Source organism: Fusibacter sp. A1, assembly GCF_004125825.1.
Classification (GTDB): Bacteria; Bacillota; Clostridia; order Peptostreptococcales; family Acidaminobacteraceae; genus QQWI01.
The window spans coordinates 1-115,343 of sequence record NZ_QQWI01000002.1 but is presented as its reverse complement, the minus strand read 5'-3'; the positions used below and the strand labels follow the sequence as shown (position 1 = coordinate 115,343).

Annotated in this window: 112 protein-coding genes, 1 riboswitch and 1 other annotated feature (1 of these 114 running past the window's edge); of the genes, 12 read left to right on the top strand and 100 right to left on the bottom strand. The window is 45.3% G+C overall.

The features are described 5' to 3' along the window. The 9 genes from DWB64_RS02555 to prmA form a co-directional block, all read right to left on the bottom strand. Positions 1–702: the 5' portion of a DUF3048 domain-containing protein gene (locus DWB64_RS02555; RefSeq protein WP_129486621.1), read on the bottom strand. It extends 459 nt beyond the left edge of the window; only the first 702 of its 1,161 coding nucleotides appear in the window; the start codon lies at positions 700–702; its stop codon lies off the left edge, out of view. Position 703: 1 nt separating this feature from the next. After that, on the bottom strand, positions 704–1,177 hold the full coding sequence (gene ybeY, locus DWB64_RS02550) for an rRNA maturation RNase YbeY (protein WP_129486620.1): 474 nt from the start codon (positions 1,175–1,177) through the stop codon (positions 704–706). 28 nt (positions 1,178–1,205) lie between these two features. Then, positions 1,206–2,162 (bottom strand): PhoH family protein, encoded by a 957-nt coding sequence (locus DWB64_RS02545; RefSeq protein WP_129486619.1) that lies wholly within the window; start codon positions 2,160–2,162, stop codon positions 1,206–1,208. A 142-nt stretch (positions 2,163–2,304) separates the two neighbouring features. Next, entirely contained in the window at positions 2,305–2,748 is a 444-nt protein-coding gene (locus tag DWB64_RS02540; RefSeq protein ID WP_129486618.1) for a GatB/YqeY domain-containing protein, read from the bottom strand. 71 nt (positions 2,749–2,819) lie between these two features. Continuing rightward, positions 2,820–2,999 carry a 30S ribosomal protein S21 gene (rpsU, locus tag DWB64_RS02535; RefSeq protein ID WP_129486617.1) on the bottom strand — a complete coding sequence of 60 codons (180 nt, stop codon included), beginning with the start codon at positions 2,997–2,999 and terminating at the stop codon, positions 2,820–2,822. A gap of 210 nt (positions 3,000–3,209) precedes the next feature. Continuing rightward, positions 3,210–3,560: a histidine triad nucleotide-binding protein gene (locus tag DWB64_RS02530; RefSeq protein WP_129486616.1), complete on the bottom strand. Its 351-nt coding sequence runs from the start codon at positions 3,558–3,560 to the stop codon at positions 3,210–3,212. Continuing rightward, on the bottom strand, positions 3,557–4,858 hold the full coding sequence (gene mtaB, locus DWB64_RS02525; protein ID WP_129486615.1) for a tRNA (N(6)-L-threonylcarbamoyladenosine(37)-C(2))-methylthiotransferase MtaB: 1,302 nt from the start codon (positions 4,856–4,858) through the stop codon (positions 3,557–3,559). The genes DWB64_RS02530 and mtaB overlap by 4 nt, the downstream gene beginning before the upstream one ends. 128 nt (positions 4,859–4,986) lie before the next feature. Further along, entirely contained in the window at positions 4,987–5,721 is a 735-nt protein-coding gene (locus tag DWB64_RS02520) for a 16S rRNA (uracil(1498)-N(3))-methyltransferase (RefSeq protein ID WP_129486614.1), read from the bottom strand. After that, on the bottom strand, positions 5,722–6,660 hold the full coding sequence (gene prmA, locus DWB64_RS02515; protein WP_129486613.1) for a 50S ribosomal protein L11 methyltransferase: 939 nt from the start codon (positions 6,658–6,660) through the stop codon (positions 5,722–5,724). It lies immediately after the preceding gene. Between the two features lie 154 nt (positions 6,661–6,814). On the opposite strand from prmA, the gene plsY reads away from it, so the two are divergent. Both plsY and DWB64_RS02505 read left to right on the top strand, forming a co-directional pair. Beyond that, positions 6,815–7,402: a glycerol-3-phosphate 1-O-acyltransferase PlsY gene (plsY, locus tag DWB64_RS02510; RefSeq protein ID WP_129486612.1), complete on the top strand. Its 588-nt coding sequence runs from the start codon at positions 6,815–6,817 to the stop codon at positions 7,400–7,402. Between the two features lie 103 nt (positions 7,403–7,505). Beyond that, complete coding sequence (locus DWB64_RS02505) at positions 7,506–7,853, top strand: hypothetical protein (RefSeq protein ID WP_129486611.1); 348 nt, start codon at positions 7,506–7,508, stop codon at positions 7,851–7,853. Between the two features lie 50 nt (positions 7,854–7,903). Here the strand turns inward: DWB64_RS02505 and DWB64_RS02500 are convergent, their stop codons facing one another. The 13 genes from DWB64_RS02500 to rnc form a co-directional block, all read right to left on the bottom strand. Continuing rightward, entirely contained in the window at positions 7,904–8,587 is a 684-nt protein-coding gene (locus tag DWB64_RS02500) for a LytTR family DNA-binding domain-containing protein (RefSeq protein WP_129486610.1), read from the bottom strand. Positions 8,588–8,719: 132 nt separating this feature from the next. After that, on the bottom strand, positions 8,720–9,607 hold the full coding sequence (ylqF, locus tag DWB64_RS02495; RefSeq protein ID WP_129486609.1) for a ribosome biogenesis GTPase YlqF: 888 nt from the start codon (positions 9,605–9,607) through the stop codon (positions 8,720–8,722). A 57-nt stretch (positions 9,608–9,664) separates the two neighbouring features. Beyond that, positions 9,665–10,009, bottom strand: coding sequence for a 50S ribosomal protein L19 (rplS, locus tag DWB64_RS02490; protein ID WP_129486608.1), 345 nt, complete (start codon positions 10,007–10,009; stop codon positions 9,665–9,667). Between the two features lie 114 nt (positions 10,010–10,123). Further along, positions 10,124–10,921 carry a tRNA (guanosine(37)-N1)-methyltransferase TrmD gene (gene trmD / locus DWB64_RS02485; RefSeq protein WP_129486607.1) on the bottom strand — a complete coding sequence of 266 codons (798 nt, stop codon included), beginning with the start codon at positions 10,919–10,921 and terminating at the stop codon, positions 10,124–10,126. Beyond that, the gene (gene rimM / locus DWB64_RS02480) at positions 10,911–11,423 is read right to left on the bottom strand and encodes a ribosome maturation factor RimM (RefSeq protein WP_129486606.1); all 513 of its coding nucleotides are present in this window, start codon (positions 11,421–11,423) and stop codon (positions 10,911–10,913) included. The genes trmD and rimM overlap by 11 nt, the downstream gene beginning before the upstream one ends. A gap of 56 nt (positions 11,424–11,479) precedes the next feature. Next, on the bottom strand, positions 11,480–11,710 hold the full coding sequence (locus DWB64_RS02475) for a KH domain-containing protein (RefSeq protein WP_129486605.1): 231 nt from the start codon (positions 11,708–11,710) through the stop codon (positions 11,480–11,482). Positions 11,711–11,734: 24 nt separating this feature from the next. Further along, on the bottom strand, positions 11,735–11,998 hold the full coding sequence (gene rpsP, locus DWB64_RS02470) for a 30S ribosomal protein S16 (RefSeq protein ID WP_129486604.1): 264 nt from the start codon (positions 11,996–11,998) through the stop codon (positions 11,735–11,737). A gap of 59 nt (positions 11,999–12,057) precedes the next feature. Further along, on the bottom strand, positions 12,058–13,395 hold the full coding sequence (ffh, locus tag DWB64_RS02465; protein ID WP_129486603.1) for a signal recognition particle protein: 1,338 nt from the start codon (positions 13,393–13,395) through the stop codon (positions 12,058–12,060). A 10-nt stretch (positions 13,396–13,405) separates the two neighbouring features. After that, positions 13,406–13,750 carry a YlxM family DNA-binding protein gene (gene ylxM / locus DWB64_RS02460; RefSeq protein ID WP_129486602.1) on the bottom strand — a complete coding sequence of 115 codons (345 nt, stop codon included), beginning with the start codon at positions 13,748–13,750 and terminating at the stop codon, positions 13,406–13,408. Positions 13,751–13,845: 95 nt separating this feature from the next. Further along, positions 13,846–14,793 (bottom strand): signal recognition particle-docking protein FtsY, encoded by a 948-nt coding sequence (gene ftsY / locus DWB64_RS02455; RefSeq protein WP_348983813.1) that lies wholly within the window; start codon positions 14,791–14,793, stop codon positions 13,846–13,848. A 227-nt stretch (positions 14,794–15,020) separates the two neighbouring features. Further along, entirely contained in the window at positions 15,021–18,575 is a 3,555-nt protein-coding gene (gene smc / locus DWB64_RS02450; RefSeq protein ID WP_129486600.1) for a chromosome segregation protein SMC, read from the bottom strand. A gap of 38 nt (positions 18,576–18,613) precedes the next feature. Then, the gene (locus DWB64_RS02445; RefSeq protein ID WP_129486599.1) at positions 18,614–19,666 is read right to left on the bottom strand and encodes an elongator complex protein 3; all 1,053 of its coding nucleotides are present in this window, start codon (positions 19,664–19,666) and stop codon (positions 18,614–18,616) included. Further along, positions 19,663–20,367, bottom strand: a complete 705-nt coding sequence (gene rnc / locus DWB64_RS02440) for a ribonuclease III (protein WP_129486598.1) — start codon at positions 20,365–20,367, stop codon at positions 19,663–19,665. Before rnc ends, DWB64_RS02445 begins: the two co-directional genes overlap by 4 nt. Positions 20,368–20,528: 161 nt before the next feature. Between rnc and DWB64_RS02435 the strand changes: the two genes are divergently transcribed. Genes DWB64_RS02435 through DWB64_RS02420 form a run of 4 tightly spaced genes read left to right on the top strand, consistent with a single transcriptional unit; the run spans position 20,529 to position 23,988 of the window. Further along, entirely contained in the window at positions 20,529–21,065 is a 537-nt protein-coding gene (locus DWB64_RS02435; protein WP_129486597.1) for a hypothetical protein, read from the top strand. A 1-nt stretch (position 21,066) separates the two neighbouring features. Further along, positions 21,067–21,615 carry a biotin transporter BioY gene (locus DWB64_RS02430; protein WP_129486596.1) on the top strand — a complete coding sequence of 183 codons (549 nt, stop codon included), beginning with the start codon at positions 21,067–21,069 and terminating at the stop codon, positions 21,613–21,615. Between the two features lie 55 nt (positions 21,616–21,670). Continuing rightward, positions 21,671–22,822, top strand: a complete 1,152-nt coding sequence (locus DWB64_RS02425; protein WP_129486595.1) for a thiolase family protein — start codon at positions 21,671–21,673, stop codon at positions 22,820–22,822. Further along, positions 22,819–23,988 (top strand): AMP-binding protein, encoded by a 1,170-nt coding sequence (locus tag DWB64_RS02420; protein WP_129486594.1) that lies wholly within the window; start codon positions 22,819–22,821, stop codon positions 23,986–23,988. Before DWB64_RS02425 ends, DWB64_RS02420 begins: the two co-directional genes overlap by 4 nt. Positions 23,989–24,158: 170 nt before the next feature. On the opposite strand, the gene DWB64_RS02415 is transcribed toward DWB64_RS02420, so the two are convergent. From DWB64_RS02415 to DWB64_RS02325, 19 genes are all read right to left on the bottom strand, one after another. Next, positions 24,159–25,850: a GGDEF domain-containing phosphodiesterase gene (locus DWB64_RS02415; protein WP_129486593.1), complete on the bottom strand. Its 1,692-nt coding sequence runs from the start codon at positions 25,848–25,850 to the stop codon at positions 24,159–24,161. A gap of 91 nt (positions 25,851–25,941) precedes the next feature. After that, a complete protein-coding gene (gene fabF, locus DWB64_RS02410) occupies positions 25,942–27,177 on the bottom strand; it encodes a beta-ketoacyl-ACP synthase II (protein ID WP_129486592.1) in 1,236 nt (411 codons plus the stop codon). A gap of 10 nt (positions 27,178–27,187) precedes the next feature. Then, entirely contained in the window at positions 27,188–27,418 is a 231-nt protein-coding gene (gene acpP, locus DWB64_RS02405) for an acyl carrier protein (RefSeq protein WP_207713426.1), read from the bottom strand. A gap of 58 nt (positions 27,419–27,476) precedes the next feature. Continuing rightward, entirely contained in the window at positions 27,477–28,220 is a 744-nt protein-coding gene (fabG, locus tag DWB64_RS02400; protein ID WP_129486591.1) for a 3-oxoacyl-[acyl-carrier-protein] reductase, read from the bottom strand. 4 nt (positions 28,221–28,224) lie between these two features. Further along, positions 28,225–29,166 (bottom strand): ACP S-malonyltransferase, encoded by a 942-nt coding sequence (gene fabD, locus DWB64_RS02395; RefSeq protein ID WP_129486590.1) that lies wholly within the window; start codon positions 29,164–29,166, stop codon positions 28,225–28,227. 8 nt (positions 29,167–29,174) lie between these two features. After that, a complete protein-coding gene (locus tag DWB64_RS02390; RefSeq protein ID WP_129486589.1) occupies positions 29,175–30,155 on the bottom strand; it encodes a beta-ketoacyl-ACP synthase III in 981 nt (326 codons plus the stop codon). Between the two features lie 9 nt (positions 30,156–30,164). Beyond that, on the bottom strand, positions 30,165–31,151 hold the full coding sequence (gene plsX / locus DWB64_RS02385) for a phosphate acyltransferase PlsX (RefSeq protein WP_129486588.1): 987 nt from the start codon (positions 31,149–31,151) through the stop codon (positions 30,165–30,167). A gap of 4 nt (positions 31,152–31,155) precedes the next feature. Then, entirely contained in the window at positions 31,156–31,719 is a 564-nt protein-coding gene (gene fapR / locus DWB64_RS02380; protein WP_129486587.1) for a transcription factor FapR, read from the bottom strand. Between the two features lie 469 nt (positions 31,720–32,188). Beyond that, positions 32,189–32,368 carry a 50S ribosomal protein L32 gene (rpmF, locus tag DWB64_RS02375; RefSeq protein ID WP_129486586.1) on the bottom strand — a complete coding sequence of 60 codons (180 nt, stop codon included), beginning with the start codon at positions 32,366–32,368 and terminating at the stop codon, positions 32,189–32,191. Positions 32,369–32,386: 18 nt separating this feature from the next. Further along, entirely contained in the window at positions 32,387–32,878 is a 492-nt protein-coding gene (locus DWB64_RS02370; protein WP_129486585.1) for a DUF177 domain-containing protein, read from the bottom strand. A 116-nt stretch (positions 32,879–32,994) separates the two neighbouring features. Next, positions 32,995–34,191: an acetate/propionate family kinase gene (locus DWB64_RS02365; RefSeq protein WP_129486584.1), complete on the bottom strand. Its 1,197-nt coding sequence runs from the start codon at positions 34,189–34,191 to the stop codon at positions 32,995–32,997. Positions 34,192–34,343: 152 nt separating this feature from the next. Beyond that, the gene (locus DWB64_RS02360) at positions 34,344–35,540 is read right to left on the bottom strand and encodes a nucleotidyltransferase (protein ID WP_129486583.1); all 1,197 of its coding nucleotides are present in this window, start codon (positions 35,538–35,540) and stop codon (positions 34,344–34,346) included. 101 nt (positions 35,541–35,641) lie between these two features. Next, positions 35,642–36,136 (bottom strand): ATPase, encoded by a 495-nt coding sequence (locus tag DWB64_RS02355; RefSeq protein WP_129486582.1) that lies wholly within the window; start codon positions 36,134–36,136, stop codon positions 35,642–35,644. A gap of 5 nt (positions 36,137–36,141) precedes the next feature. Beyond that, positions 36,142–36,618 carry a pantetheine-phosphate adenylyltransferase gene (gene coaD, locus DWB64_RS02350; protein WP_129486581.1) on the bottom strand — a complete coding sequence of 159 codons (477 nt, stop codon included), beginning with the start codon at positions 36,616–36,618 and terminating at the stop codon, positions 36,142–36,144. Beyond that, on the bottom strand, positions 36,618–37,172 hold the full coding sequence (rsmD, locus tag DWB64_RS02345; RefSeq protein ID WP_129486580.1) for a 16S rRNA (guanine(966)-N(2))-methyltransferase RsmD: 555 nt from the start codon (positions 37,170–37,172) through the stop codon (positions 36,618–36,620). The genes coaD and rsmD overlap by 1 nt, the downstream gene beginning before the upstream one ends. Beyond that, positions 37,147–39,105, bottom strand: coding sequence for a sensor histidine kinase (locus DWB64_RS02340; RefSeq protein ID WP_129486579.1), 1,959 nt, complete (start codon positions 39,103–39,105; stop codon positions 37,147–37,149). Before DWB64_RS02340 ends, rsmD begins: the two co-directional genes overlap by 26 nt. 124 nt (positions 39,106–39,229) lie before the next feature. Further along, a complete protein-coding gene (gene recG / locus DWB64_RS02335; RefSeq protein ID WP_256369608.1) occupies positions 39,230–41,314 on the bottom strand; it encodes an ATP-dependent DNA helicase RecG in 2,085 nt (694 codons plus the stop codon). Positions 41,315–41,378: 64 nt separating this feature from the next. After that, positions 41,379–43,001 (bottom strand): DAK2 domain-containing protein, encoded by a 1,623-nt coding sequence (locus DWB64_RS02330; RefSeq protein WP_206736640.1) that lies wholly within the window; start codon positions 42,999–43,001, stop codon positions 41,379–41,381. A 30-nt stretch (positions 43,002–43,031) separates the two neighbouring features. Beyond that, positions 43,032–43,385, bottom strand: coding sequence for an Asp23/Gls24 family envelope stress response protein (locus DWB64_RS02325; protein WP_129486577.1), 354 nt, complete (start codon positions 43,383–43,385; stop codon positions 43,032–43,034). A gap of 383 nt (positions 43,386–43,768) precedes the next feature. Between DWB64_RS02325 and rpmB the strand changes: the two genes are divergently transcribed. After that, entirely contained in the window at positions 43,769–43,960 is a 192-nt protein-coding gene (gene rpmB, locus DWB64_RS02320; protein WP_129486576.1) for a 50S ribosomal protein L28, read from the top strand. A gap of 302 nt (positions 43,961–44,262) precedes the next feature. Here rpmB and DWB64_RS02315 read toward each other — a convergent pair whose 3' ends face one another. The 16 genes from DWB64_RS02315 to dapF all read right to left on the bottom strand — a co-directional run bounded on the left by DWB64_RS02315 (position 44,263) and on the right by dapF (position 59,686). Next, a complete protein-coding gene (locus tag DWB64_RS02315) occupies positions 44,263–44,898 on the bottom strand; it encodes a thiamine diphosphokinase (protein ID WP_129486575.1) in 636 nt (211 codons plus the stop codon). Continuing rightward, on the bottom strand, positions 44,899–45,555 hold the full coding sequence (rpe, locus tag DWB64_RS02310) for a ribulose-phosphate 3-epimerase (RefSeq protein ID WP_129486574.1): 657 nt from the start codon (positions 45,553–45,555) through the stop codon (positions 44,899–44,901). It abuts the gene before it with no gap. Continuing rightward, positions 45,549–46,439, bottom strand: a complete 891-nt coding sequence (rsgA, locus tag DWB64_RS02305) for a ribosome small subunit-dependent GTPase A (protein WP_129486573.1) — start codon at positions 46,437–46,439, stop codon at positions 45,549–45,551. The genes rpe and rsgA overlap by 7 nt, the downstream gene beginning before the upstream one ends. Positions 46,440–46,447: 8 nt before the next feature. After that, a complete protein-coding gene (gene pknB, locus DWB64_RS02300; RefSeq protein ID WP_129486572.1) occupies positions 46,448–48,418 on the bottom strand; it encodes a Stk1 family PASTA domain-containing Ser/Thr kinase in 1,971 nt (656 codons plus the stop codon). After that, positions 48,419–49,177 (bottom strand): Stp1/IreP family PP2C-type Ser/Thr phosphatase, encoded by a 759-nt coding sequence (locus tag DWB64_RS02295; RefSeq protein WP_129486571.1) that lies wholly within the window; start codon positions 49,175–49,177, stop codon positions 48,419–48,421. A gap of 31 nt (positions 49,178–49,208) precedes the next feature. Further along, a complete protein-coding gene (rsmB, locus tag DWB64_RS02290; protein ID WP_164980192.1) occupies positions 49,209–50,528 on the bottom strand; it encodes a 16S rRNA (cytosine(967)-C(5))-methyltransferase RsmB in 1,320 nt (439 codons plus the stop codon). Between the two features lie 76 nt (positions 50,529–50,604). Next, complete coding sequence (locus DWB64_RS02285) at positions 50,605–51,321, bottom strand: zinc metallopeptidase (protein WP_243118939.1); 717 nt, start codon at positions 51,319–51,321, stop codon at positions 50,605–50,607. Between the two features lie 8 nt (positions 51,322–51,329). Continuing rightward, a complete protein-coding gene (locus DWB64_RS02280; RefSeq protein ID WP_129486569.1) occupies positions 51,330–52,061 on the bottom strand; it encodes a DUF116 domain-containing protein in 732 nt (243 codons plus the stop codon). After that, the gene (fmt, locus tag DWB64_RS02275; protein ID WP_129486568.1) at positions 52,061–52,993 is read right to left on the bottom strand and encodes a methionyl-tRNA formyltransferase; all 933 of its coding nucleotides are present in this window, start codon (positions 52,991–52,993) and stop codon (positions 52,061–52,063) included. The genes DWB64_RS02280 and fmt overlap by 1 nt, the downstream gene beginning before the upstream one ends. Positions 52,994–53,003: 10 nt before the next feature. Continuing rightward, the gene (gene def / locus DWB64_RS02270; protein ID WP_129486567.1) at positions 53,004–53,498 is read right to left on the bottom strand and encodes a peptide deformylase; all 495 of its coding nucleotides are present in this window, start codon (positions 53,496–53,498) and stop codon (positions 53,004–53,006) included. Between the two features lie 29 nt (positions 53,499–53,527). Next, positions 53,528–55,909 carry a primosomal protein N' gene (gene priA, locus DWB64_RS02265; RefSeq protein ID WP_164980191.1) on the bottom strand — a complete coding sequence of 794 codons (2,382 nt, stop codon included), beginning with the start codon at positions 55,907–55,909 and terminating at the stop codon, positions 53,528–53,530. A 63-nt stretch (positions 55,910–55,972) separates the two neighbouring features. Then, positions 55,973–57,163: a bifunctional phosphopantothenoylcysteine decarboxylase/phosphopantothenate--cysteine ligase CoaBC gene (gene coaBC / locus DWB64_RS02260; protein WP_348983812.1), complete on the bottom strand. Its 1,191-nt coding sequence runs from the start codon at positions 57,161–57,163 to the stop codon at positions 55,973–55,975. 15 nt (positions 57,164–57,178) lie between these two features. Next, positions 57,179–57,376 carry a DNA-directed RNA polymerase subunit omega gene (gene rpoZ / locus DWB64_RS02255; RefSeq protein WP_129486564.1) on the bottom strand — a complete coding sequence of 66 codons (198 nt, stop codon included), beginning with the start codon at positions 57,374–57,376 and terminating at the stop codon, positions 57,179–57,181. Between the two features lie 2 nt (positions 57,377–57,378). Next, positions 57,379–58,002 (bottom strand): guanylate kinase, encoded by a 624-nt coding sequence (gene gmk / locus DWB64_RS02250; protein ID WP_129486563.1) that lies wholly within the window; start codon positions 58,000–58,002, stop codon positions 57,379–57,381. After that, a complete protein-coding gene (locus DWB64_RS02245) occupies positions 58,002–58,880 on the bottom strand; it encodes a YicC/YloC family endoribonuclease (RefSeq protein ID WP_129486562.1) in 879 nt (292 codons plus the stop codon). Before DWB64_RS02245 ends, gmk begins: the two co-directional genes overlap by 1 nt. 2 nt (positions 58,881–58,882) lie before the next feature. Then, positions 58,883–59,686, bottom strand: a complete 804-nt coding sequence (dapF, locus tag DWB64_RS02240; RefSeq protein ID WP_129486561.1) for a diaminopimelate epimerase — start codon at positions 59,684–59,686, stop codon at positions 58,883–58,885. A gap of 152 nt (positions 59,687–59,838) precedes the next feature. Here dapF and DWB64_RS02235 point away from each other — a divergent pair, with 152 nt between their 5' ends. Then, positions 59,839–61,581, top strand: a complete 1,743-nt coding sequence (locus tag DWB64_RS02235; protein ID WP_129486560.1) for an NFACT family protein — start codon at positions 59,839–59,841, stop codon at positions 61,579–61,581. Between the two features lie 15 nt (positions 61,582–61,596). Here the strand turns inward: DWB64_RS02235 and DWB64_RS02230 are convergent, their stop codons facing one another. From DWB64_RS02230 to thpR, 7 genes are all read right to left on the bottom strand, one after another. Continuing rightward, entirely contained in the window at positions 61,597–62,292 is a 696-nt protein-coding gene (locus DWB64_RS02230; protein WP_129486559.1) for a pseudouridine synthase, read from the bottom strand. A gap of 12 nt (positions 62,293–62,304) precedes the next feature. Next, on the bottom strand, positions 62,305–62,790 hold the full coding sequence (locus tag DWB64_RS02225) for an HD domain-containing protein (RefSeq protein ID WP_129486558.1): 486 nt from the start codon (positions 62,788–62,790) through the stop codon (positions 62,305–62,307). A 106-nt stretch (positions 62,791–62,896) separates the two neighbouring features. Further along, positions 62,897–64,342, bottom strand: a complete 1,446-nt coding sequence (locus DWB64_RS02220; RefSeq protein ID WP_164980190.1) for a DEAD/DEAH box helicase — start codon at positions 64,340–64,342, stop codon at positions 62,897–62,899. Positions 64,343–64,700: 358 nt separating this feature from the next. Continuing rightward, positions 64,701–65,336, bottom strand: a complete 636-nt coding sequence (locus DWB64_RS02215) for an FMN-dependent NADH-azoreductase (RefSeq protein ID WP_129486556.1) — start codon at positions 65,334–65,336, stop codon at positions 64,701–64,703. A gap of 85 nt (positions 65,337–65,421) precedes the next feature. Beyond that, entirely contained in the window at positions 65,422–65,871 is a 450-nt protein-coding gene (locus tag DWB64_RS02210; protein ID WP_129486555.1) for a MarR family winged helix-turn-helix transcriptional regulator, read from the bottom strand. Positions 65,872–65,943: 72 nt separating this feature from the next. Then, on the bottom strand, positions 65,944–66,468 hold the full coding sequence (locus DWB64_RS02205) for a hypothetical protein (RefSeq protein WP_207713425.1): 525 nt from the start codon (positions 66,466–66,468) through the stop codon (positions 65,944–65,946). A 69-nt stretch (positions 66,469–66,537) separates the two neighbouring features. After that, a complete protein-coding gene (gene thpR / locus DWB64_RS02200) occupies positions 66,538–67,068 on the bottom strand; it encodes an RNA 2',3'-cyclic phosphodiesterase (RefSeq protein WP_164980189.1) in 531 nt (176 codons plus the stop codon). A gap of 161 nt (positions 67,069–67,229) precedes the next feature. After that, a riboswitch (cyclic di-GMP riboswitch) is annotated at positions 67,230–67,312 on the top strand. A gap of 50 nt (positions 67,313–67,362) precedes the next feature. Between thpR and DWB64_RS02195 the strand changes: the two genes are divergently transcribed. Together DWB64_RS02195 and DWB64_RS02190 are read left to right on the top strand one after the other, a co-directional pair. Beyond that, entirely contained in the window at positions 67,363–67,731 is a 369-nt protein-coding gene (locus DWB64_RS02195) for a response regulator (RefSeq protein ID WP_129486552.1), read from the top strand. 325 nt (positions 67,732–68,056) lie between these two features. Next, positions 68,057–68,995, top strand: coding sequence for an HD-GYP domain-containing protein (locus tag DWB64_RS02190; protein ID WP_129486551.1), 939 nt, complete (start codon positions 68,057–68,059; stop codon positions 68,993–68,995). A gap of 58 nt (positions 68,996–69,053) precedes the next feature. Here DWB64_RS02190 and pyrR read toward each other — a convergent pair whose 3' ends face one another. From pyrR to lepA, 23 genes are all read right to left on the bottom strand, one after another. After that, positions 69,054–69,587 carry a bifunctional pyr operon transcriptional regulator/uracil phosphoribosyltransferase PyrR gene (gene pyrR, locus DWB64_RS02185; RefSeq protein WP_129486550.1) on the bottom strand — a complete coding sequence of 178 codons (534 nt, stop codon included), beginning with the start codon at positions 69,585–69,587 and terminating at the stop codon, positions 69,054–69,056. A 4-nt stretch (positions 69,588–69,591) separates the two neighbouring features. Next, positions 69,592–70,503 (bottom strand): RluA family pseudouridine synthase, encoded by a 912-nt coding sequence (locus DWB64_RS02180; RefSeq protein WP_129486549.1) that lies wholly within the window; start codon positions 70,501–70,503, stop codon positions 69,592–69,594. Continuing rightward, entirely contained in the window at positions 70,504–71,199 is a 696-nt protein-coding gene (locus tag DWB64_RS02175; RefSeq protein WP_129486548.1) for a 5'-methylthioadenosine/adenosylhomocysteine nucleosidase, read from the bottom strand. 121 nt (positions 71,200–71,320) lie between these two features. After that, positions 71,321–74,422 (bottom strand): isoleucine--tRNA ligase, encoded by a 3,102-nt coding sequence (gene ileS, locus DWB64_RS02170; protein WP_129486547.1) that lies wholly within the window; start codon positions 74,420–74,422, stop codon positions 71,321–71,323. 136 nt (positions 74,423–74,558) lie between these two features. Further along, positions 74,559–74,769, bottom strand: a binding site (T-box leader). 41 nt (positions 74,770–74,810) lie between these two features. After that, complete coding sequence (locus DWB64_RS02165) at positions 74,811–75,263, bottom strand: DivIVA domain-containing protein (RefSeq protein ID WP_129486546.1); 453 nt, start codon at positions 75,261–75,263, stop codon at positions 74,811–74,813. 8 nt (positions 75,264–75,271) lie between these two features. After that, positions 75,272–76,072, bottom strand: a complete 801-nt coding sequence (locus tag DWB64_RS02160; protein ID WP_129486545.1) for an RNA-binding protein — start codon at positions 76,070–76,072, stop codon at positions 75,272–75,274. Between the two features lie 2 nt (positions 76,073–76,074). Continuing rightward, complete coding sequence (locus DWB64_RS02155; RefSeq protein ID WP_164980188.1) at positions 76,075–76,347, bottom strand: YggT family protein; 273 nt, start codon at positions 76,345–76,347, stop codon at positions 76,075–76,077. 10 nt (positions 76,348–76,357) lie between these two features. Then, the gene (locus DWB64_RS02150) at positions 76,358–76,855 is read right to left on the bottom strand and encodes a cell division protein SepF (protein ID WP_129486543.1); all 498 of its coding nucleotides are present in this window, start codon (positions 76,853–76,855) and stop codon (positions 76,358–76,360) included. 11 nt (positions 76,856–76,866) lie between these two features. Next, entirely contained in the window at positions 76,867–77,577 is a 711-nt protein-coding gene (locus DWB64_RS02145; protein WP_243118938.1) for a YggS family pyridoxal phosphate-dependent enzyme, read from the bottom strand. Next, the gene (locus DWB64_RS02140) at positions 77,570–78,802 is read right to left on the bottom strand and encodes an HlyD family efflux transporter periplasmic adaptor subunit (protein WP_129486541.1); all 1,233 of its coding nucleotides are present in this window, start codon (positions 78,800–78,802) and stop codon (positions 77,570–77,572) included. Before DWB64_RS02140 ends, DWB64_RS02145 begins: the two co-directional genes overlap by 8 nt. 60 nt (positions 78,803–78,862) lie before the next feature. Then, positions 78,863–79,231: a hypothetical protein gene (locus DWB64_RS02135; protein WP_129486540.1), complete on the bottom strand. Its 369-nt coding sequence runs from the start codon at positions 79,229–79,231 to the stop codon at positions 78,863–78,865. Between the two features lie 99 nt (positions 79,232–79,330). After that, entirely contained in the window at positions 79,331–80,350 is a 1,020-nt protein-coding gene (locus DWB64_RS02130; RefSeq protein ID WP_129486539.1) for an NAD(P)H-dependent glycerol-3-phosphate dehydrogenase, read from the bottom strand. 8 nt (positions 80,351–80,358) lie between these two features. After that, on the bottom strand, positions 80,359–81,675 hold the full coding sequence (gene der, locus DWB64_RS02125; RefSeq protein ID WP_129486538.1) for a ribosome biogenesis GTPase Der: 1,317 nt from the start codon (positions 81,673–81,675) through the stop codon (positions 80,359–80,361). Further along, positions 81,672–82,979, bottom strand: coding sequence for a DUF512 domain-containing protein (locus tag DWB64_RS02120; protein WP_206736639.1), 1,308 nt, complete (start codon positions 82,977–82,979; stop codon positions 81,672–81,674). Before DWB64_RS02120 ends, der begins: the two co-directional genes overlap by 4 nt. An 81-nt stretch (positions 82,980–83,060) precedes the next feature. Next, positions 83,061–83,810, bottom strand: coding sequence for a peptidoglycan editing factor PgeF (gene pgeF / locus DWB64_RS02115; protein WP_164980187.1), 750 nt, complete (start codon positions 83,808–83,810; stop codon positions 83,061–83,063). Between the two features lie 29 nt (positions 83,811–83,839). Then, the gene (nrdR, locus tag DWB64_RS02110) at positions 83,840–84,304 is read right to left on the bottom strand and encodes a transcriptional regulator NrdR (protein ID WP_129486535.1); all 465 of its coding nucleotides are present in this window, start codon (positions 84,302–84,304) and stop codon (positions 83,840–83,842) included. A 19-nt stretch (positions 84,305–84,323) separates the two neighbouring features. Beyond that, positions 84,324–85,409 carry a GNAT family N-acetyltransferase gene (locus DWB64_RS02105; RefSeq protein ID WP_129486534.1) on the bottom strand — a complete coding sequence of 362 codons (1,086 nt, stop codon included), beginning with the start codon at positions 85,407–85,409 and terminating at the stop codon, positions 84,324–84,326. Positions 85,410–85,512: 103 nt separating this feature from the next. Continuing rightward, positions 85,513–86,652 carry a molecular chaperone DnaJ gene (dnaJ, locus tag DWB64_RS02100; protein ID WP_129486533.1) on the bottom strand — a complete coding sequence of 380 codons (1,140 nt, stop codon included), beginning with the start codon at positions 86,650–86,652 and terminating at the stop codon, positions 85,513–85,515. A gap of 108 nt (positions 86,653–86,760) precedes the next feature. Then, positions 86,761–88,593 carry a molecular chaperone DnaK gene (dnaK, locus tag DWB64_RS02095; protein ID WP_129486532.1) on the bottom strand — a complete coding sequence of 611 codons (1,833 nt, stop codon included), beginning with the start codon at positions 88,591–88,593 and terminating at the stop codon, positions 86,761–86,763. Positions 88,594–88,620: 27 nt separating this feature from the next. After that, a complete protein-coding gene (gene grpE / locus DWB64_RS02090; protein WP_129486531.1) occupies positions 88,621–89,187 on the bottom strand; it encodes a nucleotide exchange factor GrpE in 567 nt (188 codons plus the stop codon). An 11-nt stretch (positions 89,188–89,198) separates the two neighbouring features. After that, positions 89,199–90,224 carry a heat-inducible transcriptional repressor HrcA gene (gene hrcA / locus DWB64_RS02085; protein ID WP_129486530.1) on the bottom strand — a complete coding sequence of 342 codons (1,026 nt, stop codon included), beginning with the start codon at positions 90,222–90,224 and terminating at the stop codon, positions 89,199–89,201. 123 nt (positions 90,225–90,347) lie between these two features. Beyond that, positions 90,348–91,463 (bottom strand): radical SAM family heme chaperone HemW, encoded by a 1,116-nt coding sequence (hemW, locus tag DWB64_RS02080; RefSeq protein WP_129486529.1) that lies wholly within the window; start codon positions 91,461–91,463, stop codon positions 90,348–90,350. A gap of 62 nt (positions 91,464–91,525) precedes the next feature. Further along, the gene (lepA, locus tag DWB64_RS02075) at positions 91,526–93,337 is read right to left on the bottom strand and encodes a translation elongation factor 4 (RefSeq protein WP_164980186.1); all 1,812 of its coding nucleotides are present in this window, start codon (positions 93,335–93,337) and stop codon (positions 91,526–91,528) included. 217 nt (positions 93,338–93,554) lie between these two features. On the opposite strand from lepA, the gene rpsT reads away from it, so the two are divergent. Further along, positions 93,555–93,818, top strand: coding sequence for a 30S ribosomal protein S20 (rpsT, locus tag DWB64_RS02070; protein ID WP_129486527.1), 264 nt, complete (start codon positions 93,555–93,557; stop codon positions 93,816–93,818). A gap of 342 nt (positions 93,819–94,160) precedes the next feature. On the opposite strand, the gene holA is transcribed toward rpsT, so the two are convergent. From holA to DWB64_RS02005, 13 genes are all read right to left on the bottom strand, one after another. Further along, positions 94,161–95,180: a DNA polymerase III subunit delta gene (gene holA, locus DWB64_RS02065; protein ID WP_129486526.1), complete on the bottom strand. Its 1,020-nt coding sequence runs from the start codon at positions 95,178–95,180 to the stop codon at positions 94,161–94,163. A gap of 3 nt (positions 95,181–95,183) precedes the next feature. After that, positions 95,184–97,259 (bottom strand): ComEC/Rec2 family competence protein, encoded by a 2,076-nt coding sequence (locus tag DWB64_RS02060; protein WP_129486525.1) that lies wholly within the window; start codon positions 97,257–97,259, stop codon positions 95,184–95,186. 139 nt (positions 97,260–97,398) lie between these two features. Beyond that, positions 97,399–99,021, bottom strand: coding sequence for an L-glutamate gamma-semialdehyde dehydrogenase (pruA, locus tag DWB64_RS02055; RefSeq protein ID WP_129486524.1), 1,623 nt, complete (start codon positions 99,019–99,021; stop codon positions 97,399–97,401). A gap of 160 nt (positions 99,022–99,181) precedes the next feature. Beyond that, entirely contained in the window at positions 99,182–99,694 is a 513-nt protein-coding gene (locus DWB64_RS02050) for a dUTP diphosphatase (RefSeq protein WP_129486523.1), read from the bottom strand. A gap of 245 nt (positions 99,695–99,939) precedes the next feature. Continuing rightward, positions 99,940–101,943, bottom strand: a complete 2,004-nt coding sequence (locus tag DWB64_RS02045; RefSeq protein ID WP_164980185.1) for a methyl-accepting chemotaxis protein — start codon at positions 101,941–101,943, stop codon at positions 99,940–99,942. Positions 101,944–102,218: 275 nt separating this feature from the next. Beyond that, positions 102,219–103,541: a deoxyribodipyrimidine photo-lyase gene (locus tag DWB64_RS02040; protein WP_129486521.1), complete on the bottom strand. Its 1,323-nt coding sequence runs from the start codon at positions 103,539–103,541 to the stop codon at positions 102,219–102,221. Positions 103,542–103,699: 158 nt separating this feature from the next. Next, positions 103,700–103,984 (bottom strand): hypothetical protein, encoded by a 285-nt coding sequence (locus DWB64_RS02035; protein ID WP_129486520.1) that lies wholly within the window; start codon positions 103,982–103,984, stop codon positions 103,700–103,702. 47 nt (positions 103,985–104,031) lie between these two features. Continuing rightward, on the bottom strand, positions 104,032–104,538 hold the full coding sequence (locus DWB64_RS02030) for a GNAT family N-acetyltransferase (RefSeq protein ID WP_129486519.1): 507 nt from the start codon (positions 104,536–104,538) through the stop codon (positions 104,032–104,034). A gap of 9 nt (positions 104,539–104,547) precedes the next feature. Further along, a complete protein-coding gene (locus tag DWB64_RS02025; RefSeq protein ID WP_129486518.1) occupies positions 104,548–107,679 on the bottom strand; it encodes an AAA family ATPase in 3,132 nt (1,043 codons plus the stop codon). Continuing rightward, the gene (locus DWB64_RS02020; protein ID WP_164980184.1) at positions 107,679–108,818 is read right to left on the bottom strand and encodes an exonuclease SbcCD subunit D; all 1,140 of its coding nucleotides are present in this window, start codon (positions 108,816–108,818) and stop codon (positions 107,679–107,681) included. The genes DWB64_RS02025 and DWB64_RS02020 overlap by 1 nt, the downstream gene beginning before the upstream one ends. Before the next feature lie 117 nt (positions 108,819–108,935). Next, complete coding sequence (locus tag DWB64_RS02015; protein WP_129486516.1) at positions 108,936–110,933, bottom strand: adenylate/guanylate cyclase domain-containing protein; 1,998 nt, start codon at positions 110,931–110,933, stop codon at positions 108,936–108,938. After that, the gene (locus tag DWB64_RS02010; protein WP_129486515.1) at positions 110,917–111,726 is read right to left on the bottom strand and encodes an MBL fold metallo-hydrolase; all 810 of its coding nucleotides are present in this window, start codon (positions 111,724–111,726) and stop codon (positions 110,917–110,919) included. Before DWB64_RS02010 ends, DWB64_RS02015 begins: the two co-directional genes overlap by 17 nt. Next, positions 111,719–113,215 (bottom strand): HD-GYP domain-containing protein, encoded by a 1,497-nt coding sequence (locus DWB64_RS02005; protein WP_129486514.1) that lies wholly within the window; start codon positions 113,213–113,215, stop codon positions 111,719–111,721. Before DWB64_RS02005 ends, DWB64_RS02010 begins: the two co-directional genes overlap by 8 nt. A gap of 174 nt (positions 113,216–113,389) precedes the next feature. On the opposite strand from DWB64_RS02005, the gene DWB64_RS02000 reads away from it, so the two are divergent. Continuing rightward, positions 113,390–115,165, top strand: coding sequence for an S-layer homology domain-containing protein (locus DWB64_RS02000; protein ID WP_129486513.1), 1,776 nt, complete (start codon positions 113,390–113,392; stop codon positions 115,163–115,165). Positions 115,166–115,343: the final 178 nt, after the last annotated feature.

Here is a 115,343-nt window from a genome sequence, read left to right as displayed (position 1 = left end):
CGACCTGTAGTCTTTGCGTTTAGCCCAGTCCAAAAGCGATTCGGAGGATGCGTACATGTTGTTGGGCATCTTCTTATGGTTTTTTCTCCAAAAGGTATCCCCGCCGCTTGAAAGTCCATCGATGTCAGCCATCTGAAAGCTCTTGATTTCCGATTTCGCCTGTTCGGATCCGCCAACGTGGGTATAAAGCGCGTCATATTCCATCGCAAGTCTTAAAAAGTAAGGTCTGGCGCTTCTTATCGGACCGATATCGGTTGGAAGTTCCGACTGAAAAATGGCAAGATACCTCGTGATTTTCCCTTCGACAAGCACTTCATATACGATATCAGCGGCAGCTAGCCCCGCCTGGGGTCTTGCCAAGTAGTGGTTATCCATCATCACTGCCAGGGGCCTTCTATCGGCGGCTGCATCGGAGATGACCCTTCCATTGAGTTTACTGTAGGTCTGACCCTCGACAGGCTTTGTCGGTTCAGTGGCCGTTGGTTCCTCCACTTCACTTTCAGTTTCTTTTTGAACCACTTCTACTGCGTTTTTATCTGAAGCGTCTGTCTCCGAGTCCTCATCACCGACGGCTTCTGTGACTGCCTGTGAATCCTCACCTCTTGTGTCGTCCCCGCTTGTCTGTCCGTCATCCTTGCCACAAGCGGTAAGCGAAAGCGCAAGCATAAGCACCAAAATCAAAATCCCCCAAAACCTTCTCATGCTATTCCCCCACAATTCTTTCGAGTCCCATTGTTTTCATGATCACTTTTTCTCTTAATCTCATTTCAGTCTTGTCTTCAGCTTTCATGTGGTCGTATCCCAAGAGGTGAAGCATTGAATGACATACAAGGTAGGCCACTTCCCTCTCGATACTGTGCCCGAACTCACCGGCCTGCTCATCCGCTCTTTTGAGGCAGATCACCACATCACCAAGCATCACCGGCTCGTCATCATAAACTTCAAATCCGTCCTCGGTGTAGGTAATAAAGCTCAAGACATCTGTTACGCTGTCTTTTGCACGGTACTCGCGATTGAGTTCTCTAATTCTCTCAGCGCTGACAAGCGTGATGCTCACTTCATAATCCTCATCAAAATTTTCAGCCCTTACCGTTTCTTTCACACTCTGCTCGATCAGCGATAAAAGCGCTTCAGTTACCTCATATTCCGTTTGTTCGTTTTCAATCAATATATCCATCGTTCCTCCTGATAGGCGACCCTCAAATTTACGAATTCTCCACAACATCATAGGCGCTGATGATTTTTTTCACAAGATCATGGCGCACAACATCTTTCCCTGAAAACTCATGCAAAGAGATTTCCTTCACATTTTTCAGTACTTTAAGCGCATGGACAAGACCGCTCTCTTTATTGCTGGCAAGGTCGACCTGTGTCATGTCTCCGTTTACAACCACTCTCGACCCGAATCCGAACCTTGTCAGGAACATCTTCATCTGCGCCTTTGTGGTGTTTTGAGCCTCATCAAGAATGATGAAGGCGTTGTCGAGCGTTCTACCGCGCATATACGCCAGAGGTACGACCTCGATAAGGCCTCTTTCCTTAAACTTGAGATAGGATTCCATGCCCAGAATCTCATAAAGGGCGTCATAAAGCGGTCTTAAGTAGGGATCGATCTTCTGCTGCAGATCACCCGGCAAGAAACCCAAGGACTCTCCCGCTTCAATCGCAGGCCGTGTGATCACGATGCGTTCCACCTCTTTATTCTTAAAGGCGCGAATCGCCATGGCAACCGCTAAGAACGTCTTGCCTGTACCGGCAGGACCTACACCGAATACCACCTCATGGGTCTCCATCGCCTTGACATACTCGCTTTGACCGAGCGTCTTGGCCTTGATGAGTCGCCCCTTGCTTGTCATGCAGACCGCCCCATCTGCCAAATCGAGCACCGCTTCGCTTTTGTAGTCTTTAACAAGGCTCATCGCGTACTGCAGGGCCTGTTTGTCGATCACATCGCCCGATGCGATTCTTCTTATAAGAACACTCAAGAGGTCTTCTGTCATAGCGACTCCGCTATCGAGTCCCGAGATGACTATTTGAGAATCCCTTGATGTCATTTTTACGTGAAAGCGCTCTTCTATCAATTTAGCATGTTCATCCAGATTTCCAAACAGCATATAGAGGGTATCCAGATTTTCTACCGTTATATATCGTGTTTTTTCCATAAAAGCTCCTTTTATCGAATCAGAATCGTGCTGCTTGCTGTCACTCAATTTTACCACAGCTTGGACTGAATATGGATTCCCTTGTAGGAAAAAACGGTTTAACGAAAAAAAAGCAGAACGATTGTTCTGCTTCTTCTGACTTCTAAGATAAGAGCTTTTTAACTTGATCAGCAACGAATTTATTGTCAGATCTGCCGTTGAGTTGATCTTTGACAGCGCCCATCACTTTACCCATTTCCTTCATAGATGTCGCACCAGTAGACGCGATACCTGCTTTGATAATGGCAATGACTTCTTCTTCAGATAACTGTTCAGGCATATAAGCCATAAGAACTTCGATTTCAGATTCGGCTTCATCGGCCAAGTCTTGTCGTTGTCCTTTTATAAATTCTTCTCGGGCTGCACGTTTCTGCTTGATTTGCTTGATGATGATTTCTATACAGTCATCTTCACTAAGCTCCTCGCGCGTATCGATTTCTACTTGCTTGATTGCTGCCCTAAGCATAGTAATCGTCGATTTTCTTACGGCGTCCTTTGCTTTCATGGCCTCTTTTAGATCGGCCATGAGCTGTTCTTTGAGCGCCATGATTTCACCTCACAATTATGCTATTAAGTGTCGAGGCACAAACTTAATGTAAGTGCCTCATAAACACTACATTATCTTTTTTTCTTTTTTCTTCTAGCGGCTTCCGATTTCTTTTTACGCTTAACGCTTGGCTTTTCATAGTGTTCTCTTTTTCTAATCTCAGCCATAAGACCAGCTCTCGCTGTTTCTCTTTTAAAGCGTTTAAGTGCGCTATCAATTGATTCGTTTTCGCCAATAATGATACCAGACATGACAAAACCTCCCTCCGTGCTTTGATGCACTCTGCTTATAGCTCTAGGCCATATTCACAGAGGAACAAGATTAGATAGTGTATTTTTATCTAATCTGCACTACAAATATTTCTTGGCTTTTGCAGTACCTAGTAATTATACATTATTAAAAATCAATTTGCAATTAACAATTTGATTTTTTTCGCAAATCGAAGAAATTTCTTTCAAATATCACTTTTCAAAGGGTGGCCATCCCATTTTTTGGCCGCCCAGCAGGTGATAATGCACATGGAAGACCGTCTGACCACCATCGTGTCCGCAATTGTTCACGAGCCTGTAGCCAGTTTTGTCGATATTCTCGAGTTTTGCGATATGCGCGGCAACCAGTTGAATTCTTCCAAGTACGTCAATGTGATCGTCATCTGCAGTACTTAAGGATTCGATATGTGCCTTGGGTACGATCAGGATATGCACAGGCGCTTCAGGGTTCACATCCCTAAAGGCATAAAGATGTTCGTCTTCATAGACCTTGACCGACGGAATTTCTCCAGCGATTATTTTACAGAACACACAATTCATCATAACAACCTCCCGATAAGTCTCAAATCCTCCCTGTCATCCACCTTACAGACGACAAGCGTATTTTCCTTCATGCCTTCTCCGATCACTTCAACCGTCACATGGGCTTTAGAATTGCCTTTTGCGAACTTGCCGTGCCCGGACACCTTCTCGAGAAGTACTTCGACCTCGGTGCCGATGAACTTTTCCAAATAGGCGTGTTGCATTTTCTCAGCCAGATGGATCAGCTTCTGGCTTCTGGCTTCCTTGACTTGCTCATCGATCTGATCAGGCATCAGGTAAGCCTTGGTTCCTTCACGTTTTGAATATTTAAAAACATGCATCTCAGAAAATCCGACGCTGGCTACAAAGGCTTGAGTCTCGTTGAAGTGCTCATCAGTTTCCCCAGGGAAACCTACGATCACATCCGTGGTGATCGCAGCGTCAGGATAAGCGTTTCTTATCAGTCGCACCGATTCCATGTACTGGGCGGTCGTGTATTTTCTGTTCATCCTCTTCAGTGTCGTATCGCAGCCGCTCTGCATGGACAAGTGGAACTGGTCGCAAAACTTGTCTACTTTTTTCAGCCTATCCACAAAATCCGAATCGATCAGCTGAGGCTCTAGCGAGCCAAGTCTGATTCGTTCTAGACTCTCCACCTCATTTAGCTTTTCAAGCAGTGTGATCAGGTCGATGTCGATCTGGTCTTTACCGTAAGAGGCAAGATGGATTCCTGTCAGCACGATTTCCTTATAGCCGTGTGCGACAACCCTTCTCACTTCAGAAATAACATTAAAGGGTTCCCTGCTTCTTATGTTGCCTCTGGCGTAGGGGATGATGCAGTACGAACAGTACTGGTTGCAGCCTTCCTGTATTTTTAGGAAGGCCCTTGTCTTGCCGGACACACCCTCGATCTGAAGCTCCTCAAAATCGTAGGTATCCATAATGTCACCGACGACCTTACGCTTTTCGTTACCTGACACAGAACCAAGATAATCCACGATCTTAGCTCTCTCGTCTGTCCCGAGCACTAGGTTCACTCCGTCAAGGGCCATCACTTCGTCCGGAGCTATCTGTGCGTAGCAACCGACCACAGCGACCAGCGCCTCAGGATTCATCCGTTTGGCTTTTCTAATGAACTGCCTTGATTTCTTGTCACCTACACTCGTTACAGTACAGGTATTGATCACATACACATCCGCAGACTCAGAAGCCTCTACGACCTCATCTCCGTTTTTTATGAATAACGCCTTCATGGCTTCGGTTTCATATTGATTCACTTTGCAGCCAAGCGTATAAAACGCTACAGTTCTTTTACTCAAAACAGCACCTCCATTTTTATATGATTATACCACCTTCGGATTCCATTTACCATCGCAATGCATGGCAGCTGATTTCTAGCGTCTCTCCCTCAACAACAAAGACGCCGCTCAATATGAGCGGCATCCATCTATTCTACGATATAACTAATCTGAGACAGCAGGACCATCGCAGCGCTTTCTGTTCTTAAAATACGCTTACCCAGACTGATTACCTGGGCGAACTCCTTTAGCCTGTCGATTTCTTCGTCCGCGATTCCACCCTCAGGTCCGATCCAGATCGCAATCTTTGAGGCATCACCCACCAAGTCGCTTATTTTGTTAAGCGAGTTGAGCCGTTCGTTCTCATAAGCGACAAGCACCAGATCATAGTCTCCCATCATGGTCAGCGCCTCACTGAAGCTAACCGATTCTTTTACAAGTGGTTTGATGCTTCGTTTGGACTGCTTTGCCGCCTCATCGGCGATTTTTTGCCATCTTCCCTGCTTTTTAGATGATTTCTCATCGCTGATCTTAGCAACCGACCTTTTCATCTGCACAGGAACGATGCTGTGAACACCGCATTCTACAGATTTTTGTAGCAGGTAATCCCATTTTTGACCCTTGGGAACACCTTGGTAGAGATCCACCTTCACAGGCATTTCTCTTGACGGCAGTCCCTCAAGCAGTGTTAGTCCGACCTCATCCTGTCCTACAGATGCGATTTCACCAAGATAATCGGTTCCCTCTCCGTCGCACACTTCTATATGGTCACCCACCTCAAGCCTAAGGACTTTGGTAAGATGCTTCAGTTCGTCCCTGTCTGTAATCACCGCGACATTTTGCTGCTTGTCTACATTTTTCTTTTCTATATAGAATCTGTTCATTTAAGCCCTCTTAGATACGATCACAGACCATTCGCCCTTATCCTCGGCCTCAACGATCACAAACCCGTTTGAGATCAAAGCGGCTTCTACCTCTTGTCTTTTTTCCACAAGGATTCCCGATGAGATAAACATGGTGTTCTCATGCATGAGCCTGTGTATGTCTGAAGACAGCATGATGATCACATCTGCGATGATGTTCGCGACAATCATGTCTGCAGGTTCTTCAAAAAGGTCGATCAGGTTTCCGAGTTCAAACTTGACTTTGCCCTCAAGGTGGTTGAGCGCCGCGTTTTCACGGCTCGCCTCCACCGCTTTCTCATCGATGTCCACGCCGTAGACACTCGGTATTCCCATCACAGAACCTATGATCGCGAGTATTCCACTGCCACATCCGACGTCATATAACGTTTTAGTATCCCCAAGATATTTTTTAATCTTCTGGGCGCAAAGCGTCGTCGTCTCATGGGTTCCTGTACCGAAAGCCTTACCTGGATCCATCAAAATCATCTGTTGACCCCCACTAGGCTCATATTCTTCCCACACGGGGCAGATGACGATATCTTCTGCGATTTCAAAAGGCTTATAGTATTTCTTCCATTCATCGACCCAGTCCTCTTCATGCACTTCGCTGAAAACGACTTCTGCAAGACCCGGATCCAGTCCGAACTCCGTTAATCCCGCAATCTTATGCTGAATCTCTTGCACTTTCATTTCGGCGGACTCAGGTTCTAATTCGACATACCCTTTTATCAGTGTTCCATCATATTCAAATACTAGCGCTTCCTGACCGAAATAGTCCCAATCGCCTTTGTAGCCTTCGCTGTAGACCTCGTCGTTCGGGTCTTCTGTCACGATACCGCTTACCTCGTTTTCGATCAGTATATTATAGATGGCCTCACACGCTTGAGTTGTTGTTTTTATTTTTAGTTCATACCACATATCAACACTTCCTTTCTTAGTGTATTGTAACTTATAATAGAGACGTAAGCAATCCACAAGTGAAGTGCAAACTTAACTTTTGCTACTAGTATTAGGTGCTAAAACATGGTATTATATTTATGTCAATATTTATTATAGTTGCGAGGAGAGTCATATGATCTATGCAATCGTTCTTGGGTATCTGATCGGCAGCATCCCTTTTTCATTTGTTGTTCCTAAATTATTAAAAAAAGTAGATATTCGAACAGTAGGTAGCGGCAATGTCGGCGCGACCAATGTCTATCGCATATGCGGCGCCAAGGGCGCTCTTGTCGCATTTCTTGGAGATATTCTCAAAGGCATCGCAGCCGTGATCGTCGCGAGTAATCTTTGGGGTTATGAGGCCGGACTGATCGCAGGTGTCTTTTCAATGATCGGTCACTGCTATTCTTACATGCTCGGCTTCAAAGGCGGCAAGGGCGTCACCACAGCTGCGGGCATCGTGCTAGTCGTAAACCCCGTCATCTTCGTCTCTTTGCTTTTATTCATGGTCATGATGATCGGAACGACACGTATCGTATCGCTATCCTCCATCTTAGGGGCGATGCTTCTTCCGGTGCTGGCGATACTGTTAAAAACAACCGACGCATTCATCCTATTCAGTTTCATCATGTCCCTGTTTGTGATCTACAGACATAAGAGCAATATCGGACGCTTGCTCAGAGGCGAGGAAAGCCGCTTCGGTCAAAAGAAGACTTCATGATCGCTACACCATGTACTTCCACGATAGACAATCTGTTTCAATTATAAATTTTGAGGTATGAGTAAAATACATACCTCTTTTTTAATGAAACGGAGTGATAATTATGAGCAAACACCATTATGATTTTATGGGTAAGGGATTCAACTACGTGAAGGCTGTCAAAAGACTTCTTGGAGACCAGTTCACAAGCGTGCAGCTTACGGACGGCGTTGAATTCAAGTGGCACACAGGCAACAGGATACTGAAGCTTGTCGATGACCTGAACACGCTGGTGGTCATTTTTGACGTTCCAGTGCCCGACCTTTACAAGGATAATCCGATCGAGGTGAGACATCACCACGAAGTGGGGCACAACAAGCACGAATGGATCTTCAAAGGCGATAAGATCGAGGATGTCTATGCCCTTATCGAGATAGCGCTTCGAAACTTCGATCCCGAAACCACACATTGATGAAAGCCCGCTCAATAAATTGAGCGGGCTTTTATAGTTAGATCTTAAGGTCAGTCATGCATAAGGCTCTGCCTAAACCTTCTTGAGAGCGGTATGCCTTCATTGTTCTGGAACAAGGTCACATCGTCGTGTCCGATGCATTTTATATGCGTTCTGTTCACCAGGAAGCCCTGGTGGGTCTGTACAAAATTGGATGCGATTTTCTTTTCGTCCTTTAGGGCCTTAATTGTGCCGTAAAAGTCATAATTACCGTCACGGGTGATTACCTTGATCTTTCTCTGCTGTTTCTCAAAATAGAGAATGTGATGAAGAGGAAGGCTGACCCTCCCCTGCTTGGTCGAAAGTTCATAGATAGGCTCCGTCTTGCTTAGGATATTCCTTAACTCCGAGACCTCCTTAAAGGTTTTGAGCATATGCTCCCGTTGTAGGGGAATTCGCCACATATCAAAAGGATGTGTGCTGAATATATCGTTCAATTCAAAATGTTGAAGTGCGATCAGCACCAAGTGCACTGCCGGCCATTGCTTCCTGATCGTGATCAATTGCTGCAGTTGTTCCTTTGTACCGGTTTCTGCTATGATCATATCGATATCTTTAGTTTTTAAGGATTCTAGCAACCCTTCCCACTGCGATCTTTCGAAGCTATATCCTGAGCAGCTCTCAGGTATGATATCTCGTTTAAGAGTCTCTATAATATAATCTTGTGATCCCACATACATTACATGACAATTCATATAACACCTCCTTCACGCCTTATATATCCGAAAGCCACCCGAATAATCAAAACAGCAAACAAGCAAATCAAAAAAAAAACGCCACGAAGGTTCGTGGCGTTGCAATTACTGTATTTCATGTTTATGAAAATTTTATGAAGGTTCTTCATACTTTCTATCAAGATGCTCTTTGACACTTTCTGGCGTCTCAAGCGAGATTTGACCTATGATGCCTCTTCTGAATTCATCCAGTATGAGACGTGATACTCGTTGGTAGTCGACGCTGTGCTTGGATTGGATGCACCCTCTTCTGATCGCGATGTCTTCTATCGCCTTAAGCGGCTCATCAGGGTCGATTTCTACATTATAGCGCGTTTCGAAATTTTCCTTATACCGATGAAGCGTATCGCGGACAAAGTATAGCGCGATCTCCTCAAGTGGCAGAATTTCATCCTTGATCGATCCTGTGAAGGCCAAATTGAGACCGACATACTGGTCCTCGATTTTAGGCCACAAGATTCCTGGAGTATCGAACAATTCGATGTCGTTTTTCACCCTCACCCACTGCTTACCTTTTGTCACACCAGGCCTGTTACCCGTTTTAGCGGATTTTGAACCTGCAAGGTTGTTGATAAGGGACGATTTTCCCACATTGGGAATTCCTATGATCATCATGCGTATCGCACGTTGCTTTCTATTTTGTCTTTCAAGTTTATCCGTCAAGTCCTGACTGGCGCGTTTAACGGCGGCAAGCAGGTTTGAGATGCCTTTACCATGGATCGCGTCGATTGGAACCGCTTCGATTCCGCAGCGTCTATAATCTTCTACCCAGGCTTGTAGTGAGACAGGGTCCGCGAGATCCGCCTTGTTGAGTGCGACCACTTTCGTCTTGTTACCGATCAGTTCTTCGAATATTGGGTTCTTACTCGAATAGGGCATGCGAGCGTCAAGTAGCTCAACTACACAGTCGACCAATTTTAAATTTTGTTTGATCAAGTCATGTGTTTTCTTCATATGACCTGGATACCAGTTTATGATCATGCCGTACTCCTTTCTTAAAAAAACATAAGGGCTGGATAACCAGCCCTTTTTGCTTAATTAGCGCATGCGCTCTTTAACTTTTGCAGCTTTACCAACACGATCCCTTAAGTAGTTAAGCTTAGCTCTTCTAACTTTACCTCTTCTCACAACTTCGATTTGCTCGATTTTTGGAGAATGTACAGGAAGTGTCTTTTCAACACCAACGCCGTAAGAAATTTTTCTTACAGTAACTGTTTCGCTAACACCGCCGCCTTGTCTTTTCATAACAACGCCTTCGAAAATCTGAATTCTCTCACGCTTACCTTCAGTAATTCTAAGGTGTAGCTTAACTGTGTCACCAACGTTAAATGGTGTAACTTCTGCTTTCAATTGTTCTGATTCTAATTGATTGATAATATTCATGGGTTTCCCTCCCCTCGTCTAGACGTTCAATACCCTCAAGGAGCAGAGGAACATCCGTAATCACAAAACTCATTATATCACATAGACGTAGTCCATACAATAGTCTTTTGGGCATTACTTGCGCCTATGTCTCTCTTTTATCGGAAGTTCCACCACATGGTCCATTCCTACGATCGAAAGACACTTCTTCAAGCGTTTGAATTCCTTCTGATCGGCTCTCATAAGCACTTTTTCAATATGTAGGTCGAAGAGATCTCTTCGTCTTTCATAAGTGATTTCAAGTGATTTCGCATAGCGCCAATCTTCGATATTCTGATGATGTCCACTCAAGAGAACCTCTGGAACAGGCATGTTCTCGTATTCCGCGGGCTTCGTGTAGTGCGGATACTCTAACAGGTCATTCTCAAAACTTTCGTCCTGATGGGATTCGGCTCTGCCGAGCACGCCTTCAAGAAGCCTGACCGTCGCGTCAATTGTGACAGCTGCGGCGAGTTCACCGCCAGTAAGGATGAAATCACCGATGGAGATCTCCTCGTCGACATAAGCGTCGATGATCCTCTGATCAAAACCTTCATAGTGTCCACAGAGCATGACCAGTCGACTTTTCTTGGAAAGCTCCTGGACCCGCTTTTGATTGAGCGTCTTGCCACGTGGAGTAAAATAGATCACATGCGCCTCACCTGTAGGATTCACATGCTCAAGCGCCCTTTTCACAGGATCTACCTGCATTACAAGACCGGCACCGCCGCCATATGGGGTATCATCGACCTTGTTATGCTTATAGACTGTAAAATCTCTGAGATTATGCGTGTCGATGGACACATGTCCTGAGTCCATCGCTCTCTTGATCATCGACTCAGAAAGTCCACCCTTCACAAGTTCTGGAAAAAGGGTGATCACATCAATTTTCATCGATAAGCCCTTCAATCAGTTCCACAACCATCTTCTTGTTGTCAAAATCAAGCTCGACAACAAATGCTTCTACAAAAGGAAGAAACCATCTTTTCGAACCGTTCTGAATTTCAAGCAAGTCCTGTGACTTGTTTTGAATGACGTCTGTCACAACGCCGTGGCTGACTTGATCCTCTGTCACTACATCAAGACCGATCAGGTCTTCCACATAGAACTCTTCTTCTTCAAGGTTGGCACCTTGAGTTTCCCGGTCAATGTACAGCTCTCTATTTTTCAATCTTTCAACATCGTTTATATGATTGTAACCTTCGAATTTGATAATCAACATGTTTTTTTGATACTTGACCCCAACGATTTTTAGGGCCTGCTCGCCTTTTTTATCCAAGTACACATAACCGACTTCTTCGAATCGTTTCAAATCACTCGTAAAAGGATAGACTTTCACCTCACCTTTTAACGCATGTGTATTCACAATTTTCCCGATAGTTAAATATCCAGACATCCGGGACCTCCAACTCTTGACATAAATTTACCCACTGCTTATGCAGTGGGTTTACTTTATTGTAAAATTTCGACAACGACGCGCTTTTCTTCACGCGCTGACGCAGCTTTCACAACTGTTCGAATCGCTTTAGCAATTCTCCCTTGTTTACCGATCACTTTACCCATATCTTCAGGTGCGACTCTCAGTTCAACCACAATGGCATGTTCTGTGACATTTTCAGTAACAGCAACTTGCTCAGGATAATCAACTAGTGCTTCAGCAATTCTTTTAACTAGTTCACCCATTGTGCACCTCCATTTGTCGTCGGACTATTTTTGGTCTTTAAACTTTTGGATAATGCCTTCTTTAGTAAGAAGCATTTTAACAGTCTCAGTCGGTTGTGCACCGTCTTTCAACCATTTGATCGCTCTTTCTTCATTGATTTTGATTTCAGCAGGTTCAGTAAGAGGGTTGTAAAAACCTAACTCTTCGATAAATCTACCATCTCTAGGAGATCTTGAATCAGCAACAATTACTCTATAAAAAGGTTTTTTGTTAGATCCCATTCTTTTCATTCTAATTTTAACAGCCATGTATTTCACCTCCTTGATGAATTGTTTATGCTTAAAATGCGTTGGCATTTAAGTCCGATCTAAAACGGCATTTTGAACCCACCGGCTCTTTTACCGCCCTTGTTCATCTTACCAAACTGTTTCATCATCTTTTTCATGTCTTCAAACTGTTTGATAAGCCGATTGACATCGGCAACGGTCGTACCACTTCCTGCAGCGATTCTTTTTCTTCGGCTTGCATTCAGTATTCCAGGCTTCTGTCTTTCTTTTCGGGTCATACTCTGAATGATCGCTTCTGTCCTGACAAGTTGTTTCTCGTCGACGTTCACATCTTTCATCATGTTCTTATTCATACCCGGTATCATCTTTAGGATGTCGCCGAGAGGACCCATTTTTTTCATCTGCTGAAGTTGATCTAAGAAGTCTTCAAGATCGAACTCCGCTTTTTTAAGCTTTTCAGCCATTGCAATCGCCTTGTCTTCATCGATCGCTTCTTGCGCCTTTTCGATAAGGCTTAGCACATCACCCATGCCAAGTATTCTACTTGCCATACGGTCAGGATGGAACTCCTCTATTTCAGAAAGTTTTTCACCCACACATGCATATTTGATCGGCTTACCGGTAACAGCACGCACAGATAGCGCGGCACCACCACGGGTATCACCGTCAAGTTTCGTTAAGATCACACCGTCGATTTCAAGACTGGCGTTGAAATGGTCTGCTACATTTACCGCATCCTGACCTGTCATCGAGTCGACAACAAGTAAGATCTCTTGCGGTTTCACCTCTGACTGTATGCTTTTCAGCTCACCCATCAGCTCTTCGTCTATATGAAGACGACCGGCCGTATCCAGGATCACCACGTCATTGAAATATTTTTTCGCATGTGCGATACCTTGTTTTGCAATTTCAATCGGACTGACCTGGTCTCCCAAAGCGAATACTGGAATGTCGAGTTGTTTTCCGACGACCTGAAGCTGTTTGATCGCAGCAGGTCTGTAGATGTCACACGCCACAAGTAAAGGCTTCTTGCCCTGTTTTCTCAAGACGGCGGCCAGTTTACCGGCAGTGGTCGTTTTACCCGCACCTTGAAGTCCGACAAGCATATATGTTGTTGGAGACTGTGACGAGTAGGTCAATTTTACATTTTCCTTACCCATCAACTCCGTTAATTCTTCATTTACTATCTTAATGACCTGTTGTCCAGGTGTTAAACTACCGAGTACTTCTATTCCGATCGCTCTATCGGTAACTTTTTTTACAAAGTCCTTTACGATCTTAAAGTTGACGTCCGCTTCAAGAAGCGCGAGTTTGACTTCTCTCATCGCATCCTTCACGTCTTTTTCAGTCAGCTTACCGCGACCGGTTAAATTCTTAAATGCTCCTTGCAGCTTATCTGCTAAGTTTTCAAAAACCATGTGTTTCCCCTTATAATGACAAGATTGCCTGAACTTCTTCGATGATGTCGTTTAATCCGTCGGTCTCCTGATACGCCCTGAGGCTTTCCAGTTTAGACACGACGTTCATAAGCTTAAGCTGCCTTTCGTTATATCGTTTTACAAGTCCAAGTCTGTCCTCGTAATCGTATAACATCTTTGTCGACTTCTTAATCTTGTCGTAAACCGCTTGTCTTGAGATGGATAAGTTCTCACCAATCTCGACAAATCCGTAATCATCTATCAAATAAAGCGACATAACTTCTTCTTGTTTTTCAGTTAGCAGCTCTCCGTAAAAATCAAAGAGCAGTGTCAATTCAAGTTTTTTCTCAATCATGTATAATCACTCCAACACTGTAAAGCATTTTAACTTTACTTAAAGAGTATACCCTTGAGTCAAAAGCTTGTCAAGCTCTTTTGCTTTACTTTATTTTATTGTTCCATCAGCGCGTCGGCAAATTCCTCTGGATTGAAGTGTTGCAAGTCATTGATGCCCTCGCCGACACCGATCAGTTTCACCGGGATACCTAGTTCTGATTTGATGGCGAATACGAATCCACCCTTAGCTGTACCATCTAGTTTCGTCAGGACGATTCCAGTGATCGGAGCTGTCTCCTGAAACAGTTTGGCCTGCTGAATGGCATTCTGCCCGGTCGTCGCGTCAAGTACAAGCAGCACCTCACGGTTGGCATCTGGGTATTCCCTGTCGATGATCCTGAAGATCTTGTTCAGCTCGTTCATCAGATTGACCTTGTTGTGCAGTCTTCCTGCCGTATCGCAGATCAGCACATCTGTTTTTCGCGCCTTTGCAGCTTGCACAGCGTCAAATACGACAGCCGCCGGATCTGATCCCTCGGACTGGGCGATGACTTCGATACCCGAACGTTTTCCCCAAACAATCAGCTGTTCGATGGCTCCCGCCCTAAAGGTATCCGCTGCCGCAAGAAGCACCGATTTCCCTTCGCTCTTGATCAGGTTTGCAATCTTACCGATCGATGTCGTCTTACCGGCACCGTTGACGCCGATTACCAGGATGACCGATGGCGTTTTTGTATTTAAAGCGGTTTCTTCAACCGTGTTCAAATTCATCGCCATCACATCGCGAAGGACATGTTTGACCATTGCCACATCTGTGACTTTTCGTTTGACAAGCTCTTCCCTTAACTCTTCGATCAACCTCATCGTCGTCGTCATCCCGATATCCGCTGTGATAAGGATTTCTTCAAGCTCTTCAAACAGCTCCTCATCGATCTCTCCGTAGTTGTTGACAAGGTTGTCGATCTTATCGGTGATGTTCTTACGTGTCTTATCCAGCCCTTTGATCAGCTTTGTAAAGAATCCGCCCTGCTTTTCAGCGGCTGGTTCCACTGCTTCAAGCATCTCTTCTTCCTCAACAGGCAGCTCTTCCAGAGGCTGCTCTTCAAGAGGCTGCTCTTCCAAAAGCTGTTCCTCCAAAGGCTCGTCTTCCAAAGGCTGCTCCTCCAAAGGCTGTTCTTCCAAAGGCTGTTCTTCGACAACCTGTTCTTCCACAACCTGATTTTCTTCTTCTAAACCGTCTTTCTTCTTAAACCACTTCTTAAACATGAAATCCTCCTACCGGTTGTCTGTTAGCTAATAAATTTGGAATTCGCGTCATCTAACTTTACAGATAGTATGGTAGAAATCCCTTGCTCCTGCATGGTGACGCCATAAAGCGACTCTGCTATTTCCATTGTACCTTTACGATGTGTAATAATTATGAACTGAGAGTTTTTCACGAATTCTTTTAAGAATTCAGCAAATCTGAAGATGTTCACATCATCAAGAGCCGCTTCGATCTCGTCGAGAATACAAAACGGTGAAGGTTTCGTCTTCAAAATGGCAAATAAGAGCGCAATCGCAGTCAGCGCCTTTTCTCCGCCGCTCATCAACTCAAGTCCCTGCAGTTTCTTTCCGGGCGGTTGGGCGTTGATCACTATTTCAGCAGCGAGAATATCCTCTTCCTGGTCGGTAGTGATTTCACCGAAGCCTCCTCCAAAAAGATTAGAGAACGTCTCTTTGAAATATCCGTTGATTTCATCGAGCTTATCTTTGAACGAAGCCCGCATTTGCTTGTCCATCTCCCTGATCAGCTTATTGAGCTGATCACTGGAATCTTTCAAGTCTTTTTTCTGTTCACTTAAAAACTCATATCTTTCGCTGACCAGGTCGTACTCGTTGATTGCCGTCAAATTGACTTCACCCAGTTCCTTGATCTCACTTTTCAGTCTTCTGGCTGATTGGGCATATGCCTTTTGATCGAAATCATGTTTGTGGTCAAGTGCGTGGATATAGCTTAACTCATATTTGTCCCAGAGATTCTGAATGATGTTGTCTTTTCTCGTCTCAAGTTTTGTTTTTTCAATCTCAAGCTTGAACAGGTCGTCATTCTGGCTGGAGACCACATTTCTTAGATTCTCGATTTGAAGCGAGACGCCTTGCAGGCTGATTCTAAGTCCCTCAATATTCGATTGACAGATCTGTAGCGCTTCTTCGCTTGAAAGCGTCGTGTTTCTTTCGTTTTCGACAGCTTGGGTTCCGTCCTCGATGCCTCTGATCATGATGGCTAACTGCTCTTTTAAGGAGTTTTCTTCAGATTGCTGTCTCTGATAGCTTTTCTCAAGCATCTCAAGTTGAGAGAGCTTCTCTTCATAGGCCCCTCTCGCACTGATGACCTCTTCTTCAAGCCTTGCAGTGGCAATGCGGATTTCTGTAAGCTTTTGCTGCGAAGTCTCAATAGTCTGTGAAAGTTCATCAGAGCTTACTTCTATCGCTTTCAGTTCATCCTCGCACTGCAGAGCACTTGCCTTCTTAGTCTCTGCTTCTGCTTTGAGCCTTTTGATCTCAAGTGCTAACTCTGTTGATTTTTCAGTAAGCTGTTCATGCTCGCCGCTCATCTTATCTTTCGATTGACCGGCTTTGGCGATCGCTTCCCTGTAGCCGTCAAGCTGATTGTTTGCCAGCAGGACACTTTCGCGTTGACCCTCGATACTCCTGTTGAGGTTCTCCAAGGCATCTCTAACTTCCGCGATGGTTAAAAGGGCCTTATCGCGATTTTTTTCTGTAGTGGACAGCTCCGCTTCGATTGCCTCGATCGCTTGTCCGAGTTCCACGATTTCACGCTTTCGCTTTAAAAATCCCGTCTCTTTTTTGGATAGCGAACCACCGGTCACGGCGCCGCCGACATTGACGACCTCGCCATCGAGTGTGACAACACGGCTTCCTTTTGGAAGGCTCCTGGCCACTTTTTTCGCGTCGTTCAGACCGTCAGCGAAATAGACGTTGGATAAGATGTACTGAAGCGCCGGTCTTACCGTATTCTCGCATTTAAGATGATGCATGGCACATCCATAAAACCCACCATACTGCTCAAGGTCGGGTACCGGTCTAGGTTCGAGCTGCGCCAAAGGCATAAAGGTTGCTCTTCCGGCGCGTTCGCTTTTCAGCCTGTCGATATACTCATCCACCGCATCCTCATGCATGACGACGATATTTTGCAGATTTCTACCGAGGGCCGTCTCAACAGCAGTTTCAAACTTCTTCTCCACAGTGAAGATATCCTTGATACAACCCAGCACGTCGCTATCCTCTTTGGACCAGTCGAGCACTTGCTTGACTGCAAAGGCGAAGCCCTCCTGTTTTTCTTCCTGAGACAGGAGTGAATCACGTTTCGCCTTCTTCTCTGCAAGCGAGGTCTTTTGCTTATATAAATCCTCTTCAGCCTGCAAGATGGCTTGCTGACGGCTTTTTATTTCACTCTGATACCCGCTTTGTTCCTGTATCAGTTCCTTGTACTTGTCTTCTTCTGCGTTCACCTTTTGCTGGGCGGCGCTCAAACCGCTGATCGCCCTGCTCTGGGCTTCTGAATAATGACTGACTTCCTGATCTAGATCCTTAAGCCTGTCAAGCACAGCGTTTTCATTGGCGTAAAGTCTGTTGATGTCTATGGTCAACGACTGTATGGACGCCCTTAAGGCTTCCTTTTTTCCGATCAGGTCATCCTTTTGCAGTTTCAGAATAAGACGTTTTTCAATCAAAAGATCGACCGTTTCCTGTTCTAAGTCCCTTTCACGTTGCTGCTTGACGCACTCCTCATTTTTTTGCGAAGCCGTGTGCTGATAATTTTCACAGATCCGCTTGAGTTCATCGCTTTTTTCACCGAATTCCTCCTGGGAGTTCAACAACTTCTCGAGATTGGACTCGATAAGGACGCGTCGCTCTTTTAAAATAGCAAGATCGCTTTCAAGTTTCATCGCTCGTCTCTGCTGTGACTGCTGATTGTCGAGCAGACCTCTATATTCATCCTGCTTTTGAACCATCTGGTTATCGAACTCCACCTGGGCGTCCAATAGGCTCTCTAGCTGGGTCTTTTTATCATTGTTCACAAGCTCCCTGTCATGAAGTTCCTGAATCAAGGCGTTTAGCTTCTCATCCACGCCGTCGATCTCATTGATAAAGAGGTTGATCTCAAGCGACTTAAGTTCTTCAGCAAGCAACTGATACTTTTTTGCCTTTTCAGACTGCTGCTTGAGGGGGCCCACCCTTTGTTCAAGTTCAGACACGATGTCTTCGATTCTAGCGAGGTTCTGCAGTGTTCTCGCAAGTTTTCTTCCCGCCTCGTCTTTTCGCGTTCTGTACTTGACGATTCCGGCGGCTTCTTCGAAGATCAGTCGTCGCTCATCCTTATTCGTTGAAAGGATGCTGTCGATACGTCCTTGTCCGATGATAGAGTATCCTTCGACACCCACGCCGGTATCCATGAAGATGTGCTTCACATCTTTGAGCCTGCACTTATTGTTGTTTATGGCGTAATCGCTTTCTCCCGATCTGTACAATCTACGCACGACCGTCACTTCATTGTAGTCCACAGGTAAAAAGCCGGTTTCATTGTCAAATGTGATCGCGACTTCTGCAAAACCAAGCGCTTTTCTTCTTCCTGTCCCATTAAAAATGACATCCTGCATCTGTGATCCTCTAAGCGTTTTAAAGCGTTGCTCGCCTAAAACCCATCTGAAAGCATCGGTAACATTACTCTTACCGCTACCGTTTGGACCGACTATGCAAGTTATTCCTTCGCTAAAATCGATAACTGTCCTATCAGCAAAAGACTTAAACCCCTTCAGTTCTATCTTTTTTAAAAACAATACTTCACCTCATTATGAAGAGCAGCCGCTCCGTTTACTTACTGTTTATCTACGATTAACATAGACGCCACATGGGCAATCCTTTCAGAGGAGATGATGATATCCTCACTCGACATGGTGGTATCTTGAATGATCCTCATCGGCCTTCTGTAGTTTTCTTCCAACCAAAGTTTGTTCAACTGGCTTAGTCCGGACACTCTTGAAACCCATTTTGGGTGGACCCTAATTTCAAGCGCTGTTTCTGACGGTTTTATCCCCGTAAGCACCTTAGCTAGTATTTCCTGAACCATCAGGCTCTCCACCCATTCCCTAAACGCTGGATGGTAAGGGCCCGCAAGCCTAACATCAGGATCCATCAAATCATCATTCGCATGTAAACCGACTTTTATCACTTTCACACCTGCTTTGTAATAATGCTGCAACGCCCATTTGGCCTGTTCGATCGTTTTTTCTATTGTTAGCGGGACATAGTCCCCATTTTCATATAGCTTCGCAAGTTCTGTTCCTTTGAGTACTTGTGTCGGATAGATCCTTGTGACATCCGGTTTCAGTTCGATCGATTTCCTTACTGTTTCCTTAAATGTCTCAAAGGTGTCACCAGGCAGACCGATCATGATCTGATGTCCTAGCACGAATCCTTTTTCCTTAATCAGTTCTGAGGCTCGTACGATGTCCGCTTCACTAAGTCCTCGTTCAGACAGGGAAAGGACCGTATCGCTCATGGACTGGACACCGAGCTCGATCGTATTCATCCCGTACGCCTTTAAAAGCTCAAGAATCTCCTCGTCGATGCAGTCGGGTCTAGTGGAACATTTCATGGAATGGATACGTCCTGCCTTAAGAAGCTCCTCCCCTTTTTTCAGGTAGCTTTTCATCAGTTCTCTTTCAAGTCCTGTGAAGCTTCCACCAAAAAAGGCTAGGTCTATTTCGCAATCTTCAGTCGTTCCTTCTCCTGCAAACTTTGCAATAAACGCATCAAACTCTTCGATTTCCTTCGCGGATTCATTATTGATGACACGTTGATTACAAAATACGCACTGATGAGGACACCCTTGATGTGTCACAAAAAAAGGAAGTGTCCGCCTTCTCATTTGCTTAACGCCTTCAGTGCCATCTTAGCGGCAAGCTGCTCCGCTTCCTTTTTGCTTTTACCTTTACCGATTCCCGTGTTGACAGATCCGATAAGTACACAAGCCGAGAATACCTTTTGATGGTCAGGTCCTTCTTCATTGATGATCTCATAAGTGATCGGAAGCTGTGAAGATGCTTGTACACGCTCTTGTAGGGCCGTCTTGTAGTCAAGGAATATGCGTCCATGGATCGAGTCCTCAATTTTGTCATGCATGGTTTCAAGGATGAACCGTCGAGCTTCGCTTAGTCCGCCGTCAAGATAGATCGATGCGATAAGCGCTTCAAAAGCATCCGCAAGAATCGAAGGTCTTTCTCTGCCACCCGTCTGCGCCTCACCTTTGCCAAAATACATGTATTGTCCCAGGCTGATTTCATTCGCGCTCTCGGCGAGTGTGGGTTCACATACGATTTTAGCTCTCAGTTTGGTCAAGTCGCCCTCAGGAAAGTCAGGATACTTCATAAAAAGAAAATCACTGATCACGATACTGAGTACGGAGTCGCCTAAAAATTCCAGTCTTTCATTGTGGTTCAGATTGGTGTTGCCACCGGTATTGCTTTTCTCATTCGCATGCGAGCTATGAGTCAACGCCTCTTCCAGAAGCGAGTAGTCTCTAAACTGATATTTTATCTTTTTTTCCAGTTCGTTATAATTCCTATTCATGATTCCTCCAGTGCTCTTAGGTAAAAAAGTCCACATTAATTATACTTGTTGTGGGAGTGAAGTGCAAGTTCAGATGCCCATCACCACTTTCGTCAACCTATGTTTAATTACAGGTTGACAAAACACAACTTTCATTTTATGATTATTCCGAGGTGATTAAATTGAAAAATCTTATTGATTCCATCTATAGCTGGTTGCACACTTTCGAATCGATACCCAAAGCGGCTATCATCACAGAAATAGAGTGTGACTTTGATCATCGTAAGTACTCAGAAAGCAAACTGGGCATCCAGGCCAGAGATTCATTGATGCTGTTCACCGTAACCGGGTCCTTATCTGAAACATCTTCGCTCCACATCAAAGCCAAATTCATCGTCACAAAAGACCTTCCAAAGGGAAGGATGCACTTTGGCCATGGCGGAACTTTTTCGATCGAAATCGACCAGATCAATGATTTTTTGACAAGAGTCAATGACAGCAACCCTATCCATCGGAATGATTTTCCTGTGGTTCCAGGTCTGATGATCTTGGAACACTACCTAAACCATGTTCCAACCGATAAAGGGCGGCTGTCGATCAGGTTCAGACAACCTTTACTTGCAGGAACAGGCTTCAACTATGTCTACGACGAAGAGACGTTGACCATTGAAGCGGACGAAACCATCATCGCTACCATTTCGTACAATCAAGGAGAATGACATGAGAAACTTAAAATTACAAGAACTTACTATGATCGCACTTTTCGCATCACTCACCGCAGCCCTTGGCTACTTCAGCATACCTCTTCCTTTTAGTCCTGTGCCGGTAAGCGGACAAACCCTCGCCATCATTTTGGCCGGCCTGCTCCTTACACCTCGCGCGGCTGGCTCGAGCATCGGTTTGTGGGTTATGATGGGCGTTATCGGATTGCCTGTGTTTTCTGGCGGTCGAGCCGGTTTCGGTGTGCTCATGGGACCTTCTGGCGGTTATATCATCGGATTCATCGTCTGCGCTTGGTTTATCGCAATGTTCAGAGGCAAAACTCCAAACATCGCGCGCTTTACTATGATAAGCGCCTTCGGTAGCTTTGTCGTCATCTACGCATTCGGTCTGATGGGCCTGATGGTAACGACCGGAATGACTTTGCCTGCTGCATTCACCGCAGGAGTAGTTCCTTTCCTTATCGGAGATACAATCAAGATCGTCGCTGCCGTGGCAATCGCGATCCCTCTACACAAACACGCGAAGCAATACTTGCCTTCCTTTTAATTCAACTTTTTAAAGTCACCTAGGGTGGCTTTTTTACTTAGCGAAGGAGAAATCAATGAAACCAGTGTTCATCTATAAAGCCAAGCGCACACCGATCGGCAAGAAGAACGGATCACTCAAGACCTTTCTTCCGGAGACCTTAATGTCGAAGGTGCTTTTAGAATTATTGAACGGCGTCGAACCGACCGCCGTTGACGATGTGATTATCGCAAATGCGGTTGGTCCCATGGGTAATATCGCAAGACTCAGCTGGCTCGAAGCTGGGCTTCCCATAACCACGAGTGCGACCAGCATCGACTTTCAGTGCGGGGGCGGACTTAAGGCGGTCGAATACGCCTACTACCAAATCGCTTGCTCCGCTCACACGATGGTCATAGCAGGCGGTACTGAATCGACCTCGCTTGAACCCTCAAGAGAATACCACGACAATGACCCACGAAAAGTGAAGCACCCCCACCGTCTGACTAGAGCCCAGTTCGCCCCAGAATGCCTGGGTGATGTGGACATGCTCACAGGCGCTCAAAATACGGCGCTTAAATATGATTTGAGCAGGAAAATGATGGATGACTACGCGCTTTCAAGCCATTTAAAGGCGATCGAGGCTCAAAGCAAGGGAATCTTCACCCCTCTGATCGTTCCAATCCAGGTAGGCGACAAGACGCTCACATCGGATGACAGCATACGCCCTTCCATTACAAGCAGGCTGCTATCGAGGGCCAAGCCCCTGCTCGAGCCCGATAGTAGGATAACCGCAGGCAATGCTTGCCTGATGCACGACGGAGCCGCCGGCCTCTTGATCGGCGACGAAACAGTACAGCTTCGATACGGACTCAAACCGATTGCAAGGATCATGGGCTTTTCTAGCATAGGATGCGATCCGAACCTTTCGCCGCTCGGTCCGATCCACGCAGTACAGAAGCTGCTCGAGGCGTTTACTATGGGCTATGACAGCATTGACATGATCGAAATAAACGAGGCTTTTTCAGCCAAGATTCTCGCCTTCCACCATGCGACAGGCTATCCTCTTAGCAAGATCAACACAGGCGGTGGAGCACTTGCCTACGGACATCCCTATGCGGCGTCTGGAGCCATCATACTGGGTCATCTGATTGAAAACCTATCACAAGCAGGGGGCCGTTTTGGTATCGCCGCACTCGGCGTGGCCGGCGGACAAGGAATATCGTGCATGATAGAGGTTCTCTCATGATTTTTAAAGACTACAGGCAACTCATCCGCTCAGTGGATACCCCAAGCAGGGATTATACAGGCATCATACGATACGAAAACTGGACGGCCATACCGCACGGCCATCCTGAAACAGTCCTACTCAGCATCATCGAATGCATCCATGACAATCAAGTCTTCGTGGTGCTTTATCCAAATGAAAACCCTGAGGAACTAAAACCTCAGATCGACAAGTTGCTCACTGAGCTCGCTCCTGAGAGGATTGATTTTTTTATGCGCTCCTCAGGATCGTCAGGTAGACCTAAGTTTGTCGCAAGGACCCTTGAAAGCTGGATCCGCAGCTTTTCTGCGCACCGCGACGCTTTTGGACTTTCAAGCACTAAATCGGTCTTCATACCTGGTCCCATGGTGTATTCCGCAAACCTATACCATAGTTTGCTTTCGATTTGGCTTCACCAAAAGGTCTACTTATGTCAAAGCACCCATACGGCTACGCAGACAAGGGCGATTCAGACCTATGATATCGACACCCTCTTTACCGTACCCACAAGACTCGACTTGCTATTCAGAACAGAACACAATTTAGTTTCCATAAAAAAAATCATCACCGTAGGCGAAAGACTCCAAAGTCAGACGATACGGTTTGTGATAAGGCATCCGAATCTTGTAGCCTACCACTACTATGGGGCTTCCGAACTCGGTCAGGTCTCCTTTGCGGCCTATGATGAAATCCTTCATCACTCTACACTACTCGGACAACCCTTTGACGGCGTCAAGATCGGCATTTCCAATAAAAAGGACATCATCGTCACTTCGGAGTATGCCGCAGTAGGCTATAAGGACCAGGGAACCGTATTCGATAAAGGAGACTTAATCGATGGACTGCTCTACTTCAAGGGGAGATCGGACGAACAGCTCAACCACTACGGAAGAAAGATCGACCTGACACCGGTTCGTGAACTCCTACAGGAGCAGCCATCCGTGAAAGGATACTGCCTTAGACTTCACACCTCAGATAAGAAGGAACACTACTCGATCCATATCCACTCCGACGAAAAGCTTAACGAATCGGTTTTACAATCGATCCACCGCATCCACAAACCTAGCCACATCACCTACTATAAAAGTGTAGTCCTCACAAGCGCAGGAAAATGCGACTGGAACACCACCATTAAAAAAAGAGCATAAAAAGGCTCTTTTGAGGTTGTTGACAAAGTCAACAAAATCGCAGACTGTTGACAAAGTTCAAGTTCAAGGAATGAGAAAAAGCAGCGGGCGCAGTGTATATAGACATACATAAGCGTGCTGCTTTTTTGAAATGACGCAGAAATTGGGCTTTGTCAACAGTCTGAAAGAGCCTAAAAAGGCTCTTTTTTAATTTGTTCTTCAAGGTAATCAAGCAGTTGGGGTTTTGTGAGCGGTCTTGAAAAATAATACCCCTGCAGGTAATCTACAGACATCCCCTGGGCAAGCTTCACCATTTCGATTGTTTCAATTCCTTCTGCGACAACAGATATCTGGTGGTGATGGCATAGCTTGGTGATCGAACCGATCATGTCGCTATATACGAGATTCGTAGCCAGACGCTCCATAAAGAGACGGTCGAGCTTGAGCGTCGTGTAGGGATGTTTCATCAGACTGTCAAAGGATGAGTAACCCGTTCCAAAGTCGTCAAGGGCCACTTTTATACCCAATTTTCTAAGTTCTCTGATTTCCCTATCGGCCTTGGAGCCTTCGTTAAGCCCCATCGATTCTGTAACTTCGATCGCTATACGATCCAAGCCTAATCCATATCGGTTCACTACATTTTGCACGTTGTTGGCAAAACCTTCTTGCATCAGTTCCACGACGGACGCATTGACTGATACGTTGATGCAGCGGTTCAATTTTTTTTCGACTTCGACAAGCATCTTGCACGACTGTTCAACCACATATCGTCCAAGCGCCAGTATTTCACCGGACAACTCGGCAGCACCGATAAAATCGTCCGGTCCGATAAGTCCTATCTCAGGATTGTCCCATCTTACAAGCGCTTCGACAGCGCGTACGACAATACCATCCGACCTTAGGATCGGCTGGAAATAGACATGTATCTCATCATCTTCGATCGCTTGTAGCAGACCCTTTTCGATGATTTCCCTTTTTCTTAAGTGCGCGGCCATCGATTCGTCATAAACGACAAAATCGACGATTTCCTTATCGATGATGCTTCTGATGGTAAGTCTTGCCATATTCAGGGTCAGATCGACCTTGGCATCATGGTAGATCGCTGGAATAAGCGCTCCGATAAGCTTTAGTGATTGCAGCTGTCGACCACCAAACAGAAGCCTTTGGTAATCATTGGCGATATCCCTGAAGTAGTCCTCGACATCAAAATCGATGGTCGAGTCGATCAGCACTACAAACTCGTCCCTGTCCACATGATACAGTTTGGTTCCTTTGATCTCATACTCCGAAAGCAGCACAGAAAACTCAAACTGCAGCCTCTCGGCAGCCCGTCTTCCATACGCGTCATAAAACTGTCCGAACCCATCGATTCCGAACATCAGAAGATGGGGTCTTTCTAGATATTTAAAAGGATCGTTTATCTGAAACTCCAGCATCCTTAGATTGGAGAGTCCTGTCAAAACGTCCGTATATGCCAAATTGTGAATATGGTCCTCATAGGTCTGTTTATCGGTAATATCGTTATGAGCGCTTAAAAAACCTACCACTTGACCGTCTTCGCCGTACTTGGCGACAGAAGTGGTCAAAATCCAGATGTAGTCGCCGTTTTTTGTTTTCACCCGATATTTTGACTCTACAAGGGGTTGACCGGTTATAAACTGTTCTTGTAATTTCTGTCTTATGCTTTCCTGCTCACTTGGGTCAATCAAGTTGATCCAATCGGACAGACAGGCTCTTTCCGTATTTATATCAAATTTCTCATAGAATTCGCTATTGAAAAAGGTGATGACATCACCCTGTAAAATGACACAAAGTCCGATACTCGACAAGCCCAACAGGTGCTTCAGCTCATCAGAGAACAATTCATTGATTGCATTCTCCATTACATTTACCCCCACAATTTCTGATATCAGTATACCACATAATAAAATAAAAGCCGAGTATCGACTCTCTGGTCAATACTCGACTCTTTCTTTATTTGAACTTACCGATACAAATTGTAGCGTTATGTCCACCAAAACCTAAAGAATTGGATAGGAAGTAGTTGACTTCCTTATGAATTCCTACATTAGGCACATAGTTTAAATCGAGTTCAGGATCAGGAGTCGTATAGTTGATCGTCGGGTGAACAAACCCTTCTTCGATCGCCAAAATTGCAGCTATCGCCTCAACAGCACCTGATGCTCCAAGTAAATGGCCTGTCATCGATTTAGTCGAATTCACGACTAGATCGTAAGCATGGTCGCCAAATACCGATTTGATAGCCATCGTTTCAAATTTATCGTTATAGGGTGTCGATGTACCATGTGCGTTCACATAATCGATTTGTTCAGGTGTCAAACCCGCGTCCTTGATTGCGTTTTTCATCGAACGCGCAGCACCTTCTCCGCCTGGAGCCGGTGTTGTGATATGGTAGGCATCCGAACTCATACCGTACCCGAGTATCTCTGCATAAATTTTAGCGCCACGTGCCTGAGCATGCTCAAGTGTCTCTATTACAAGCACTCCTGAGCCTTCTCCCATTACGAACCCGTCACGGTCCAGATCAAAAGGTCTAGAGCCTGTGGACGGATCCTCGTTTCTTCTTGACATAGCTTTCATAACACAGAAACCACCGAATCCAAGTGGGGTGATCGACGCTTCCGTGCCGCCTGTGAGCATGATATCAGCATCACCACGTTGAATTACCTTAAAAGCGTCTCCGATCGCGTTTGTGCCGGAAGCACAAGCGGTAATTACCGTGTAATTTGGACCTTTTGCCCCAAATTGCATCGATAATTGGCCAGACGCCATGTTGGTAATCATCATAGGGATTAAGAACGGACTGACACGCATTCCACCCTTATCCAGCTGTTTGGCATGTTCTTGTTCCAATGTGTTGATACCGCCGATACCACTTCCCATGACAACGCCGAAACGTTCATGGTCGATCGTATCGAGGTTTAACAATGAGTCCTTCACAGCCAACTGGGCAGCTGCGACAGCGAACTGAGTGAATCTATCCATTCGCTTCGCTTCTTTCTTGTCCAGATAGTCGGTAGGATCAAAGTCTTTGACTTCTGCGGCGAACTGAGTAGCAAAATCAGTAGCATCAAATGCAGTGATTGGACCTACGCCATTCTTGCCTTCTTTTAGTGCCTGCCAGTAAGCATCTTTACCAGTACCGATTGGACTTACAACACCTATGCCTGTGATTACTACTCTTTTCATGAAAAGCCTCCTATTGATTTGCTTCGATGTACTTTGCTATATCACCGATGTTTTTGAATTTCTCGGCGTCTTCGTCTGGAATTTCGATATCGAACTCATCTTCCAAAGCCATGATGATTTCAACTGCGTCAAGTGAATCAGCCTCAAGATCACCCATAAGTGATGTAGCTGGTTCAATTACTACGTCTGCGTCCAAACCTAATTGATCGATGATGATTGCTTTTACTTTATCAAATACCATGTTAATTCTCCTTTTTTTCTTATAAATTGTTGTTTGCCTAATCGACAAATCTATTAAACTACATTACCAGGCCACCGTCAACATTTAATGTCTGACCCGTAATGTATTTTGCCAAATCCGAACATAAGAATGCAACTGCATTTGCTACGTCCTCAGTTTCACCTAAAGCACCCATTGGAATGTTTCTAAAGTAATTCTCTTTGACTTCATCAGAAAGTGTATCTGTCATATCCGAACGGATAAAACCTGGAGCGATCGCATTGATATTGATCCCTCTCGATGCAAATTCCTTAGCCACCGATTTTGTGAATCCGATCACACCCGCCTTTGACGCGGCGTAGTTCGCTTGACCTGCATTCCCCATGATGCCGACCACCGATGTGATGTTCACAATTTTACCGGTTTTTTGCTTCAACATGATCTTGCCCACATGTTTAGTGGCGTTGAAGACTCCTTTTAAGTTGATATCAAGCACTTTGTCCCAATCGTCCTCTTTCATTCTGATCAAGAGGCCATCACGTGTGATACCGGCATTGTTGATTAGGATATCGATGGATCCAAATTCCTTTTTTACTTGACTTACAAGCGCTTCGACATCGCTGCCGATAGATACGTCCGCTTTGATGGCAAGTGCCTTTACACCTAACTCTTCAGCTTCTTTGACTACTTCTAGGGCAGCAACGTCAGATGAAGTGTAGTTGACAACGACATTCGCACCGAGCGATGCGAGTTTAAGAGCGATTGCACGACCGATACCACGTGAGCCACCAGTGATGATGGCATTCTTACCTGTTAAGTTCATACATTTACTCCTTACCGTCTAGAGCTGCGATGGTCTTTTCGAGACTTGCAACGTCTTGAACATTTAAGATCCTAACTTCTTTGTTGATTTTCTTGATGAACTTGGATAAGGCGTTTCCTGGACCAACTTCAATAAACGTTGTTACTCCGTCAGCCACCATCTGTTCCACGCTTTTCGCCCACATGACAGGATTGCTCACCTGGTCTACAAGCTTATGTTTCACTTCTTCCGTTCCCTTGTAATACTGCGCATCTACGTTCGCAACGACAGGAACTTCGAAGTTACCGCATTCGTACTTATCGAGCTCTGTGCCAAGTTTTACACCCGCACCTTTAAGCATTGAGGTATGGAAAGGGGCTGATACAGGCAGCATCACTGCTTTTTTGGCACCCAATGCCTTAGCTTCCTCGACCGCTTTTTCGACTGCTGTGATCTCTCCTGCTATGACAAGCTGCTTTGGGCAGTTGTAGTTAGCTGGTTCGACAATGCCAACAGATGAGGAACGCTTACACGCCTCTTCCACAGCTTCGTCGTCAAGACCAAGTATCGCAGCCATTCCGCCTATTCCTAGGGGCACTTCTTCTTGCATGTACTTTCCGCGCATCTTCACAATGCGAACGGCGTCTTCAAACTTAAGCGCTCCGGCAGCTACAAGCGCCGAATATTCACCTAAACTGAGACCTGCGAAAACATCCGCCTTTACTCCTGCTTTTTTTAACACTTCATAGGTTGCCACAGAAGCTGTTAAGATCGTAGGCTGTGTGTTTTCAGTTATTTTAAGCGCTTCTTCAGGACCGCTGAAGCACATCTCAGACATGTCATAGCCGATCACTGAAGTCGCTAGGTCAAATATCTTTTTCGCTTCGGGATAACGTTCAGACAGTTCCTGTCCCATCCCGACGTACTGTGCACCTTGTCCTGGAAAAACCAATGCTATTTTAGACATAATGCCTCCTAGAATCTTATCACGGTGGAACCCCATGTCAATCCGCCACCAAAGCCTGTCAACACGACGTTGTCACCTTTCTTTACCATGCCCTCTTCAATCGCTTCATCAAGCGCTATCGGAATCGATGCCGCAGAAATATTACCATATTTGTTTAGGTTGACCTTCACCTTATCCATCGGAAGTTTCAACCTTTTGGCAGCCGCAGAAATAATTCTTATGTTGGCTTGATGAGGAACGAGAACATCTACATCCTCAATCGAAAGACCTGCTTTTTCAACAGCTTCCACAGAAGCGTTACCCATGATCCGAACGGCGAATTTGAAAACATCGCTTCCCGCCATGTGAACATAATGTTCCTTGTTGTCCACTGTCTCATGAGAGGCAGGCTTTCTTGAGCCACCAGCCGGCAGGGTCAGGTACTTTCCACCTTCACCGTCTGCGCCAAGCACTGTCGAAAGGATTCCCTCATCGCCAGTCGCTTGACCGACAACCGCAGCCCCCGCACCGTCACCGAATAGGATGACCGTGTTTCTGTCGTTAGGGTCGATGATGCTTGACATTGTCTCAGCTCCCACGACTAGGATGTTTTTATACATTTCAGAACTGATAAAGGCCGTTGCCATACTGAGTCCGTATAAGAAACCTGAGCAAGCGGCTTCGACATCAAATGCCGCAGCGTTCTTTGCTCCTATCAAATCCTGTACAAGACAAGCAGTGGATGGGAATGCCATATCCGGCGTCACTGTCGCAACGATGATCATATCGATATCAAGTGGAGTAAGTCCAGCTTTCTCAATCGCTTTCATCGCTGCTTTAGCAGACATGTCCGAAGTAGCTTCGTCCTCTGCGGCAACTCTTCTTTCTTCTATACCTGTACGAGTCACAATCCACTCGTTGTTGGTATCCACTCTTTTTTCTAAGTCAAAGTTCGTAACAACTTTTTCTGGTAGATATCTACCCGTTCCTAAAATTGCTGCTCGTTTCACATTAGCCTCCTAATCGAGAAAGGCCTCCATTTTAGTAATGATGTCATGTTTAGCATAACGTTCCGCATACTTGATCGCGTTCATAAACGCTTTAGCGTTCGAACTGCCGTGCGCCTTCACAATCGGTCTTTTCAGTCCGAGAAGCGGCGCTCCACCATATTCGGCATAATCCATCTTGGCTTTAAAACGGTCCATCCCCTTTTTGATCAGAAGACCTCCGATTTTTGAAAGCGTCGACATCATGACCGCTTCTTTTATGGCTTTAGAGAACGATTTGGCAACGCCTTCAGTTAGCTTTAACACAACATTTCCAGTGAATCCGTCACAAACGATGACATCTGCAAGGCCTGTCGGAATATCTCTGGCTTCTAAATTACCCATGAAGTTGATACCCTCAGTAGCCTTTAACAGCTTAAATGATTCCTTATAGAGAGTATTACCCTTTTCATCTTCTGTACCGATATTGACAAGTCCAGTGATTGGATCGTCGATACCGATAACCTCTTTAGCATATAGGTGCCCCATGAAAGCGAACTGCTGTAGGTTGATGGGGTCGCATTCTGTATTCGCTCCAGCGTCCACTAAGACCGATATCCCCTTTTCTGTAGGAAAAGCGGTGGTTAGAGCCGGACGTTTTATGCCCTTGACTCTGCCGATCTTTAGTGTGCCTCCAGCAAGTAACGCGCCCGTGTTCCCAGCAGATATGAACGCATCCACGGTTCCTTCCTTAACATCTTGAAAACCTCTTACCATCGATGAGTCTTTCTTACCTTTGATGGCTTTTACCGGTTTATCTTCATTTTCAATCACTTCGGTACAATGCACCACTTCAATCCGCGACTTGTCATAATTTAATCCAATCAGACATTTTTCAATCATTGAACCGTCGCCATAAAGTACGATTGTAGCATCCGTTTCTTTTAGAGCAAGTACAGCTCCATCGATGACCGCTTTAGGAGCGTGGTCACCACCCATTGCATCAATTGCTATTCTCATCTGATCATCCTTCCATCGCAGTCATTTTAAACTTGGATCTGAACACTTCCTGGTCTTTTACCATAATGCGTAAATGAACGTAGTATTCATTTCCCTGCATGCTCTTTACTACAGCTTTTGCAACAAGTTTATCGCCGGCATATACAGGTTCTTGATATTTGACATTAGCAACACCAGTCAGCGCCACTTTAGCATCAATAACCGCAAGTGCCAAGGATTCCGCCATCGCAAAGATATAATGCCCTTTTACGATCTTAGTCTTCTTAAACACCATGCCCGCGTCTGCTTCTAAAAAGGAGATCCCGCTGACATTCGGTTGAAGGTCTATCAGATCCCCAACGATCTCAGCTTTAGAAATCGACTGCAATTTATCATACTGTTTAGTAGCTACCGATTTAACTCTAGTTCTTAGTTCCGGAATATTCAATTCAAGCCTGTCAAGACGTATCGTCTGAATGCTCACATTGAACTTTTCACATAATTCTTCATCTGTTAAAAACGGATCGGCATCTAATAAATCGTTAAGTGCTTGATGCCTCTCTTGTTTTTTAAATTTCCGTTTTGACAAGAGACCACCTCTATCCTTATTTATTAGTACCTGCTACTAGTAATTAGTATAGCATCATTTTTAAAAATGTCAATGACTCTTATACTATTCTCCTAACCGTAGGAGTTATGAGCAGGTACTACTGTTAGTATACAAGTTTTTTCAACGCTTTGAAAGAGCAATCGCGGATTAAGGAAGGATTAGGGGGAGTTTTTTGAGGGGAGTACCTCGCGTGGCTCGGGTTATACTTCGCACTGCGTGCTCAGGCTGTATTCGTTTGCTCTGCAAACTCGGCTGTCTGTGGCTGCGCCACGCTATAACGGTTAAAGCGTGGCGCAGCCACAGACAGCCTGAGCGCAAGCGAAGTAAAACCCGAGTGCGCAGCACGAGGTACACTCCTCTTCCCTCCTAACGAAACTAAAATCTTCTCTTTGCAAAAAATAAAAAAAACCGCTTCTTATCTAAAATAAGAAACGGTTTTGATTACTAATTAGTCAACAGCAATTACTTCTTTGCCTTTGTAATGACCGCAAGCTGCACATACTCTGTGCGGCATGTTAGGTTCGTGGCATTGAGGACATTTGATTACTTGAGGAGCTGTCATTCTGATGTTAGACGCTCTTCTTTTGTCTCTTCTTGCCTTGGATGTCTTACGCTTTGGTACTGCCATGTTTCCACCTCCTCAGAGTTAGTTAAAGAAGTTCTTGAGACCTTCTAATCTTGGATCAATCGTTTCATTATCGCACTCACATGATTCAACGTTTAGATTCGCTCCGCATGTAGGACATAAGCCCTCACAATTTTCGGAGCACAACAACTGAATCGGTAAATTGATAAGAATATCATCCGTTAGCGCCTCAGTTAAATCTATTTTCCCATCTCGAATAACAAGCCAGTCCACATCAAATTCATCTAACTCCGACAGTTCTCTGCTTACCTCATTTTTGAGCGCATAGGCAAAGACCGACAAGCATCTGTCACATACGAAGTGTACCATACCTTCATAGTGAAAATGAATATAAAGCTTGTTATCTAGAAAACACACTTTACCGGCAACAGCAAACGGCTCTACGCTATCTACATTATGACCGATAAGCATATCTTTTGCGAATGTAAGTGTTTCTTCGAAAGAAATCTCTTTCTTCCGATTTTGCTTCAAATCAAATAAATCTAGTTGCATAATCCACCTCAAAATACAACATTCTTATTATACATAGACGTTGTATATTTGTCAATAATGTGTGGTGAAAGTTTTTAAGAAAATCAGCTCGCTTTTAAGCGAGCTGACACTTGTCGTTATTTACTAACAAGTTCCAAAGTATCTCTTGCGATCATAAGCTCTTCATTAGTAGGTACTACCATAACTTTCACAGTAGCGTTATCCTTACTGATGATCGCCTCTTTGCCGCGAACATTGTTCTTTTCAGCATCGACTTCGATACCCATGAACTGAAGTTTATCACAAATGCTTGCGCGGTTCATCGCAGAGTTCTCACCTAAGCCTGCTGTGAAGATCACTGCGTCAACACCACCCATAACTGTCGCATAGGCAGCGATATATTTTCTTACTCTGCCGTCGAAAGAATCAAGGGCAAGTTGTGCACGTTTGTCGCCGTCGAATGCAGCATTCTCGATATCTCTAAAGTCAGAGCTGATTCCAGAAATGCCGAATACGCCAGATTGCTTATTCAATACATCGTTGATTCCTTGAACATCAAGATTCTCTTTTTCCATCAGGTAAGTAACGATCGCTGGGTCGATATCTCCGCAACGAGTTCCCATCACAAGACCTTCAAGAGGTGTGAAGCCCATCGATGTGACAACTGATTTACCACCGTCGATCGCACATAGTGAAGCACCATTTCCAAGATGACAAACGATCAAACGAAGATCTTTGATGTCTTTGCCTAAGATGTCAGCAGCTCTTTGAGAAACATATCTGTGAGATGTTCCGTGGAAGCCGTAACGACGTACGCCGTATTTCTGATACATTTCGTATGGTAGCGGGTAGATGTACTCTACTTCTGGCATTGTCTGATGGAAGGCTGTGTCGAACACACCGACCATAGGTACGCCTGGAAGAAGTTCTTGCATCGCTTCGATACCCATCAGGTTTGGTGGGTTGTGAAGTGGCGCAAGTTCGATACACTCTTCAAGGGCAGCGATAACATCTTTATCGATGATTACAGAAGCCGAGTATTTTTCACCTGCGTGAACAACTCTGTGACCTACAGCGTTAATTTCATTCAACTCTTTGATTGATCCATATTCAGGGTTAACAATAGCAGCAAGTACGTTGTTAAGCGCTTCCTTATGGTCATTCATTGGAACTTCGATTGTAACTTTTTCATTATCAAAAGCTTGGTGCTTAAGTCTTGAACCCTCTAAACCAATACGCTCTACTAAACCATTGGCCAATACTGATTCATCATTCATGTTGATAAGTTGGTACTTCAAAGATGAAGAACCGCAGTTAATCACTAAAATGTTCATGGATGTCCCCCCAGATAAAAGTTGTACCGCACAAATTTCTCACATATTCATTATAATTCAATCACAAAAAAATACAAGGTTTTGTGTGGATTTGCAAGGGTTTTTCAGAATCTTAACATTTGAAAATTTTGTATGGTGTATACAATATTCATTCATTCCACTTTAATCGGCCTCATTACATAATCACTTCTCATATTTATAGAATGATTTACTTGTGAATACATACCCGTCGCCCTGATATCTAACTCAATTAATGGGTTGTTCTTGCGATATTTTTTTAAATCACGCGCCAGATTCGTGAGAATCGTGATCTCTTTTGTCTTCTTGATGTGTCTGATCAGCTCGCTCCCTTGCTCGTTGAAGGCAAGCACTCTGGCATAATCGAGCCATTCAAGCGTATAAGGGTCTTCAAACGCTTCAATCCCCAGTAAGATCGATGTGATCATACGTTGGATACGGGTACGCGTGTACCTTTTGGACTTGATCGCTTCAATCGTCGCTTCCAGTCCGCCGACCTCTCCGATCGAAGAAACAATCTTATTTTCAAGTCCTTCTTTCACATCACGGTATTTTCTGAGTCCTGACGGACCCTCCCTTAAGACCACCGCATTGAAAATCGTGTGAAAGTCATCAAGTGTCGTGTATTTTGAGTAGTCGTAAATGGCATCAAAGGTGGTTTGCGGCACGGTCGTCCTTAAGGTCTCCCAGTCAACGGGTCTAAACTTGAACAGTTCTCTTATAGCCGTCGCAGATGCGATAGGCGACTTGATATCCTTATCGTTATAGTCATTGCCGATACGCCTAATCGTTGTTATCTCCATGGCACTTTCAAGTCGTTTAACCGCCCTGATGTATTCGATACCCAAGATGTTGTTCGCACTGAAAGCGTAATGCACGCCCAGCACCTCATCCACCGCTTTCGCTCTTGCCACGTGATAACCGAGTCCCTCATCAAGGTGTTTTCTGACCACTTGGTCAAAGACATCGCTCGGTCGATCGATCACCGCCGCGACCTCCATCAAAGAACTTATGTCACCACTTTCACTTCCGAAGCAGATCACATCCGCTCCAAGTCTGTCAAGCAGCGCCACAGCACCGTAGGCGAACATCTCGGCGCTAGCGGTACTGTAATAGACCGGCAATTCTATCACCAGATCGATACCAGCTTCCACCGCCGCTTTCGCACGCTGCCACTTGTCCATCATCGCCGGTTCTCCCCGTTGAAGAAAATGTCCGCTCATGACGGCTACGACTACATCCGCCCCTGTCTGCCTCTTCGCTTCACTGGCATGATACAAGTGTCCATTGTGAAAAGGATTGTATTCTGTGATAAGACCACATATTCTCATTCCCTACCTCCGCTAAAAAACCAGTCAACATTTGTCGACTGGCTAGATGACTGAGAAAACCGCTTAGCTGATTAAAGCCGCTTATGCGGTTTCCTTACTGACTATTCCTGAGCCTTAAGCTGATATTTTTCAAGCTCGATACGGTTTCTTTTTACCGAGTCGTAGTGTTTTTCAAGATTAATCTCCAGTTGCCCCATCACATCATCCGCGTATCGATAGGCACCTGTTTTTATCTCAACGCTTTGCATTTTGGCAGTATCGATGATTTCTTGCCCTTTGACGCGCGCGATCTTGACGATTTCGTCTTTTTGAACGAGTTTTTCCACTCTGTCCTGAGCTTCTGCCACAATCACATTCGCTTCGCTTTGAGCGCTGCGTAAAATACGCTCCGACTCTTGTTGAGCGTCATTCAGTATCTTGCCGCGTTCGTCCTTGATCCATTTCGCCTGTTTCACTTCATCCGGCATCACAAGCCTGACGTCTTTTAAGATCGCCAGCACTTCCTCACGGTCTATCAGCGCCTTACCGAACAAGGGAACGCCTGACGAGTTTTCAATCAAATCTTCTAACTGCTCCAATAATTCAAGAACTTTCATATCTATTAACCTCTCCTTTTAACCATAGCCTCAGCGATGAGTGGCGGTACGAGCTCAGAGATGTCTCCGCCAAATCGATTGATTTCCTTAACAATTGAAGAACTGACCGCAGCATAATCCATACTAGTCATCAAAAATAATGTTTCTACTTCCGGTTTTAATTTGCGGTTCATAAGCGCCATTTGGAACTCCATTTCAAAATCAGACAGCGCGCGCAGCCCCTTTATCAGGACGGCATTCTCTCTTTCTGAGATGTAGTCTACGATAAGTCCCCCTACCGTATCCACAGTGACATTGTCAAATTCTGAAACCACTTCTTCGATCATCTTTTTTCTCTCGTCGAGTTCAAACATAGGTTTTTTACTGCTATTGATTGAAATCGCGACAATCACATGGTCAAACAGAAGTGCTGCCCTTTTTATCAAATCTAAATGTCCGTTTGTAAGCGGATCGAAACTTCCTGGATAAACCGCCAATTTCATCAATCAGCCTCCCTGTATGTCGATAGGTACGTACTACCATACCTTTTTGATTTTACACGAATAAAAGGACCGATGGTCGCTTCAAGTATTTCGTTATTATCGTGCTCTATGACTATTATAGCGTTTTTTATGAGCATGTCATCTTGAATTAGCCTTAAAATGATTTTTTCACAAAGTCCTTGACCGTATGGCGGATCTAAAAACACAAGACCAAACGGGCTTACCGTGCCTTTGAGTCTTGAAACGACATCGAATACGTCTCCTTTGATCACCTTGGCCTTATCAATAAGACTCGTCTTCACAAGGTTCTGATTGATCACCTTGACGCACTCTGGCGACTGGTCGATGAAGACCGCAAGTTCAGCGCCTCTACTGAGCGCTTCTATACCAAGGGCACCGGATCCTGCGAAAGCGTCCAGGCAATTGGCATCTAAAACTTCAAACTGTATACTGCTGAACAAGGCTTCTTTCACCCGGTCCGTTGTCGGCCGTGTACTCATTCCTTCTATGGTTCTAAGGTGTGTTCCCCTAGCTTTCCCCGATATGACGCGCATTTTGACTCCTCACAAGTACTTTGTCTGAAAGCGGCAAGTCGATAATAAAGGTTGTCCCCACATTGACTTCGCTTTCACATCTGATTGTTCCTCTAAATTTCTGTGTAATGATATTATACACGATATTCAGTCCTAAACCACTACCGCCCTGTCCTCTTTTTGTAGTGAAGAAGGGTTCGAAGACAAACTCCTTCACATGGCTTGGCATTCCGACTCCATCGTCTTTGAATACCAGTTGGATGCCATGGGTGGTGAGTTTCCCGCTGATCTTGAGCACGCCTTTTCTTTCACCGAAAGCATGGGTGAGCGCATTCACGATAAAATTAGTCGTCAACTGGGAGATGTCTCCTGGATTTGTGATCATGTTTATATCATTGTCTATATCCAGCTCAATGTCCACATCTTTCTTTTTAAGTTTAGGCTTAAGGGATTTGATCGTATCTTCGATATACTCTTTGAGATTGAAGATCCTTTCGTCGCCGCTTGACTGATCTACCGCCACCATCTTAAAGGATTTCACAAGATTGGACGCTCTTTCGACATTGGCCATGATGATACGCACACTCTCTTCACAAGTTCCCAGGTATTCCTCGAAGAGCCCCTTTGTCAGTTCACCCCTGGCAAAAGCGATATTGACTTCTTCCGTCTCCTTTTGAAGATAGGAGGCAGCTGTCAGACCTACGCCGATCGGAGTGTTGATCTCATGGGCGATTCCCGCCACAAGATTTCCAAGGGACGCCATCTTTTCGGATTCGATCAGATGCGACTGGGTCTCTTTTAGGTCCTCAAGCGTCTTTTCAAGGTATAGGTTCGCCTTAATGAGCTTGTTGGTGCGGTCTTCCACTCTGACTTCAAGTTCTTCGTTCATCGTCGTTATCTGGTTTTGCTTATCTAAAATATCCTTTTCGCGTTTTTTGACTTCTAAAACCATGTTTTCAAAACTGGCGATCATCGTCTGAAACTCTTCAAAAGGAGAAGTCAGCGTCTCTGACTGATAATCTCCGCTACCCACTCTCTTTACATAGTTCTTGAGCACATTGACATTGACCATGATATGGTTGATGCTTTTCGATGCGATGACACTTACAAAAACAATCGAAAGCACCGCAATGACGCCCATCCAAAAGACAAGTTGAATCAGTTCTGTATGAATCGCATTCTTGTTCTGATAGGCGACCACCTGCCACCCTTCCCTTCCGATCGACTTTTTAAGCGGTACAAACTTCTCGCCGTTTAGCATCACGGTTTGCACGTCCTCTTCTTCAGCGGACAGAATCAGCGGATCGGTCATTTCGTTCATGACCATGCTGTAGTCGGTGTGGGCGATATATTTACCGGTGTCGTCTGTGACTCCCACGATAACCTCACCCTTATAGGTGATATCCTCTACAAGTACCTGAATGACCCTCAGGTCGACGACACCTGTCAGCACGTAGCCTTCATTAAGTGGAATGGACAGTTCAATGACATTCGCACCCGTCTGGGCATCTGTAGATGGCGACGACCATGCGATATATTCTCCATCCATGATTCTTTTTACATTGCTCTTTCCACTATAGTCAATGCCGGTCATCCTATCGTTCTCAGGATAAACAGCGACCACCAAACCGTCTGCGTCCGTGACAGCATACAAAGAAAAGTACTCGTCCGTCTTGGCGTTGACAGCCATCAGGTCGATAGCCTCTTCCCTTTGGTCATAACCGACTCTTAGCATGTGGTTTCGTAGATTGCTCAGCTCGTTTATGGGTGTATAGAATGTATTGTCTATGCGAGAGACCAACATATCAAGAATCTGCGCATTTCTTGCAAGTGTCAAATCGGTCAGATAATCGAGCGCATAGGAAATCGCCACGAAACTTAGAATAGTCACTGGCAGGATCACCGATAATATGAATTTAATGTAAAGTCCTGTAGAGAGCTTTTTATTTTTCATACATTTTTCCTTATTATTCTTTCAACAGCAATAGACACGATTAACATAAACCGTGTACATGACTGTAAATACCCAAGACAACCCTCTGTAATCAAAACTCCAAATCCACACACCCATACTCCTATTATAAGACTAGGTGTTTGGAAAGCCACGCGATATATTCCTCTGTCACATACTCGTCCACAAGTAGGTCTTGACAGTCCAATTGCACCTTATCCAGTATATCTCCATGTTTAGTCAAATCAGCGAGTTTCAGCTCCGGAAGTCCATGTTGTCTGGTCCCTATGATCTCACCCGGACCCCTGATGGTCAGATCCTTATTGGCTATCTCGAAGCCGTCATCGGTTGATACCATCACTTTGATTCTTTCCTTTGCGATTTTTCCTGGCGAATCGGAAAGCAGGAAACAATAGGACTGACCGCCACCTCTTCCCACGCGACCTCTAAGCTGATGCAGCTGAGACAGGCCGAAGCGTTCGGAATGAGTGATGACCATCATGGTCGCCTTCGGCACGTCCACTCCGACTTCGATGACCGTGGTCGCTATCAAGACCTTTATCTTACCCGTCTTGAACTTTTCCATAATTTCATTTTTCTCGCTTGGTTTCATTTTTCCATGAAGCCATGCGATGCCCTCTTGCCTGAATACCGGTTCGAGTTCTTCATAGAGTTCTTTTGCGGATTTCAAATCCACATGTTCCGATTCTTCAATCAAAGGGGCTACAAAATAAGCCTGCTCCCCAACAGCGAGCTTCTCCTTGATAAAGACGAGCATGTCCTTGACCTTGGAGGTCTTGACATAATGCGTATGGATCGGCAATCTGCCCACAGGTCTCTCTTTGATCATCGTAACATCCATGTCCCCATAGATGATTAAGGAAAGGGTTCGCGGAATCGGAGTCGCCGACATCACAAGCGTATCGATCGGCACGCCGGCCTTATCCGCTATGATCTGCCTTTGACCGACACCGAACCTATGCTGCTCATCGGTGATCACAAGACTTAAGGCCTTGAACCTCACCTCGCTCTGAATCAAGGCATGGGTTCCGATTATCACATCGAACTCACCCGCCTCGACCTGCTCTATCAGACCAGCCTTATTCTTAACCTGAGAGGTCAGCAATACGATCTTTACGTCCTCTCCCAGGAATTTTCTAAAACTTTCATCGTGTTGTCTTGCAAGTATTTCAGTCGGCGCCATGATTGCAGCCTGATATCCGCTTTTTACAGCCTTATAGACAGCTGCTACAGAGACAGCGGTCTTCCCGGAACCTACATCCCCTTGCAAGAGCCTATTCATGCAGTGGACGCTGTCCATATCCTTAAAGATCTCCTCGACAGCATCCTTTTGTCCTTTGGTAAGCTCAAAGGGAAACAGGTGGTGGACATCGCCTGTAATACTTCCATACCGCCGTGGCTTTTCGATCTCCCTCACGTGCATTTTAATGACCAGCAGTGCCATTTGCAAATGGAAGAGCTCCTCATAGATCATGCGCTCTCTAGCGATCTGCAGGTCTTCCACGTCCTCGGGAAAATGCATGCCCGCTACCGCATCAGCTAAGGACGGATAACCATGCCTGTCGAGGATCGTGTTAGGAAGAACATCCCTCAGTCTACCCATTTCGGCAGTCACCTGCCCGACAGCCTTATAGACGTCCTTTTGTGTAAGTCCGTCTGTCAGCGCATAGACCGGTACGATGCCAAAGCCGTTTTCCGCCTTTTCCACATGGATGAATTCCGGATGAAATAGGCTAACCTGCCGTCCGCTTACCTTAACTGCTCCGTAAACCCAGTAAGTCTCTCCAACGATAAACTGCTTATCGATATAGTTGATGTTCATAAAGACGAGCTCGGCCCTTCCCGAACCGTCATCCACGCTGATTTTAGTCATGGTCTGTCTGGCTTTGATCCTAGAAGTCCTATGGCTTAGCACGGTGACCTTAAGCACGGCTTTTTCCTCGTTCAAGGCTTCCGCTATCTGAATCACCACACGCCTGTCCTCATAACGCCTTGGCAAGTGCATGATCAGATCTTCTAATGTGAAAACCCCCAATTGGTTGAACCGCTTCTCTTTTTGTGGTCCAATACCCTTGAGAGATGAAATTGGTGAGTATAACATAATTTGGCTCCTTCTCTGTTTATTAATTATAACAGATGAATCGCTATTATGAGCAAGTGAGTTACATGGACCCTTGAGGTTTGAGCACAAAATAAAACCGTCATCAGAGCGGTGCCCGATGACGGTTTTGTTCAGCAGTTGACTGCAATGTTTCCTATTCTACAGAAATCAGATAGTAGTAGATCGGCTGTTTGCCTGGATACACTTCAAATTCAATATCTTCATATCGCTCTTCAAGCTCTTCAGCCAAAGCTTTCGCATCGGATTCTGACACGTCTTCACCATAGTAGACCGTTACGATTTCAGACATATCGTCCACCGCAAGTTCCATCGCACTGAAGATGGTTTCTTTCATATCTTTTGCAGAAGCGACGATCTGATTGTCAAGGATGCCTAAATAGTCATCGGTTGAAATCTCGATATCGTTCACCACCGTATCCCTTACAGCATAGGTCACCTGAATGGATTTCACGTCACTGATCGCAGACAGCATTTCATCGAAATTGCCTTGTGCGTCATGATGCGGGTCGAATGCCAGCATCGCGCTGATTCCCTGAAGCACTGTCTTCGTTGGAAGTACAAAGACCGATTGCTCCGAAAGTTCTTTAGCCTGATTGGCCGCAAGGATGATATTGGAGTTGTTCGGTAAGATGAATACGTGCTCTGCATGGACCTGGTCGATGGCTTTTTTTATGTCTTCTGTAGACGGATTCATTGTCTGACCGCCTTCGATGATATAATCCACCTTTAAGTCCCTATAGACATCGGCAAGACCTTCACCCATGGCTACGGCGACAAAGCCGAAGGCTTTCTTTTCACCTTTTATCACTTCTTCATGCACATGATGCTCATCAAGTATCGTGCCATGTTGTTCTTTCATGTTTTCAATTTTAATTTTAATCAGTTCACCGAACTTAAGCGCCTCTTGCATGACTAGGCCAGGATCATTGGTATGTATATGTACCTTGATCAGGTCTTCATCAGGAACATAGACCATGCTGTCTCCCATGTCCACGATCAGATTTTTCAAATCGGCGTTTTCCAAGTTGTCGCCTCTGACGATAAACTCCGTGCAATACGTGAAGTGGATGTCGTCAGGATTGATAGATGCCTGTACCGGGGTCGTCGAAGGTAGTTCGAACGAGATATCTTGTCCTTCTTTTCCGAGTAGAGCTTCATAAAAACCTGTAAAGATCGTCATTAATCCTTTACCGCCGGCATCTACCACTCCAGCTTGCTTTAGCTGTGGAAGCAGGTTCGGAGTATTCTTAAGCGTAAGCTCACCTTGAACCAGCATCGCTTCAAAAAAAGCGTGAAGCGTCTGGCTTTCCTCTATACGTTCTTCCGCCTTCTCACCAATTTCTCTGATGACGGTCAAGATAGTTCCTTCAACCGGTTTTAGGACCGCCTTGTAGGCCGTCCTCGCGCTTTCGATCAGCGCATTCGACAATTCCAGAACACCTAATGTCTCATGGTGTTCACAGCCTTTTGCGAATCCTCTAAAAATCTGTGAAAGAATGACACCCGAGTTTCCTCTGGCCCCCATGAGGGATCCCTTTGAAATCGCCTTGGCGACTTCAGAAACCGATGTATACTCTCCCTTTAACATTTCTCCTACTGCATAATTCATCGTCAAAGACATGTTGGTGCCCGTATCACCATCAGGAACAGGAAATACGTTCAATGAATCCACGATATCTTTATGTTTCGTTAGATTCACAGTTCCCTGTTTAAACATTTTGACCAATAAATCAGCGTCAATACGGTTGATTTCCACTTGATACCCTCCTACTAGGTTTGTGCGGCACTACTGAACTCGCACACCCTCGATGTTTAAATTTACTTTTTTTACTTTAAGTCCTGTCTGATTTTCAACATTATATTTAACTTTAGCGATAATATTCTCCGCTACCACAGAAATTTTGGTGCCGAACTGAACGATGACATATAAGTCGATCGTCAACTCATCGCCTTCCGTGTGCACTTTGATGCCTTTAGTCAAATGTTCTTTTTTCAAAAGGTTAGCAATCCCACCTGTAGCTGATTTTGCAGCCATACCAACGAGTCCATAACATTCAATCGCAGACGCGCCTGCAATCGTGGCAATAACATCCGTGTTGATTTCAATCGTGCCGTATTCATTATCTACATGTAAATTCACAAGTTCCCCTCCTAAGTACAGGATATGTGTCTAAAGTTTAGCTTGACCAATTATACTACCTACTTTATTATTGTATAGATAGTTTACTACACTCTCAAACATATTTCATCAACTTTTATTCTATATGATGTGATTTAATATTGCAATTGTTTGAGATTTTTTTTATAATGGTTATTGGTGTTGCAAATTAGTAACTGTAATTATGACTACAAAAACCTAGCGTATCCTTCTCTAGATGTAGTTGAGCACAGACTAGGGACGATACGCAATGATACAATTTTAACTGACAGATTCCAATACCTTGAAAGAGCTTGATTTATTCAATCTTCTTTGATACAATGTATGTGCTAAATCTGATAAGTTACTCGAAGGAGGTGTAAGATATGCCTAGAGTTTGTCACGTATGTGGTAAAGGCCAGATTTCTGGTAACAACGTTTCACACGCTAACAATCACAACAGAAGAACTTGGAAACCTAACCTTAGAAGAGTTAAGGCTAAAGTAAACGGCTCAGCAATGAGAGTGAATGTTTGCGCTAGATGTCTAAGAGCTGGTAAAGTGGAACGCGCTGTATAGTCCGTTCTATATGAATAAACCTACATGGTCACATGTGGGTTTTTTTATTTCCTACGAACGTATTTTGTTCGTAGCGCCTGAAAGTGAACGCCTCCTACGAACGTATTCTGTTCGTAGCGCCTGAAAGTGAACGCCTTTTGTTCACGGAGGCAGACCAAAAAAAAAAAAAAAAAAAAGACGCCAAAAGCGCCTCAACTAATCTTTAATCTTTAATCTTTAATCTTTAATCTTTAATCTTTAATCTTTAATCTTTAATCTTTAATCTTTAATCTTTAATCACCAATCTCAAAATCACCAATCCCCTACTTCCCATCAGAAACAACCACAAAAGCCTCACCCGATTCCACAACATAGGTCACCACATCCTCCACAGCCTTGTTTGACAACCCTAGAGACGACGTCTTAGCGACGTTATGCTGATATAGCGGGTAATGACATCCGGTGATGGTTACGCCCTTTAAATCGGTGATAGGACTTATTGAGATCGTCTTTCCCATCATGTTTTCAAGCTTGATGGAACCCGTCATATAGTAGACGGTTTGATCCGCGTCGACGATGCTCGTCTTGATCCCGCGCATATGGATCAGCTTCATCAGAGACAAATTGGCAAGAGTATGGTCCACTCTCGCACCAAGCATTCCCATCATCACAATTTGAGATGGAGAGAATTTGAGTGCGATATCGATGGCAAGTTCGGTATCCGACGCATCCTTTTCAGGCGGATACCTCAGGATCTCAACGCTCGACAGCCAAGGAGCAGCCTCGAGGTTAAAGTCGAAGGAGTCCATATCGCCTACCCAGAGTTCCGGTTGGTGTCCTACCCTGATGAGGTGACTCATACCGCCGTCTATCGCAATGACCCTATCCGCTTTTTCGATCTGTTCTACCAATACCGAATCATCCGTCACAGGGCCGTTTGCAACTAAGAGCATTTTCATCTATACGCCCATCAGCTCATGAAACACTTCTACACGCGCTTTCACGTCTTTTGCTCCAAACACCGCCGAGCCTGCGACAAGCACGTTGACTCCCGCGTCTACAAGCATCCTGGCGTTATCCAGATTCACACCGCCATCGATCTCGATGATGGTATCCAAGTTTCTTTCCGTGATCATTTCCTTCAGCTTTTTAACCTTGTCCAGACTGCTTGGAATGAAGGACTGACCTCCAAAGCCAGGATTCACCGACATGATAAGCACCATATCAAGATCATCGAGTATGCTGTCGAGCACATTCACAGGAGTCGCCGGATTGAGAGAGACTCCCGCTTTAAGCCCGGCCTGTTTGATTTGCTGTATCACACGGTGCAGATGCGGACACGCTTCATAGTGCACGGTTATCCAGTCCGCTCCCGCTTTTTTAAATTCTTCGATATAAAGTTCAGGTTGCTTTATCATCAGGTGAACATCGAATATCAGATCGCTATGGGGTCTGAGGGCACCGATCACAACCGGTCCAAAAGAGATGTTCGGCACGAAATGGCCGTCCATCACATCGATATGCAACCACTCTATTCCGCCTGCTTCCGCTTGTTTCACATGTTCGTTCAGCCTTGAAAAATCCGCTGATAAGATTGATGGGGCTAATGCTACCATGATTTCCTCCTTTTGTCTTCGCCTGCCTGATTGAACAAGAGCTTATATGAATTGTACCTGCTGAAGTGGATCTCCTCACGGTTGAGAGCGTCTATCACGGCACAGCTCGGCTCATTCATATGGTTGCAGTTTTGAAACCTGCAATCCTCTTGGTATTTTACAAATTCAGGCATGTACGCTTTAATGTCTTCCGGTTCGATCTCCGCTAAATCCAGCGAAGTGAAGCCTGGAGTGTCCAGTACGAATCCGCCACCTGGCACCAGAATCAGTTCGGTGTGCCTAGTGGTATGCTTTCCACGTTGTATTTTCTTACTGACTTCACCCGTATTCAGCTTCAGTCCTGGAATGATCACATTGAGCAGGGTGGATTTACCCACACCTGACGGTCCTGCGAAAACAGTGATCCTGTCCTCTAGGGCTTTTCTCAACTGATCGATACCTATATTTTGCTTTGTCGACGTTTCAATCACCCGATATCCGGTCGATTTGTAGATATCCGTCAACTCGTCAAAGAGCGTTCCGTCTTCATCGAGATCGCATTTGTTAAAGACGATCAAGGGATCGATGCCGCTCACTTCGCAAAGAAAGAGCATCTTGTCCAGAAGATGGATATTCGGTTTAGGATTTTTGATCGAAAACACGATCACCGACTGGTTCACGTTGGCAACCGCCGGTCTGTCAAGGCGTGTGTCCCTCTCCCTGACTTCGATGATATATCCCTTGGTCTCGTCTAAGGAATCGATCTGGACTCCTACACGGTCTCCGACCAGAGGTTTGATATCCTGTTTCCTAAAAAGTCCTCTTGCTCTGCATTCAAGTACTCCCTTGTCGGTCATCACATAGTAAAAACCACCCAGTAGCTTGTTGATTATTCCTTCTATCATTTAGACTCCTATTCAAATGTTTCTCGTCTTTCATCGTAGAGCACATCATCAATATAGAACTTCAGATATAGCTCCCCGATACCTGTGATATTGATTTGAACACGTTCCTCTTCTTTTCTATGGATCTGATTGTAAACGACCTCTTCGACACCGTCGGTCACTTTGGCGACCTTGATGATATAGAGGTCCTTATCCTGCTTAAGCGGAATGATAAACTGTCTTGTCACTCCCTCGCCCGGTGTCACTTCAGTGGAGGGCTCCGTTATCTCAGGAGTTTCAGGTCCCAGCGAGATGGTCAAATTGACATAAGTCCCTTCCTTTACCTCTTGGCCCTGGGCGATCGACTGTTCCACGACAAGGTCCACTTCGAACTCGTCGCTATATACCGTTTCAATCGCCCCATAGTTCAAACCGATTTCCTTAAGAAGTCTTATCGCATCTTCCTGAGTACGCCCTTTGATATCGGGCATGTAAACGGTTTTTGATTCAGACCCGAGACTGACGACCAGCACGACACCGTCGCCCTTTGCGATTTCACTACCCGACTCAGGTGTTTGTCTGAGAATCAGTCCCGCAGGCAGTTCGTTGTATTCCTCCTGGACTTCGACAAGATCCACCTGCAGGTTTGAAAGTGTCACTTTCGCCTCTTCTAAAGTCTTGTTTTTCAGATTAGGCATTTTTTCGATTTTACGACCCAGACTCAAGATCACTTGAATCTTCTGTCCCTCTTTGACCATCGTACCCGCTTGCGGACTTTGGCTCACGATGCTGTTGGCATCCACCGTGTCCGAGTAGACGGTATCCACCTGTTCAAGATACAGACCGTTCTCAGCAAACAAGGTGCTGACTTCGGTATAATTCTGCCCGACGATGTTCTCCAGTTCGAACTCCTGAAGTTTTGATGCGACTTTAAAGGGCTTTGCGAAAATAATCGTCAGTGCGATCAGCGCGATCAGCACTCCTAGGAATGCGACGACAACCACACCTACAGGATTCGCCTTGTTCTTTCTTGTTGTCTGTACTCTTTTTTGTGTCGACATCTTTTCTACTCCAGCTAACTTGTCCTCTTTATCCAGATAATCCGACAGATCCGGCATCACCATCGTGCGGGACATATCGTCATAAGCTTCATCTTCTTCAAATTCAAGCGGCCGATCAGGACTGATGGCCATTTGCTCAAATCGTTCTATCATTTCGAATATGCTTTGATACCTTCTTGCCGGTTCCTTTTGAATGCTTTTCATGATCATTTTTTCAAGAGCGGGATTCAAATGGATGTTTACTAGCGACGGCGGCACGACTTCCTCTTTCAAATGCTTTAGCGCGATAGTGATCGGCGTGTCGCCTTCAAAAGGCACCCTGCCTGTTGCAAGCTCATAAAGCAAAATTCCAAAGGAATAGATATCCGACCGTTTATCTACAAATCCGCCTCGGGACTGTTCCGGTGACGCATAGTGGACAGAGCCGATCGCCTCATTGGTATTCACCATCGTAGAGGATGTCGCGGCTCTTGCGATTCCAAAATCCGCCACCTTGATGACACCCTCGTCTGTGATCAGTATGTTCTGAGGTTTGATATCCCGGTGAATGATCCCTTTGTCGTGTGCCATTTGAAGGGCTTCGGCAACTTGAAGCGCAATGTGGATGATCTGGTCGTTTCTTAAAAAGACATCATGGCTTTGTATGAATTCCTTGAGTGTTCTTGAATTGACGAGTTCCATGACGATATAGTGCACATCACCATCGTGTCCGACATCGAAAATATTGACGATATTCGGATGCTGCAGACTCGCAGCAGACTTGGCTTCCTTGTCGAACCTACCCAAGAGTTCCTCATCCTTGTTGAATTCCCTCTTTAGGACCTTGACAGCGACCAAACGGTTAAGCACATGGCACTTCGCTTTGTAAACCGTGCTCATGCCGCCTTCGCCAATTTGTTCGATAATTTCATATCGGTTGCTTAGCATTTTTCCTATCATTTACTTCACCTGTTCTTCATGTTCATTTGATTTTGCTTTAGCGCCAATAAGGATAATGCTGGTATTGTCTTTTCCGCCATGCTCATTAGCAAGCTCCACCAGCTTTTTAGCGGCCGATCCATTGGATTTGGCAGTCAATACCACCGAAAGAATATCCTCTCTACTTACCATATTCGTTAAACCGTCCGTGCACAGCAACAAGATATCGTCGCCATACAGCTCATAGCTTATCAGCTGAGGCTTGACTGGCAGTTCCGATCCAAGGGCCTGTGTGATCACATTCCGTTTTGGATGGGTAAGCGCCTGCGCCTGCGAGATGGTTCCGGCATCGAGCAGCTCCTGCACGAGGCTATGGTCCTTTGTCAGTTTTTTAAGCTGCCTGCCGGTGATGACATAGGCGCCCGAATCCCCTACATGGCAAATCCAGACCCTCTTGTAATCCATCAGGGCGACTACCGCCGTTGTTCCCATTCCGGTCAGTTCATGGTCTGTCAAAGACATCTCATACACGTGTTTATTGGCAGCGTCAAACGTATCCAAAATGATCGTTTCGACTTCTCTTTCACTCAAACTTTTAAAATCATGCCGCTTAAGCGTGTTGAGCAGAAACAGCGCAGCCTCTTTCGAAGCCACTTCTCCACCCAGGTAGCCGCCCATGCCGTCACATACGATGTACAAACCCGACGCTTCATCAACAAGAACAAAATCCTCATTGACCTCCCTCACCAGACCCACATCCGAATAAATTCCTATATCCATTGGAAACCCCACACTTCATTGTCTTTCATCATCAGTTCTTCTTTAGCTTGGCAATAAAGAAACCGTCCGACCATCCCGAAGATTGCCTCAAGGAGACGAACGAATCAGTCGGTTCACATGCGAAGGAAAAATCCACACCTAGATTCTCAATTTCAAATCCGTGGTTATCCTGTAGAAAACGTTCTATCTGATCTTCGTTTTCTTCTCTCTCTATTGTACATGTAGAGTATAACAAAATACCACCACTTTTAACATATTGACTTGCAACCTTAAGCATTTGAGCCTGAACCTCGACGAGTCCCTCGATATCCTCGATCGATTTTCTCAATTTGATCTCCGGTTTTCTACCGATGATTCCCATTCCCGAACATGGTGCGTCAAGCAAGACGACATCATAGCTTCCCACATCCTCTTGTCTAAGCTTTAGGGCGTCCTGTACTCTCAGGGTCATGTTATCAAGCTTAAGCCTGTCTTTGTTTTCTTTTACCAGCTCCAGTTTATGGGGGTGTATGTCGCACGCGACGACCTCACCGGTCCCTTGAAGCCTGGACGCGATATCGGTACTTTTACCACCAGGTGCGCTACATAGGTCAAGCACCCTCATTCCTTTTTCAACCGACGCCGCCATACCGACAAGCATGGAGCTGACATCCTGCACGAAAACGGTTCCATCCACAAAGCATTGAAGCTGCTCCAAGCGGTTGTTGCCTAAGGATTTAACGATAATCGCATGTTCGACGTATTCATGCCGCATACAGTCTACGCCGTGCTTTCTCAGTTTTTCAATGACAGAGGATGTACTTTCTTTTAAGGTGTCCACCCTCAGCGTCAAGGGTTTTTGGCTGAGGTCGGCCTCTAAAAGCTTGCGTGTCTCTTCCTCACCGAAATTTTCGATCCATCTTCGTACAAGCCACTCGGGATGCGAGTACCTGATCGAAAGCGCGTGTGCGACAGGTGCTTCAGGTAGTTCCACAGGCTCTCTCAAGGCATTTCTCAAAACAGCGTTGATGAACCCGCTCGCGAAGGAATACTGTTTTTTCGCAGCACCCACGTAACGGTTGACAACCGCGTGGTCTTTTCTTCCATCCAGATAAAGAAGCTCGTACAGTGCTGCCATCAGCAGGTACTTCACTTCTGGTTTCATCCGTTTTTTTGCGTAATGGCTCAGCGTATATTCAAGAAGCATCCAGTTTTCGATCACGCCGTAGACGACTTTTCTCAACATTCTCGCATCCTGCGCGTCCAGCCCGGCCTCGGTGATCATCTGATTCACAACGATATTGGAATAGGCTTCGTCACCCATTATTTTCTTTATCGCCTTTACAATCCATTTTATATCACGATTTTGCATATTCGCACCTCCTGTCATGTATTCTATAAAACACAAACAACGACTAAGGTCATTTGACACTAGTCGTTGTTGAAATTCAGTCTCTATTTCTTACCATGAGCATTCTGATCAGTTGCGCTATGGCCACTGCCAGTGCAGCGACATAAGTCATCGCCGCAGCGCTTAACATTCTTTTCACACCCGCGGTCTCTTCATCGTTGACAATTCCGAACTCTGTCAGTTGTAGTTTCGCGCGCTTACTGGCATCGAACTCTACAGGAAGTGTGATCGCCTGGAACAACACCGCTCCAAAGAACAGAAGAATCGCCGCGTCCATCACAAGCCCTCCGACAAGTCCTCCTGCAAACCTGCTGATCAGGTATCCAGCCAAGAAGAGAAAACCGACGTATTTGGAGCTTGCGACAGCCGCAGGAAGCAGCGCGTTCCTTACACCTATGAGCCCGTAGTTTTCGGCATGCTGTATGGCATGACCGACTTCATGGGCGGCAATGGAAACCGATGCGATACTGTTGCCGTCATGCACGCCGGGCGACAATCTTACCACGTTCTTTTTAGGATCGTAGTGATCGCTCAACATCCCTTGGGCGCTTTCTATCTTCACGTGCCTAAGCCCGTTGTTGTCAAGTATGAATCGAGCGACGTCATGCCCCCTAAGCCCTCTTTGAGTACCTATTCGCCCGTATTTTCGGTAAGCCGACTTTACCTTTTGCTGAGCGATCATCGCCCATATGAAAGTGCCGAAAACTAAAACCAGCACGATTGGATTTGACATCCCGTATCCTAAATACATCATTCACCTCTCTAGTTTGTAATAAACTTTTCAATCACCTGAGACAAAGCCACGATATCGACCTGTGTGTCTCTACAGGGGCCTAAAGGTCTTTCGTTCGAAAGCGCCCATACAGGAAGCTTTTTCATATCGAGAAGACCGCTTGTCAGGTCGCGCTCGCAGGCGACCGCTATGATGAAGCGCGGCCTAGTCTCGAGTATCGCTTTTCTTGCCAGCGTTCCACCAGAGGCGATCACGCTTTTCACACCGTACTTCTTTTCAATTTCAAGCAGATCACCGATAGAGCATCTACCGCAAACGACGCAGTGATTCAGCTCGCCTGTGACCTTCCTGCCGCAATCCGACGCCTGCAGACAGTGCGGAGTGAGAATCATCATTTCTCTAGATGAAATCTTCAACCTGCACTTTTCCATCAGCTGATTGTTTACTTCAATCAGCTGATTCCTCAACCAAAGTCTTATCTCCTCGCCCTTGAAAAACACCTCGACCAGAGGATAGACCATTAAAAGCTGATACCTCAAGACCAATATCGCTTTGGTGGAAATTCCACCACTAAGTGCGACCAGCATCATCAATCCTAAGAATACGACATAAAATCCTGTGAGCACTACCATGCCAAAGACGACGACGAGCAGGGCGAATTCGCTAAAGCTCGAAAGCAATCCGAAGACCACAAACATGACAATCATTGTTGCCATGCCTAAGAAAATAAGAAGTACCGGTAACTTTGTCTTCACCTTCATCAGGATATTCCCAAAAGGGTTCCCTTCTCAAGCGTATGACCTAAAACATATGCAGAAACCGGCATTCTTTTCGAACCAATCCCTTGCACTTCATAAACTTTCACGATACCGTCTTTCACCTGTACCGAAAAGTGATCCTTTTCAATTCCCATCAGACTTCCCATAGGACCGGTCACCTCGCAGGCTTCAAATGTTGCGCGGTAAATCTTGATACGGTTTCCCTCATAGGTGGTAAACGCCGCCGGCCATGGATTGAATCCTCTGATCAGGTTGACGATATCAACACCACTTTTGTTCCAGTCGATGATCGCCATATCCCTAGAAAGCATCGACGCATAGGTCGAATCCGCATCATTTTGCTTCACAGGGTCAAGCGCTCCCTGTTCCATTTTTTCAAGCGTTTCGATCAAGGCATAGGCACCTTCGACCTTTAAGGTATCGTGAAGCTCCTCATAGGTGGTTTCATCACCGATTGGCACTTTCACCACATGGAGCATGTCTCCCGTGTCGAGTCCGACGTCCATCTGCATGATGGTGATTCCGCTCTCTTTGTCGCCTTCCACAATCGCCCAGTGGATCGGTGCAGCTCCGCGCCAGCGTGGTAAAACAGAGGCGTGGACATTCAGACAACCGAATTTCGGCAGGTCAAGCAGCCAAGGTTTGAGTATCTGCCCGTAAGCCACCACCACGATCACATCGGGGTTTAAGGCTTTGAGCATCTCTTTTGCCTCATCGGTGTTGATCTTTTCAAATTGAAACACAGGAATATGATAATCAAGCGCCGCCTGCTTCACAGGTGGCGGTGTCATTTTCTTTCCTCTACCGCTAGGTCTATCCGGTTGCGTCACAACGGCGATGACATCATGGGTGGTTGTCAGGGCGTCGAGTGTCGGAACTGCGAATTCCGGCGTGCCCAAAAATATTACTCTCATTTCACACTTCCTATTCTTCGTCAGAGTACTGCGAAAGAAGCTCCAGTTCCTCATCGCTTAACATCACAGCGGTATCCGTGAACAGAATTCCGTCCAGATGGTCAAGCTCGTGGCAAAAGGCTCTGCAAAGCAGGTCATCGCCTTCTGATTCATGCCATTTTCCTTTCAAATCCTGATATCTGACCTTGACCCACTCCGGTCTTTTCACACGACCGCTAAGTCCAGGCAGACTTAAGCAGCCTTCCACTTCGAACTGCTCGCCTCGTCTGTCGATAATTTCAGGATTGATCAGTATGCGTTCACCTTCTCCATCGTAGACATCGATGACGACGACTCTTTTCAAAATTCCAATCTGCGGCGCTGCAAGACCTACGCCGTCAGCTTCATACATCGTATCGAGCATGTCATCCACCAATGTTTTCAGGCGGTCGTCGAATTTTTCTATCACTCTCGATTTTTTTCTTAAAACCGGATCTTCATCTGTTCTTATCACTCTTAAAGCCATAATAGCCTCCTTGTGCCATGTCACTCCAATTACGCCATCATCGTAGGATCAAAATCGAGATCGACGAAACAGGCTGGATCAATCAACTGATATTTGTTTTTGATAATGCCATTATACAACATTCTGACCATTTGAGCATACCCTTGTGGTGTAGATTTTATGACCAGCTGGTACCTGTACTTATTTTTAATCTTAGCATAATGAGGTCTGTTGGGCGGATACACCGTCGCATCGATCCCGTGTTTTTTAAAAACCTGCTGATAGAACTCATATATTTTTTGGCTCTGCCTTTGACAGACGTTCTGATTTTCGGCGCTGACCCTGATCACATTCAGCATCCCGTAAGGGGGATACCCCAAGAGATCGCGCATCCGCTTCTCTTCCGAGGCAAAACCTGCCGTATCGTGTTTTAACAGATACTTGAATAGGTCATGGTCCGGCTGAAAGGTCTGAATGATCACACGACCTGTTTTTCCATGTCTTCCCGCTCTGCCGGCCACCTGTGTCAGCAGCTGAAAGCTTCGTTCAGTCGCCTGGTAATCAGGCATGTTGATACTTTGGTCAGCAGAGATCACACCCACCAGCGTGACATTTGGAAAATCAAGTCCCTTGGCGAGTATCTGAGTGCCTATCAGACAATCGATGCTTCCGCTGTTGAACTCTCCCAAGATGTCGATGAGCTGAGTGCCGCTTCTACTGATGTCCGAATCCAGCCTCTCAAACCGCTTGTTCGGAAACAAGTCATTCATCAGGTCGGTCAGCTGCTCGACACCGGTACCCTTATGGATCAGTTTCTCTCCACAAGAGGAACACTCCATGTTGACCTTCTTCTCGTAACCGCAGTAATGGCAGACCATCTTGTCGCCCCTGCTGTAGATTGTCATGGGTATGTCGCAGTTCATGCATTTTTCAACTTCACCGCATCGCTCACATTGGCTGTAGTTTGCATAACCTTTTCTATTATGAAACAGGATCACTTGTTGGTTTTTAGAAAAGCTTTCTCTGATCGCATCGTATAAGGGTGTCGATATCAAACGATTCTTCATCGTGACATGTCTCATGTCCACAAGATCGATGGCGGCCATACCAGCAGAACCGATCCTATTTTTAAGCACAAGCGACTGCATCTTCCCAAGATCGACCATGTGTCTGCTGATCAGAGACGGAGTGGCGCTACCAAGCAGTAGGTCGCACGGCAGCTTGCCGGCGAGTACCTTTACAAGCTCTAAGGCATTGTAGCGGGGCAGCGTATCCGATTTGAAGGAACTCTCATGTTCCTCGTCCACGATCACCAGACCCAAGTTCTTATAGGGAGCGAACAGAGCCGACCTTGCCCCTATCACCACATCCACCTCGCCTGTGATGATCTGTTCATACAAGCGGGCCTTATCAGAAGCGGACACCCTTGTGTGGAGCACGGCGATTTTTTGGGTCACATGTCGCTTAAACCTTGTGATGAGCTGAGGTGTGAGTGAAATTTCAGGGACAAGCACAAGTACTTGATCTCCCTTTTCAAGAGCCTTTATCGCCAGCTCGATGTAAACGCGTGTTTTTCCGCTTCCGGTGACGCCTTCAAGAAGCGCATGTCTTTTACCGGATTCGTACTTCTCAAAGAGGGCTACAGCAGTTTTCTGGTCCTCTGTGAGAGGCGGAAGCGCCTGTTTATCCTCTTCAAGCCCGTGTTTGAACACATCGACTTCATCGCTTCTGACTTCGTATGTGAGTAGCTTTTTGTCAATCAGAAACTGTATGTCTTTTCTAGTGGACTGGGTCGCTTTTGTAACCGATAGAAGCGGTTGCTCTTCGACCTCATCCATATGCGTAAGTATCCTATGGCGCTTGATCGCGTTTTTACCGCACAATGCGATTGCCTCCTCAAGCGAATCGAAAGAAGTGCTGATCCATTCGATCACTCTGGGGCTTGTCTTAAACTCAAAGTTCACAATGGGGTGCAAAGCCCCTTCATCCACAAGCTTTTTGATCTTGCCTGCAGAAAAAAACTCAAGCATCTCCTCTTTTGAATAGACCTTATCCATCTCCAAGCTCTGAACGCTTTGTAAGGTTTTATAATGTTCTATCCTCACCAGCTTCTGTCCGGCGGGCAAAACCGTCTGATAAGCCTCCTGGTATGTCGCAGCATAACGGTTCCTTAACGTGTGCATCAGAAGCAGCTGCGATCTTGTGAGCCTGTAAGCGCTAGGCAGCACTTCAAGAATCAGCTTTGTCGGCACTTGTGGATTTTCATCAAAGGTCCTCCAGACTACTCCGTCGCTCACCCGATTGCCGTTTCCAAACGGCACGACAACCCGATCTCCGCTCTTAAGAGCATGACTGAACTTATCAGGCACTTCATAGGTAAACAATTGATCGAGCTCTCTTGTTCGATAATTTATAATTATTTCGGCAAACACTCGAATCCCTCCAGACATCTTTATAAAACAAAAGGGAGCATGCTACACTCCCGAAATAAGATCTCAATTAATTTTAGTAGCTATTTTATCTAGAATCAGTTCTGCGACATCCCTCTTGCTCATCAGATCATACGCCTTAGAATCTCCGGACCTGTCGATCAGAGTGACGATATTGGTATCCGTACCGAATCCCGCACCTTCTTTGGTGACATCGTTCACTACGATCATATCAAAGTTTTTCTTTTTCAGTTTCTTCATCGAGTTTTCAAAGACGTTTTCGGTCTCCACTGAAAATCCTACTGAAATCATATGACCCTTTTCCAAGCCTAGTGTTTGTGCGATATCAGGGTTTCTCTCTAGTGGAATGGCCATGTCGTCGTCACTCTTTTTAATTTTGTTCACAGCGTACTTGGCAGGCCTGTAATCAGCCGGCGCGGCAGCACCGATAAACACGTCGTGCGAATCCTTTTCAGACATCACCGCATCGAACATGTCCTGGGTGGACACGATTTCGATAATGCGGACATCCTTGGGCTTCTCAATCCTTGTAGGACCTGTGACAAGCGTCACCTCGGCTCCTCTAAGGGCTGCAATCTCAGCAAGCTGATAACCCATTCTTCCGGTTGATTTGTTGGTCAGAAACCTAACCGGATCAAGGGCTTCCACAGTAGGTCCCGCAGTGATCAGAATTCGCTTTCCGATAAGATCCTTCTTTTTGTAAAGAAGCTTACTTATCTGCCTGACGATTTCCTCAGGATGTGCTAGTTTTCCTTTTCCAATGTCATTGCACGCAAGTCTTCCACTTTCAGGTTCTACAAAATGGTAGCCCAGACGCTTTAGTTTTTCTATGTTTTCCTGAACGACCGGGTTCTCATACATGCCCGTATTCATCGCAGGTGCTATTAGTACCGGTGCCTTTGTCGCCATGACCGTTGTAGATAACATGTCATCTGCGATGCCATTTGCAATCTTGCCTATGATGTTGGCTGTCGCAGGTGCGATCACGAAAACATCAGCCTTTTTGGCAAGTGAGATATGCTCGATATCCCATGTTTTCGGTTCGGCAAACATATCGGTTACAACGCGATTAAGCGCCATGGACTGAAAGGTCAATGGCGCTACAAATTCGAGGGCCGAAGCGGTCATGATGACATCGATCGAAGCATTCATTTTCTTTAAGCGGCTCACTAAATCACATGCCTTATAGACGGCGATGCCACCAGTTACACCCAAGACAATGTTCACATCTTTCATCATCTTATCACCCCATTACTTTTTTGTGTTGTTTAACGTGAATTTTCCGTTGTAGAACTCTCTCACTGCGATAGAAATCGGTTTTGACAACTCGCTATCTATCATGACCTTGTCACCTTCAATAATGTTTCTCGCGCGTTTTGAAGTTGCGATTACAAGTGCGTAACGGCTACCAGCCATTTGTACCAATTCGTCAATCGATGGTTTCAACATGATTATATCTCCTTTATTCCAGCAATTATATTTGCCATATCTTCAACAACCCTATGTTTCTCTGCATGAATTATATTTTCAAGCGTCGTTACCGCACGCTCAAGATCATCATTAATAATATAATAATCGTACTTCTTGATGAAGTCAATTTCCTTAAAGGCGCTACTGAATCTTTTTTCCAAGCTTTCCTGAGTTTCAGAACCTCTTTTTATGATCCGGTTCTTAAGTTCCGACATGCTCGGTGGAAGCACAAAGAGGTAGATTCCTTCAGGGTATTTATCTCTGACCTGCATGGCTCCTTGGATGTCTATCTCAAGAAGCACATCCTCACCCGCTGCAAGCTTGTCGATGACAAACTTCTTAGGTGTTCCATAATAGTTGTCATACACTTGTGCATGCTCGAAAAAACCGTCTTCGCTGAGTTTTTCTACAAAATCGTCCTTCGTCAGAAAGTGATAGTTGATTCCATCCACTTCGCCGTTTCTTGGCTGTCTCGTGGTCGCGGATACCGAAATGTTGATTTCGGGGTGGCGTTCCAGAAGCGCCTTGCAAATTGTTCCCTTACCTGCACCAGACGGACCTGACACAACCAGTAGTAATCCTCTTCTAATCATCTTATCCCTCATTACTCAATATTTTGGATTTGTTCACGAATTTTTTCCAGTGTGCTTTTCAGCTCAACCACATCGTTTGAAATATCCACATCAGGCGACTTAGAGCCGATCGTGTTCACTTCCCTATTCATCTCCTGAATCAAGAAGTCCAGCTTTCTTCCTTTCGGTGTGTCCAGTGAAAGAATTTCACGGGCATGGTCGATATGCGCTTTAAGACGGACTATTTCTTCTTCAATATTCGTCTTGTCGGCAAATATCGCAACCTCCATCAAAATTCTAGCTTCATCGATCTCATGGCCTTCCAAGAGGTCCTTGATTCTATCCATCATCTTGGCTTGATGCACTTTGACGATTTCAGGCGCCCTGTCTTCAATGTTCGATAGGACATCCACCATCAACTTGAGATTCTTCTCGACATCCTCACCCATTCTGACGCCTTCTGTAGCCCTCATGCCGGCAAGACTGTCAAGAGCGTTGTCAAGAGCTCTCATCAGAAGTTCGGATACCGCTTCCTCGTCGATTTCCTGAGTTTTGATCTCAAGCGTGTCGTTAAACCTTGTAAGGAGGTTCAGACTGATCTTATCGCTGATCTCGTAACGACCTGCAACTTGACTGAGCGCGCCGTGGTATTCATCGATCACTGCGAAGTTAGGCTTCACCACATAGTCGTTCGCCTGGTAGTTCTCCACTTGAATGTAGACTTCCACTCTACCTCTATCCACTTTAGATTTGATCACTTTTTTCATGTCTTCTTCAAAGACATTGAACTTCTTAGGCATCTTGATATGGAAATCCGTGTAACGATGGTTCACCGTCTTGATCTCAAGCGTGATTTTCATCATTTCATTTTCCGCGTAGCCTCTTCCAAAACCAGTCATACTAAACAACATGTCTACACCTCTTTTATATAGTCACCAATCGCAATCAATACCGCATCGCCAGTCAATGTTACATTTTTCTTATCCAGTTTCACATGCAGATCTCCACCGGGAGCCCTTAATTTCACGTCGCTGCCGATGAGGTCCGCTTCCTTTAGCACCGAAGCGCTGGCACAGGCTCCCGTACCGCACGCAAGCGTAAGACCTGCGCCTCTTTCCCATGTCTTGATGACCACCTCAGAATCGCTTATGACCTTTACAAAGTTGACGTTAACACCTTCTGAAAATCTATCATCCTTCTCAAGTTTCGGTCCTAGACTGATCGTCTCCTCATCATCCGGCCAGTAATACACCACCAGATGCGGCACACCCATATTGACAACCGTGCCCGGGTAGACCTTGCTTCCTATCTTAAGACTGACTTGTTTTTCGCTAAGGTAGGCATACGGCTCCACCTCACCCATGTCAATCGAAATTCTAGATGTCTTATAGCTGTGATCTATCACAGTCACCCTGTAAAACCCTGCAGGTGTCTTGACATCGAATGTCTTTTCTTTGATCTTTCTTGTTTCGACAATGTATTTCACAAAGCATCTAAGTCCGTTTCCACACATTTTCGCCAGTGATCCGTCGCTATTGTAAAATAGCATTTCACAAAATTCCTCATGATCCACAAGCACCATCAAACCGTCCGCACCGATGCCGAACTGCCTATGGCAAACTTCTTTTGCGAGCGTATCGAGTTCGACACCGACCGTTTCAGAAGCTTCCATTATGATGAAATCATTACCTGCAGCCTGTAATTTTGCAAACTTCATGAATACTCCTTTATTAAAAACAAACTTTCCAACCGAATAGGAAAACAATGGTTTGCTTTATCCTCTACATCATTATACTATAATTGTGAGAAGAATGATCTTCATAGAATTTAAATATACCACAAAAGTGGTCGAATAGACAGGAGAAAACCATGGCACTTGACGGATTTTTCATACACGCACATGTCCATGCGCTGAACCAAACGCTTGAAGGACTTAAGATAGACAAGATATATCAAATTAACGCAACAGATTTATTACTAAATCTTAGAGGCCGCGGATCTGTCAAACTTTTTATCAGCGCGCACGCGAGCCATCCAAGAATCATCTTGATAGACAGCAAGCCCGAAACACCCCAGGAGCCCCCCATGTTTTGCATGCTCATGCGAAAACACATCTCAGGCGGGATCATACAGTCCGTCGAACAGGACGGTCTTGAAAGGATTGTGACGATCAACATCAGCGCTAGAAACGAACTGGGCGATATCGTCATCAAGCATTTAAAGATTGAAATCATGGGAAAGCACTCCAACATCATGCTTTTAGATGAAAACCAGACCGTCGTTGACAGCATCAAACGAATCAGACTATCCATGAGCACAAGACCCATGGGTCCTGGAGTAAGATATACCCTGCCACCCTCGACTAAAGCACCTACTTTTAAAACAGATAGGGAAAGTTTCTCAGAGAAGCTTTCCGATGTGAAGCTGCCTGTTTTCAAATGGCTTTACCTGACCTTTGAAGGAATAAGCCCCTCGCTTGCCAGCAGCATCACTCATCAGGCCGGAATAGACAGCAAGACCGACACGGCTTCACTTGAAAAAGAAGATATCGACCCACTCTATGCGTCGTTCATCGACCATATCGAACAGGTCAAGCGCTCAAATGGCGTCTACATGTACTTCGTCGCCGGCACATATAAGGAGTTTTCAAGCATTCCCCTTACCCATTACAGATCGCTTGGTTATGAGGAACGCTTTACGACGGATTTTGACGAGGCGCTGATTACTTACTATCACACAAAAAAAGATACAAACCGCGTAAGTCAAAAGTCCAATCACCTGATCAAGCTCGTCGACCTGCATCTTGACAAGCTCCGTAAGAAGGTCGAAAACCTCGAAGGCGATCTGATTGAAGCAGGAAAACTTGAAGCGCTGCGTCTTAGGGGTGAGCTTTTGACCGCCAACCTTCATGCCATCAGGAAGGGCATGAAATCCATCACCGTCTTCAATTACTACACCAACGAGGACTTGGAGATCGAGCTTGATGTCACCAGAGGTCCGAACGAGAACGCCCAGCGCTACTACAAGCGATATAACAAGGCTAAAACCACCCTCGAAGAGGCACAAAAGTTTATCGAAATCGCGGATGAGGAAATACGCTATCTCGACCATGTACGTCTTCTGCTCGATCAGGCCGAATCACCTGATGATATCGAAGAGATCAAAGAAGAGCTCATGGAAACAGGTTTTGTTAAAAAAATCTATAGTAAGAAGCAAAAAAGAGCGAAGAAGCTGCCTCCCCACCGCTATGAGTCTTCTGAGGGCGTAACCATCCTCGTCGGTAGAAACAACTTTCAAAACGACGAGCTGACCCTCAAAAAATCCTTTAGGGAGCATATCTGGCTGCACACAAAAGACACTCCGGGATCCCATGTGATCATACAGGCCGAGTTTGAGGATATCGACGACCAGACGATCATCGAGGCTGCGGAAATTGCTGCTTACCACTCCAAAGCCAGGTACTCATCGCAGGTTCCTGTAGATTTTACCGAAGTCAAATTCGTAAAAAAACCAAGCGGTGCAAAACCAGGTATGGTAATCTATGAGGATTACAAGACCATTTATGTGACACCGGATGAAGATAAGATACTGAACATGAAAAAAGTTGACTGAGCAGTCAACTTTTTTTTATGATTGTATTCCTATGATCGTTTTTAGCTTCTCTAGCTCCTCAGCTGTCACAAAACGCCATTCACCTGTGGGCAGGTCGCCTAGCTTCATATTGACGATCCTGATCCTTTTTAGTCTGGTCACTTCATAGCCGAACTTCTTGCACATTTTTCTGATCTGACGGTTGATGCCTTGTGATAGGATGATCCTAAAGGTGTCATGACTGACCCTGATGACGGTGCATGGTCGTGTCATCGTCCCGAATATTTCAACTCCGCCGGACAGTATCGTTAGAAAGTCGTCGTCAAACTCCTTGTCGACACTCACAAGGTATTCCTTTTCATGCTCATATTCGTCCCTTAGCACACTGTTTGCGAGTTCTCCATCGTTTGTCATCAAGATAAGGCCATCCGATTCCTTATCAAGACGCCCCACAGGAAAGACAAAAGCGTCGTAATTCAAATAGTCGATGATATTGTTTTCAAGGCTCCTGTTGGAGCTGCAAAGGATGCCCTTAGGTTTGTTCAGCAGTATGTAGATCCTTTCAAGCATTTTGACGGGCTCGCCGTCAAGTAGGATCTCATCGGTCCATTCCACCCATTTTCCTGGAATACACCTCTCCCCGTTGACATAGACCCTACCCTCGTCAATCAGCCTGTTGGCATCTCTTCTCGAACAGATTCCCGCATTGCTCAGTAGTTTTCCGATTCTCAAGCTTCATTCCCCTTATCGCGATTTAAAACCATCTACACTAAATCCCAGTTCAATACAGAGCGCAGTGAACCGGTCCGTTTCCTTACTAGCCAGCCAGTTGTCAGGACTGTTGAAGTAATGCGACAAGGTATCGGCATCCTTCAAAACCTCTTCATAGGCTCCATCCACCTTGCGTTTCGCACCATGTCTTCTTATCATCGAAGAGATAAGCAGCTTTTCATCCTCAGAAAATCCGCCTATCTCGTCCAGATAGCCATAGACGGCTTTTGATCCGCGCTTGGCATGCGCTTCGCTATCGCCGGTCTCATAGGTGATATAGTCATGAAGGAGTCCGGCGATTTTGCAAATCTCTTTGTCAAGACCGCGTTTCATCGCAAGCAACTCTGCAAATCCCGCCACTCCTATCAGATGGGCGCAGCCGAACATGATCTCGTATTTATCCTTTTTACCGAAAAACATCTTATTGATAAAAGCCGTGGTCTCTTCTACACGATTCATACGCCCTCCACCGAATCAACTCATAGGTTCACTACTTTGCCTTACTCAATTATAAACAAAAAAACGCTTTGGCATACTACCAAAGCGATTTATTTAAGCCATCATCCTATTGAATTTTTTTCGCACGGTAAATCTGACCTTTGATTTTCTTTGTTTGAAGCGCTTTGATGATGATGCTTTCCTTGCCATCGAATATCGTCACATTGGTGAACTTGGCATTCATTTCGATCTTGCCGATATCCTGTCCGCTGACTTCCTTGATATTTCTGAGCACACCTAGGATATCTCCGGTTCTCAATCTAGAATTGGCGCTTCCGACATTCAGTTGTATTGTTGCCCCTTTGCGATTTGTAGCCTTATAACGCTCCGGTCCGTTTCTTCTTTTCGTGTTTTGCGGCGCTTTTCTTTCCACATGACCGCCCTTGCAAGGGATTTCATAACCTAAAAACTTTTGCAGCGCGATGAATCTAGCGGTTTCACTTGGAATGACCATGGTGATGGCGATACCGTTCTCATCGACACGACCGGTTCTACCGATCCTATGCACGTAGTTCTCATTCTCAAAGGGAACACCGTAGTTGATGACATGAGTCAGCCCCTGTACATGAAGACCTCTTGCTGCAACATCTGTGGCGATCAGCATGGTGTATTCTCCACGCTTGAACTCCTTGAGTTTTTGCATACGCAGGCCCTGATCCATGCCTCCATGAACCGCACAGACCTTTCTGTGGTATTTTCTCATGATGTCGAAGAGACTATCCACTTGATCTTTCGTGTTACAGAAGATGATGCACTTCTTCGGGTCCTCATGCTTTATCATCTTTCTCATGAAGTCCACTTTTTTTAGGCCGTCCACCGCGTAGTAGATCTGCTCTATTTTGGTATGGGTCGAGACTTCTGATTCGATCTCGATGCTCTCCGGCTTGTTCATGTAAAGCTGGCTGATGTGTTTTACCTCTTCAGGCATCGTCGCAGAAAAGAGGAGCGTCACTCTTTCAGAAGGCATCTTCTTGATGATCGCTTCGATCTGATCCTTAAAGCCCATCAGAAGCATCTCATCCGCTTCATCGATGACGAAATATTTGATGTCTTTCAGTTTTACATTCTTATTCAGCAGGTGATCCATCATACGACCTGGTGTCGCGACGATCACATGAGGGTTCTTCTTCAGTTCTTTACGCTGGACATCCATGGGCTGCTTACCGTAGATGGCGCTGAACTTGATTCCCTTATATCTTCCGATATCGCTAAAGTCGCCCTTAACCTGTTCGGCAAGCTCACGGGTTGGAGTCAGCACAAGCACCTGAGGGCTTTCAAGCTCCACATCGATCTTCTCACAGATAGGAATCGCAAAACCTGCCGTCTTACCACTACCCGTCTGAGACTGTACGATCAGGTCCACACCTTCAAGTATCTTAGGAATCGTCTGTTGCTGCACTTCCAGCGGATAAACGAAACCCAGTTCGCTAAGGGCCCTTTTGATCTGATTGTCCAGTTCGAAGTCCTTGAACTTCATCACTTCTATTGTCTTTTGTGTGTTTTTATCACTCATCTTCATTCCTCTTCCTCAACTTCAAGCGTCGTGCCAATTAACTGTACTCTATTATCATCTATATGAATCAATTATCGTAATCAACAAAACTACCGTTACCAATCTAACACTATATCACGTTTGAAGTTATCTGAAAAGTTTTTTATCTTTAACAACTGCATATAACAAAAAAGACGCTCCGCTCCAACTGCAAGGCAAACCTTTTATCACCTAAAAAGGTTTCCTTGCAGTTGGAGCGGAGCGCCTTAAAATACATGTTCAAATGAAACCCAGCAGCTAGACGACCACTAAAGATGATTAGCCGAGTGATGCATTGTTATGGGAACTTCTTAGTGTGGTTTTAATGATCGCACTTCCCTTAAAAACTTTTCACCAGCTGTTCCAGTTTTTCAGCAGCGTCCGTTTTGATGGATGCGCCGCCGTCTGTGGCCATGTTTGTACCTTCAAGAAGCACCGACTCGATGTCCATGACGCCCATGAATCCTAGGACGGTCTTCAAGTAGCTGTCCCCGTGCTCCATGGCCTTTGCGGGACCCTCTGAATAAATTCCGCCCGATGCGTGCACATGAAGCGCCTTCTTATTGTTTAACAGTCCCACAGGACCCTCAGCAGTATACTTGAATGTCTTTCCTGCGACCATCAGCGTGTCGATGTAGACCTTCATCTTAGGTGGCAGTGAGAAGTTCCAAAGCGGAGTGGCAAAGACGTATTTGTCTGCACCCATAAACTGTTCTGTAAACTGATTGATTGTTCCCACTTTGTACTGTTCCTGATCTGTCAGATCGCTAAAGTCGACTCCTTCGCCCAGTTTTCCCCATCCGTTAAAGACATCTTCATCGATAAATGGAATATCGAGCTTATAAAGGTCAAGTTCCACCACCTCGTCCGTGGGATTGATTTCCTGATAGGTTTTTATGAAGTTCTCACTTGCGTCCAGACTAAAGGAATGTGCGGATGCTTTTGGATTTGCTTTTATAAATAATACTTTTTTCATGGTGAATCCTCCTATTGATGTTGGTTGACGAATCAAATACGGGTTTTTAGTACTAATTAGTGATATATCTTTAAAAAAAGTGGTGCTATACAACACCATTCATTTTTTTAAGCAGGGAGAGCAACTCATTCTTCTCTTCGATATTCAGATTCGAAAACTCGTCTTCTAGGTCATCAAGATGCTTGGGAAAGACTTCGGCGATAATGGTCCGCCCCTTTTCCTTAAGTCTGATCACAAATGCCCTGCGGTCCTCATCGTCACGATCCCGGCTGATGTAGCCTCTCTTTTCGAGATTCTTGATTACAACGGTCATGTTGCCGCTTGTAGACAGCGTCTTTTCAATGATCTCGCATATCTTCATCGGGCCTTTGTGATATAAAGCTTCCATCACACCGAATTGAGATAGGGTAAGGTCATATTCTGAAAGTCGTGCCGACAAGGACCTCTCATCGTTTTGAATCGTCCTGTGCAGTGCTACCACCAGTTTTAAATTCAATTCACTTACTGCTCCGTATTTGCTCGGTTTGTTTTCCATGGATTAAATATATCACTAACTAGTAATAATGTCAAGGGTATTTCCAGTTCTTTTTTTTGACATGCCCCTATTCTAGAACTGGTCTTTGTAACCCTCTCTCAATAGCGTGTACTGCCCTGTCTCTGTGTTCAGGTCATAGATGTTGAAGTTCGTTTTGATATCGAATCCTTCGTAGTGGACTGCGAAGTTGATGGATGCAGACCCCAGCGTACCGCTTTTTATCCTGTGGAATACGTGCCGCGGCCATACAAGTACGGCTCCGCCTTCAAATATCAGCTTGTCGTTTTTATAGATCTTGTCGGGTAAGACGGTAAAGTGTTCAACCCGTCCATGCTCTTTCGTGTAAATTTCCACTTCTCGCTTGCCGTAAAGGACGATGAGGTTGTCCGCCTGATCCGGGTGCATGTACCAGGGATTCGCAACACCCATCGTAGGACCCGGCGATACCGCATCCTTTTGATGGAGCACACGGTCGATTGAATCGATCTTAGGTAGTGCGTCGAGTGGAAACAAGTCGAACATGACACCTTCGGTTTTTCTAAACGGTGTCAGCTCAATAATCTGATACAGGTCTTTTACTTCTTCAATGATCTTCAAGTTTATCCTCCCTTGATATGTTAATGGTGTTTACCTGCTTTTCAAGTCTCACACCCTAAATCGGTTCTTTCACTTGTCTGTAAAACCTTTTTCTTTCACCACCCTATAGACCAGCCTTTCATCCACACGCACGCTTTCCATGAGCGCGACGGAGCTGATCGTTACTTCAATGGGGCTGAAGTGTCTCATGGATACATCCTCGTCTAGGACCACACCTCTTGCGAATGTGATGTGGGGAACATAAGGCATCGCCTCTACTCTGAAACCCGCCTGTTTGAGTCTGAAATTCAACTCACCTTGCAAGCGAAGGAGCGTCTGATTCTCTTCAACTCCTATCCACAGAATTTTTTTGTTTTTTTTATGAAACTGGCCAAAGGAAGCTGCCACGAGATCCGGCTTACAAACATCGAATTCATCAAGCAGGACGCTGAGCCTCTCAACTTCATCGTCTGTCACATCACCGATGAAGGCAAGTGTCAGATGCAGGTTGTCACAGCTTGTGAACTTACCCCTTTTACAGTCCTTTGTCGTTTTTCTACAGGCGTCATGCAGCTTATATTTACATGCTTGTGTTATCGTAAGCGCAAAGAAGACTCTCACGCGGTCACCTCCTAAGGCGGTATATCCAATCCATACCCAATAACTTCATCATCGAATAAACTATCAAAGCCATATCAATAAATTTTTATTTAGAGCACCATGACAATTCATTGACAAGCCTTCCAAAGGATAGTACCCTATACCTATAAGTTTAACTGAATACATGAAAAAGGCAAACTCATCGAAAGGTGAAGACGCAAAGCTGTGAGTCTAAGGAGAAATCTATGATCGTCAAGCTACCGAAATACTGACGTCTTTTCGGGATGTTTTTTTTATGTCAAGATGGAGGTAAGAATGAAAAACATATTGATTGTGGACGATGCAGCGTTCATGCGGATGATGCTTAAGAACATTCTTGTAAGCCACGGATACAACGTGGTGGGGGAAGCGTCAAATGGAGCACAAGCTATCGAAAAGTACCACGAACTCAAGCCGGATATCATCACCATGGATATCACCATGCCTGAGGTCACAGGTATCGAGGCCCTTGAGGAGCTGATCAGAGTCGATCCATCCGTCAAAGTATGTATGGTCTCCGCATGCGGTCAGCCCCAGTTTCTGCTCGAAGCCATTAAAAAAGGCGCGAAGGACTTTATCACAAAGCCGTTCACACCGGATGAGGTGCTTTCAAAGATCAATCAAATCGCCAGCATGGCAAATTGATTTGGGTTAAAGATTCACGATCGAGCAATTTACTATGGACAAAGTTCACCTGAACTTTGTCTTTTTTATTTCAAAGCCACCATGCCGCGTACTTGATCGCAAGTCAGGGTCCGCTATGTTTAGCATCTGCTTCTTCTTGATTCCTACAAAATAAGGTGTTTTCCCTTGACAATTATTCCTAGTATGGTATTTTTATTAAGTTACCGATTGCTTACTTACAACTTATGGCAGAATAGCATGGTAGATTAACGTGTCGGCAAAGCAAAGCCTTCCATGCGCTTCACTTGTGAACCTATTGTTCACTTGCACAACCAAGAGGTCAATTATGAATGGATTCTTAACCTATAAGGAATGCGAGAGTATTCAAACCTTTGATAATCTTGCCGGTACATTTAAACTACTGGTTCAAGATGACAACATAGAAATTTTCGAATCGAACATACACGCCGGTAAATCGATTCTTTGTCAGCCCTATGAATCGAAAGATGCGCTTAATGTCATCATTGTGCAAGAAGGCACTCTTTTTCATACAAACGAGAGAAAAGTGATTACAAGCGGTCAACGCATCACATTCAAGAATCTGACAGAAACCCATCATTTAAGCGTCATCACTCCGACAAAATTGCTTATGATCAGAGAATCGAAGTTTTTCACCCAACAGGCGAGCACCACAAATGAGATTTACCATTTTATCCATCAGATTCAAGCCAAAGATCATTATTCGGAATACCACTGCAACGCTGTCGGCAATCTGGCTGTTCAGATTGCGACAATGATGCGATTGTCCGATAAGGAAATTCACAATGTAGGTCATGCGGCAAAAGTTCACGACATAGGAAAAGTGAATATCCCTGATGTGATTTTGAATAAACCGTCGAGACTCACTGATCAGGAGTTCGAGATCATGAGAAAGCACCCGCAGGACGGGCATGACCTAATACTGAAAACCATAGACAGCAAAGAGATCGCAAGCATCGTTTTGCAGCATCATGAACGTCTTGACGGCAGTGGATATCCCAACCGTCTTAAAGATGATCAAATAAGAATTGAAGCCAAGATCATAGCGGTAGTCGACAGTTTCGACGCGATGGTGTCCAAGCGACCATACAAGTCGCCGATGAGCCCCTCGGATGCCCTTGATGATCTCAGTCGTCACATCGGCATCTGGTACGAGGAGGAAATAGTCCATACGCTGAAAGAGATTCTTGAAATCAATCGTTCCATCATTAAGTCACAGTCGCAATCACGCTTTGAAGTCAAATAAAGCACTAAAGTCTTGTCAGAAGACTTTAGTGCTTTTCTATTGGGTTCAGATCCTATTTCTACTCGTAAATCTCGACTGCGTTTTCGCCGTCGATACTCTTGACTTTCACGTGAATATTTTCCTTTTTACTTGTCGGAACATTCTTCCCGACGTAATCGGCACGAATCGGGAGTTCACGGTGGCCCCTATCGATCAAGACGGCAAGTTGGATCGACTTGGGTCTTCCCCTGTCGATGACGGCATCCAGCGCCGCCCTGACCGTTCTTCCTGTGTAAATAACATCATCCACCAGCACGACGGTCTTATCCTTCAAATCTACATCGATCGCCGTTTCTGAAACGATGGCGTCTTCTGAGACTTCCGATAGGTCATCCCTATAGAGGGTGATGTCAATCGAGCCGACCGAGACTTTGACCGCTTCAATTTTCTCAATTTGATCGGCAATCTCATAGGCGATCGGCACACCCCTGGAAAGAATACCGACGAGAACGACGTCGTCGACGCCCTTGTTCTTTTCGATAATCTCATGAGCAAGCCTTGTCAAAGCACGCTTTATTCCTTTTTCATCGAGTATTTGAGCTTTAAAGTCCATTTGTCTACCTCAATTTTTCTAGTATATTTACAAATCGCTCAGGCAGCGGCGCCTGAAACACCATTCGGGCTCCTGTTGTCGGATGATCGAAACCCAAGGTCTCAGCATGCAGGAGCTGCCCTGAAAGCTTCATCTTTTCTTTACGAACCCCATACAAAGGGTCACCCAGAAGCGGATGGCCGATACTCGCCATATGCACTCTGATCTGATGGGTCCTTCCTGTTTCCAGCCTGCAGCTGATCAGCGTATAGGACTGCAAACGTTCAATCACCTCATAGTGGGTGATGGCATGCTTGCTGTTGATTTCTGTGACAGCTTGTTTGAGCCTGTTTTTAGGATGCCTGCCGATGGGTTTGTCGATCGTACCCGCATCGTTTGAAAATCCTCCGTGCACGATCGCGTAATACCTTCGCTCGACACTATGGTCTTTCAGTTGAGCCGATAAGGACTCATGCGCCTTATTGTTCTTTGCGACCATGAGAAGCCCTGTGGTATCCTTGTCGATCCTGTGGACGATCCCAGGTCTTATGACGCCGCCGATGTCCGACAGGTCCTTTATATGGTACATCAGGCCGTTCACAAGGGTGCCTGTATAATTTCCGGGCGCCGGATGAACGACTAGACCTTTGGGCTTGTTCACAACGATCACATCGCTATCCTCATAGATGATTTCAAGCTCCATCTGCTCGGGCTCGATTTTCCAAACTTCAGGTTCAGGAACCTCCACTGTGATGGTATCGCCTAAGGTCAGGATATAATTCTTCTTGATGGATTTTCCCGTCTGTGTGGTGATCGCTCCCTGCTTGATCCATTTCTGAACCCGGCTTCTCGATACCCCATCCATCGCATCTGTCAGGTACTGATCGATACGGATGCCCTGATCTTCCTCTTCCACATTAAATTCTATACGTTCCATCTATAAACCTTTCATCATATCAAGTACGATTTTTGAAGAATTGATCGCTGATTGACGACCGAACTCTTCAAAATTCACATGTGCAGATCCATCCGCCTTGTCGCTCATCGCGCGTATGATGACAAAGGGCACCTTGTTGACGTGACAAACGTGCGCGATTGCAGCGCCTTCCATTTCAGTCGTGTCCGCATTGAACTGGTTTAGCAGAAAATCTTTTCTTTCCATCGACGACACAAACTGGTCGCCTGTCACGATTCTTCCTTCGTAGACAGCGTGGTCCTTGATTTCGTGCTTGGCCGCCTCGTAAGCTAGTTTTCTTAACTTCTCGTCCGCTACGAAGATCCACTGATCCATACCTGGAATCTGCCCGTATTCGTAACCGAAGCCTGTCGCGTCCATGTCATGTTCTAACAGATCTATTGAAATCACCGTATCGCCCACTTCAAGATGGTCTTTGACAGCGCCTGATACACCTGTATTGATCACATGTGTGACCTCAAATTCCGACACGAGGATTTGAGCGCAAAGTGCAGCGTTTACCTTTCCTATTCCAGAAACCACCGCAACGACGGATTTACCCATCAAGAGGCCCTTATGATACTCTCGTCCCGCAATACATTTTGTCTCAACTTCTGTCATCGCTTCAATCAATAGTGTAATTTCATAATCCATCGCACCGATAATTCCAATTTTCATGTGTCTCTCTCCCTTATCCATTGCCTTTATTGGTTTTTTCGCTAATTTCACTTTTGAAGTATCATTATATCATACTTTTTTAAAAAGCTAAAAGCCGACCCAAATTGGGTCGGCTTTTGATTTATGCTTTCATCACTCTGATATTTGTTTCTTCACCGTTTAGCTCGAATGTCTCGAATTCACCTTCTGTGGTATTCTCAAGCGACACCGTAAGCGTCTCACCCTTGATATACTCTGCAAACTCAGAAACTGCCGATTCGAACACTTGTGTCGAATTGTAGTGGATCTTGATGTTATCAGCCACTTCAAATCCGTTTGACTTACGCATCTGTTGGATTCTTGATACGAACTCCCTAGCAAACCCTTCTGTAATCAGGTCTTCTGTAAGTGTCGTATCTAGGATCATGAAGAGGTTGTTTGCCATTTCCACTGTAAATCCGTCTTTCGCTGCGATTCTCACATCGACATGCTCCGCGCTGCAAGTGAAGGCTTCTCCCGCGATGTCAAGCTCGATGCTTTCTCCAGCTTGCATTTTCGGTGCCCATACAGAAGCGTCAAGGCCTGACAGCGCCTTATTGAACGCACCCATGTTCTTACCTAGAAGAGGTCCGCAGACTTTAAAGTTCGGCTTCAGTGTAAAGTCCATATAAGTCGCAAGGTTGTCTTCAAACACTACCTCTTTGACATTCAGTTCTTCCTTGATCAGGTCCACAAGATCGCTGATCAGCGCTTCGTGAGCTCCATCCACCATGACTTTGGCGATCGGTTGTCTTACCTTGATTTTCACAGCTTCCCTAGCCGCACGTCCAAGACCGACAAGCTCACGCACAAGGTCCATTCTGCTTTCAGTAGCCTCACTGATAAGCGAAAGGTCCGCTTTCGGATACTCTGCCAGATGGACTGATTCACCACCAACAAGATTGCTATAGATCTCTTCACTGATAAATGGCGCAAATGGCGCGATCAGTCGAGAAACCGTCTCAAGTACTTCATAAGTCGTTTTATAAACCGACTTTTTGTCGTCCGTAAGCTCAGTCGCCCAGAATCTTCTTCTTGAACGTCTGATGTACCAGTTCGATAAATCTTCAACGACAAACTCCTGAATTTTTCTGACCGCTTTTGTTAGGTCGAAAATTGCAAGATCCTCATTTACCGCTTTGACCACCTTGTTGAGTTTAGAAAGCAACCATCTGTCGATTTCAGGTCTTTCACCGACAGGAACATCGAACGCTTTTACATCGAGTCCGTCTGTGTTGGCATACAATGTGAAGAAGGTATAGGAGTTCTTCAGTGTGCCGAAGAACTTAGAGCTGATATCCTTGAGGCCGTCTTCGTCAAATTTAGTAGGCTGCCATGCAGGAGAGACATAGTACATGTACCAGCGTGTCGCATCCGCGCCGTACTTACTAAGAAGCTCGAACGCATCTACGCCGTTTCCTTTTGACTTGGACATCTTCTTGCCGTATTTGTCGAGTACCATATCGTTGACTAACACGTTTTTATATGGCGACTTACCCATCACAAATGTCGAAATGGCGATCAAGGAGTAGAACCATCCACGTGTCTGGTCGATTCCTTCACAGATGAAGTCTGCAGGGTATAGCTCGTCGAAGTTCTCTTTGTTTTCAAATGGGTAGTGGTGCTGTGCAAACGGCATCGCTCCCGAGTCGAACCAGCAGTCGATAACATCAGGTACTCTAGTCATCGAACCGGAACATTTTTCACATTTCAAGTGCACGTTATCCACTTCCGGACGATGAAGGTCGATATCGAGGCTGATCTCTTCGATCGCTCTGTCCTTTAATTCTTGGATAGATCCGACAGAATCGAGCTCGCCACATTCACATCTCCAGATGTTGAGCGGGGTTCCCCAGTATCTGCTTCTAGAAATCGCCCAATCGTTCAGATTTTCAAGCCAGTTGCCGAAACGCTTCTCACCGACGTAAGAAGGATACCAGTTCACTGAGTTGTTGTTTTCTATGAGTTGATCTTTCAGTCTTGTCATTTCGATGTACCAGCTCGGCTTCGCATAATAAAGCAGAGGCGTCTTACATCTCCAGCAGTGAGGATAGTTGTGATCGATTCTTTGTTTGCTGAAGAGTTTGCCTTCCACCGCAAGCCATTTGATGATATCCACATCGACTTCCGGGTCCATGACAAACTTGCCTTCCCAAGGAGTCGTCGTGTACTTGCCTTCCTCATTGACCGGCTGCAGTACAGGCAAGCCGTATTTAAGTCCTAAGTTGTAGTCGTCCTCACCAAAGGCAGGAGCCGTATGGACAATACCGGTACCGTCTTCTGTGGTGACGTAATCACCGCACGTGACGTAGAAACAATCCTTATCAGGTGTCGCAAAAGGCATGATCTGCTCATATCTGATATGTTCAAGGTCGCTGCCCTTTAGTGTCTCAAGCACTTCAAAGTCACCGTCGATGACTTTTGATGAAAGCGTCTTTTCAACATAATATACCGTATCTTCAAATTTCACTTTCAAATAAGTTTCATTAGGATTCACAGTAAGCGCCACATTCGCAGCAAGTGTCCATGGAGTCGTCGTCCAAACCAGGAAGTACTCGTCCTTATCGACGACTTTGAATTTAACGACTACGGTGTTTGTTTTCTTTTCGATATAACCTTGAGCCACCTCATGTGAAGCAAGACCCGTTCCGCATCTTGGGCAGTAAGGCAGTATCTTGTGGCCTTCATAGATGTAATCTTCTTTGAAGAACTTGTTAAGGATCCACCATACAGATTCGATATACTGGTTGTCAAGCGTGATGTAGGGATTGTCAAGATCGACAAGGTAAGCCATCTGCTCTGTCATATCTCTCCATAAGCCTTCGTATTCGAACACGGAATCGCGGCAAGCCTTGTTGAACTTGTCGATACCGTAAGATTCGATCGCCTGCTTGTCAGCCAGACCGATTCTTTTTTCCACTTCGATCTCGACAGGAAGACCGTGAGTGTCCCAACCGGCCTTACGCTTTACCTGATAGCCTTCCATGGTCTTAAAACGACAAACGGCATCCTTTAGCGCACGTGCCAGTACATGGTGGATTCCAGGACGGCCATTCGCAGTCGGCGGTCCTTCAAAGAACACGAACGATTCTTTGCCCTCTCTCGATTCCACGCTCTTATGGAGAAGATCGATTTCATTCCAATAGGCGACCGTTTTAGCTTCACTTGCAGCTACGGGGCCTTGTCTTAACTCTTGATATGCCATTTTGTTTCCTCCTAAATCATTTTAAAAGAAGTGAAGTCAACACTCCTTTGTAACCTACCTGCTGAATTTTGAACCTATAAGCTCATATTTGAAAAACCTATGCCCGCAAAATAAAAAAGTCCCTGAGCATCATTTGCTCAGGGACGTGTTAACGCGGTACCACCCTAATTACTCCAAGGCACACCCGGAGTCACTTCATTGTTTTAACGGCACATCACCGGTGACACTTACTTAGTTCGGCATCACAGCTCATAGGTGATCTTCGGTCGCTATCCTCTACCAGTTCGCACCTACCACTGGCTCTCTTAAAGAATCTAACAACTTACTCTCCTAGTCAACGCTTTTTATGATGGGCTCTCACCCGATTTAATTTATTATATGCCTTAACTTACTTCAAGTCAACAGCATAATTTTCAACGACACTAAGCTGTGCTCTGAGCATGGATTCAATCCTGAGCCTAAAGGCTTCAAGGTCTTTTTCCATATGCATTCTCTGCTCATTCATTTCGGCGATTTGCCTGTTGGCGGCTTCCACCTTCGCCTTAGCTGTGATTTCGGCGTCTTTGACGATGGACTCCGCTTCACGTTTTGCAGTGCTTATCAGGTCGTCAGATGTTTTTTTTGCAAGCACCAATGTTTCTGAAAGGGTCGACTCGATCGCCCTGTATTTGTTGACGTCCTCTTCGATACGCATGATGCGTTCTTTCAGATCGGCCTTTTCATTGATATGCGTTTCCAGAGTGTCAGCGATTTGAATCAGGTACTCGTTGACTTCCCTCTCGCTATATCCTCTAATACCCTTGGAAAAATCTTTTTTTTGCACGTCCAGTGGTGTAATCATCGCATCCCCTATCTAGCAATTCTTTCTCCGCTAAGTCTCAATTTGCCTTTTTTAGAAATACCAAGAACCTCGTTTACATAAAATCTTCCAAACCGTCTCACACTGATCATATCGCCGCTTTGCATCTGAATATCGGTCTTTTCACAGATGGAGTAGTTGCATTTCACCCTACCCGCCTTAATCAGTCCGATAGCCTTTGCCCTTGACATGTTGAAGGCGCCTGAGATGATCGCATCCAGCCTTAGGGACGCGACAGAAAAAGTCATGACCTTTTTTTCAAGAACCGGCTCCACAAACTCAGCTAAAGGAATCTCATTTACAGTAACACCGTGATTTCTGATTTTTGTCAGCTGAGTTTTCAAGACAGGTACCATCGTCTTAAGCACGAACATCTGCACAAAACCGTCATGGATCAGGATGTCGCCGAACATTTTTCTCTCAATTCCGATCGAAATGAGTGTGCCAAGCACATCCTTATGTTCAATCGCACCGAACTGTTTGGCATAGTCGAGCTGAACAAGGGAAATGGGAAACGCTTCCTCACTGGCATCGCTAAAGGGAGGGAAAAACCCTACCACTTCATATTCCGCATCCTCATAACCGCCAAAACTGCGTAGGCTCACCTCACGGTTGCCGATCACCGACAGCCCGACCTGAACCGACTCGGGATCATTGAACTGTGTATACTGCATTTCATGATACTTCTCGCATTTTCCCAGAGCCTCCATCATTCGAGTAACCGAAATGACGACATGGTCCTGGGCTTTGATCTGTTCGAGATATTTCTTATACTGACCGAACTCCGTCATGATCAGTACCCGCCGAATAGACCGATGAGAAAGCTACTGATCATCTGTATGGCGAAAAACGTCGCGATAAAGGAAAAATCGATTCCAGACCGATTCAGTCCGAATCTGGCAAAGAGCATCTTCATCGGAGCAAGAATCGGTTCTGTCATCTTAAGAATCAATTGTGGAAACTGCTGGCTCCAATCTTTTACGACCCATGACATCACCGCTCTGACGACCAAAAGGGCTATAATAATATTTGTAAAATAGTAGATAGTAAATTGAATTGAGTTCATCATGCGCTCCTTATTGTTTAAATCTGAATAACGAATCTTCGATTGTTTCCTCTTGATGCTCAGCAATGGTTTCTGTCTCAATCTTACCTTTGACTTCAACATTGTTTGGAGCCATCAAAAATATTCCGCGTGAAATCTTCTCGGCCTTACCGTCGATGGCACAAAGCGCACCGCTTAGGAAGTCGAAAATTTTTCTGGCAAGCTCAGGTTCGATCGCCTCCAAATTGATGATGACCGGTTTTTTCGAACGTAGGCAGTCCACGATTTCCACCGCTTCATTGAATACCTTCGGTTGAAAGACCTCGATCTTCATGGATGCGTTGTTATGGATATTGAGCACTTTGTTTTTTGACTGAACAGGATAAACAGGTTGTTGAGATGATGATGGGCTATAGCTGTTGTAGCTTAAAGAATTTTCCGACTGATCGGAAGTCGCTTCCATCACATCGTCCTCTTCGCCTTCAAATCCCCAGAAATACTTTAACTTTTCACCGAATGACTTAGCCATTTGAATCCCCCTTAATAATTCCTTTTGCCGTATATACCAGTACCAACACGTACCATTGTCGCACCTTCTTCTATCGCCACTTCAAAATCATGGGTCATCCCCATAGATAATATCGACATATTAACATTATTATACTCGAATTTCTTCACATCTTCAAAAATGCTTTTCATTTTCTTGAAAAATGGTCTTACAGCCTCAGGGGATTCAAAATAGGGCGCGATCGCCATCAGACCGTCAATTTGAATGTGTTCACAGGTTGAGATATGCCTTATCAGCGATTCCACCTCTTCTACGGCGACACCGCTTTTTTGACCTTCATCACCGATGTTGATTTGTATCAGGGCATGAATGACCTTTCCTGCTTCACCCGCGCGCCTTTCAAGCTCGTCAGCAAGTCTTTCCCTATCGAGCGTATGTATCAGGTCCACCTTGTCGATGATCATCTTCACCTTGTTCGTCTGCAGGCTACCGATCATATGCCAGGCGACATCACCCTCGATCAGGTCGTACTTGCGTTTGATTTCCTGTGGCTTGCTCTCCCCGATCATTGTGATTCCAAGCCTTATGGATTCATTGACCAGGTCAGGTTCGATCGTTTTGGAAACTCCGACCAGTTGAATGTCCTTGATGCTTCTTCCCGACCGCTCACAAGCTTTGAGGATCCGCTCATTGATTGTATTTAAGTTAAGACCTATAAACTCGTTTGAATGTTCCTTAGTCAATTTTTTCACCTTCTCTATACTTGTTTGCCGTTCTGACAATTTGGTCTCCATGCCTTACCGTATTCATTGCCACTATGTCGCCATCCTCATTTTTATAGCTGAACCTTCTATCCTGCACGATCACATCGTCACCGACCTCGTCAATGATTTCAACTGGCACAAAGGATGTATTTCGATCAACATCCACTCTTAAGACCCCCTGAAACCCATTTCGGTTCACAAGGGCATCTTTAGGAACTTTCAGTCCTTTGACCTCATCACGCTTGATGTTGACCTGAACAGTTCTTGAATTGTGCATGCTGCTGGACTGCTGCGACATTTTTATCATCAGTACTCCAGCGCCCTCGGATTCGAAAACGTCTTCAATGACCCCTTCAAGTCTTTCTCCTTGAAGTGTGACTGTGACTTTGGATTTTAGTCCATAGAGTTCAAAATCCTCAAGTCTCACCTCACAGGCGATATACCATGAAGCCGTGTTCACTATCTTGAAAAGCGGTGTCCCGAACCTAACAGGTCCGATAGCCGTGTTTGTGGCAGTCAAGGTTTTTTCGAACAGTTGGTCGAATGCGATCTGATACCGGTTATCATACGTCAGCTGGGCTTCCTGCCCATCGATATAGTAGGAGATCAGCCCCGAAGACCGCGTTCTGATCGGCAGGATATCTCCCACCTTGGCATCAACCTTACTGGTACCTGAAACCATGGCCTCTTTCAGTTCAAATGCGCTTTTACTCTCATTGTCGATCGCCTTTTGAATGCGGTCCAATTTGAAGGAAAGTTCTCTCTGTAGAGCGCTCGCCTCTATGAAAGCCTTTGATTTTAACGCTTCAACAAGCTCAGCATACATCTTATCCGCTTCGCTCTTAAGCGTATGGATATCGACGAGTACGACCGTGCTTTCAATGGCCTGAACCTGCTCAGCGAGCGGTTCGACGTCAGAAACCGTGATTCTTCCGATCGTCTCTCCATTTTTAACCCTGTCCCCATCACCCAGATCCGCAGTAAAAGTACCGCTTGTGGGACTGTTCACGATCTGCTCCGATCTGATGATGACCGCTCTGTGACTCGATTCTATAGGAACGTTCTCAAATACCAGCTGAATCAGTTCAGAAGGCGGCTTAAACATGCTGAATATCAGGCTATATGCGATATATGCGAAAATAGCCGTCATGAGCAAGCGACTCATGAATTTACCTTTATTTAACTTTTTTTTACGTTTAGCCATCACACACCATTATCTCTACATCGATTTTTTATTGTCATTTTCAAAAACCTTAAAATACGGTCAGAATAATCTGCCGTATTTAGAAATTATGCTTAGTTTCTCTATAGTTTTCACATTCAACTCGATAATTTCGTCATCAGGCGTCACCAGCCAAAGCGCATTGCTTTTTCTTTTGGCGCCTAAGAGGATGCCTTTGATACGTTGTTTGTTTTTTAGCTTCACACGTATCACATCTCCTACAAACAACTTGAACTTGCCTAGCTTGAACATTTTCATATCCAAATCATCCAGGATGCGCTGTGTCACTTTCTCGCTCTTTATAACCACACGATGCTGCATCAGGTCTTGTTTTTCCTTCATTATCGAAAAAATATAACCGAATATGCTTATTGCCAGCAGCGTGATGACAATTGCAACTAGAATATCCATCATGTACTCCAATCTTCACTTGCATAGAAAATCAAAAACCCAAGACTCTCATCTTGGGTTATATTATATCTCAAATTCGGTAAAAAATAAAGCTGACTGTTAATGCCACATGTCTTCTGATATCAAATCGTCGATTTCATGTTTCTTCGCTCTCAGCATCAGCATTTTTGTCGCTTCAACCGGATCCGCATCTTCGTAAAGCACTTTGTAAAGTTGCTCCACAATCGGCATTTCGACATGATAGATCGACATCAGTTTGTAAGCGGCCTTAATGGTATAGGCGCCTTCTACAGCCATTCCAATCGATTCGATGGCTTCCTTCAGTTTCATACCTTGTCCGATCTTCATACCGCATCGTCGATTTCTCGAATGCATGCTCGTACAGGTGACGATCAGATCACCGATTCCTGCGAGTCCGTCAAAGGTCTGAGCCATCGCTCCCATCGCAAGTCCTAGCCTTTTGATTTCTGCGATACCCCTGGTGATCAGTGCCGCATTGGCATTGTCTCCATAACCGAGTCCGTCGCAGATACCTGCAGCGACTGCGATAATATTCTTAAGGGCGCTGCTGATTTCAACGCCGATCACATCCGGATGGGCGTATACTCTGATATAGGGAGTCATAAACAGATCCTGAACCGCTTCGCTGACTTCACGGATCCTACAAGCGGCGACCAAGGTTGTCGGCATCTGCTTGACGACTTCTTCAGCATGAGACGGACCGGACAGCACAGCGTAGGTATGAGTAGGATAAAACTCCTCGAATATTTTGCTGATCGGCTTTAGCGTATCTATTTCAAGACCCTTTGAGACATTGATGATCACCGTTTCGGGATTGATGAAAGGTACAGCTTCGATCGCACTTCTTATCCCTTGAGTAGGTATGGTGTTGACAAGATAATCAACGTCCCTTGTAGCTTCTTCAATCACACTTGTAAAGGTGATATTTCCATCAAGAAGATGTCCGGGCATATACCTTTCGTTGATTCCAGTTTTTTTAAGGGTGTCCATATGTTCCTTGTTCCGTCCCCACATGATCACAGTGTGACCGTTATCGAGGAGAATTCTAGCTATTGCAGTTGCCCAACTACCAGCTCCTAAAATACCGACTGTTTTCATGATTTGCCTCACTGTTTCTTTTCACGAGTCTTGATGATGATTGGCGTACCGTCAAAGTTAAAGTTCTTTCTGATATGGTTCTCAAGATATCTTATATAGGAGAAGTGCGCAAGCTCCTCATCGTTGATGAACAAGACAAATGTAGGCGGTTTTACGCCGATCTGAGTCATGTAGTAGATCTTGAGTCGCTTACCCTTGTCTGATGGTGGCTGATGCATAAGGATCGCTTCTGAGATGACATCGTTCAGAGTTCCTGTAGGCACTCTAAGCGCCGCCTGGTTGTTTACATAGTCAACCATTTCCATGACGCGTGTCAGCCTTTGTCCTGATTTGACGGACACGAACTCGATCGGAGCGTACTGCATGAAGGAAAGTTCGTTACGTACGATCTTCGTATACTCCTGATAGGTTTTCGTGTTCTTTTCAATCAGATCCCATTTATTCACTAGAATGATTGTCGCTTTGCCCGCTTCATGTGCGTAGCCTGCGACTTTCTTATCCTGCTCTGTAACACCTTCCACTGCATCGATCATCAGCACGCATACATCCGCGCGTTCAATCGCCGTAAGCGCTCTGAACATACTGTACTTTTCAACGTTCTCATCGATTCTTGACTTTCTTCTTAGTCCTGCCGTGTCGATCAGCACATAATCCTTGTCGTTAAGCTGGAAGGGAGTATCGATCGCTTCACGAGTCGTACCTGCGATCTCACTTACGATCACCCGTTCCTCGCCAAGCAGGTTGTTGACAAGCGACGACTTACCTGCGTTTGGCTTTCCGATGACAGCGACTTTAGTCGTATCCTCATCGTAATCTTCAATGACGATATCCTTAAAGTGGCTTACGATCTCATCCAGCAAATCACCCAGATTCAGTCCGTTTACTGAAGAGATTGCGATCGGTTCGCCCATTCCAAGTGTGTAATAATCATAAAAATGTTCTGGCATTCTTGCCGTATCGATCTTATTGGCGACAAGAATCACCGGCTTATGGCTTCTTCTGAGTATCTCTGCGACGTCCTCATCAGCACTTGTCAGATCCGCACGACCGTCGATCATGAACAGGATGACGTCCGCAGCGTCGACAGCAAGCAGGGCCTGTTGTCTCATCTGAGAAAGGATGATATCGTCAGAATCCGGCTCGATTCCGCCAGTATCGATCATTGTGAAATTGTATTTCAGCCAGTTCACATCCGTATAGACCCTATCTCTTGTCACACCCGGTGTATCTTCTACGATCGAAATTCTTTTTCCAGAAATTCGATTAAAAAACGTTGATTTTCCAACATTGGGCCTACCTACGACCGCTACGATTGGTTTTCTCATACTATGCCTCCTAATACTGCATCAATAAATGCAAATCCCGATACTTTGAGTATGCTTACAGGACTTGCAAGAGCATTTGAAATGTCCTCAGGCGTTAAGTCATCGAGCAAGAGCCCATCAGAATTAACCACACTTTCCGGCAGCAACAATCTTCTGCCGTCCATTTCACCCCTTAGCTGATCGATGATATCTTTAGCTGTCAACAGCCCCGATACCGTAATTTTCTCACCGAAGAAATGATTCTCGATGACCTCTACTTTAAGATCGACTTCAGGAAATTTATTCTTGATTGCGTTTTCGATTCTGTTCATCATGCCGCTTGCACCCACTGAGGTGCCGATTGTCACAGCATGTTGAAAAACCTCTCCACTAAAGTTATGAATCGCGTCCAATGCTTCGTCTTCAAATTGACGGATCAGACCAACGCCGTTTTCTATTTGTACATAGCCTTCATAATAGTCGGCTACGGGTATAGCTCTTTTCGCAAGTAGGAAAAACTCATCGGCGGCAAAAACAAATCTGGTGTCAAATTTTTCTAGCAGTCTCGACTGCCACACCGAAACCTGGTCGATGATCTCTTGAGCTTTTTTTTCATCTACCCCTTGCATGTCGGGAAGATTATCTCTGAACTTTGTAAGTCCTATGGGAACAATCGCCATCGAATTCATGTGCGGGTAAAGTCCGCTTAAGAAGTCGATCGTCTCGTCCAAATACTTGCCGTCGTTGAAACCTGGACATAAGACCACCTGTCCGTTCATTTCAATCCCAGCCTCCGCCAAGGCCTTGAGGCGCTCTGCGACCTTACCGGCATGTCGGTTTCCGAGCATCTTCATTCTTAGCTCAGGATCTACCGTATGCACAGAAATATTGATCGGACTCACATGATAATCGATGATACGCTGGAACGTGGCGTCGTTCATATTGGTAAGTGTGACGAAATTCCCCATTAAGAATGACAACCTCGAGTCGTCGTCTTTAAAATAGAGGGTTTCTCTCATTCCCTCTGGCAACTGGTCGATAAAACAGAAGACACATTGGTTCGTGCACCGTTTCGCTTCATCCAATATGGGTTTTTCAAAATTGAGGCCCAGTACTTCATCGTATTCCTTTTCTATTTCAAGTTCCCACTGCTCGCCATCAGGTTTTTGAACGACGATGACGATTTCATCATCATCCATAAAGTATAGAAAATCCATCACATCGACAATGGGTTTGCCGTTGATTTCAATCAACAGGTCTCCGGATTCTATTCCCATCTCCTCGGCGACACTTCCTGGATCGACACTTTTTATTTTATTATTCATGCCTTCTCCACCTCTCCAAATCATATACAGACATAGCTCATATCATCATATCTTACCCGCAGTCATTCGTCAACACCAACATCAGCCGCCAGCAGTTATCACAGCAAGCATCCTTCCGGCATCCGCGCCGTCTCTTCTAAAGGAATAGAACAGGTCGCTTTTCTCGTAAGTACACGCACCGCTCACCTTGATCTTTTCATCACTTATACCCACCTCGGCAAGGGTGTGGACAATGCATTCCTTCAAATTTAAAAAGTATCGTCCATCTTTACTAAGAACCACAGAGGTTGAAAATTTATCCCTAAAGTCAGCCGCGAGCGATTCTCCTACCTCGTAGTGTTCTACGCAGATACCCGGACCGACTACCACCATAAGATCCGACAGGTCCTTATCGCAGATTTCTTTCATCTTCATATAGACCTTCTTTACGAGTTCGCCGTACACGCCTTTCCATCCAGCATGGGCTAGACCGAACACTCCGTTTCTGGCGCTTGCAAAGTAGACCGGATAGCAGTCCGCATGGTAGGTCGTGATGAAAGCGTCGCTGTAGCTGCTTATAATCGCGTCAAAGTCGCCTACTGAACCCGATTCGATGCCCCTGTCGACATAGATCTCCGTACCATGCACCTGGTTGGCATACAAGTGCCTTCTTCTTCCCTTAACAGCCCGGTAGAGTCTCTGATAGTTCTCATCGATATTTCCAGGTTCATCAGAGGTGGCCCTTCCAAAGTTGAGTGACTCAAAGGGAGCCTTGCTGACTCCGCCGATTCTCGTCGAAAAATAAGCCTTCACATTGGAAGGCTTAAGAAATGTAGCATATTCGATTAGCATAAGTGGTTCCTCTCCAAAAGGAGTAATCATCATGGTGTTCTCTTTTCTTTCATGAGCTTGGTGAGCTCATCTACAAAGGTGTTGATATCCTTAAACTGACGGTAGACCGACGCAAACCTGACATAGGCCACCTCATCCAGCCCTTTTAGGGCTTCCATGATGTGCTCTCCGATGACTTGTGTCTCGATTTCCTTGACCATGGAATTATTAAGGTGTTTCTCAATCGACTCACAGATCTGTTCCATCTCATCTAGGGTAATGGGTCTTTTTTCACAAGCCCTGATGATTCCGTTCATGATCTTGCTTCTATTGAAGGCTTCTCTGTTGCCGTCTTTTTTTACAACAACAAGCGGCACCTCTTCGACTTTTTCATATGTAGTGAATCTATTTTTACAAGCGCCGCACTCACGTCTTCTGCGGATTGCGTGACCATCATCAGTTGGTCTTGAATCAATTACCTTTGAATCGTCATCGCTACAAAATGGACATTTCATTCTAATCCCCCTGTCAAACCTATCCGATGGCTAAACAACCAAGAACGGTTGCGGCCTGTTCATCGTAATCGACAATCAGCCCGGCTTGATGATACGTCATATGTTTAGCTAAGCCAATTAGTATATCTTGTGTACTGAAACCTTGAGTTTCATCAATCTGTACAATATATGTATCGTCATCTTCATCGGCTTCTTCACTATTTATTAGAATTGTCGCATAACTATTTTCTTTTCCTACAAAGTGATAGCGTTCCTGCCGGTCTTTCTTTTCTATTCTCACCTCATCCACGACACACTCCTGATCCGTATTGTACCGAAGCTGCGCGAGTGTAATGAACATTTTTTTACCTTTGAGGGTTTTACCCCACTCAATCAGGTCTTGGGGTTCACCTTTTATGATGCCGAACCACGGAGTATAAAGATCTTTTTCAAAGCCGGTTTTTTTAGCAAGCCCCTGTGATTTGTAGTTGAATCCCGTAATCTCTACAAAAGAGGTAGTGCCAAGCTTTGTCATCTTGTTCAATAGATCGAGCGTCACCCAATATCCCAACCCCTTATGTCTGTGCTTCTCCAGCGTATACATGTAACCTATCGAGTTGTCTTCGTGGACAAGGCAGTAGCTCGCCAGCTCACCTTCGATATAAATACCGGAAGTAGGTCTCTCACTGATCGCGCTTCGGATACGCTCTAACGAATCCTCGTTCTTATATTCATACCGATCGTTGATCCCTAGCGCTTCCTCCATCCCTATGTCGACCATCTCATATGGAAAGGATTCCATATGCTGATGGTTCTTGCAGACATAACGGTCCGTAGGCTCCAACCAGTGTAAAAAATAATCCTTATACAGCTCTTTGGCAAGCGGACCCCGCACCCCTGAAAAGCCGTAGAATCCATCCGGCATGTTCTCCAGGTGCTCCTTGATCAGACACGCATCGCCTGTTATATAATTGAAGTACTTGTTCTCCACCCAGACAGTACCTGTCTGAGAATCCTCATACCCCTTATTGTCGGTGTTTTCCAAAATGCCTATCACGTTTAGAGGCACCGGACGACTTTTTCTAAGTCTTTCGATCACAGCACTTCGATTGATGATTTCTTGCATAATACCACCCCCATGGTTCTATTATAGCCCTTTATCCATCATTGGTGTAGTATTAATTGATGCTAATCCTCACACGAAAAAAAACTGCGCTAGGCGCAGTTTTCTAGGAGAACAATTCTTTTACTTTATCAAAAAAACCTTTTTGCTGTGAATAGGCATCCTGACCGATCGATTCACCGAATTCCTTAAGCAGTTTCTTTTGCTTATCGTTCAGATTGGTTGGAGTTTCAATCGTCACTTTCACGTACTGATCGCCTCTTCCATAACCGTTAAGCACAGGAACACCCTTGTTTTTCAGTCTAAAGACCGTACCGGACTGTGTGCCCTCTTTCATCGGATATTTCACTTTTCCGTCAAGAGTAGGCACGATAAGCTCATCACCAAGTGCAGCCTGAATGAATGTGATCGGCATTTCACAGATGATGTCGTTACCTTCACGCTTGAAGATGTTGTGGGGTTGAACACGCATATAAACGTAAACGTCACCCCTTGGACCACCTTTTGTACCCAAATTGCCTTCTTGCTGAAGCGTCATCACCTGACCCTCGTCAACTCCGGCAGGTATCGTCACTTTCATTTTCTTACGTTTTTTTACAATACCATGACCTTTGCAGGTATGGCAGGCTTGTTCGAACGTCTCTCCGGTACCTTTACACTGATCACAAGCTCTCGTTGTGATCTGCTCACCAAATAGAGAACGCTGTCTAAACTTCAGCACGCCTTCTCCACCGCATTTTGAACAAGTGTGCGTCTTTGTACCTGGTTCGGCGCCTTTACCGTTACAAGTAGTACAGTCTTCCGTTCTTAGGTATTCAATTTCCTTGTCTGTTCCAAAAACAGCTTCTTCAAAAGTCAGATCGAGCTGAACTTTTGTGTTTTGGCCTTTTGTAGGTCTGTTACGTGTCTGACCGCCAAATCCGCCTCCGCCACCAAAGAACTCACTTAAAATATCGTCGAATCCATCGAATCCACCAAATCCGGAGTACTGGCCGCCGCCGCCTCCGCCATAGCTTGGATCCACACCAGCATGCCCGAATTGATCATACCGTTGTCTCTTACTAGCATCTGAAAGAATTTCATAAGCTTCATTCGCTTCTTTGAACTTCGCTTCTGCTTCAGCGTTATCAGGATTTCTATCTGGGTGATATTTCATCGCAAGTTTTCTGTAAGCTTTTTTTAGCGTAGCATCGTCCGCACTACGGTCGACACCAAGCACCTCATAAAAATCTTTTTTATTGCTCACTAAAAACTCCGCCTTTCCTAAATTGTCAGTAATTTTCTTCCAAGAGGTAACATTTTGAAACACCCCACCAAGTTTAATGACGGGGTGTTTCTCATTATCATACTACGATTAGTCTTCGTCTACAACCTCATAGTCGGCATCAACTACATCATCAGCAGGAGCTGCGCCTTCTGAAGGACCTTGACCAGTAGCGCCTTGCTCAGCTTGTGCTTTCGCATACACCTTTTGTGCGATTGGTTGGAACGCTTCAGAAAGTTGTTTTTTCGCTTCTTCGATCGCTTCAAGCGTATTTGTTTCAATCGCCTTTTTAAGCGCTTCAACTTTTTCATTTACAGCAGTTTTTTCTTCTTCTGTAACATCTTCTTTTAGTTCATCCAGTGATTTTTCGATTTCGTACATCAAAGACTCAGACTCGTTTTTCACATCGATCAGTTTCTTACGCTTCTCATCTTCCTCACGGAATTTTTCGCCTTCTTCGACTTTTGCCTTGATTTCATCGTCAGAAAGGTTTGTAGAAGCTGTGATTGTGATATGTTGAACCTTGCCTGTACCCATGTCTTTAGCACTTACGTTAACGATACCGTTGGCATCGATGTCGAAAGTAACTTCAACTTGTGGCACTCCTCTTCTTGCTGGCGGGATACCGTCAAGCTGGAAACGACCAAGAGTGATATTGTCTGAAGCCATCGATCTTTCACCTTGTAGTACGTGAACGTCAACCGCTGTTTGGTTATCAGCCGCAGTTGAGAAAATCTGGCTCTTTTTAGTAGGAATTGTTGTATTTCTTTCGATCAGTTTTGTGAATACGCCACCTAATGTTTCAATACCAAGTGAAAGTGGAGTAACATCAAGAAGTAATACGTCTTTAACTTCACCAGTCAAGACACCCGCTTGAATCGCAGCACCTACTGCCACACACTCGTCCGGATTGATACCCTTGTGCGGATCTTTACCCGTGATTTCCTTAACAGCCGCTTGAACCGCAGGAATTCTTGTAGAACCACCTACTAGGATAACTTGGTCAAGATCGCTTGACGAAAGACCCGCATCTGAAAGTGCTTTTCTCATCGGATCCATTGTCGACTTGACAAGGTTGGCAGTCAAGCTCTCGAATTTCGCGCGTGTCACATCGATGTTAAGATGAAGCGGACCTTCTGCTGTCGCTGTGATGAACGGTAGGTTCACGTTTGTAATATTTGTAGAAGAAAGTTCTTTCTTCGCTTTTTCAGCAGCTTCCTTAAGTCTTTGAAGACTCATCTTATCGTTTCTCAAGTCTACGTTGTGTTCGTTTTTGAATGAGTCCGCCAAAAAGTCGATCAACATCTTATCAAAGTCGTCTCCACCTAGGTGGTTGTTGCCGTTTGTAGCAAGAACTTCGAATACGCCATCACCGATCTCTAGAATCGATACGTCGAACGTACCACCACCTAAATCGTAAACCATGATTTTTTGTTGGTGGTCTGTCTTGTCAAGACCGTAAGAAAGCGATGCCGCGGTAGGCTCGTTTATGATACGCTTAACTTCAAGACCAGCGATACGTCCAGCGTCTTTAGTCGCTTGTCTTTGTGAATCCGAGAAGTATGCCGGAACTGTGATTACAGCTTCTGTAACCTTCTCACCAAGGTAGCTTTCAGCATCTTGCTTAAGTTTTGTAAGGATCATCGCTGAGATATCCTGTGGTGTATGGATCGTACCGTCGATGTCGATTTTGTGGTCATGACCCATTTCACGCTTGATCGAGCTGATTGTTCTTTCCGGATTAGTGATCGCTTGTCTTTTAGCTGTCTCACCGACAAGTCTTTCGCCGTTTTTAGCAAAAGCTACGATTGATGGAGTCGTTCTGTTACCTTCTGCGTTAGGGATTACTACCGGTTCGCCACCCTCAAGTACAGATACACATGAATTTGTTGTTCCTAAGTCAATACCAATTACTTTACCCATTATAGATTCCTCCTAGAATTTTATTTGTTATTGAGCCACTTTGACCATAGCCGGTCTGATGACTTTGTCGTTAAGTTTATATCCCTTTTGCAGTACAGCGATTACCGTATCGCTATCGTGATCTTGCGAGGCTTCTGAAATCACTGCGTGATGGCTGTTGGGATCGAATGGAGCTCCCTCAGCCTCTACTTCCTTAAGGCCCTCTTTGGCAAGTACGTCCATGAAGTTTCTAAGAATCATCGTGACACCGTCAACGAACGCCTCTTTGGAACTTTCCTCTGAATGATCAAGCGCCCTTTCAAAATTGTCGATTACCGGCAAAAGCTCTGCCATCAGTTTCTCGTTGGCATTTCTGTAGATGTCGGACTTTTCCTTCTCGCTTCTTTTTTTGTAGTTGGTGAAATCAGCAGAAAGTCTTAAGAACCTTTGCTCCATCTCCTTCACCACTTCAGACATCGCCGTTTCATTGCCGATATCTTCCTTAGCTTCCGCCTTGGCTTCTGCTAAAATTTCCTCTTCTTGCGCATGAATGATATCCTCAATCGCTTCTTCAGCAATCGTATCCTTCACGTCCGTCTCTTTGTTACGGGCCATTTTAAATCCTCCTAAAGATTAATTCCTGAAAAGATGTTGGATAGCGTGTCCGCGATATACTGTATCGTAGACATCACGTAATCGTAGTTCATCCGGGTCGGACCGATGATTCCGATACGACCGTCGTTCTTTCCATTAAATTTATATGGTGCAGCAATAACAGTTAATTGCTGTAGTTCCTCAATTTCATTCTCGTGTCCGATTTTGACAAGCATCTCATCCGATGCGTCTTCAAGGGCACGGTAAATCAGTTTCTTATCCCCCATCAGATCCAAGAATTTTTTTGCCCTGTCGATATCGTTGAACTCAGGAAGCCTGAAGACGTTGTTCACACCATCCACATAAACCTCGAAGTCCTCGATTTCTCTAAGCGAATCCCTCAGTATGGGCATCAGATAATCGATGACCCCCGAATAGGATCCAAGCTCGGGCTTGATCGCATAGATCTGTTTCAGATTGATGGATTCGATTGCCGTATCCACAAACCTCATAAGGAGACAGTCGGCGATCAGGTCAAGCACCTCTTGATTCAGGTCCTTGATTCCGAGGGTGATGCTTTTCACCACTCCCGTATCCGAAACCATGATCATCAACACTTTGCTTTCGTTGACCTTGATCAGTTTCATGTTCTTCAGTCGGCTCTTTTTAAAGAGAGGCATGCTGATCACAGTGGTCAGACCTGTCATTTTGGACAGAAGGGAGAGCGCGTGCAAAATGACATCTTCAATTTCGATGATGCTTGAGGCAAGCATCGACTGAATCAGCCCTTTTTGCTCATGTCCCAGTTCAAAGGATCCTTCAATCAGATCGACATAGAGTCTGTACCCAAGATCGGACGGTATCCTTCCTGCAGACGTATGGGGCTGCATCAGATAACCCAGTTCCTCCAAATCGGCCATTTCGTTTCTAATAGTGGCCGAACTTACCGTAATGGAAGGTTTCTTGGAGATGGTACGGGAACCAACCGGTTGGGCGGTATTTATATAGTCATCGATGATGACCTTTAAAATTCGAAGCTTCCGATCACCTAGTTGCATAGCTACCTCGCTTTGTTAGCACTCGACTTTTAAGAGTGCTAATATCTTTGTAATAAATATACTACCATCTCAAAATCATGTCAAGACTTCTGCGAAAAATTGAATATGAACTTTTTGTGTACATCACAGCTCCATAAGGAGCACGTTGGCTATATTCATGCCCTGATTGGTCAACCTGTAGCCACGGTCAGTCTTCTCAAGCAGACCGTATCCTATGTACTTTCGTGCCCATTCCGCGTACACCTCTTCAAAATCGACATCAAAACGCTCTCCAATCAAACTTGTGTCGATTCCTTCCTTGAGCCTGAAACCTAAAAGAAGGGCTTCATAAAGACGCTCCTCGGCGTCTAGAATAACCTTGTTGTCTATGGGAAGCTTATTGTCATCCAGCATATTAAGGTAGGTCCCCATTGTTTTGATGTTCTCCACCCGTTCGTTTCCTAAAAGATAGACCGCTCCCATCCCTACCCCGAGAGTCGTCACACCACGCCAGTATGACATGTTATGCTTACTTTCATAAGAAGGTTTTGAAAAGTTTGATATCTCATAGCGGACATACCCCTTATTTTCAAGTGTTTCTATGATTAGATCCAGCTGATCAGCATAGGTATCGTCATCAAGCATGCTGATCAGGCCTTTCTCAAGTTCTCTTGCCATGGGTGTTTCAGGCTCTACTTTCAGAGCATAGGTCGAGACATGCTCCGGACTTAGCTCGATGATCGCCTGGAGGCTTTCCTCAACATCATCTAGCGTCTGGCCAGGTATTCCGTAGATCAGATCCAGGCTGATGTTTTTTATCCCCGAAGACCTGATCAGACCGTATGCGTCTACGACGGTTTCAAAGGTCGCCCTTCTCTCTAGAACCTCAAGCAGCCTTGTCTGCTTGGCTTGCATTCCCATGCTGACCCTATTCACCCCAAGCCTTACAAGCGCTGTCATTTTCTCTTTGGATACACTCTCAGGATTCACCTCTACCGTGAACTCCTCACTAGGCAGTCCAAAGGTGGATTTTATCTTGGAGATAATCCGTTCAAAGTGTATCGCCGATAGGATCGACGGCGTCCCACCGCCAAAATAGACCGTTTTCAAGGGGGTAGGATGCTTCTTATGTAAAAGACCAATTTCTTTTATTAGGGCGGACACATACACGTCCACAAAGCTAAGATCTTCTGAAGACACAAAATCACAATAGCCGCACCGATGTTCACAGAACGGTATATGTAGATAAAGATGGGACATGGCTACCTCCTTTTATAAAAAAAGACGACTCAATCTATTCAACTGAGTCGTCCTATCAAACACTACTTGCTATCGTCAAACTTAAGAACTGCTAAGAAAGCGTGTTGTGGGACTTCTACATTACCCATTTGTCTCATACGCTTCTTACCCTCTTTTTGCTTTTCCAATAATTTTTTCTTACGCGAGATATCACCGCCATAACACTTGGCAAGTACGTCTTTTCTAAGCGCGTTGATCGTTTCTCTGGCGATGACCTTTGTACCGATTGTCGCCTGGATAGGAATCGTGAACATCTGTCTTGGAATCTCTTCCTTGAGTCGTTCACAAATTTTTCTTCCACGTGCATAAGCAGAAGATTCGTGAACGATCAGCGAGAAGGCATCGACCATTTCCTTATTAAGGAGGATATCCATTCTGACGAGATCAGAAACCCTGTATTCCTTAAACTCATAATCAAGCGATCCGTAACCGCGCGTCTTTGACTTAAGCGCGTCAAAGAAGTCATAGATAACTTCATTAAGTGGCATTTCGTAGTGAAGCTGCACGCGTCTTTCATCAAGGTATTCCATCTCGAGCATCACGCCACGTCTGTTCTGACAAAGTTCCATCACCGAACCGACATAGTCTTTTGGCACCATGATGTCACAGGTGACAATAGGCTCCTCATTCGTGAGTATCTCGCTTGTAGGCGGAAGATTGGACGGATTCTGAACCATAACCACTTCGCCGCTTGTTTTTGTCACCCGGTAGATTACACTAGGAGCTGACGATATAAGATCGAGACCGAACTCCCTGTCCAGTCTTTCCTGAATGATTTCCATATGCAGGAGCCCTAGGAAGCCGCATCTGAAACCGAAACCAAGGGCCACGGACGTCTCCGGTTCGAAAGTAAGCGCCGCATCGTTCAGTTGTAGCTTCTCAAGAGCGTCCCTGATCACTTCAAAATCCTGACCCTCAGCAGGGTAAATACCGCAGAATACCATCGGCGTCGCCGGTTTGTAGCCAGGAAGCGCCTCTGCTGTAGGATTGTCCCTATAGGTGATCGTATCACCGACAGTGCAGTCCTTAACATTCTTGATACTCGCTGTGATATATCCAACATCGCCGGCTTGCAGTATTTTAGTAGGAATCATGGCCGGTGTGAAGATACCGACTTCTGTCACTTCATAGCTTACATTCTTAGCCATCATCTTGATCCAGTCGCCTTTTTTGATCGAACCGTCAAGGACTCTGACATAAGCGACCGCACCCTTGTACGAATCGTAATACGAGTCGAAGATAAGCGCTTTTAGCGGACCGTCCTCGTCACCTGACGGAGGCGGAACCCTTTCGACGATCGCTTCTAACACGCTGTCGATATTGATGCTGTTTTTCGCTGAGATCTGCGGCGCGTCTTCTGCGACGATGCCTACGATATCTTCAATTTCCTGGATGACCTCTTCCGGCCTTGAGCTCGGCAGGTCGATCTTGTTAAGCACTGGAATGATCTCTAGGTCTTGCTCTAAAGCCAGATACACGTTTGCAAGCGTCTGCGCTTCGACGCCCTGTGTGGCGTCAACTACAAGAATAGCACCTTCGCAGGCCTTAAGGCTTCTTGATACCTCATAGGTAAAGTCTACATGGCCAGGAGTATCTATCAGATTCAGAATATATTCCTCGCCGTTTTTCGCTTGATACACAAGCCTTGATGATTGCAATTTAATTGTGATACCACGTTCGCGCTCTAGATCCATACTGTCAAGGATTTGCTCTTTCATCTCACGTTTTGTGAGCATACCGGTCGTTTCGATCAGTCGATCCGCAAGGGTCGACTTACCGTGGTCGATATGAGCAATGATACTAAAATTGCGAATGTGTTCTTGTCTCTTAGACATAACACGCACTCCTTTATCTATACATTTAATTTCATGTTTTTGATTTCTCCAAAATTACATCAAATTATACCACGAAAATTAATGACATGATACCTTTTTTGTGATACTCTAATGAAAGTGCGCAAAATGTATTTGAAAACTACTATATTTTACTTGCTTTGATGTGTAAGGCGTGGTAGAATACTTTTGTTAGTCAACCTGTAAGGGAGGTGTAATTGTGGCAAATATCAAATCTGCAAAGAAAAGAATTTCTGTTATCGCTACTAAGACTGCTAGAAACAAATCTAGAAAGTCAGCAATGAGAACAGCAATCAAACGTGTTAATGAAGCGGTAGAATCTGGAGACAAAGCTTTGGCTGCTGAGCGTCTACAAAAAGCTACTAAAACAATTAGCATGACTGCTACAAAAGGAACAATCCATAAGGCAACAGCCTCTAGATTGGTTTCAAGATTAGCAAAACGCGTTAACGCTTTAGGTTAATGTAAAGATATTCCCTAATACGTGTCTACTAACACATCAACTTGTTGATGTGTTTTTTACTGCGAACGTACTTTGTTCGCAGGCCTGAAAGTGAACGTCTTTTGTTCACGGAGGCTATTAGTCCGTTCGTGACTTGCGGAAGTGAACGTATTTGGTTCACGGGCAAGGACCCGCAGAGACAAATCTCTTAAATCAAGTTCACACCCCACCCCAAGCTCATCCCCCACAGATGGGCTTAAACTCATTTTTGCCCCCAAAAAACAAAAATCCCCACCACCCGGTGAGGACCCTTCTCCCAATCTTCCTATCTTCTAATCCTCAATCACCAATCAAAACTACCCCCTACCGACTCAAAATCCTCGTCATCAACGTCTCAAGCACCGTCTGAGGGTCCAGACTGGACTTCATGTTCGCATCGGCCCTTTGCGCATCAAAAAGCATGTTTCTCAAACTCTCCACCGAAAGTCTCGACACCTGGTTCAGGCTTTTCTTCACCACAAAAGGTTTTAAGCCCAGCGTATCCGAAATCGCTTTTGCAGAAAACCCTTCTTTGGCAAGCAGTTTCACTTTCAAGAGCTGTCTGATATGTCTTTGAATCATAAACATGATCTTGATCGCAGCTTCTCCACCTTCGACAAGGGCATACAGCTGATTGAAGGCGACCTTTGCCCGTCCTTCGAACAGACTGTCCACCATCACGAAGATATTGGCGTCCACCGAAAGCTTAAGGGCGCTGATCACCTGTTCTTTTGTAATCTCATCCGAAGACGTTCCGTGCATCAGCGTCTTGATCAGGCCCAAGAGACCGTACAGGTCCATTTCGGTCTCTTTGTTCAAATACCCTGTCCGGTCTACAAAAACGTGGCATGCGCTGTCGCTGATGGTCTTCCCGCCTTTTTTCGCCTCCTGCTTGATCCACTTGAACAATTCTCTCTCATCCAGGTGGTCGAAATGTACAAGTTTTCCGATCTTTGCGATGTCCTTAAAGGCTTTTTTACGCTTGTCGATACCGCTCATCACGAGTATCGTCATGATTTGTTGATTGTTTTCGTGGTACTTGATGAAGGAACTTACGGATTTGTCTCCCCATTCGTCTTTGACTAAAAATGTGGGCTCCTTCAACACGACAATTCTGCGCTCGTCCATCACCGGCAACATCTCAATCATGCTAAAAGCATCCTGATAGGTAATACCTTCCGCTTCTTTGACCACGTAGTTGAAGTCTGCGACATGTTCTAGAAGGCATTTTGTTCTTGCCTGTTCGAGCATACTTTCAATCAACAGTTTTTCAGGTCCATAGAACACGTATAATGATTTAAACGATTCGCTTTTTATATCTTCATAAAACTCTTTATATGACATCCCTTAATCTCCCAAAGTCTCGATGATAAATCCGTCATTCTGCCTTCGAATGACCAGTTCACCATGTACCATGGTATCATAAAAGGGCAGATTCATGGAAGTTAAATCATGTATTGTTTTTGATTTATCCACCCTTTTCCCCCTTCCGCCGCTGATGATCACATATTCAGGGTCAAAATGTACAAGCATCTGCTGATAACACCCGTTATAGCTGCCGTGATGGGGTGCCTTTAGTATATCCACATCACAATCAAGCCTTGCGATCAGGTCGAGCATCCCTTCCTCTTCAAGGTCTCCTGTAAGGAGAACCGTCGCCATCGGTGCATTGATCAGCAGAGAGATGGATCGGTCATTCATATCCGTAACAGGACTTTCTATCCGAAACAGTTCCATCGTCATTCCTTCAAGCTCAAGCAATCGGTAGCCGTCTATGTCCTGAATCACTTCCCCCACAGAAAACGCATCGAGCAGGTCTCCAAGCTGTCCGATATGGTCCTGATGTGGATGGCTGATCACGAGGTAATCCACCACGCACACACCGGATTTTCTTAAAAGTCCTATAAGCTCCTCATCGTTTCCGGCATCATAGACTACGGTGGCTTGAGGTGTTTTGATCAGATAGCTCTCCCCGTCGCTCAAAGCATACGTCCTTATGACGGTTCCCCAATCCACTCTGCCCATCACAAGCACACCGCATATGAAGGCGCTCAGGATCATCCTGTGTCCCAATCCGAACCCTACGAATTTAAGCCTATGGGATACGATCAAACCGATCATCATGACTATCAGGGCCAGCACCAGGGTCATATCCATCGATACATTCAGCTTAGTCAGCGGATGGGACCATAGGACCAAAGCCTTTATCCAGTTTGCCAAGCCATCGGCTGCAAAAGCTATCATCGCTTCTGTTATCGGCACGCTCAAAACCAGATTGAGTAGGAACAGGACAAGGATAAGCGTGACCAGGGGCGTGATAAGAGGTAACAGCAATAGACTGACAAGCGACCCCGACCCCATGTTCCATAAGATGAAGGGCATGGTAAAAAGAAGTACTGAAGCGCTTAACAAAAGGCCTTTCAGGGTAGGAACGCCTATTTCAAGGTAAGCGGACTTTCTCGAAGTCCATGCGATCGCCCAGGAGGCTAGCATGGTCAGCTGAAATCCCATATTGTAAAAGACATGGGGATTCAGGACACCCCAGAAAAAGCAAATGCAGATCAGCAAATGACCCGTCGTCGCAACCCTTTTGCTTATGAATACGATATGCAAGATCAGCAGAAGCAGCAAAGCGCGTTGACTGCCAAATCCTTTGTTGATTCCAAGAAAGAACACGAGGCAGCAGCTTAAAGTTCCATACTGAATCAGCCTGTACCTGCCATGCAAAACCAGTTTCATCGCTCCAGCGACCAATGTTGTCACTATCGCAAAATGAAACCCCGAAATGACAAACAGATGCATCAAGCCCAGCTCCCTGCTTTCTACGAAAAAACCGTCATCTCCCACTTCTCCTAAGATCAGCGCATGATAAAGACTTCGCGTGATGCCGCTGAAATTTTCACCTCTTCTTACAAAAAACACACGTATAGCTTCAGAGACCCTCCTGAGCAGCACATCCTCCACCACTGGGTCCACAAGGACTATTCCTTCACATTCCAACCACCCGTCATATCCTTTCGAACGAAGATAGGACCCATAGTCGAATCCATCGGAGTTCATTGTCTCATTCACCTTATAGGCCGGGCGATCCAAATACACATAGGACCCGCCCTTCATGTCTTTCAGTCGATAGCTGTTCAGCCTGAACTTGTAGGAAGCATCCCCCGCCAGGGTATGAAAATCAGCACTGTTTCCATTGATTTGATAAATAAATCCATACTCACGTTCATTCAATTCGAGATTTTCGTATGCGTCACATCCGTTTAGTCCCATAAACAGCACCGCCAAAAGCACTGCGACGATAATCCGCATCTTTTGGTTTTTGGGACTCAGTAAAGTTAGGAATAGGACGATTGCGCCCATGTAGGTCCACTTCACCTTAAAGACCGACAACAGATAGAATCCAAATAAATAATGTATCATCTGACCACCTCACAACTAAGGGTATCACAACCCTCGCAGTAATTGGTCTGCTGGGAGCAGACTGCATGGTTTGAGACTCAAACACAAAAGACAAAGTCCTTGGAAGAACTTTGTCTTTTGATTCTTAAATGCTTTATTTCTAGTCCATAAAGGGATATCTGTAGCTTGTCGGAGGATTGAAGTTCTCCTTTAGCGTTCTAGGTGTGACCCATCTAAGAAGGTTAAGCTTACTGCCTGCCTTATCATTGGTTCCAGAAGCTCTAGAACCGCCAAAGGGTTGTTGTCCGACAACCGCGCCAGTCGGTTTGTCATTGATGTAGAAGTTTCCGGCCGCATTTACCAGTTTTCTTTCAAGATAATTGATCATGTAGCGGTCTTGAGAAAAAATCGCACCGGTGAGGGCATAGGAAGATACCGTGTCAAGTGATTCAAGTGTTTCCTCCAGCATGTCATCTTCGTAGACGAAGACAGTCAGGACCGGTCCGAATATTTCTTCACACATGGTGATATAGTCCGGTTTCTTTGCAAGCAGGATCGTCGGTTCGATAAAGTACCCTTTCGAGTCGTCGCAGCTTCCACCGTAGAAGACTTCTGAGTCTTGTGAGAGTTTGGCATCATCGATATAGCGTTTGATTTTCGTATATGCCTTCTGGTCGATTACGGCGTTGATGAAGTTTTTGAAATCTCTCACATCACCCATTTTAATCTCGTCCAGCATCACTTTCACCTTATCAAGTATCTCCTTGGCGATACTCTTCGGTAGATATGCCCTTGATGCCGCAGAACACTTTTGCCCCTGATATTCGAAGGCTCCACGGACTAAGGCGACAGCAAGCGCATCCACATCAGCAGTGTTGTGAGCGAACACGAAATCCTTTCCTCCTGTCTCTCCGACAAGTCGAGGATAAGTCTTGTAGCTTGCTATGTTCTCACCTACCGTCTTCCAAAGACTTTGGAAGACTGCTGTTGATCCTGTAAAGTGGATTCCCGCAAGATCGGGATGCGATAGACAGGCGTCTGTCACGTCTTTTGCAGATCCTGGAATGAAATTGATCACCCCCGCAGGAAGTCCAGCCTCCATGAATATCTTCATGACGATATAGTTTGAGTAGACAGCAACACTTGCAGGTTTCCAAACAGCGACATTACCCATGAGGGCAGGAGCGCTAGGCAGGTTTCCGCCAATCGCTGTAAAATTGAATGGAGAAATCGCATAAATGAATCCTTCGAGACCTCTGTGCTCGAGTCGATTCCATACGTCGGTTGTCGATGCGGGTTGCTCCATGTAGATTTCCTGCGCGTAGGAAGCGTTGAACCTTAAAAAATCGATCAGCTCGCACGCTGCGTCAATTTCAGCCTGATAGGCATTTTTACTTTGGGCAAGCATCGTCGCTGCGTTGATGGTTGAACGATACTTGGTGGCGATCAGCTCTGCCGCTTTTAAAAAGACGGCTACTCTTTGCTCCCACGGGGTAGACGCCCACTGCGCCCTTGCTTCAAGACTGCTCTTTATCGCCATTTCAATCTCTTTTGGACCTGCGATATGGTAGTGGCCCAGCACGTGCTGATGGTCATGAGGCATCACACAAGCGGCGGTGTTTCCTGTACGTATCTCCTTGCCTGCGATAATCAGCGGTATATCCACCACTTCACTTGACATTTCATTTAACTTAGCTTCAAGATCCAGTCTTTCTTTTGTTCCCGGCGCATAAGAATTGATAGGTTCGTTCACTGGCGCTTTTACTCTGAAAATACCATTCATAAGAGTCCTCCGTTCAGTATATTGAAATAATTTCGATTGTTTTGCACTGTATGTTCATAATAAACTATTTTTATTCACATTGAAAGAGATGTACAAAAAAAGACATCTGGGGAGATGTCTTTTTTCTGTGAGAAACGATAGTGTATATTCAAGCGGATGATCAATAGATAGCCGCTTGACCATGGATCTCGTAGAAGCTGAACATGTCATCTTCTGTGAGTCCTAATAGTTCTCCTAAGTTCATGATCTTTGCGAACAATTCAATATAATGATGCAGGGCGCTCATAAAGTCATCGCTTTTTAAAGAGGCCATCAACTTATGGATCGTTGCATGGATGCTTAAGAACAGAGGTGCTTGCTCATCCATACGTTCAACGCTTTGCAAGGCTTCCCTATTGATGATGTTAAAATCATGATAGTTTCCGATGCTGAGTAAAAACTGCAGTACGTCGGCGTATCTTACAATCAACTTGTTGCGGTCCGCCTCTTTGGGTTTTGAGTTGAATTTATAACACTTTGTCAGATTTGCTATTTCACCCGTTTTTACAAGGAGTGCCAAAAAACGCAAATCCGAACCGTTTGCAGAGCCTATCGCATCCTCAGTAATACCTGAAGCGGTTGCAATTCCTGACTCTAAAATATTTTGAACTTTAAATAAATCACTGAATAACATGGTGTTTCCTCCACTATTTATTAGACCTTATTCTAATACTTGTTTTTAGTACCAGGTGATAGTTTTATCTGTATACCATTATACTCGCCTTCTGACATGTGTCAAATCTAAAAATCCGAATATACCCGCTAAAAAATAAGCGTTTACTGATAAAAACTATGCATATGTTCAAAAAAGAAAGAAGCTCCATTGAAATGGAGCTTCTTTTTAACATCTACTTTATTAAACTAAGAACTTATTCCTTATTACAAGGTGAACGCGCTCATTTGAAGCAACATGTTTTCTGCCATCTTGCTGGTCTCTTCGGCTACTTGAGACAAGCTTTCTGTGATAGCAGCCTGTTCTTCAGAGCCGCTTGTTATCTCTTGTGCGCCTGCTGATATCTTGTTGGATAGCTGATAAAGTGCTTTCATGTTCTCCACAACGACTTCCACTGACTCGATTTCCTTTTGATTAGAGTAGAGAACCGATTCGTTGAGTGCGATCATGCTTTCGACACCTAAGTATAATCGTTCAAGTGCTTCCTGCGTTTTTGAAATAGAAGTCGAACCGGAGGTCACAATCGTCTTCATGTCTTCAACCACTTCGTTTGTCGAAGTGACCGTCGATACGATATTTTGAAGCGACGATGCGATCTGAGTGGACTCATGCGTCGTCTGCTCGGCAAGTTTTCTTACTTCTTCAGCCACGACACTAAAGCCCCTGCCATGCTCACCTGCTCTAGCCGCTTCAATCGAAGCGTTAAGCGCGAGCAAGTTGATTTGATTTGCGATTGCCTGGATGGTTTCAGAGATAGTGGAGACGATCTCGGTCTGCTCCGTCAAGGAATGTAATTGTGTCACCGTCGTATCGGTGATTCCTCTGATCGCGTCCATCCCGTCCATACTGTCAGCCAGTTGGTTTTTACCTGTCTCCGCTTCTTCTGTACAGCTTTTCGATGCTGATAAGGCATCATTCACAAGTGCGGCAGAAGACTCGATACCATCTCTAAGTACTGCCAGAACCTCATTTGTATGATTCACTGATTCCACTTGGGTTTGAGCCCCTTCAGCGATTTCGACGATTGAAGCGGTGATTTCCTCACTAGTAGCACTGACTTCCTGAGAAGAGGCCGACATTTCTTCAGCAGTCTGATTCAGTGTCTCAGACAACCTTTGGATATCGCTGATCATCTTCGTCTGTTTTTCGACCATGTCGTTGAAGGAGTGGGCAGCGCTTGAGATCTCATCTTTACCTTTTAGATTCATTCGTTTCGTAAGATCTCCGCTACCAGCTGCAGCCATCGAAGCCTCAAGCTTCTTGATCGGCTTTATGATATTGCTTTGCGTGAAGAAGAACGTGGCAACAACACTAAGTAGAGCGATGACGAAGGCGATGACAAGTGTCATCGTTCTGATTTTAAATACCGGCGCCATATAGTCATCGTAGTTGGCGGTTAAGGCGATTACCCAATTTTCTACACGGGCAAAAGCGACATACTTGTCCACACCATCATAATTATAGAATCCGTCACCGAACTCCTGTGTCATCATCTGATCAACAACAGTAGCAAAAGGAGCATTCCCAGCCGCAATATCAAAAATGTTAAGATCGAATTCCTTTTCAGGCAACGCGTGGCTAATAACTAATCCGCTCATATCGGTCATGTATCCATAACCCGCTTCGCCTATTTTCACCTCTTTGATAATCGATCGGATCGAATCGAATCGAATCGTAGCAAGCACTAGACCATCGACTTTGCTTCCCTTTTTCAAAGGACTCGCCACAACCACCACAGGCTCGCCGCTTGATTTTGAGATGACCACATCACTGATCACCGCACTTCCAGTCTCCATCAATTCTTTAAAATAAACCCTGTCCTTGATATCGATGTCAACACTTGTGGATGAATCGGTGACAAGCATCTTTCCCTTGTTGTCGACAAGTGCAATCATTTCAATCAGCTCTTGATTGTCTGATAAGATACTTGCGAAGAACTTCATCGCACTGTTCTTCTCGCTAGCTGTTGAAGTCGTTTTCAGCGCTGATACGACCGCATCGTCGTACGCCATAACATCTGTAACCGCCATTAATGCGTCCAGTTTAAGTTCAATCTGCTGTTTTCTTAATCTTGTTTCTGTTTGAAGTGAATCTTCAATGGTATTTTGCATACTGTCCGATGTGACAAGGAATGATCCCACACCAAGCACCGAAGAAACGATAATGACTACAATTACCATCTGTAGCATTAACTTGGTTAATAATTTCATATAATCCTCCATTAATTTTAATAAACGTTCTAACGCTAAGCATTAGTTTACACGAAAGTAAATGGGAATTATAGAGAAACTTTTCATCCCCGAAAAGGTCTATTTACAAGCAATACCAATTGTATGAAGGCTATTCATACAATTGGTATTTTTACGGCGACTTTTCATGATTTTTTTGGGTTTAGTCAAGATTTCTATCTAATTAATTACATATCCTGTAATTTGTTAAAAAATATACAATGCATTTTCTACCAATATAGGTCTTGTGCCGAACTTTAATTTTTTGTAATAGTTACCTTTTGAAAGTATTGCCCGATGTTTTTTTGGGTCAACCGGTGATCGACGTACTGTGCGAAATAGGGAACTCCATATTTTTGCGGTTCATGAATCCTATCGGTTGCTACTCCATGGAGCATATCGATATGTTTTTGTATGAAGACTCCATGAGGATCGTACTTTTCACTTTGAATGATCGGATTGAAGATTCTGAAGTAGGGAACCGAATCCGCACCGGTCGATGCGGCCCACTGCCAACCGCCTACGTTCAGGGCAAGATCATAATCGATCAAATGTTCCTTAAACCAGTTCGCACCTTCCTTCCAAGTGATCAATAGATCCTTTGTCAGAAAACTTGACACGATCATCCTCAAACGGTTATGCATTCTACCGGTATCATAAAGACAGTTCATGGCCGCATCAACGATCGGATAGCCTGTCTGTCCTTGGCACCATACAAAAAAATCCATCGCCTGATTCGACCAGTTCACTTTTTTACGCCTGTCAAAGTTTTGATCTTCGCTATAGGGAAAATACCAGAGCACCGTGATATAGAAATCCCGCCACGCAAGTTGCCTTATAAAGGCTTCGATCTCGTCATGCACAGGGAGGCTCAACAGATGGCTTATCAGATCGGAAACTGCAATTCCACCGTGGTTGATAAGCGCAGAGGCATGCGAGGTGCTGTCAAGGTAGGGGTAGTTTCTTTCAGTGGAATAATGCTGCCATCCCTTTGTCAAAAACTTACCCAGGGCTTTAAAATCCTCTTCGACAAACACGTGGCTTGAATCATCGAGAATGGGCGGTACGAGTCCTTGTAGAGTCCAATTGACTTCTACTTTTCTTCGTTTTGAGGCGCAAAGCTTCGTTCGCCATTTATGATAATAGGGAGTGAATTTGACATAAGGCGTACCGTCGCTTTTTAGAACTGCTCCAACAGGAACCGCTGTATATCCTTCAAGTAAGACGCACTTGATACCAAATGACGTCAGTTCCTCGACAAGTCTTTCCTGAAACTCTTTCTCCCTTGGCTCATAATGCTTTCGCATAAACACATCATTGATCTTGTAGAGCTGGCACACGGAAATGATTTCCGGGATATCCACATCTCCCGTCAAAAGGTTCACGCCTTGTGGCAATACGGTATCGTTGAACCGTTTGGCAAGAGCAAGACGATACCGCAAGCTTGGTGTGTCATCCACGTCCTGATTCAGCCATTCGGACCACAGGAAAAAAGGCAGAATCTCGAAAGATCCGGCCACTTCTTCTAACTGATGATGCATATTCAAATCTTTATAAAAAATATATAGGGCCCTATCCATAATTTTATCTCCTGTAAATGACGGTCTTAAGCGCCATCAAGAATAGCTTTTTTGAAGCATTTGTCTAATTCTAGCAGGATTTTACGGTTTTCTCAAGCTTAGGCGTCTTTGACCTTGAAGAAAGTCATGTGACGTCTTTGTTTTGAGTCCAATTCACCCTAAAATGGAATCAGCTCTCCAAACTCAGGTACAGCTGTAGCTATCGAATCAAGGTAATCACTAAATTCGACAGAGTAATTCGCCTGTCGATGGCGGCTTTCTTCTAGCTCGCTTTTGAAGCTTATCATGTGTACAAACGTGTTTCTTCTCGACTTGACTCTGAATATGCTGTAGATTGTCTGAGTTTCGTTACGGCTGAGAACATCTAAAAATCGTTTCACACGCACTTCATATTCCGCAAGGTCCTTCTCATTGATCTGATACTTCAAATAGCGATAAACCATATCCACCTCCAATGACTTTAGCTATTTGATATCCAATCCTGACCCGGTCAAACATACTTTTGCATTCTTATATCATCATGCCACCGGTCAAGATAATAGGTGAACTTCTTAATGGTTGCAAATTCCTGATAGTTCATTTTTTCATAAAGGGACCTTGCTCGTGAGTTGTAGCTGAAGACACCAAGCTCTATGCGCTTGTACCCAGCCTTTTTCACTTCGTTTTCCAAAAGCGCCATCGCTTCTTTAGCGTAACCCCTGCCCCATGAATCCTTCTCACCTATACAGATACTGATCCAAACCGATTCCTCGCTACTTATCAGAAGATGTGGCGGATTGACATCATAGGTCACATACCCTATCTTCCTACCGTCCACCACAATCCAGAAATGTGCCTTCTTTAGTCCGTGCTTAAACATATCATAAGCGTCAAGCTTTTGATGCCGGGTTCCTTCCTTGAAATTGACAGTGATAAAGGGCAGGATTTGAGGCTGATTGTCCCAATCCGCCATTTGCTCGAAATCCGCCAAGATACCTTTCACCTTTAAAAGTTCCACTCTACACCCCTAACTTTCCATTCTTATTAGTGAACCGTTTATCGAAGGAGTGACAATAATCTTATTCATGATCCTCTCCTTCAGGTCAGCCACATGAGAGATAACGCCTACTGTGCGACCCGCCTCGTTTAGAGCAATCAGACAATTGATCGCCTGGTCCAAGGACTCCGCATCAAGTGTGCCGAATCCCTCGTCGATCAGAAGCGTATCAAGTCTTATGCCTCCCGCATAACGCTCCACTACATCCGATAGGCCGAGCGCGAGGGACAAGGAGGCTTTAAAGGCCTCTCCTCCCGAGAGCGTCTTCACATGCCGGTTGAGTCCCGTGTAGGCATCAAATACCGCCAGTTCAAGCCCTGCCTGCTTCGATTTATGGTCCGACTCCTCGAGTCTTAGCAATCTGAAACGTCTATCGGTGAGGAGCGCAAGCCTTGTGTTTGCCATATTGAGGACATCTTCAAGGTACATGGCAAGCACGTAGCGTTCAAAGGACAGCTTTTTCGGGTTATCCCCTTTGGCCATTCTTGCCATCCTGCTCACCACCCGATAGGATTTCGTCTTCTCGTTAAACATTCTTTCGTTGCCGCTTAATAGTCTGATGGCATTTTCAGTACTTGCCTTTTTGGATACGTCAGCCTCATATTGATGGCTGAGCGAGGCATTCGCCTCTTCCAGACGGGCCAACTCGGCATTTTCACCTGATAAGTCGATGATTTCAAAATCGGTCAGCTTAGCGCTGAGAATGTTCAGTTTGCTTGCAACATCATTGGTTGCAAGCTCATGACTTTTCAGACTTCTTGTGGCTTCTTCCAGTTCAGCCGCACTAAGTAACTCGCTGGACCAGTCTGTCATCGGATCAAGCCCCAGCGCCTCACATCGCATGATCAGCTGATGATCCACCTCGTTTTTTTCTACGTGCAGCGTCTCCATCTGAGACTCGTACTGTTCAATCGCACTGCTCGCCCGAGCGATCAGTTCATTGGACTTTGTCTGCCTCGTCCTTGCCACATCAAGCTCATTCTGATAGGATAGGAGCTTTTCATTTATTTTTTCCTGATCCGATTTCAAGGCTTCAACCGTCTCGTAAGAACCTAAACGCTCGATATGGTCGAGTCTGTTTTTCTCATCTTGATGCAGTTTTTGTTTTCGTGTGGTCAACTCATTGAGCTCACTTTTTATAAGCGCGTTCAAGGTTTCTTTATTCTTCACCTGTCTTTTCAGATCGTCGATTAGCAGATGGTTGTGATTGACCATGGAATGAAGTTGATACATTTCCTTTTCCAGTTCATCGAGCTGGGTGTCCACTTTGAAAAGCTCGCCTCTCAATTCCTTTAAAAATCCATAGCTTGAGTCCACAGAAGGCTCCAGGTTGAATTCACTTGCTTTTCCTTTTACCTCGATCTTCAAATCGTCTATCTGTGTTTTCAAATGATGGATGTCTCGTTGAAGATTTGCAGCCTTTTCCTGATCCGTCAGATAGGTCTTCTCTGCAACCTCGACATCCTCTAGAACGATGGCGGTCTCTGTGAGAGCAGGACTGGGGTGCGCGGTGCTACCACAGACAAGACATGGTTTTCCATCCTCTAGGTCCTGGGCGAGTATCGCCGCCTGATTCAGGTGATACTCTTTTTTAACTTCCATCCAGCGCCTTTTGCTCTTGTCCGCTTTTTCACGCAGTCCATATTCAATAAGCTCACCTTTCTTTCGTTTCTCATCGAGCTCATACCAGTTTTCGACCTTTTGGATCAAGCCATTGAGATTTGCCTGCTTAAGGGTTATTCCATTCTTTCTCACCAGCAGCTGGTTGATCGTAGCCGTATGATGAATCGTAAGTTCCGACAAACGATCAATTTCGACTTCTTTCAAAGTCATTCCTGCAAGCTGTTCTTCGCCTTCTTCGAGCGATTTACTGATTGTTTCTATCTTTTGCTTATTGCTTCTGATTCGTGTACAAAGCTCACTAACCTCGAAGAAGATCTTTTCAAGTTCCTTCAATTTGAAAATCGACTCGTTCAGCTCCGTGATTTCCTGCTTCTTTGCTTGCGAGTTGAGACGGGCAAGAACACTTTCGAGTTTTGACACAAGGGCTCTCGCGTTTTCAACGGCTTCGAGTGCGCTGATTTTCTTCTCAGACAGCATGGTGATTTTTTCGCCCGATTTCTTGCCGGACTCAGACAGCGCCTGCAGCTCCTTATAAAGAATGTGCTTCTCAACGCTTTTTTCGATGGCATCTATCCTCTCCTTTTGACTGGAAAGGGTCTTTTGAGTTTCTATTAAGGCCTTGTAATCCACTATATTTTCATTGTGCTGCTTGAGCTGTTCAATGAAAGCGATTTTATCCTTTAGTTCTTTTCTTGAAACAGACAGCTCCAGCTTTTTTTCCTGGATGGAAGACTCAAGCTCTTTTAAGACGTCCTTAAGTTGAATGATCAGTCCGCTTACATCAGGTATCTCAGCCTCTTTGAAGTTGACGATTTCGGGATGGATGGAATCATCGAGTCCGGCGATGACACCTTTGCTGTGTTTTATCACATCGTCGATGTTCTTTTTCAAGCTAGCCGCCTTCTCCACCAGGTCGCTTGTCAGCTTTTCATAGGCCGATGTCCCGAATAGTTTTGAAAGGATTTTCTCCCTTTCCTTGCTTTCAGATAGCAAGAGTTTTCTAAAATCACCTTGAGGGATCATCATGATCTGCCTAAATTGGCTGGCGTTGACTCCAAGAAGCGATTCGATGACACCGTTTACGTCTTTGATGCCTACGATCGGTTCCACCTGATTGCTTAAATCATGGAACTGCGCGTCTCCTTTGTGTTCTGTCCATCCTTCTCCTCTGGCTTTTGGCTTAAGCTGTTTAGGCGACCGTATGACTTTGTAAGAGGAACCTCTTAGTTCGAAGGTCAGCGTGACCTCTGTAAGGAACGCTTCATCCGCATGATGCGACCGCAAGGATTCTCCACTTCGTTCCTGCCCGCTGCTTTCGCCGTAGAGCGCGAAGGCGATGGCGTCAAATATGGCTGTTTTTCCAGAACCGGTCGGTCCCGTCAGTAAGAAGAGTCCATTTTCCTCAAAGGCTGTAAAGTCGATAAAGGAGTGGTCCTTATATGGACCAAACGCTTGAATAGCTAATGTCAAAAGTCTCATCAGACACCACCTTCCTTTTGGGCCCTGATCACCATATCGGATATGAAGGTCTCCTCTTCATCCGATAGCGGCTCCTCGTACATATCGTTGTAAAAGGATTCGAACAGACTCTTCATGTCCTGTTTTTCAAGTACGGTGGTAGTCAGCCCATTGTCCACAAGCTGTATGTCCGATCTTGTCTGAACGAGCTTGAGGATGTTTGGATAAACGGTTCTGAGCTGCTTAAGCGGTTCATAGAGGTCACCCTTATCCGTAAGTACTGCCATCAGGTAGTCTTCTGCGCTTCCCTCCTGCGAGTTGAGCAGTTCCTTCAGCTCCCCTTCGATGATGCGCATATCCCTTAAGCAGTGCAGCTGTTCCTGTGATATCATGATTTCACTTCCGTTTCTTCGTATCCACGTGATTCCCTTCACCTGATTCGCTTCAGAAAAAGAGTACTTCAGCAGGGATCCACTGTAGCGAATGTGGTCAAGCGCCACCTTCTGAGGCTTATGAAGATGTCCTAGCGCGACATAGTCGAACAGGTCGACCCTATCATGGGTTATGATTTCTGTGCCGCCCACAGCAAGCGGTCTTTCGGATTCGCTGACAGAGGAATCCTTTCCAAAAAAACCATGCGCAAGTAAAACATTAAAATGCAGCCTGTCAAGTGTCGTTTGCCACTGCTCATATAAATAGCCGAATACGTCGTCGTGGGTCTTTATCGAATCGTCACCCGTCTTGTATCTTACGATCGCCGGTTCTAAGAAGGGGGTCAGGTAGACGCTGACCCGCTCGCCCTGCACCTCGAAGGAAATAGGCTTTAGCGCCTCCTCAAGGCAATCGGCAATAAAGACATTTGAGTGTTTGAGTATCTCTTTTCCAAAGCCTAGGCGCTGGGCGCTGTCATGGTTTCCTGGAATGATAAATACCTTGCATCCGAGTTGGACCAATCTGTTTAGCGTATCGTTGACAAGGACCACCGCTTCCACTGGCGGAACCGACCGGTCGTAGATGTCACCGGCGATAAATATGGCGTCGGGCTTCTCCCTTTCGACTGCTGCGACCAGCTGATTCAAAATATGCTTTTGATCCTCTGTCATGTGGATCCCATGTACTAGCTTTCCTATATGCCAATCACTTGTATGTAAAAATTTCATCATCGTCATCCTTTCTTCATCTAATCTATAGTTTACACAAATGTCTCCTTAAATGCTATCGGGAGCATAAAAAAGCCTCGAGAGCATCACACACTCTCGAGGCCTATCTTATGTTTCTTATAGGTTTTTCTCATCCACCACAAAGTACATCTGCATCAGACCCTTGCCTTTGATCTCTTTTAACTCACGTCTTTCAACCGTGAAGCGGTCCTTGATCAGTTCGTATACTTCTGTAGTGATGTTGATCTTCATCGGTTCAGAGTTGCTCTCCATTCTCGAAGCGGTGTTGATGGTATCCCCAAAGACATCGTAGATATACTTTTTAACACCTACTATTCCACCGACAACGCTTCCTGTGTGGATGCCTATTCTGATCTGCCAGTTCACTTGGCTCATTCCATTTCTTTGATCGAGGGCCTGTCTGATTCTCATTGCCGCGCCTGTCATGCGGATCGCGTGGTCGTCAAAAGCAGTGGGCATTCCACAAACTGCAAGATAAGCGTCTCCTATGGTCTTTATCCTCTCGCAGCCGTAGCTTTCCATGATGTTGTCGAACATCGTGAAGATTTCATTGAGCTCGCTGATTAAAAAGTCCGGTTCCATCGACACGCTCTTATCTGTAAATCCCACGATATCTGAAAAATAGACCGTTACCTCCTTATACCTCTCCGATTCGGCTTTTCCGTACTTCTTTAGCTTTTGCGCGATTTTCTTCGGGAGTATGTTCAGTAGAAGCTTTTCCGACTTTCTTCTTTCTTTTGCCACCAGAATAAGAAGAAGGAGGATGACCGCAGAAACAGCTGCGATAGCGACCATGACCTTGAAGAACCTGTCACTTCTCTCCCTGGCCTCCTTCGCCTCTTGGGTTTTCTTATCGGTTTCGTTGGCGACCATGCTGTTGACATTGTATTGCAGTTTTTTCAAGTACTCCTGTTGGTCCCGAACAATCTTGTAGGCGCTCATATAATTGAAGGCGCTTTCATAATCGCCAGCCGCCTTATGATCAAGGCTAAGATTATAGGTGGAAGAGACCATGCCGTCATAGTCTTCATGCTCACCGGCAAGCTCAAGGGCTTTTGTATGAAGTTCTATGGCTTTTGTCAGCTTCCCCATCTTATGTCTAACCGTACCTAAGTTGTTCAAGGTGACGATCTGCCCTTGGGTGGAGCTTAACTCGGTGTAGATCATAAGCGCTCTCGTGTAGAAGTCGACCGCGTCTTCGGACTCCTTCCTCTGATCCATCAGAGCGCCTATGTTCAGCAAGACATCCGCTTGTCCTGTGGCATCTTCTAGCGATTCAAACCTTTCTAGGGCAAGGTCGAAAAACTGTTTGGATTCCTCTGTGAATCCTAACTCGCCGAAATAAAGCCCTAGATTGTTATGGATGACTGCGATGGATCTTACATCGCCCATGCTTTCGTAAATGTCCAGCGCTTCGGTGTAGCTTGTAATCGCCTTATCAAACTGATCGGTGTCGGCATAGATGCCTGCTAGGTTGTTGTAAACGTCTGCAAGTTCCGAAGGCTGCTCGATCGCTTGGAGGATCGCTTGCGCCTTGAAAAAGTAGTCTGTGGCTTTGTCAAACTCCCCGACCGATTCGAAGACGACGCCTAAGTTATTATAGGACTGGCCGATACCCCTCTGGCTGTCGATCGATTCAAAGAACGCCAGCCCTTCCTCAAACGCATCCTGAGCCTGCTGAAATCCATCAATCGAGAACCAGATTCGACCGATTGCCAGTTGGATGTCTCCCAGCAGCTCTTTATCATCCAGCTTAAAAGCCTTGTCAAAGAGCTCACCGAGTTCGACCATGCCGTCGGCATATTCCTGACGGATGATCATGATGTATACGCCATGAAGTCTCGCCTGAAGCGATCCCTTTTCATAACCTAAGGAAAGCGACAAGTCATTCGCCTGATCGGCATAGTCTTGTGAAATACCTAAGTCCCTTTGCATCCAAAGGTCCGCAAGTTCGTTTAGGACATCCGCCTTCTGTGTTCCTTCGCTCTTGTCGACAAGTTTGTTCAACTCTTCAATATTCGTTGCGAAAGCGATTTGAAAAAGGAGAACGCTTGCCAAGCAGAGCATGATGATTTTTTTACTCGTTAAATTCAAAACGCATTCCCTCTTTCGCAAACATCACTTCTTCATCCTGATAGCGCTCGATAAACTGCATCAGGGTCCTGACAGTCCGGTGAGGAGCGTGGTGTCCCAGCAGCAGGGTGCCGATCGACGCCTTATCCCTAAAGAGCACTCCTGACTCCATGCTCGAATGCCCCCATCCCTTGTACTTCTCTCTTACATACTCCATATTTGTAAAGTGGGTATCCAGGTACGCAAGCTTCATGCCATCAAAGAATCCTACCACTTGGATCGAGTCAGCGTGGTCAAGGTCGATGTCTGTGATGTAGCCGAACGTCATCTCCTTGTTCTTTATCTTGTAGGCCATGTTTCCACCGGGATGACCTACAAGAAGTCCTTCCACTGTGAAATTGCCGATATCAAGGGTCGTTCTCTCCTTTACCGTATGGAACTCAATCGACGCCTGTATCTTGTCGAGAGTGATCGGAAAATAAGGCGCATGAATGAATCCCCTAACAGCCGTCTCCACATCGAATCCGTTCAGTAGGGGGCCGTGGATATGGATACGTTTTGTCTGATCATACAGCTGATCCCATAGGGGCAAACCTATCAGATGATCCATGTGGTAATGGGTGATAAACAGATGGATCTCCGTGGCGTTTTTTGTCACTTCATGTGAATGGATGATGCCGGACCCCGCGTCAAGGATGATCACCGTCTGATCGTCTACGACACTGATACAAGAAGTGTTGGAACCAAAATCGACCATTTCTGAAGAAGCGCCGGGAATCGAGCCCATGACTCCCCATAAGTTGATTCTAATCATGGGGATAGCCCCTTTCAAGGATCATGTTTTCAAAATGATCGACAAGGACACGGTCTAGATTGCCGTTTGCGACTTCTTCTTTTAAGATCGATAAGGATTTTTCGACGGATAGGGCAGGCTTATAGGGCCGGTCTTTCGCTGTCAGCGCATCGAATATGTCGGCGATCGCCATGATTTTCGCTTCATATGAAAGGGTGTCCGACGTGATTCCATAGGGGTAACCCTTACCGTTGAGCTTCTCATGATGCTGTGACGCGATCACGGGGACCTTCGATAAGGACTTGGTCCAGTTTATCTCATCTAGAATCTCAAAGGTTTTTTGCGCGTGGGAGTTGATCTTACTACGCTCCTCACTTGTGATGTTTCCTCGTTTTATGGATAGCTGATCATACTCATATGGAGTCAGAAGGTCGATGACACTACCGTCCTCATCCTCGATCTTATATGTTTTCAGTTCCTCGATAAACCGCTCGTCTTCCTCCCTAAGGAATCCTGCCTTGTTCACACGACTTAAAATCTTCGCGCCGTCCAAAAGCATGTCCTGAATCCTCTGCGAGTTGGGATCTGCAGTATCCAGCATTTTCTCCTGCCGGATTTTAAGGAGCAGCATCAGATACTTGTATCTCGCTTCAATCGCATACATGTGCTCCTCAGGCAGCTTGGACTCCTTTGTAAGAAGGTACTCGGGAACTCCTATCTTACCCACATCGTGAAGCATGCTCGCATAATAGAGTTCTCTCTTCTTATCGGTAGTGAAGTCAAAGGAAGCAAGTGACTTATCCTCTGCCTCGCTGATATGCTTCGCAAGATCTAGCGTGTAGTTTGCGACCCTTTCCGAATGGCCTCCGGTCACCGGGTCTCGTTGGTCCACAGCCTTGGCGAGCGACTGTGTCATGGATTCAAGCAAATCCTGTATCGATTCGTAAAGACGGGTTCTCTCAATCAATATGGCAACCTGGGACGCCAAGGATTCGATGACCTCCTCATCAAACTCTGTAAATGGAAGGATGGTCTCATAGGCCAGGTCATCCACAAGTCTTTCATTTCCTTTTTTCTTATTGATCAGCTGCATCACGCCGATCACTTCTTCGTCGTAATTCTTCAGGGGCACCACAAGCATGTTCCTTGTCCTGTATCCGACAGAATCATCAAAGGTAGGATTATGCCTGATTCCGATCTTATCCACCGTCTCATCCATAGAGGTGAAGTTGTACAACTCCCCAGTCACAGCACAGGCCCCTGCGATGCTATTTTTATCGATTGCCATCCTGAAGGACTTAAATGGAAACTCTATCGAGAGGTTCTGAGTATACTTGAACGTCAGGCACTGCTCTTGTTCCCCTTCGATAAAATAAATGCTTCCAGCATCGCAATTGGCGATCTGCATGCTTTCCTTCAAGATCATCTCGAGCAAGGTGTCAATATTCTTTTCAGCCGAAATCTCAATTCCGATATGGCAAAGTCTTTTAATCAGATTGTTCTTATTCATCCTATTCACCACTCCTTATTTTTGCCATTGATACCCTATCAGCTGACCGATATGCAAAATTCTGTAACTTCACACATTATAGTGCTTATCCTTTGATAAGCGTGGTATAAGGTAGTAAAAGGAGGATATGATAAGGTCAGAAAAACACTGTTTTTAACTCTTCTGCTACTTGTGATGGCTTCTACGGTCAACTTTTGTCTTCTTCCGCCACCAACGACCACCACTACTACGGAACCAACAACAACAACTACTACTACTACTACTACCACACCTGTAACCAATCCGGAACCGGAACCCGAACCCAAGCCTACGATAACAACAGGAGATATCATTTCAGACAAGAGAACCACGCTTGTCAAGCAGATCTTAAGCTTTGAAGAAGGAGCGGACAACAAGGATGAAATCATCCTGTCTATCGATTCCATCATCGAGGACCTGGATCAGGCACAGACACAGTTGGATTTACAAAAGGGAGTCGAAGAGACGATTCTGATATTTAAACCCTTGATCGAGGCGAATGATATCACCAAAGACCCCTTTCCCATCGAACAGCTCGAAAGGCTTATAGACGCGCATGCGCAGGCACTGATGGGAATTCAAAGCAAGGACATCGTAGTCGAACTGATCGGCAATTCGCTTGAGGAGCTGGCGTTTATCAAAACCGGACCGGCCTTCAACGACAATGTGATCGATTTGCTGATCGAAGATTTCTCGTTCGCACTAAGCAGGTATATCGCAACAGAACTGATCGCGTCCACCATATTCGACGATCAGGGCCGTTGGTTCTCATTGGACGATCCCGAAATACTGAAAGCAGCCACCGCCGCAAAGCCGAGGCTCGACAAACTGCAGCTCGCAAGCGATGTGTTTTTCGGACAGCAGTCCATCTACCGTATTCAGAGGGTACTCTATTTTAAATTGAACACACCGAAGGATGGACTCCAGATAGAAGCGACCATATCAAAAAATGCCCGTGGTCTGCTGATCGATCGATCCTTCCACGGCTTATCCTTCTTATTCAACGGAACGGCAATCACCTTCCCCACAAAGGAGCTTAACGCCACACAGGATGCGAAACTGATTATGGACTTCACCTATAAGGAGGATGCCACGGATCAACTCAATCAACAGATTTCAGATGATGACAGTATCCAGATTTTCAGCGATGGTAAGGTCGTAGACATCTCCTATTACGTGAACGATATCAAAATCAGCGCTTTTAAAACACCTGTCATCCTGTCCTTTGAAACTGGTGCCTACATTTTTGATGATCAGACCACCCCTTATGATCTTGCCATCTTTAGGTATTATGAGGCAGAGGGAAAGTGGCGTCCTGTCGGTGGAACCTATAATTTGATCGACAGAACCATCAGCGTCAAGAGGATGTCCCTAAGCCAGTACACGCTTTTAAAATCTAAAAAATCCTTTAGCGACCTTGAGGACGACGACGCCAAGGATGCGATCAATAAACTGCTCAACAAGGGCGTCATCAAGTCAGAAAGCAATTTTAATCCTTCAGCGATGCTTTCCCGAGAAGAATTTGTCTCATGGATAGCAAGTGCCTACGGTCTTGATAACAACTTCGGTATCACTATTCCATTTAACGACGTAGGAAAGGACAGTGACTATTTCGACAGCATCGCCATCGTCTATTCTCAAGGAATAATAAGCGGAAAGACGGCCACTAGCTTTAAACCCGAAGCCGGTATCTCAAAGCAGGAAATCGCCAAGATCATCAGCAATACCCTGCAAAGCTACGACAATAAAGTCTATAACAAGACATTGACTCAAAACCTGCTGGCCGGTCAACCGAGCGTCGCCGACTGGTCAAAGGACTATGTCGCCATGATGATGGGACTTGGGATCATGACCGGTGATGACCTATATTCCCTGGAACGCCCGGTAACAAGGGCAGAAGCCGCGCTCATGATCAGTACCGTATACCAATAGAGTAGGAGGGGAAATTAAATAATTTCCCCGACCTCTCACACCACCGTACGTACCGTCCGGTATACGGCGGTTCCTAAGTTTACGCCTTTACAGTTTTCAAGTAATCTGAGAAGAATAAATAGCCTGCTTTTCTAAGCAGATTATCTGTAATAGAACAATTGAGAATTTGGCTACCGGC

Coding starts and splice junctions, on each gene's coding strand:
- gmk (WP_129486563.1), bottom strand. CDS start 58,002: ATGAGGGATAAGATGATTAGAAGAGGATTACTACTGGTTGTGTCAGGT.
- DWB64_RS02165 (WP_129486546.1), bottom strand. CDS start 75,263: ATGATTACACCACTGGACGTGCAAAAAAAAGATTTTTCCAAGGGTATT.
- DWB64_RS02020 (WP_164980184.1), bottom strand. CDS start 108,818: ATGAAATTTTTACATACAAGTGATTGGCATATAGGAAAGCTAGTACAT.
- DWB64_RS02135 (WP_129486540.1), bottom strand. CDS start 79,231: ATGGATATTCTAGTTGCAATTGTCATCACGCTGCTGGCAATAAGCATA.
- plsY (WP_129486612.1), top strand. CDS start 6,815: ATGATCTATGCAATCGTTCTTGGGTATCTGATCGGCAGCATCCCTTTT.
- rpmB (WP_129486576.1), top strand. CDS start 43,769: ATGCCTAGAGTTTGTCACGTATGTGGTAAAGGCCAGATTTCTGGTAAC.
- DWB64_RS02010 (WP_129486515.1), bottom strand. CDS start 111,726: ATGATTAGAATCAACTTATGGGGAGTCATGGGCTCGATTCCCGGCGCT.
- dnaK (WP_129486532.1), bottom strand. CDS start 88,593: ATGGGTAAAGTAATTGGTATTGACTTAGGAACAACAAATTCATGTGTA.
- fabD (WP_129486590.1), bottom strand. CDS start 29,166: ATGTCTAAAATAGCATTGGTTTTTCCAGGACAAGGTGCACAGTACGTC.
- DWB64_RS02370 (WP_129486585.1), bottom strand. CDS start 32,878: ATGCAACTAGATTTATTTGATTTGAAGCAAAATCGGAAGAAAGAGATT.
- dapF (WP_129486561.1), bottom strand. CDS start 59,686: ATGAAGTTTGCAAAATTACAGGCTGCAGGTAATGATTTCATCATAATG.
- DWB64_RS02520 (WP_129486614.1), bottom strand. CDS start 5,721: ATGAACAGATTCTATATAGAAAAGAAAAATGTAGACAAGCAGCAAAAT.
- DWB64_RS02530 (WP_129486616.1), bottom strand. CDS start 3,560: ATGATGAATTGTGTGTTCTGTAAAATAATCGCTGGAGAAATTCCGTCG.
- rplS (WP_129486608.1), bottom strand. CDS start 10,009: ATGAATATTATCAATCAATTAGAATCAGAACAATTGAAAGCAGAAGTT.
- DWB64_RS02190 (WP_129486551.1), top strand. CDS start 68,057: ATGAATGGATTCTTAACCTATAAGGAATGCGAGAGTATTCAAACCTTT.
- DWB64_RS02105 (WP_129486534.1), bottom strand. CDS start 85,409: ATGCAAGAAATCATCAATCGAAGTGCTGTGATCGAAAGACTTAGAAAA.
- rsmD (WP_129486580.1), bottom strand. CDS start 37,172: ATGCGCGTCATATCGGGGAAAGCTAGGGGAACACACCTTAGAACCATA.
- def (WP_129486567.1), bottom strand. CDS start 53,498: ATGGCTTTAAGAGTGATAAGAACAGATGAAGATCCGGTTTTAAGAAAA.
- coaBC (WP_348983812.1), bottom strand. CDS start 57,163: ATGAAAGATGTGAACATTGTCTTGGGTGTAACTGGTGGCATCGCCGTC.
- rpsU (WP_129486617.1), bottom strand. CDS start 2,999: ATGTCTGGTATCATTATTGGCGAAAACGAATCAATTGATAGCGCACTT.
- DWB64_RS02415 (WP_129486593.1), bottom strand. CDS start 25,850: ATGGAGAATGCAATCAATGAATTGTTCTCTGATGAGCTGAAGCACCTG.
- fabG (WP_129486591.1), bottom strand. CDS start 28,220: ATGAACTTAACAGGTAAGAATGCCATCATCACTGGTGGCTCACGTGGT.
- DWB64_RS02295 (WP_129486571.1), bottom strand. CDS start 49,177: ATGGATATAGGAATTTATTCGGATGTGGGTCTGGTGAGGGAGGTCAAT.
- DWB64_RS02050 (WP_129486523.1), bottom strand. CDS start 99,694: ATGTTATTCAGTGATTTATTTAAAGTTCAAAATATTTTAGAGTCAGGA.
- DWB64_RS02215 (WP_129486556.1), bottom strand. CDS start 65,336: ATGAAAAAAGTATTATTTATAAAAGCAAATCCAAAAGCATCCGCACAT.
- ileS (WP_129486547.1), bottom strand. CDS start 74,422: ATGGCATATCAAGAGTTAAGACAAGGCCCCGTAGCTGCAAGTGAAGCT.
- DWB64_RS02360 (WP_129486583.1), bottom strand. CDS start 35,540: ATGAGAATATGTGGTCTTATCACAGAATACAATCCTTTTCACAATGGA.
- DWB64_RS02180 (WP_129486549.1), bottom strand. CDS start 70,503: ATGGAACGTATAGAATTTAATGTGGAAGAGGAAGATCAGGGCATCCGT.
- DWB64_RS02475 (WP_129486605.1), bottom strand. CDS start 11,710: ATGGGTGAACTAGTTAAAAGAATTGCTGAAGCACTAGTTGATTATCCT.
- DWB64_RS02505 (WP_129486611.1), top strand. CDS start 7,506: ATGAGCAAACACCATTATGATTTTATGGGTAAGGGATTCAACTACGTG.
- rsmB (WP_164980192.1), bottom strand. CDS start 50,528: ATGCAAAATCGTGATATAAAATGGATTGTAAAGGCGATAAAGAAAATA.
- ffh (WP_129486603.1), bottom strand. CDS start 13,395: ATGGTTTTTGAAAACTTAGCAGATAAGCTGCAAGGAGCATTTAAGAAT.
- acpP (WP_207713426.1), bottom strand. CDS start 27,418: ATGGTATTTGATAAAGTAAAAGCAATCATCATCGATCAATTAGGTTTG.
- ftsY (WP_348983813.1), bottom strand. CDS start 14,793: ATGCTTGAAGCAGTGGAACCAGCCGCTGAAAAGCAGGGCGGATTCTTT.
- DWB64_RS02355 (WP_129486582.1), bottom strand. CDS start 36,136: ATGAAAGTTCTTGAATTATTGGAGCAGTTAGAAGATTTGATTGAAAAC.
- DWB64_RS02420 (WP_129486594.1), top strand. CDS start 22,819: ATGATTTTTAAAGACTACAGGCAACTCATCCGCTCAGTGGATACCCCA.
- pgeF (WP_164980187.1), bottom strand. CDS start 83,810: ATGCTAATCGAATATGCTACATTTCTTAAGCCTTCCAATGTGAAGGCT.
- fabF (WP_129486592.1), bottom strand. CDS start 27,177: ATGAAAAGAGTAGTAATCACAGGCATAGGTGTTGTAAGTCCAATCGGT.
- lepA (WP_164980186.1), bottom strand. CDS start 93,337: ATGTCTAAGAGACAAGAACACATTCGCAATTTTAGTATCATTGCTCAT.
- hrcA (WP_129486530.1), bottom strand. CDS start 90,224: ATGCAACTAGGTGATCGGAAGCTTCGAATTTTAAAGGTCATCATCGAT.
- DWB64_RS02340 (WP_129486579.1), bottom strand. CDS start 39,105: ATGAAAAATAAAAAGCTCTCTACAGGACTTTACATTAAATTCATATTA.
- DWB64_RS02040 (WP_129486521.1), bottom strand. CDS start 103,541: ATGGATAGGGCCCTATATATTTTTTATAAAGATTTGAATATGCATCAT.
- DWB64_RS02140 (WP_129486541.1), bottom strand. CDS start 78,802: ATGGCTAAACGTAAAAAAAAGTTAAATAAAGGTAAATTCATGAGTCGC.
- grpE (WP_129486531.1), bottom strand. CDS start 89,187: ATGGCCCGTAACAAAGAGACGGACGTGAAGGATACGATTGCTGAAGAA.
- trmD (WP_129486607.1), bottom strand. CDS start 10,921: ATGAAAATTGATGTGATCACCCTTTTTCCAGAACTTGTGAAGGGTGGA.
- DWB64_RS02245 (WP_129486562.1), bottom strand. CDS start 58,880: ATGTTGTTTAGTATGACTGGTTTTGGAAGAGGCTACGCGGAAAATGAA.
- rpoZ (WP_129486564.1), bottom strand. CDS start 57,376: ATGTTGAAACCATCGATTGACGAATTGGTACAAATGGCTGGTAGCCGT.
- coaD (WP_129486581.1), bottom strand. CDS start 36,618: ATGAAATTGGCGGTTTATCCAGGAAGTTTCGATCCGCTTACAAACGGA.
- ylxM (WP_129486602.1), bottom strand. CDS start 13,750: ATGATTGAGAAAAAACTTGAATTGACACTGCTCTTTGATTTTTACGGA.
- DWB64_RS02155 (WP_164980188.1), bottom strand. CDS start 76,347: ATGAACTCAATTCAATTTACTATCTACTATTTTACAAATATTATTATA.
- DWB64_RS02285 (WP_243118939.1), bottom strand. CDS start 51,321: ATGATGTATTTAGGATACGGGATGTCAAATCCAATCGTGCTGGTTTTA.
- ylqF (WP_129486609.1), bottom strand. CDS start 9,607: ATGATCATAAACTGGTATCCAGGTCATATGAAGAAAACACATGACTTG.
- prmA (WP_129486613.1), bottom strand. CDS start 6,660: ATGTGGTATGAACTAAAAATAAAAACAACAACTCAAGCGTGTGAGGCC.
- DWB64_RS02280 (WP_129486569.1), bottom strand. CDS start 52,061: ATGAAGGTGAAGACAAAGTTACCGGTACTTCTTATTTTCTTAGGCATG.
- ybeY (WP_129486620.1), bottom strand. CDS start 1,177: ATGGATATATTGATTGAAAACGAACAAACGGAATATGAGGTAACTGAA.
- nrdR (WP_129486535.1), bottom strand. CDS start 84,304: ATGAAATGTCCATTTTGTAGCGATGACGATTCAAAGGTAATTGATTCA.
- DWB64_RS02220 (WP_164980190.1), bottom strand. CDS start 64,342: ATGAGTGATAAAAACACACAAAAGACAATAGAAGTGATGAAGTTCAAG.
- DWB64_RS02025 (WP_129486518.1), bottom strand. CDS start 107,679: ATGAGACTTTTGACATTAGCTATTCAAGCGTTTGGTCCATATAAGGAC.
- pyrR (WP_129486550.1), bottom strand. CDS start 69,587: ATGGACTTTAAAGCTCAAATACTCGATGAAAAAGGAATAAAGCGTGCT.
- DWB64_RS02060 (WP_129486525.1), bottom strand. CDS start 97,259: ATGATACATTATTTATTTGGATTCTATCTGTTGTCGGTCTTTAAGGTG.
- rimM (WP_129486606.1), bottom strand. CDS start 11,423: ATGTCTGGATATTTAACTATCGGGAAAATTGTGAATACACATGCGTTA.
- DWB64_RS02160 (WP_129486545.1), bottom strand. CDS start 76,072: ATGACGGAGTTCGGTCAGTATAAGAAATATCTCGAACAGATCAAAGCC.
- hemW (WP_129486529.1), bottom strand. CDS start 91,463: ATGTCCCATCTTTATCTACATATACCGTTCTGTGAACATCGGTGCGGC.
- DWB64_RS02315 (WP_129486575.1), bottom strand. CDS start 44,898: ATGAAAATGCTCTTAGTTGCAAACGGCCCTGTGACGGATGATTCGGTA.
- DWB64_RS02445 (WP_129486599.1), bottom strand. CDS start 19,666: ATGAGAAGGCGGACACTTCCTTTTTTTGTGACACATCAAGGGTGTCCT.
- DWB64_RS02545 (WP_129486619.1), bottom strand. CDS start 2,162: ATGGAAAAAACACGATATATAACGGTAGAAAATCTGGATACCCTCTAT.
- DWB64_RS02210 (WP_129486555.1), bottom strand. CDS start 65,871: ATGGAAAACAAACCGAGCAAATACGGAGCAGTAAGTGAATTGAATTTA.
- fmt (WP_129486568.1), bottom strand. CDS start 52,993: ATGAGAGTAATATTTTTGGGCACGCCGGAATTCGCAGTTCCGACACTC.
- pruA (WP_129486524.1), bottom strand. CDS start 99,021: ATGAATGGTATTTTCAGAGTAAAAGCGCCAGTGAACGAACCTATCAAT.
- DWB64_RS02150 (WP_129486543.1), bottom strand. CDS start 76,855: ATGGCTAAGTCATTCGGTGAAAAGTTAAAGTATTTCTGGGGATTTGAA.
- DWB64_RS02120 (WP_206736639.1), bottom strand. CDS start 82,979: ATGAATAATAAAATAAAAAGTGTCGATCCAGGAAGTGTCGCCGAGGAG.
- DWB64_RS02425 (WP_129486595.1), top strand. CDS start 21,671: ATGAAACCAGTGTTCATCTATAAAGCCAAGCGCACACCGATCGGCAAG.
- DWB64_RS02225 (WP_129486558.1), bottom strand. CDS start 62,790: ATGAATCGTGTAGAAGAGACCACGGCTTTTATCAATAAGATGTTTTTC.
- pknB (WP_129486572.1), bottom strand. CDS start 48,418: ATGATAGGAAAAATGCTAAGCAACCGATATGAAATTATCGAACAAATT.
- DWB64_RS02130 (WP_129486539.1), bottom strand. CDS start 80,350: ATGAAAACAGTCGGTATTTTAGGAGCTGGTAGTTGGGCAACTGCAATA.
- DWB64_RS02000 (WP_129486513.1), top strand. CDS start 113,390: ATGGCTTCTACGGTCAACTTTTGTCTTCTTCCGCCACCAACGACCACC.
- rpsP (WP_129486604.1), bottom strand. CDS start 11,998: ATGGCTGTTAAAATTAGAATGAAAAGAATGGGATCTAACAAAAAACCT.
- rnc (WP_129486598.1), bottom strand. CDS start 20,367: ATGAATAGGAATTATAACGAACTGGAAAAAAAGATAAAATATCAGTTT.
- rpe (WP_129486574.1), bottom strand. CDS start 45,555: ATGGTAGCATTAGCCCCATCAATCTTATCAGCGGATTTTTCAAGGCTG.
- DWB64_RS02540 (WP_129486618.1), bottom strand. CDS start 2,748: ATGGCGCTCAAAGAACAGCTCATGGCCGATCTAAAAGAGGCCATGAAA.
- DWB64_RS02500 (WP_129486610.1), bottom strand. CDS start 8,587: ATGAATTGTCATGTAATGTATGTGGGATCACAAGATTATATTATAGAG.
- DWB64_RS02195 (WP_129486552.1), top strand. CDS start 67,363: ATGAAAAACATATTGATTGTGGACGATGCAGCGTTCATGCGGATGATG.
- DWB64_RS02365 (WP_129486584.1), bottom strand. CDS start 34,191: ATGAACATTTTAGTGATTAACTGCGGTTCTTCATCTTTGAAGTACCAA.
- plsX (WP_129486588.1), bottom strand. CDS start 31,151: ATGAGAATAGCAATTGATGCAATGGGTGGTGACCACGCTCCTAAAGCG.
- DWB64_RS02235 (WP_129486560.1), top strand. CDS start 59,839: ATGGCACTTGACGGATTTTTCATACACGCACATGTCCATGCGCTGAAC.
- holA (WP_129486526.1), bottom strand. CDS start 95,180: ATGTCATATAAAGAGTTTTATGAAGATATAAAAAGCGAATCGTTTAAA.
- rpmF (WP_129486586.1), bottom strand. CDS start 32,368: ATGGCAGTACCAAAGCGTAAGACATCCAAGGCAAGAAGAGACAAAAGA.
- der (WP_129486538.1), bottom strand. CDS start 81,675: ATGAGAAAACCAATCGTAGCGGTCGTAGGTAGGCCCAATGTTGGAAAA.
- DWB64_RS02430 (WP_129486596.1), top strand. CDS start 21,067: ATGAGAAACTTAAAATTACAAGAACTTACTATGATCGCACTTTTCGCA.
- rsgA (WP_129486573.1), bottom strand. CDS start 46,439: ATGATAGAAGGAATAATCAACAAGCTACTGGGTGGTTTTTACTATGTG.
- DWB64_RS02045 (WP_164980185.1), bottom strand. CDS start 101,943: ATGAAATTATTAACCAAGTTAATGCTACAGATGGTAATTGTAGTCATT.
- DWB64_RS02035 (WP_129486520.1), bottom strand. CDS start 103,984: ATGGTTTATCGCTATTTGAAGTATCAGATCAATGAGAAGGACCTTGCG.
- DWB64_RS02005 (WP_129486514.1), bottom strand. CDS start 113,215: ATGAATAAGAACAATCTGATTAAAAGACTTTGCCATATCGGAATTGAG.
- DWB64_RS02175 (WP_129486548.1), bottom strand. CDS start 71,199: ATGAAAATTGGAATTATCGGTGCGATGGATTATGAAATTACACTATTG.